Annotated in this window: 78 protein-coding genes, 1 tRNA gene and 23 pseudogenes (2 of these 102 cut by a window edge); 52 read left to right on the top strand and 50 right to left on the bottom strand. The window is 58.3% G+C overall.

The annotated features are described in order from the left end of the window. Window positions 1–1343 (bottom strand): annotated as a pseudogene (locus tag RHM58_RS25885) (carbohydrate porin) (it extends 222 nt beyond the left edge of the window). A 166-nt stretch (window positions 1344–1509) separates the two neighbouring features. On the opposite strand from RHM58_RS25885, the gene RHM58_RS25890 reads away from it, so the two are divergent. The 6 genes and pseudogenes from RHM58_RS25890 (at window position 1510) to RHM58_RS25915 (ending at window position 8343) form a co-directional block, all read left to right on the top strand. After that, window positions 1510–2784 (top strand): ABC transporter substrate-binding protein, encoded by a 1275-nt coding sequence (locus tag RHM58_RS25890; protein WP_322270904.1) that lies wholly within the window; start codon window positions 1510–1512, stop codon window positions 2782–2784. A gap of 21 nt (window positions 2785–2805) precedes the next feature. Then, window positions 2806–3765, top strand: coding sequence for a carbohydrate ABC transporter permease (locus RHM58_RS25895; RefSeq protein WP_322268599.1), 960 nt, complete (start codon window positions 2806–2808; stop codon window positions 3763–3765). Then, window positions 3762–4604, top strand: a complete 843-nt coding sequence (locus tag RHM58_RS25900; RefSeq protein WP_322268600.1) for a carbohydrate ABC transporter permease — start codon at window positions 3762–3764, stop codon at window positions 4602–4604. Before RHM58_RS25895 ends, RHM58_RS25900 begins: the two co-directional genes overlap by 4 nt. Before the next feature lie 27 nt (window positions 4605–4631). Continuing rightward, a pseudogene (locus tag RHM58_RS25905) lies at window positions 4632–5778 on the top strand (ABC transporter ATP-binding protein). After that, window positions 5775–7276, top strand: a pseudogene (locus RHM58_RS25910) (glycoside hydrolase family 32 protein). Before RHM58_RS25905 ends, RHM58_RS25910 begins: the two co-directional pseudogenes overlap by 4 nt. A 75-nt stretch (window positions 7277–7351) precedes the next feature. Next, window positions 7352–8343 (top strand): annotated as a pseudogene (locus RHM58_RS25915) (LacI family DNA-binding transcriptional regulator). A 225-nt stretch (window positions 8344–8568) separates the two neighbouring features. Here the strand turns inward: RHM58_RS25915 and RHM58_RS25925 are convergent. Next, a pseudogene (locus tag RHM58_RS25925) lies at window positions 8569–8820 on the bottom strand (DNA polymerase V subunit UmuC); the annotation flags it as partial. 167 nt (window positions 8821–8987) lie between these two features. Between RHM58_RS25925 and RHM58_RS25930 the strand changes: the two are divergent. Then, window positions 8988–9173 carry a ribbon-helix-helix protein, CopG family gene (locus tag RHM58_RS25930; RefSeq protein WP_201257468.1) on the top strand — a complete coding sequence of 62 codons (186 nt, stop codon included), beginning with the start codon at window positions 8988–8990 and terminating at the stop codon, window positions 9171–9173. A 68-nt stretch (window positions 9174–9241) separates the two neighbouring features. Here RHM58_RS25930 and RHM58_RS25935 read toward each other — a convergent pair. After that, window positions 9242–10897: pseudogene (locus tag RHM58_RS25935) on the bottom strand (SulP family inorganic anion transporter). Between the two features lie 142 nt (window positions 10898–11039). Between RHM58_RS25935 and RHM58_RS25940 the strand changes: the two are divergent. The 4 genes from RHM58_RS25940 to RHM58_RS25955 all read left to right on the top strand — a co-directional run bounded on the left by RHM58_RS25940 (window position 11040) and on the right by RHM58_RS25955 (window position 15563). Continuing rightward, window positions 11040–11270 (top strand): hypothetical protein, encoded by a 231-nt coding sequence (locus RHM58_RS25940; protein ID WP_140893163.1) that lies wholly within the window; start codon window positions 11040–11042, stop codon window positions 11268–11270. Between the two features lie 625 nt (window positions 11271–11895). Continuing rightward, the gene (locus RHM58_RS25945) at window positions 11896–13140 is read left to right on the top strand and encodes a malic enzyme-like NAD(P)-binding protein (protein WP_201257466.1); all 1245 of its coding nucleotides are present in this window, start codon (window positions 11896–11898) and stop codon (window positions 13138–13140) included. 302 nt (window positions 13141–13442) lie between these two features. Continuing rightward, window positions 13443–14204, top strand: coding sequence for a YoaK family protein (locus RHM58_RS25950; RefSeq protein ID WP_201257465.1), 762 nt, complete (start codon window positions 13443–13445; stop codon window positions 14202–14204). A 345-nt stretch (window positions 14205–14549) separates the two neighbouring features. Further along, entirely contained in the window at window positions 14550–15563 is a 1014-nt protein-coding gene (locus RHM58_RS25955) for an isocitrate dehydrogenase (RefSeq protein WP_201257464.1), read from the top strand. Between the two features lie 190 nt (window positions 15564–15753). Here RHM58_RS25955 and map read toward each other — a convergent pair whose 3' ends face one another. Next, the gene (gene map / locus RHM58_RS25960) at window positions 15754–16545 is read right to left on the bottom strand and encodes a type I methionyl aminopeptidase (RefSeq protein ID WP_201257463.1); all 792 of its coding nucleotides are present in this window, start codon (window positions 16543–16545) and stop codon (window positions 15754–15756) included. 390 nt (window positions 16546–16935) lie between these two features. Beyond that, entirely contained in the window at window positions 16936–17166 is a 231-nt protein-coding gene (locus RHM58_RS25965; RefSeq protein WP_045060682.1) for a hypothetical protein, read from the bottom strand. Window positions 17167–17594: 428 nt separating this feature from the next. Between RHM58_RS25965 and RHM58_RS25970 the strand changes: the two genes are divergently transcribed. Beyond that, entirely contained in the window at window positions 17595–17861 is a 267-nt protein-coding gene (locus RHM58_RS25970) for a hypothetical protein (protein WP_322268603.1), read from the top strand. A 286-nt stretch (window positions 17862–18147) separates the two neighbouring features. Beyond that, window positions 18148–18462 (top strand): annotated as a pseudogene (locus tag RHM58_RS25975) (transposase); the annotation flags it as partial. A gap of 56 nt (window positions 18463–18518) precedes the next feature. Here the strand turns inward: RHM58_RS25975 and RHM58_RS25980 are convergent. Both RHM58_RS25980 and RHM58_RS25985 read right to left on the bottom strand, forming a co-directional pair. Then, window positions 18519–19016 (bottom strand): LysR substrate-binding domain-containing protein, encoded by a 498-nt coding sequence (locus RHM58_RS25980; protein ID WP_322270905.1) that lies wholly within the window; start codon window positions 19014–19016, stop codon window positions 18519–18521. A gap of 284 nt (window positions 19017–19300) precedes the next feature. Next, window positions 19301–19450: pseudogene (locus RHM58_RS25985) on the bottom strand (LysR family transcriptional regulator); the annotation flags it as partial. Between the two features lie 91 nt (window positions 19451–19541). On the opposite strand from RHM58_RS25985, the gene RHM58_RS25990 reads away from it, so the two are divergent. The 3 genes from RHM58_RS25990 (at window position 19542) to RHM58_RS26000 (ending at window position 21281) form a co-directional block, all read left to right on the top strand. Next, entirely contained in the window at window positions 19542–19937 is a 396-nt protein-coding gene (locus tag RHM58_RS25990) for a hypothetical protein (RefSeq protein ID WP_322268604.1), read from the top strand. Beyond that, window positions 19913–20329 carry a 2OG-Fe(II) oxygenase gene (locus tag RHM58_RS25995; protein WP_322268605.1) on the top strand — a complete coding sequence of 139 codons (417 nt, stop codon included), beginning with the start codon at window positions 19913–19915 and terminating at the stop codon, window positions 20327–20329. The genes RHM58_RS25990 and RHM58_RS25995 overlap by 25 nt, the downstream gene beginning before the upstream one ends. A gap of 94 nt (window positions 20330–20423) precedes the next feature. Beyond that, the gene (locus RHM58_RS26000; RefSeq protein WP_201257459.1) at window positions 20424–21281 is read left to right on the top strand and encodes a transporter substrate-binding domain-containing protein; all 858 of its coding nucleotides are present in this window, start codon (window positions 20424–20426) and stop codon (window positions 21279–21281) included. A 120-nt stretch (window positions 21282–21401) separates the two neighbouring features. On the opposite strand, the pseudogene RHM58_RS26005 reads toward RHM58_RS26000, so the two are convergent. Then, window positions 21402–21488: pseudogene (locus RHM58_RS26005) on the bottom strand (histidine kinase); the annotation flags it as partial. A gap of 505 nt (window positions 21489–21993) precedes the next feature. Here RHM58_RS26005 and RHM58_RS26010 point away from each other — a divergent pair. From RHM58_RS26010 to potE, 5 genes and pseudogenes are all read left to right on the top strand, one after another. Further along, entirely contained in the window at window positions 21994–23424 is a 1431-nt protein-coding gene (locus RHM58_RS26010) for a GGDEF domain-containing protein (protein ID WP_201257458.1), read from the top strand. Between the two features lie 218 nt (window positions 23425–23642). Next, a pseudogene (locus RHM58_RS26015) lies at window positions 23643–23893 on the top strand (alpha/beta fold hydrolase); the annotation flags it as partial. Window positions 23894–24128: 235 nt separating this feature from the next. Then, on the top strand, window positions 24129–26444 hold the full coding sequence (locus tag RHM58_RS26020) for an Orn/Lys/Arg decarboxylase N-terminal domain-containing protein (protein ID WP_322268607.1): 2316 nt from the start codon (window positions 24129–24131) through the stop codon (window positions 26442–26444). Between the two features lie 32 nt (window positions 26445–26476). Then, a complete protein-coding gene (gene speF / locus RHM58_RS26025) occupies window positions 26477–28660 on the top strand; it encodes an ornithine decarboxylase SpeF (RefSeq protein WP_322268608.1) in 2184 nt (727 codons plus the stop codon). 90 nt (window positions 28661–28750) lie between these two features. Continuing rightward, a pseudogene (gene potE / locus RHM58_RS26030) lies at window positions 28751–30084 on the top strand (putrescine-ornithine antiporter). 206 nt (window positions 30085–30290) lie between these two features. On the opposite strand, the gene RHM58_RS26035 reads toward potE, so the two are convergent. Continuing rightward, window positions 30291–31226 (bottom strand): helix-turn-helix domain-containing protein, encoded by a 936-nt coding sequence (locus tag RHM58_RS26035; RefSeq protein ID WP_322268609.1) that lies wholly within the window; start codon window positions 31224–31226, stop codon window positions 30291–30293. A 383-nt stretch (window positions 31227–31609) separates the two neighbouring features. On the opposite strand from RHM58_RS26035, the gene RHM58_RS26040 reads away from it, so the two are divergent. The 7 genes and pseudogenes from RHM58_RS26040 to RHM58_RS26070 all read left to right on the top strand — a co-directional run bounded on the left by RHM58_RS26040 (window position 31610) and on the right by RHM58_RS26070 (window position 38213). Beyond that, window positions 31610–31771: a hypothetical protein gene (locus RHM58_RS26040; RefSeq protein ID WP_201255134.1), complete on the top strand. Its 162-nt coding sequence runs from the start codon at window positions 31610–31612 to the stop codon at window positions 31769–31771. Between the two features lie 43 nt (window positions 31772–31814). After that, window positions 31815–32872: pseudogene (locus RHM58_RS26045) on the top strand (phenylacetaldoxime dehydratase family protein). Between the two features lie 88 nt (window positions 32873–32960). Continuing rightward, window positions 32961–33826: pseudogene (locus tag RHM58_RS26050) on the top strand (transporter). Window positions 33827–34084: 258 nt separating this feature from the next. Beyond that, the gene (locus tag RHM58_RS26055) at window positions 34085–35599 is read left to right on the top strand and encodes an amidase (protein WP_322268610.1); all 1515 of its coding nucleotides are present in this window, start codon (window positions 34085–34087) and stop codon (window positions 35597–35599) included. Between the two features lie 93 nt (window positions 35600–35692). Next, window positions 35693–36292: a nitrile hydratase subunit alpha gene (gene nthA, locus RHM58_RS26060; RefSeq protein ID WP_201255138.1), complete on the top strand. Its 600-nt coding sequence runs from the start codon at window positions 35693–35695 to the stop codon at window positions 36290–36292. 41 nt (window positions 36293–36333) lie between these two features. Continuing rightward, entirely contained in the window at window positions 36334–36996 is a 663-nt protein-coding gene (gene nthB / locus RHM58_RS26065; RefSeq protein WP_322268611.1) for a nitrile hydratase subunit beta, read from the top strand. Continuing rightward, the gene (locus tag RHM58_RS26070) at window positions 36993–38213 is read left to right on the top strand and encodes a GTP-binding protein (protein ID WP_201255140.1); all 1221 of its coding nucleotides are present in this window, start codon (window positions 36993–36995) and stop codon (window positions 38211–38213) included. The genes nthB and RHM58_RS26070 overlap by 4 nt, the downstream gene beginning before the upstream one ends. A 96-nt stretch (window positions 38214–38309) precedes the next feature. Here RHM58_RS26070 and RHM58_RS26075 read toward each other — a convergent pair whose 3' ends face one another. From RHM58_RS26075 to RHM58_RS26125, 12 genes and pseudogenes are all read right to left on the bottom strand, one after another. Continuing rightward, complete coding sequence (locus RHM58_RS26075) at window positions 38310–38570, bottom strand: serine hydrolase (RefSeq protein WP_277952853.1); 261 nt, start codon at window positions 38568–38570, stop codon at window positions 38310–38312. A gap of 543 nt (window positions 38571–39113) precedes the next feature. Next, window positions 39114–39765: pseudogene (locus tag RHM58_RS26080) on the bottom strand (dTMP kinase). 243 nt (window positions 39766–40008) lie between these two features. Further along, window positions 40009–41142: an alpha/beta hydrolase family protein gene (locus RHM58_RS26085; protein ID WP_322268612.1), complete on the bottom strand. Its 1134-nt coding sequence runs from the start codon at window positions 41140–41142 to the stop codon at window positions 40009–40011. A gap of 218 nt (window positions 41143–41360) precedes the next feature. After that, window positions 41361–41540 carry a hypothetical protein gene (locus tag RHM58_RS34145; protein WP_369125113.1) on the bottom strand — a complete coding sequence of 60 codons (180 nt, stop codon included), beginning with the start codon at window positions 41538–41540 and terminating at the stop codon, window positions 41361–41363. A gap of 3 nt (window positions 41541–41543) precedes the next feature. Continuing rightward, window positions 41544–42293 carry a proteasome-type protease gene (locus RHM58_RS26090; protein ID WP_322268613.1) on the bottom strand — a complete coding sequence of 250 codons (750 nt, stop codon included), beginning with the start codon at window positions 42291–42293 and terminating at the stop codon, window positions 41544–41546. Between the two features lie 84 nt (window positions 42294–42377). Then, window positions 42378–43175 carry a transglutaminase family protein gene (locus RHM58_RS26095; protein WP_201255144.1) on the bottom strand — a complete coding sequence of 266 codons (798 nt, stop codon included), beginning with the start codon at window positions 43173–43175 and terminating at the stop codon, window positions 42378–42380. Beyond that, the gene (locus RHM58_RS26100; RefSeq protein ID WP_322268615.1) at window positions 43172–44122 is read right to left on the bottom strand and encodes an alpha-E domain-containing protein; all 951 of its coding nucleotides are present in this window, start codon (window positions 44120–44122) and stop codon (window positions 43172–43174) included. Before RHM58_RS26100 ends, RHM58_RS26095 begins: the two co-directional genes overlap by 4 nt. Window positions 44123–44125: 3 nt before the next feature. Next, window positions 44126–45565, bottom strand: coding sequence for a circularly permuted type 2 ATP-grasp protein (locus RHM58_RS26105; RefSeq protein WP_322268616.1), 1440 nt, complete (start codon window positions 45563–45565; stop codon window positions 44126–44128). 88 nt (window positions 45566–45653) lie between these two features. Continuing rightward, complete coding sequence (locus tag RHM58_RS26110; RefSeq protein ID WP_322268617.1) at window positions 45654–45878, bottom strand: hypothetical protein; 225 nt, start codon at window positions 45876–45878, stop codon at window positions 45654–45656. Window positions 45879–46244: 366 nt separating this feature from the next. Then, window positions 46245–47732, bottom strand: a complete 1488-nt coding sequence (gene ansP, locus RHM58_RS26115; protein ID WP_322268618.1) for an L-asparagine permease — start codon at window positions 47730–47732, stop codon at window positions 46245–46247. Between the two features lie 593 nt (window positions 47733–48325). Further along, window positions 48326–49627 carry an MFS transporter gene (locus RHM58_RS26120; RefSeq protein ID WP_322268619.1) on the bottom strand — a complete coding sequence of 434 codons (1302 nt, stop codon included), beginning with the start codon at window positions 49625–49627 and terminating at the stop codon, window positions 48326–48328. Between the two features lie 54 nt (window positions 49628–49681). Further along, window positions 49682–49963, bottom strand: coding sequence for an ectoine synthase (locus RHM58_RS26125; protein ID WP_322268620.1), 282 nt, complete (start codon window positions 49961–49963; stop codon window positions 49682–49684). Window positions 49964–50265: 302 nt separating this feature from the next. Here RHM58_RS26125 and RHM58_RS26130 point away from each other — a divergent pair, with 302 nt between their 5' ends. Continuing rightward, window positions 50266–50925 (top strand): MliC family protein, encoded by a 660-nt coding sequence (locus RHM58_RS26130; RefSeq protein WP_322268621.1) that lies wholly within the window; start codon window positions 50266–50268, stop codon window positions 50923–50925. Window positions 50926–50966: 41 nt separating this feature from the next. Here the strand turns inward: RHM58_RS26130 and RHM58_RS26135 are convergent, their stop codons facing one another. Together RHM58_RS26135 and RHM58_RS26140 are read right to left on the bottom strand one after the other, a co-directional pair. Further along, on the bottom strand, window positions 50967–51620 hold the full coding sequence (locus RHM58_RS26135) for a peroxiredoxin (RefSeq protein WP_201255151.1): 654 nt from the start codon (window positions 51618–51620) through the stop codon (window positions 50967–50969). 94 nt (window positions 51621–51714) lie between these two features. Next, window positions 51715–52230, bottom strand: a pseudogene (locus RHM58_RS26140) (response regulator transcription factor); the annotation flags it as partial. A gap of 182 nt (window positions 52231–52412) precedes the next feature. On the opposite strand from RHM58_RS26140, the pseudogene phaR reads away from it, so the two are divergent. After that, window positions 52413–52933: pseudogene (gene phaR, locus RHM58_RS26145) on the top strand (polyhydroxyalkanoate synthesis repressor PhaR). A gap of 35 nt (window positions 52934–52968) precedes the next feature. Here the strand turns inward: phaR and phaP are convergent. Continuing rightward, window positions 52969–53538: a TIGR01841 family phasin gene (gene phaP, locus RHM58_RS26150; RefSeq protein ID WP_322268623.1), complete on the bottom strand. Its 570-nt coding sequence runs from the start codon at window positions 53536–53538 to the stop codon at window positions 52969–52971. A gap of 242 nt (window positions 53539–53780) precedes the next feature. On the opposite strand from phaP, the gene RHM58_RS26155 reads away from it, so the two are divergent. Further along, window positions 53781–56162 (top strand): DUF3141 domain-containing protein, encoded by a 2382-nt coding sequence (locus tag RHM58_RS26155; protein WP_322268624.1) that lies wholly within the window; start codon window positions 53781–53783, stop codon window positions 56160–56162. A gap of 100 nt (window positions 56163–56262) precedes the next feature. Here the strand turns inward: RHM58_RS26155 and RHM58_RS26160 are convergent, their stop codons facing one another. Further along, window positions 56263–57300, bottom strand: coding sequence for an AraC family transcriptional regulator (locus RHM58_RS26160; RefSeq protein WP_322268625.1), 1038 nt, complete (start codon window positions 57298–57300; stop codon window positions 56263–56265). Between the two features lie 241 nt (window positions 57301–57541). Here RHM58_RS26160 and phbB point away from each other — a divergent pair, with 241 nt between their 5' ends. The 5 genes and pseudogenes from phbB (at window position 57542) to RHM58_RS26185 (ending at window position 63497) form a co-directional block, all read left to right on the top strand. Next, the gene (gene phbB / locus RHM58_RS26165) at window positions 57542–58288 is read left to right on the top strand and encodes an acetoacetyl-CoA reductase (RefSeq protein ID WP_201255156.1); all 747 of its coding nucleotides are present in this window, start codon (window positions 57542–57544) and stop codon (window positions 58286–58288) included. Window positions 58289–58345: 57 nt separating this feature from the next. Next, on the top strand, window positions 58346–59524 hold the full coding sequence (locus tag RHM58_RS26170; RefSeq protein WP_322268627.1) for an acetyl-CoA C-acetyltransferase: 1179 nt from the start codon (window positions 58346–58348) through the stop codon (window positions 59522–59524). A 94-nt stretch (window positions 59525–59618) separates the two neighbouring features. Then, a pseudogene (gene phaC / locus RHM58_RS26175) lies at window positions 59619–61321 on the top strand (class I poly(R)-hydroxyalkanoic acid synthase). Window positions 61322–61464: 143 nt separating this feature from the next. Next, window positions 61465–62118 carry a hydrolase gene (locus tag RHM58_RS26180; protein WP_201255159.1) on the top strand — a complete coding sequence of 218 codons (654 nt, stop codon included), beginning with the start codon at window positions 61465–61467 and terminating at the stop codon, window positions 62116–62118. Window positions 62119–62171: 53 nt separating this feature from the next. Next, window positions 62172–63497: an OprD family porin gene (locus RHM58_RS26185; protein ID WP_322268628.1), complete on the top strand. Its 1326-nt coding sequence runs from the start codon at window positions 62172–62174 to the stop codon at window positions 63495–63497. Window positions 63498–63651: 154 nt separating this feature from the next. Here RHM58_RS26185 and RHM58_RS26190 read toward each other — a convergent pair whose 3' ends face one another. Beyond that, a complete protein-coding gene (locus tag RHM58_RS26190) occupies window positions 63652–64617 on the bottom strand; it encodes an isopenicillin N synthase family dioxygenase (protein WP_201255161.1) in 966 nt (321 codons plus the stop codon). Window positions 64618–65027: 410 nt separating this feature from the next. Here RHM58_RS26190 and hutH point away from each other — a divergent pair, with 410 nt between their 5' ends. The 9 genes and pseudogenes from hutH to hutC all read left to right on the top strand — a co-directional run bounded on the left by hutH (window position 65028) and on the right by hutC (window position 74295). Next, entirely contained in the window at window positions 65028–66557 is a 1530-nt protein-coding gene (gene hutH, locus RHM58_RS26195; RefSeq protein WP_201255162.1) for a histidine ammonia-lyase, read from the top strand. Between the two features lie 121 nt (window positions 66558–66678). After that, window positions 66679–67817, top strand: a pseudogene (locus tag RHM58_RS26200) (alpha-hydroxy acid oxidase). Continuing rightward, window positions 67817–69193 (top strand): FAD-binding oxidoreductase, encoded by a 1377-nt coding sequence (locus tag RHM58_RS26205; protein ID WP_201255164.1) that lies wholly within the window; start codon window positions 67817–67819, stop codon window positions 69191–69193. Before RHM58_RS26200 ends, RHM58_RS26205 begins: the two are co-directional and overlap by 1 nt. 101 nt (window positions 69194–69294) lie before the next feature. Beyond that, on the top strand, window positions 69295–70131 hold the full coding sequence (locus tag RHM58_RS26210) for a transporter substrate-binding domain-containing protein (RefSeq protein ID WP_322268630.1): 837 nt from the start codon (window positions 69295–69297) through the stop codon (window positions 70129–70131). A gap of 73 nt (window positions 70132–70204) precedes the next feature. After that, entirely contained in the window at window positions 70205–70864 is a 660-nt protein-coding gene (locus RHM58_RS26215) for an amino acid ABC transporter permease (protein WP_201197642.1), read from the top strand. Further along, entirely contained in the window at window positions 70861–71532 is a 672-nt protein-coding gene (locus tag RHM58_RS26220) for an amino acid ABC transporter permease (protein ID WP_201197641.1), read from the top strand. The genes RHM58_RS26215 and RHM58_RS26220 overlap by 4 nt, the downstream gene beginning before the upstream one ends. A gap of 89 nt (window positions 71533–71621) precedes the next feature. Continuing rightward, window positions 71622–72424, top strand: a pseudogene (locus RHM58_RS26225) (amino acid ABC transporter ATP-binding protein). Beyond that, the gene (hisC, locus tag RHM58_RS26230) at window positions 72421–73554 is read left to right on the top strand and encodes a histidinol-phosphate transaminase (protein WP_201255166.1); all 1134 of its coding nucleotides are present in this window, start codon (window positions 72421–72423) and stop codon (window positions 73552–73554) included. Before RHM58_RS26225 ends, hisC begins: the two are co-directional and overlap by 4 nt. 3 nt (window positions 73555–73557) lie before the next feature. Continuing rightward, a complete protein-coding gene (gene hutC / locus RHM58_RS26235; RefSeq protein WP_322268631.1) occupies window positions 73558–74295 on the top strand; it encodes a histidine utilization repressor in 738 nt (245 codons plus the stop codon). Here hutC and RHM58_RS26240 read toward each other — a convergent pair. The 5 genes from RHM58_RS26240 to RHM58_RS26260 form a co-directional block, all read right to left on the bottom strand. After that, entirely contained in the window at window positions 74280–75494 is a 1215-nt protein-coding gene (locus RHM58_RS26240; RefSeq protein WP_322268632.1) for an MFS transporter, read from the bottom strand. The two genes, hutC and RHM58_RS26240, sit on opposite strands and share 16 nt — an antisense overlap. Before the next feature lie 425 nt (window positions 75495–75919). Continuing rightward, the gene (locus RHM58_RS26245) at window positions 75920–77059 is read right to left on the bottom strand and encodes an FAD binding domain-containing protein (RefSeq protein WP_322268633.1); all 1140 of its coding nucleotides are present in this window, start codon (window positions 77057–77059) and stop codon (window positions 75920–75922) included. Continuing rightward, entirely contained in the window at window positions 77056–77706 is a 651-nt protein-coding gene (locus RHM58_RS26250; RefSeq protein ID WP_322268634.1) for a DsbA family oxidoreductase, read from the bottom strand. The genes RHM58_RS26245 and RHM58_RS26250 overlap by 4 nt, the downstream gene beginning before the upstream one ends. 101 nt (window positions 77707–77807) lie before the next feature. Continuing rightward, window positions 77808–78713: a LysR family transcriptional regulator gene (locus RHM58_RS26255; protein ID WP_201255171.1), complete on the bottom strand. Its 906-nt coding sequence runs from the start codon at window positions 78711–78713 to the stop codon at window positions 77808–77810. A 103-nt stretch (window positions 78714–78816) separates the two neighbouring features. Continuing rightward, a complete protein-coding gene (locus RHM58_RS26260; RefSeq protein WP_201255172.1) occupies window positions 78817–79461 on the bottom strand; it encodes a hydrolase in 645 nt (214 codons plus the stop codon). A gap of 163 nt (window positions 79462–79624) precedes the next feature. On the opposite strand from RHM58_RS26260, the gene RHM58_RS26265 reads away from it, so the two are divergent. Then, window positions 79625–80512 carry a LysR family transcriptional regulator gene (locus RHM58_RS26265; protein ID WP_201255173.1) on the top strand — a complete coding sequence of 296 codons (888 nt, stop codon included), beginning with the start codon at window positions 79625–79627 and terminating at the stop codon, window positions 80510–80512. A 3-nt stretch (window positions 80513–80515) separates the two neighbouring features. Here RHM58_RS26265 and RHM58_RS26270 read toward each other — a convergent pair. The 7 genes and pseudogenes from RHM58_RS26270 to fdnG form a co-directional block, all read right to left on the bottom strand. Further along, a tRNA-Sec gene (locus RHM58_RS26270) sits at window positions 80516–80611 on the bottom strand. A gap of 10 nt (window positions 80612–80621) precedes the next feature. Beyond that, window positions 80622–82528, bottom strand: a pseudogene (gene selB, locus RHM58_RS26275) (selenocysteine-specific translation elongation factor). After that, a complete protein-coding gene (gene selA / locus RHM58_RS26280) occupies window positions 82525–83931 on the bottom strand; it encodes an L-seryl-tRNA(Sec) selenium transferase (protein ID WP_201255175.1) in 1407 nt (468 codons plus the stop codon). Before selA ends, selB begins: the two are co-directional and overlap by 4 nt. Window positions 83932–83981: 50 nt before the next feature. Next, on the bottom strand, window positions 83982–84908 hold the full coding sequence (gene fdhE / locus RHM58_RS26285) for a formate dehydrogenase accessory protein FdhE (RefSeq protein ID WP_201255176.1): 927 nt from the start codon (window positions 84906–84908) through the stop codon (window positions 83982–83984). A gap of 4 nt (window positions 84909–84912) precedes the next feature. Next, window positions 84913–85566 carry a formate dehydrogenase subunit gamma gene (locus RHM58_RS26290; RefSeq protein ID WP_201203571.1) on the bottom strand — a complete coding sequence of 218 codons (654 nt, stop codon included), beginning with the start codon at window positions 85564–85566 and terminating at the stop codon, window positions 84913–84915. Beyond that, window positions 85563–86498, bottom strand: a complete 936-nt coding sequence (gene fdxH / locus RHM58_RS26295; RefSeq protein WP_201203570.1) for a formate dehydrogenase subunit beta — start codon at window positions 86496–86498, stop codon at window positions 85563–85565. Before fdxH ends, RHM58_RS26290 begins: the two co-directional genes overlap by 4 nt. Further along, window positions 86499–89563, bottom strand: a pseudogene (gene fdnG / locus RHM58_RS26300) (formate dehydrogenase-N subunit alpha). Between the two features lie 355 nt (window positions 89564–89918). Between fdnG and RHM58_RS26305 the strand changes: the two are divergent. The 4 genes from RHM58_RS26305 (at window position 89919) to RHM58_RS26320 (ending at window position 93790) form a co-directional block, all read left to right on the top strand. Then, window positions 89919–91067, top strand: a complete 1149-nt coding sequence (locus RHM58_RS26305; protein ID WP_322268636.1) for a MalY/PatB family protein — start codon at window positions 89919–89921, stop codon at window positions 91065–91067. A 310-nt stretch (window positions 91068–91377) separates the two neighbouring features. Then, window positions 91378–91989 (top strand): Yip1 family protein, encoded by a 612-nt coding sequence (locus tag RHM58_RS26310; protein ID WP_322268638.1) that lies wholly within the window; start codon window positions 91378–91380, stop codon window positions 91987–91989. Between the two features lie 34 nt (window positions 91990–92023). Then, the gene (locus RHM58_RS26315; protein WP_201255180.1) at window positions 92024–93370 is read left to right on the top strand and encodes a cation:proton antiporter; all 1347 of its coding nucleotides are present in this window, start codon (window positions 92024–92026) and stop codon (window positions 93368–93370) included. Between the two features lie 129 nt (window positions 93371–93499). Beyond that, window positions 93500–93790 (top strand): hypothetical protein, encoded by a 291-nt coding sequence (locus tag RHM58_RS26320; protein WP_322268639.1) that lies wholly within the window; start codon window positions 93500–93502, stop codon window positions 93788–93790. Window positions 93791–93889: 99 nt separating this feature from the next. Here the strand turns inward: RHM58_RS26320 and RHM58_RS26325 are convergent, their stop codons facing one another. Together RHM58_RS26325 and RHM58_RS26330 are read right to left on the bottom strand one after the other, a co-directional pair. Next, entirely contained in the window at window positions 93890–94426 is a 537-nt protein-coding gene (locus tag RHM58_RS26325) for a hypothetical protein (protein ID WP_201255182.1), read from the bottom strand. An 83-nt stretch (window positions 94427–94509) separates the two neighbouring features. Continuing rightward, window positions 94510–96432 carry a hybrid sensor histidine kinase/response regulator gene (locus RHM58_RS26330; protein ID WP_201255183.1) on the bottom strand — a complete coding sequence of 641 codons (1923 nt, stop codon included), beginning with the start codon at window positions 96430–96432 and terminating at the stop codon, window positions 94510–94512. A gap of 156 nt (window positions 96433–96588) precedes the next feature. Between RHM58_RS26330 and RHM58_RS26335 the strand changes: the two genes are divergently transcribed. After that, complete coding sequence (locus RHM58_RS26335; RefSeq protein WP_322268641.1) at window positions 96589–97341, top strand: type 1 glutamine amidotransferase domain-containing protein; 753 nt, start codon at window positions 96589–96591, stop codon at window positions 97339–97341. On the opposite strand, the pseudogene RHM58_RS26340 reads toward RHM58_RS26335, so the two are convergent. The 3 genes and pseudogenes from RHM58_RS26340 to RHM58_RS26350 all read right to left on the bottom strand — a co-directional run bounded on the left by RHM58_RS26340 (window position 97322) and on the right by RHM58_RS26350 (window position 102282). Further along, window positions 97322–98231: pseudogene (locus RHM58_RS26340) on the bottom strand (zeta toxin family protein). The gene RHM58_RS26335 and the pseudogene RHM58_RS26340 sit on opposite strands and share 20 nt — an antisense overlap. A 174-nt stretch (window positions 98232–98405) precedes the next feature. After that, complete coding sequence (locus RHM58_RS26345; protein WP_322268643.1) at window positions 98406–100682, bottom strand: ATP-dependent DNA helicase; 2277 nt, start codon at window positions 100680–100682, stop codon at window positions 98406–98408. Then, window positions 100679–102282 (bottom strand): annotated as a pseudogene (locus RHM58_RS26350) (VRR-NUC domain-containing protein). The gene RHM58_RS26345 and the pseudogene RHM58_RS26350 overlap by 4 nt, the downstream one beginning before the upstream one ends. 263 nt (window positions 102283–102545) lie before the next feature. Between RHM58_RS26350 and RHM58_RS26355 the strand changes: the two are divergent. Continuing rightward, entirely contained in the window at window positions 102546–102770 is a 225-nt protein-coding gene (locus tag RHM58_RS26355) for a YgdI/YgdR family lipoprotein (protein ID WP_201255186.1), read from the top strand. 108 nt (window positions 102771–102878) lie between these two features. On the opposite strand, the gene RHM58_RS26360 is transcribed toward RHM58_RS26355, so the two are convergent. The 7 genes from RHM58_RS26360 to RHM58_RS26390 all read right to left on the bottom strand — a co-directional run. Beyond that, window positions 102879–103244 (bottom strand): hypothetical protein, encoded by a 366-nt coding sequence (locus tag RHM58_RS26360; RefSeq protein ID WP_322268645.1) that lies wholly within the window; start codon window positions 103242–103244, stop codon window positions 102879–102881. Window positions 103245–103508: 264 nt separating this feature from the next. Next, window positions 103509–105362, bottom strand: a complete 1854-nt coding sequence (locus RHM58_RS26365) for a polyurethanase (protein WP_322268647.1) — start codon at window positions 105360–105362, stop codon at window positions 103509–103511. Between the two features lie 100 nt (window positions 105363–105462). Beyond that, window positions 105463–107166: a polyurethanase gene (locus RHM58_RS26370; protein ID WP_201203539.1), complete on the bottom strand. Its 1704-nt coding sequence runs from the start codon at window positions 107164–107166 to the stop codon at window positions 105463–105465. Between the two features lie 23 nt (window positions 107167–107189). Beyond that, window positions 107190–110261 (bottom strand): autotransporter domain-containing protein, encoded by a 3072-nt coding sequence (locus tag RHM58_RS26375; RefSeq protein ID WP_201255189.1) that lies wholly within the window; start codon window positions 110259–110261, stop codon window positions 107190–107192. Window positions 110262–110470: 209 nt separating this feature from the next. Further along, complete coding sequence (locus RHM58_RS26380; RefSeq protein ID WP_322268649.1) at window positions 110471–113431, bottom strand: autotransporter domain-containing protein; 2961 nt, start codon at window positions 113429–113431, stop codon at window positions 110471–110473. A gap of 233 nt (window positions 113432–113664) precedes the next feature. Beyond that, window positions 113665–115029, bottom strand: coding sequence for a TolC family outer membrane protein (locus RHM58_RS26385; protein ID WP_201255191.1), 1365 nt, complete (start codon window positions 115027–115029; stop codon window positions 113665–113667). A 2-nt stretch (window positions 115030–115031) separates the two neighbouring features. Further along, a protein-coding gene (locus tag RHM58_RS26390) for an HlyD family type I secretion periplasmic adaptor subunit (RefSeq protein WP_322268652.1) crosses the window boundary here: on the bottom strand, window positions 115032–115343 show its 3' end. It continues 1038 nt past the right edge of the window; 312 of the gene's 1350 nt are visible here — the last part of the coding sequence; its start codon lies off the right edge, out of view — the gene reads right to left on this strand; the stop codon is at window positions 115032–115034.

Consider the following 115343-nt stretch of genomic DNA (forward strand, 5'->3'; position numbering starts at 1 on the left):
TTGTAGATAGCCCTTGGGGTCGAGGTTCATGGTTTGCCAGCTCATTTCGTAGGCCATCTCGAAGTTGCTGTTGATTGTGTTAGCCAATCGCACGTTCAGGGTCAGCCAGCGGTAGTCGTCACCCTTGACGTATCTATTCTTGCTATGTTCGGCCAGCAAGCTGGGCCCGATACGCCAGTCAGGCGCAAGGGGTGTCTCGCCGTAAAGTGCCAGACGCAGAGCGCGGGCATCGTCAATCAGTTCACCATCCGAGCCGACGTTCTTGACCTCTGCTCCCAGACCTTGCCCATAGAGCAGCGCCGTTTTGAAGAAGCCTTCTCTGCCGAAAAAGTTTTTCTGGTGATTGGCCAGCATGCTGTGCAAGCCGGATTCCGCAGGCGTCAGACCTGCTTCATTGGTGCGGGTACCGAAATCGTTTTTCTTTGCGCCGATGCCATTGAACATCCACTGCCACTGACCATCCTCGAAGAACTGGTTGGAGGTCAGGATGTAGCTCGCCACATCGGCATTAACACCCCCTTGACTGAAATCCCCGTAGCTACGCCCAATCAAGGAGTAATTCGAGCGCCAATTTTTGTTCATCTGCACATCGTAGATTCCCCGCCGGTGCCGGCCAGAAAGATGACGTCCGAGTCCAGCCAGTGGATATCGAAGTTATCCCGATCAAATCGCTTACCCGCCCACAGGGTAGAGTTCTCGAACACTGAATTGCCCTTGAACGCAGCGACATGGTCGAGCGCTGTGAATACCTGGCGCACGTTCAGTTTGCTTTCATCGGCCGTCCAGTCATTGGAGCTTTCCACACCGTCGGCGATGGAGACCGTGAATTTGGAACGGGTGCCATTCTGCGCATAGATTTCTTTCGACAGGTCTATACGCATGTAGGTGTCGTCTTCGTTACCGAGTCGCCCGACGGCACCACCAACCGAGCCGGCCGGAGTTGTATAAGGGCCGCCACGGCCACCACCAAGCCCCTCGTCGATCAGCAATCCAGAGCGGGCATAGCCGTTGAAGCTGAACCCATCAGCGAGGTTTGAAGTGCTGGCCTGTTTTTCCATGCTTTCCTGGCGGGCTTCGAGTTTTGCCAGTCGGGTGTCCAGTACGGGATTCGTTGCCTGGGATACAGTGGATGCAGCGGGCTGCAAAGCGGGAGTGGCGAGTTTGATCTGCTGCAATTCCCTCGCAAGTGCCTGGGTTTGCTGCTCGGCTGCGGCCGCACGCTTTTCCGCTGCGCTGGCACGGGCTTCAAACGCGCTCATGCGTTCCTCCAGAGTGTCAGCCTGAGAGGTTGCCGCCGAGGTGCTGAGCACGCCTGCGAGTAGCCATCTTGATGCTTTCTGCATATGGATTTCCCTGTTTTGTTTTTATTGTTTTGTTCCAGCGACAGACCGTTTTTTCGTGAGTTGTGAATTGTCCAAATCGACAAAAAAAGCTGCCTCATCGCAAATACGCTGCTACATTGAGCGTGTTAACGTTAACTTTTCTAAAAACAAAAATAAAGAGGGCTTTATGAAACGGCTAAAAACTCTCCTTCCAGCAGCGCTACTCACCCTCTGTGCCGGACTTCCATCCGTCTCGAGCGCAGCCGATTTGACGATCTCATGCGGTGCGGTGGGTGCAGAGTTACAACTCTGCAAGGAGGCTGTCGAGGCGTGGTCAAAACAGACCGGCAACAATGTCGAGGTGGTTTCCACGCCTAACTCGGCGACCGAGAGGCTGTCGTTCTACCAACAGATCCTCAGTGCGCAGTCCACCGACATCGACATCATTCAAATCGATATGGTGTGGCCGGGGATGCTGGCCAAACATCTGATGGATCTGCGAGAGGTGCTTCCAGCCAACGCTACCCAAGGCTACTTCCAGTCACAGGTCGATAACGCCACGGTAAACGGACGGCTGGTGACGATGCCGTGGTTCACCGACTCGGGTCTGCTGTATTACCGCAAGGACTTGCTCGAGAAGTACAACAAGCAGGTTCCCCAGACGTGGGAGGAAATGACCGCTACCGCCAGGGATGTTCAACAGGCCGAACGCAACGCCGGTAACCCCAATGTGTGGGGTTACATATTTCAGGGACGCGCCTACGAGGGCCTGACCTGTAATGCGCTGGAGTGGATCAGCAGCCAACCGGAAGGCGGACTGGTCAATCCACGAGGAGACATCGTGGTCAACAGTCAGGCCTCAAGAGCTGCTTTGACCCTGGCGAAAAGCTGGGTGGGAGACATATCCCCGCGTGGCGTGCTCAATTACACCGAGGAAGAAGGACGTGGCGTATTCCAGTCGGGAAATGCGCTGTTCATGCGTAACTGGCCTTATGTCTGGGCCCTGGTGCAAAGCCAGGACAGCGTCGTAAAAGACAAGGTGGGGGTCGCTCCCCTACCCCGAGGCGGCATGACCGGCACCCATGCATCCACCCTCGGTGGATGGGGTCTGGCGGTTTCGCGCTACAGCGCCCATCCAAAACTTGCCGCAGAGCTCGTGAGCTACCTGACCAGTGCCCAACAGCAAAAACATCGTGCTCTGGCAGGCGCCTATAACCCGGTTATCGAGTCGCTGTATCAAGATCCCGAACTGCTTGCGGCTATGCCTTATTACAGTCAGCTCCACAGCATTCTCAACGACGGGGTTATGCGCCCCGCCTCGATAACCGCCGATCGCTATCCACGGGTCTCCAATGCGTTCTTCGATCGAGTGCATGGCGTGCTGGCGGGTGAGTTGCCTGTCGATCAGGCGCTGGCCGAACTGGAAAGTGAACTCACCCGCATCAAACGCCGGAACTGGTAAGCCACAAGGAAGGAAATCACCATGTCTGTCTCTACTACTGCCCCCTGTGACGAGCACCTGCTCACCAGGGAAACGCCCGTACAGCGTCGCCGAGTTCACGCCGCCTGGCTGTTTCTGACACCGATGTTGCTGTGTCTGGCCCTGGTGGCGGCCTGGCCGCTACTGCGCACATTCTGGTTCAGCCTGACCGACGCCAGTCTGGCGGACACGAGTGGCGGCTCCTTCGTAGGCTTGAGCAATTATTTGTTCCACGACGGTTCCAACTGGTCGGGCATTCTGGTCGATCCACAATGGTGGAACGCTGTGCGCAACACGTTGCATTTCACCGTGGTGTCGGTGGGACTGGAAGTCGTGCTAGGGCTGCTGGTGGCGTTGCTGCTGAACATCAAGTTCACCGGCCGTTCCCTGGTGCGTGCGTTGATTCTAATTCCCTGGGCGATTCCTACCATTGTCTCGGCGAAGATCTGGTCATGGATGCTTAACGACCAGTTCGGCATCATCAATCATCTGATGCTGAGCCTCGGCCTGATTGACGCTCCTCTGGCCTGGACGGCAGATGCGGATCTGTCGATGTGGGCGGTCATCATCGTCGACGTCTGGAAGACCGTACCTTTTGTCACGCTGCTGGTGCTGGCGGCCTTGCAGATGTTGCCGAGCGATTGCTACGAAGCCGCCAGGGTCGATGGCATTCATCCGCTGCAAGTGTTCTGGCGTGTCACGCTTCCACTGTTGATGCCTGCATTGCTGGTCGCGGCGATCTTCCGCATCCTCGACTCCCTGCGGGTATTCGACGTTATCTATGTGCTGACCTCGAACTCTTCGAGCACCATGAGTATGTCGGTCTATGCCCGCCAGCACCTGGTGGAGTTCCAGGACGTTGGCTATGGCAGCGCGGCCTCAACTCTGCTGTTTCTGATCGTTGCGGTGATCGCCATGCTTTATCTCTACCTCGGACGCCGTCAACTGGAGGTTCGCTCATGAGCCAGCGTCTACTCAAAAAAGCGCTGTTGCGCCTCGGGTTCTGGTGCCTGATCGGGATTTTGCTGCTGTATGCGGTCTTCCCTTTCTACTACGCCATCGTGACTTCGCTGAAGCCATCCAGCGCTTTGTTCGAGGTGAGCTATTGGATCGATAGTCCCGACTTCTCCAATTACGCGGCGGTACTCCACCAATCCTCATTCCTGAGAGCTATCGGTAACTCGTTGGTGGTTGCGCTTTGCGTGGTGACGCTGGCGCTGTTCCTCAGCCTGACCGCCGCCTATGCCTTGGGCAGGGTGAAGTTCCGTGGGCGTGGCACGGTATTGATGATGGTTCTTGGCGTCTCGATGTTTCCCCAGGTCGCTGTACTGTCGGGGCTGTTCGAAGTGATCCGCGCCTTGGGTCTGTACAACACGTCTTGGGCGTTGATCCTGAGCTACACGATTTTCACCCTGCCCTTCACCGTCTGGGTGCTGACCACGTTCATGGGGCAACTGCCCCATGAACTGGAAGAAGCGGCAATCATGGATGGCGCGTCCCCATGGGTCACGCTTACCCGTGTGCTGTTGCCGCTGCTCTGGCCCGCACTGGTCACCACTGGCTTATTGGCCTTTATCGCAGCGTGGAACGAGTTCCTGTTTGCCCTGACCTTCACCCTCACAGATACGCAACGCACGGTGCCGGTCGCCATCGCCTTGATTTCCGGCGGGAGTCCCCATGAGCTGCCTTGGGGGCCGTTGATGGCCGCTTCGGTGCTGGTCACCGTCCCACTGGTGATTCTGGTGCTGATCTTCCAGCGCCGAATCGTTTCCGGTCTCACTGCCGGCGCGTTAAAGGGTTGATGCCCAACAAATACAAGGAACAGCATCGTGATTAAATTGAAGCTAGGCAATGTGAACAAACAATTGGGCGGCGTGCGGATTCTTCGCGACGTCAGCCTGGAGATCGCTGCGGGTGAATTCGTGGTGTTCGTTGGCCCTTCGGGCTGCGGAAAGTCGACCCTGCTGCGACTGATCGCCGGACTGGATTCGATCTGCGGCGGCGACCTGCTGATTGATGGGCGAAGGGTCAACGACCTGGAACCGCGCGAGCGTGGCGTCGGCATGGTGTTTCAGTCTTATGCGCTGTACCCGCACATGAGCGGTCTACGACAACATCAGCTTTGGCCTCAAACTGGCCAAGACTGAAAAAAGCAGCCTGCGCGAGCGGGTGCTGAAAACTGCACAAATCCTGCAATTGGACAAACTGCTGCAACGCAAGCCAAAAGAACTGTCTGGAGGGCAGCGTCAGCGTGTCGCCATGGGCAGAGCCATGGCGCGGGAGCAGGACATTTTGTTGTTCGATGAGCCGCTCTCCAACCTGGATGCATCCTTGCGGGTGCAGATGCGCAACGAAATCGCCCGGCTGCATGCCAGACTGGGCTCAACCATGATCTACGTTACTCACGATCAGGTGGAAGCGATGACCCTGGCCGACAAAATTGTCGTGCTCAATGGCGGTCGCATAGAGCAGGTTGGCTCGCCGCGCGAACTCTATGAACGCCCCGCCAGCCGGTTTGTCGCCGGTTTTCTGGGCTCGCCCAGAATGAACTTTCTGGCGGCGCGCCTGCATGCCCCAGGCGAAACCAGCCTGGTTGATACCCCGGTTTTGGGTATGACCTCCCTGCCCTTCGACAGCTCAAACCTGGCGGCGGACACTCCGCTGAGCCTCGGGGTTCGCCCGGAGCATGTATCGGTCAAAGCGGCGGATGGAACCGTCGGCGTCATCGTGACCGGGGTCGAATACCTGGGCAGCGAAACCTATGTGCACCTCGATACCGGGCAGGACGATCCACTGATCTGTCGTTGTGAGGTCAACGCCGGATGGCAGGTCGGCGATCGGGTCGAGCTGCAGCTGGACATCGGTAATCTGCACCTGTTCGACGCCGACGGCTCGGCCTTGAGGCGCCCCCCACAAGCCATTGAAACCCGGCCAGATGGAGTCTCTCTGCGCTCGGTACGAGCAGGCGCCCTATGACCTTGTCCTTGAATTCCATGAGTGATCCAATGTCTTCTTCCCTTGACCTTGCGCAGCGTGCACTGAGTGACGGCCTGTCTCGCGTCATCCACGATTATCGACCCGGTTATCATATTGCTCCCCCGGCAGGCTGGATGAACGACCCTAACGGGGTGGTGTACTTTCGTGGCGAATATCACGTTTTCTATCAACATTACCCCTTCGAGGCGAAATGGGGGCCGATGTATTGGGGGCATGCCAAGAGTGCCGATCTGGTTCATTGGCAGCATCTGCCCATTGCGCTGGCACCCGGCGATGACTTCGACCGTGACGGTTGTTTTTCCGGTAGCGCGGTGGTGTGTGGAGATACCCTGGCACTGATCTACACCGGGCACACCTGGCTGGGGGACGCGGGTGACGAACGCTCGATCCGTCAAGTCCAGTGCCTGGCCACCAGTATCGATGGTATCCGCTTCGTCAAGCATGGCGCAGTCATCGAGACCGCGCCGCAAGACACGATCATGCACTTTCGTGACCCCAAGGTATGGAAGGAGGATGACTGTTGGTACCTGATTGCCGGCGCACGTCTGGGCGATATACCGCTGCTCCCGTTGTACCGTTCCACGGATCTGCACGCCTGGGAGTTCCTTGACTATGTGTCCGGCGGCAGCGAGGGCGATGGCTATATGTGGGAATGCCCGGATCTGTTTCGACTGAACGGACGCGATGTACTGCTGTACTCCCCCAAGGCATGCAACCCCAAGGTTACGAACGGCTCAACAAGTACCAGACTGGTTATCGAGTGGGCCGACTCGATAGCGAATGGCACTTCACTGGCGGGCCTTTTATCGAGCTGGATAACGGCCACGATTTCTATGCAGCGCAAACGCTACTGGCCGCCGATGGTCGGCGACTTTTATGGGCGTGGCTCGACATGTGGGAAAGCCCGATGCCGAGCAAGGCCCATCACTGGTGCGGCATGCTCGGTTTACCGCGCGAACTTGAACTGCGCACAGATCGCCTTTGTGTGTATCCGGCACGGGAGCTCACCGCTTTACGCAAGGCGCCATTGCCGGACACGCCCTGGTGGGATGAGTCGGGAACCCGGTGGGTACCGGAAGTGAAAGGCGATATGCTCGAAATCCATGTGCATCTGGATTTGCTCGGCTGCACCGACGGCCACCTGGGAATCGCCTTGCGCTGCAGCGACGATGGCCACGAAGAAACCTTGCTCTACTACGACGCGTCGCTACAGCGTCTGGTGCTTGACCGTAACCGCTCGGGTGCGCAAGCCACAGGTCAGCGCAGCGTGTCGATAGACCCAACACAAGGGCGACTCGAACTGCGCGTGTTCCTCGATCGCTCGTCCATCGAGGTGTTCGACGAAAACGGGCGCTTCAGCCTCAGCAGTCGCCTCTATCCGCAGCCCGGCAGTCTGGGCGTGAAGCTCCTTGCAAGCGGGAGTGGCGGGCGTGTCTCCATTCCAAGGGCGTGGCCACTCGCCTCGGGATGGCTATGAGCAGCGTCATTCGAATCGCGAGAAGCGCAGGCCATGTGTCATGATTCTGCCTCAAGCTGACCGGTTTCGCCTCGTATGACTTCAGTGAAAGACGTTGCACAGCTAGCCGGCGTGTCCCTGATGACGGTTTCTCGAGCGCTCAACAATCCGGAAAAATTGAGCCCCGAAACCTATCAGCGGGTGCGTCGCGCCATTGACGAATTGCAATTCGTGCCGAGCCTATCGGCGCGAAGGATTCGCGGCGACAACCTCCAGACTCGAACCATCGGTGTGTTCGCGTTGGACACCGCAACAACACCGTTCGCCGTCGAGCTGCTGCTGTCCATCGAACAGACCGCGCAGCAAGCAGGCTGGAATGTATTTATCCTCAACCTGTTAAGCAACCCGCCCACCGACCAGAACATCGACCTGATGTTATCGCACCGTCCCGACGGGTTGATCTTCAGCGCCATGGGGCTGCGCCAGGTGTGCATTCCCGAGCGATTGAAGAGCACCCCCTAGTACTCGCCAATTGCCTGGCGGATGACAGTCGCCTGGTCAGTTATGTGCCCGACGACGAAATGGGGCAGTATCGAGCCGTACATCACGCACTGAGTCAAGGCTATCGGCGCCCTCTGTTTATCAATCTTCCAAAACAGAGCCTGGCCTGGGGGCTGCGACAAAGAGGCATACAGCGTGCCTGTCAGGCATTCGGGCTGTTACCTGGCGCACTCCTGCAATATGATCTTTCCGATCATGACGCCTATGGTGAAACCGCAGCCATCCTCGAACGGCACATCATTGATAGTCGTCCCCAATTCGATATTCTGATCTGTGGCAACGACCGTATTGCTTTTTGTGCCTATCAGGTGTTGTTGGGCCGCGGGCTGAAAATCCCCAATGATGTCGCCGTGCTCGGCTATGACAACATGATCGGTATCGCTGAACTGTTCATCCCACCGCTGACAACGGTACAACTGCCGTACTACGAGATCGGTCGCAAGGCTGCCCGGCACCTGATCGAAGCCCTCGACGTATCAGGAGCCCAGCCAGTTGGTTGTCCATTGGTTGCCAGGGCATCGCTATAAAGGATTAGTTAATTCGGGGAAATCCGCGATCAATTATCCAGCCACCGGTAGCACTACAGGGGGCTAGCATTTTCTGTTGTATTTTGATCAAGAATCAGGCTTGGCCAAGGTATCGTTAGCCGATGCACATTACCCGGACACCACAGGATTTTTCGGTGACGTGGGAATCTTCGATGTCACTGAACAACTCACTCGGCGCGGATGGCCTGTAGAGGAGCGGCCTCTAACCAGGAGCACCTCGGCTTTGCTGTATTTGAAGCCTGGTCGGAAGACCCTATCCACCGCGTCCACCGCAGCTTTTGTCATCAACCGAACGTCGTCCGTTGAATAGGGCAACTCCACCAGAACGCCATTGGCGTACTTCGCTTCCTCGGGATTGAACATCCCGGTTCGAATGCTCACCCGAATTTTCTTACACAACGACTGCTAGGCCCGAAGCTTCTCTGTGGCGTGGATCATGTACGTGGCGATTGAATCGCCCCGGGTTTCGTAGACACCTCTTTGCCCGTTTCTGGTAGACCTATCGTCGCCACTTTCTGGTCACGGTCAATCCAGTTAACTGTAACGAACCTAACCGGTGACAAATAAATCTTCGACCATTATAATTTGATTAACATTGATCGTTTTAGGGTACAGACAATTCCATGGAAAATAAGACTGCACGATTAACTGTGCTCATTGATCCCGTCAAGAAAAAGGCCCTTGAGGAGCTCTGCGCGTCTCAGGATCTGACGCCCTCTCAGGTCGTTCGTCAGCTTATTCGGGACTATCTGGAGACGCACGGCGTGTCCTACGCCACCAAAAGCAGAACTGCGTCCAATGGTAAGTGATTCATCTGCGCATGAGCGGGTACGACGAATGCCTGCTCATCGCTCCTTCTACTCTCTGCACCTCATCTCTAGCCCTGGGGCTTGTCGACCTCAGCGTAGCTGCCCAGTGCACCACTGAAGTCAGCATGATAATGCTGTGAGCCGAGTGCCTGAAGTACCCCTGCCTTGTCGAGCTTGCCAAGGACTTTTTCGTTGGCTTCACACAACTTCACGACGATGCTGCGTTTGCGCAACTGCTCAATAACTTCGAGCAGCGTTTGTAAGCCCGTGATATCCATGAACGGCACCCGTTTCAGGCGAATAATCAACGTCCCAGGATCGGTGTGCGTCTGAGCCAAAACGCGCTCAAAGGTTTCTGCTGCGCCAAAGAACAGAGGCCCCTCAATGGTGTAAACCAAAACACCAGGTGGAAGATGTACATGCCCATTTATGCGCAACTCCGCCTCCAGCTCTTTTTCGACCATTAACTGCACCTCTACAGATGAAGCCATCCGACGCATAAACTGCAGCATGGCGAGGATGACCCCGATATTCACTGCAATCGCCAGATCGCTGAAAACGGTCAGGCTGAAGGTGATTAAAAGGATCGCAACGTCCGCTTTTGGGGCTCGTTTGACCATGCGTTTGAAGTGCTTCAGTTCGCTCATGTTGTAAGCGACCACAAATAAGATCGCGGCCAACGCGCACAGCGGGATATCCGAAGCCAGAGGTGCCAGGAAGAGGATCAATAAAATCAACGTGACGGCGTGCGCAAAACCCGCAATGGGGCTATTGCCACCATTTCGGATGTTGGTCGCTGTTCGAGCGATCGCGCCTGTCGCAGCAAAGCCACCAAACAGAGGAGTGACCAGGTTGGCAATGCCTTGTCCGATTAACTCCTGATTGGAGTCATGTTTGGTGCCGGCCATCCCGTCGGCGACAACAGCAGACAACAGCGACTCGATCGCCCCCAGCATCGCAATCGCGAACGCAGGACCAATCAATTCAATGATCTGCGGCAGCGTTATTTCAGGAAGGCCCATTTTTGGCAGTCCTTGAGGAATCCCTCCGAATGCACTCCCGATCGTTGCCACGCCATCGAATTGAAAACAGGAATTCAACGCCGTCACAACGGCCATGGCAATCAGAGGACCAGGAACACGCCTTACGCCTGGTACTTTAGGCGCGAGTATCACCAACAGCAGGCTCTAGAGGGCTAACAGGGTCGTGGGTACATGGAGGCCGGGCAGCGCCTGGATGAGGTGCCAAAGCCGCTCATGAAAATGGTCGCCACTAATTTTCGGCAACCCCAAAAAGTCTTTCCACTGCCCGACCCAAATGATCACACCGATGCCGGCGGTGAACCCAACGATCACGGGATCAGGAATGAACTTGATAAGTGCACCAAGCTTGGTGATGCCGAGCAGTAACAATATTGCGCCCGCCATCATTGTCGCGATCTGCAAGCCATCAACGCCGTACTTGGCCGTTACGCTGGCCAGAATGACGATGAACGCCCCGGTAGGGCCGGCGATCTGTAGTCGACTCCCGCCGAACAGCGAAACCAATAGACCACCCACAATCGCCGTGTAGATCCCCTGCTCCGGCTTGACGCCCGATGCGATGGCAAATGCCATGGCCAAGGGTAGCGCCACAACGCCGACGATGACCCCTGAGACGATATTTCGAAGCCAATGCTTGGGCCCTAACAAGCCTGCTTTCCAAGCTTCCCGTATCGCAATCATGACTAGCCTCGCTTTGGTAGCATGTGCATACTATTCACACGTAGTGATAATAGCAAAGCAATTGGCCTAGCCTCTTACGACACCAGCGACACTGTAGATACGGTGTCGAGAGCGCATAAACATATGCCCGGAGCCCCCCGACATGAAACGCGAAGACGTCAAAACCAAACACGGTGAAGGCATGCACTTCGACACGCATGTGATAGCCAACCCGGCCAACACACACGAATGGATCATTCTTTTCAAAAAGGAAGCAGGAAGAAGCTATTTTCTGGTCAATGACAACGAGGAAATTGAGTCATTTGGACGCCTCGATGAACTGATCCATGAGCTTCGAGAGCTGGGTATCAAGTCCGCCGAAGTTCATTTCTGATGGTTCCACTCAGGGCGTTTGATCATGTCAATAAAGGTTGCGTAGTTGTCCGGCCAGAGCGAAGCGCTTTGGTCTGTTTGTTTCGGCAGCCGCAACATCCAATTTCGTACTGAGCAGGGGGCAAAGGCCCATGCCGCCACTTTGAAAGAAAGAATCGACACGCTCCATCCCTTCCCGCGAACTCACCACGCCTCTCACAGCCAGGACCGCTGACCAATGCTGATCCGGGGCATTTCCCTCCATTGGACAGTCTAGACGTTTGGCTAACAGGAACAGAACACCAAGCCTGCTCCCCTTTCGCTCCCTGCTATTTTGATTACCGCGATCACTTGAGCCACGCCCATAACTTCAGCATCTTGACGCTGGGGACATTCGAGCGCGCAAAAAAATGGCCACACGAGGTGGCCTAAGACGGGTTCAAGCATAGGAGGATCTCTATTGACCACCAGATACAGGCCCGCCCTGAAGTCTTAGGGTCAATAGAGTGGGTCCGCTGGCTGACAAACCCCTTCATCAGCAGCGTTCAGCCGGCAATTTGTGCCTGGTCTCGGGGGCAGGACTTCGTTGCCTTGCATTATAATAATGTTAACATGCAGTTGTAATCAACGTCTAATTATGGGCTCGCATGACTACCGACTTCAAGAAGGCTGCACTGGATTACCACGAATTCCCGACTCCTGGGAAAATCAGCATCGCGCTGACCAAGCCTGCCGACACAGCCGCCCAACTCGCGCTGGCCTACAGCCCGGGCGTAGCGGAGCCCGTACGCGAAATTGCGAAGAATCCAGAGAATGCCTACCGCTTCACCGGTAAAGGAAATCTGGTGGCCGTAATCACCAACGGCACGGCCATTCTGGGCCTCGGCAATCTAGGCCCCTTAGCCAGCAAGCCGGTCATGGAAGGCAAAGCATTGCTGTTCAAGCGTTTTGCCGGAATCGATTCGATCGATATCGAAGTCAATGCCGAGAGCTCCCAAGCCTTTATCGATACAGTCGTGCGCATTGCCGACACCTTTGGCGGCATCAACCTGGAAGACATCAAAGCGCCTGAGTGCTTTGAAATCGAAGAAGCACTGATCGAACAGTGCAGCATCCCAGTCTTCCATGACGACCAACACGGTACTGCCATCGTCACTGCCGCCGGCATGCTCAATGCACTGGAGATTCAGGGCAAAACCCTGGGGAATGCGAGAATTGTTTGCCTCGGCGCCGGTGCAGCCGCCACTGCCTGCATGCGCCTGCTGCTTAGTCTTGGCGCTCAAAAAAGCAACCTATACATGGTCGATCGTGTCGGTGTTATCCACTCCGCTCGGGAAGGCCTCAATCAATACAAGGCACAGTTCGTTAACGACGGTGGCCCTCGTACGCTGATGGAAGCCATGACCGGTGCTGACGTGTTTGTCGGCCTGTCTGGAGCCAATCTCCTCCCGGCAGAAGCACTGGCAGCGATGGCACCTAACCCGATCGTGTTTGCCTGCTCGAACCCGGACCCTGAAATCAGTTACGAGCTGGCCATGGCCACACGTGATGACCTGATCATGGCAACCGGTCGCTCTGATTACCCGAACCAGGTCAATAACGTGCTGGGCTTTCCGTTCATTTTCCGCGGGACGCTGGATGTTCGCGCAACCCGGATCAACGAAGCGATGAAAATTGCTGCGGTGGAGGCTCTGCGCCAATTGGCCAAAGAGCCGACACCGGTGCAAGTGCTGCAAGCGTTCAACGTCGATAAGCTTGAGTTTGGCCGCGATTACATTCTCCCCAAAGCGCTCGATGCTCGCCTGCTCGGAGCAATAGCCGGTGCAGTGGCCAAGGCCGCTATCGACACCGGCGTTGCGAAGCTGCATTACCCGGCGCACTACCCGCTTTAAGCAGACGTCAATCATGCAGATGTGCCGCAGTTGCAGGACCTGTTTCACGGTTGGCAGCTGTCGCACCTGGGGTTGTCCAGCCGCTGCACCTCCTGAATATCGACAGTCCGCCTTTTTGCAAAATTACCCGCTTTTGGCCGATCGCCAAGTGAAGCTTTCGCGATCCCCGTCTACTTCCCCGGCAGGTAATCAGCACTCAACTCAACGAGCTGACCCGTCTAAATCGCGAGAACCTGGTGATATCAGATATGCATAATCGGTTGGCTTTTTGCCCCTCCTTCCCTTGGAACAGGGGCGAATAAATGCCGATCAAATATGTCAGGAGCCTCACCGGGCGAAGGCGTACCACAGCCGCAAACCGACATCTTGGGTTTGCCTTGGCCTTCGTCGCGGGAGCAATCAACGCTGGCGGTTTCCTGGCGGTGCATCAGTACACCTCACATATGACAGGCATCGTCTCTTCGATGGCAGACAACAGTGTACTGGGAGCCTACGATCTGGTGCTTGGTGGCGCCGGCGCATTGTTGTCCTTTCTGGTTGGGGCCGCGTGCTCTGCGGTCATGGTCAATTACTCCCGACGCAGACGGTTGCACAGTGAGTTTGCAGTGCCCCTCCTGTTCGAAGCCTTTCTGCTTATCTGCTTTGGCTTTCTGGGTGCTCAACTATCCACAGTGGATGGTTTGTTCGTGTCCGTCACCGTGATGCTGCTGTGTTTCATCATGGGACTACAAAACGCGGTGATCACCAAAATTTCCAAAGCCGAAATCCGAACGACTCACATCACCGGCATCATCACGGATATCGGTATCGAGTTTGGAAAACTGTTTTATTGGAATGCCGTCAGCACATCGACCCATCCAAAAGTTCTCGCCAATCGGACCCGGCTCAAAATACTGATACTGCTGGCGCTGAATTTCTTCTTCGGCGGCGTGATGGGGGCATTTGGGTTCAAGCACATTGGTTACATCTCAACGGTACCGCTCGCGATGGTGCTGGTGACGCTGGCAATTGTGCCTGCCTTTGACGACGTCAGGCTTTTTGTCCGCCGCGTCATGCGAAAGTGAGCCAATGACTTTTGCTGAGCGCGTCTGCCGCATAACAATTAACATTGTATGTTAATGTTATGCGCATACTCGGTGGAGCAGTGACAGCACGCTTGATCCGGTAGCTCGCCCCGTAACAGCAGCATCCTTGAGTAGTTCTGTGCGGCGCGAGACCTGACACCCGTCTCAGGACGCCCGTCATTTGATCCGCGATGACCTGCGCAGTCACGGCGCGGAGGATGAAACACAGCACACTGGCGCGGTGAAAGCCGTCAGACAGTCAATGCCTATCAGCAGACTCGTGACACCAGTCTCAATGACCCAATCAATACAGCAGGCTGACAAAGCTCTGTTAAGGAAGAGACCATGAGCAGAACAATCGCAATCATCAAGGGCGACGGCATCGGCCCCGAGATCATGCAAGCGACGCTACGCGTACTCGACGCCCTTGACTGCAATCTTCGCTACGACTTCGTTGAGGCCGGCCTGGAGGCGTTGCAGCAACATGGACAGCTGATGCCACCCGCCTCTATCGATACGATCGCCAAACATGGCATCGCACTTAAAGGCCCTCTGACGACACCGATCGGCCGTGGGTTTTCATCGATCAACGTTCACCTTCGCCGCCATTTCGATCTCTACGCCAATGTCCGACCGGCGATCAGTTTCCCAGGGACCCGTTCGCGCTTCGAAGATATCGACATCATCACGGTGCGCGAAAATACCGAGGGCGCTTACTTACCCGAAGGACAAAGTATTTCAGAGGACGGCGAAGTCGCTTTGGCGAGCATTCGTGTAACACGCACAGCCTCCGAACGCATCGTGCGATACGCGTTCGAGCTGGCTCGTAGCAAAGGCCGCAAGAAAGTTACCGCGGTGCACAAGGCCAATATCATCAAGTCTTGCTCCGGTTTGTTTCTTGAGGTTGCGCGTGAGGTCGCTGCGGACTATCCGGAAATCGAATTCCACGAAATGATCGTCGATAATGCCTGTATGCAGTTGGTAATGAATCCCCATCAATTCGATGTCATTGTCACCACCAACCTGTTTGGTGACATCCTTTCAGACTTGTGCGCAGGCCTGGTGGGTGGATTGGGCTTGGCGCCCGGGTCTAACATCGGAGCCGATGCGGCGATCTTCGAAGCGGTCCACGGTTCGGCACCGGACATCGCAGGCAAGAACATTGCGAACCCTTGTGCATTGTTGTTGGCTGCCGCGGACATGCTTGATTATCTGGGCATGGTGGACAAGGGGACACGCATTCGTACCGCTATCCGCGTTGTTCTGAAAACCTCCTGCGATCAGGTAACACCGGATATGGGGGGAACCGGAACGACCGAGTCCTTCGCTGACGCCTTGGTGGCCTACTTGCGTGACTAGATAGACGTAATCGCCAGCTCAGTCAGAGCTGGCGTTTTATATCCTGAGGCCCCGCCTACCGACCTTCTTTGATTGAAGAGAAATCAAAATGCCCAAGAGCGGGAGATCTTTACCCATCAGCACCGACTCCAGGCAAAAACGCACAGGAATCACTGGCGCCCGCTGCGCAAAAGGAAGACTGGCCACGCGATTAAAAAATCTCCTGGTACTCTTCTGATTGATCTGGCCAGGGAGTCAAAACCTCGAAACCATCATTAGTGACCAGGACCATATGCTCCCACTGGGCCGAGAGCGAAAGGTCCTTGGTGATCACCGTCCAGCCATCACCAAGCGTTCTTACATCGTGTTTTCCAGCATTGAGTATTGGCTCAATGGTGAAAATCATGCCCGGTTTCAGATTCAGACCTTCACCAGGGTTCCCATAATGAAGGACCTGCGGCTCATCGTGGTAAACCTTGCCGATGCCATGTCCGCAGTATTCGCGCACAACGCTGTAGCCCTCACGGTGCGCCACAGTTTGAATGGCATGCCCGACATCACCGAGCGTGGCACCAGGACCTACTGCATAAATGCCGGCACACATTGCCTCATAGGTGGTGTCCACTATCCGGCGAGCCTCAGCGCTTGGCTCACCCACAAAGTACATGCGACTTGTGTCACCGAACCAACCATCCTTGAGAACTGCGATGTCGATATTGATGATATCGCCATCCCGAAGCTTTTTATCCGATGGAATTCCGTGGCACACCACATGATTGACAGAGGTGTACAAGGTTTTAGGGAAACCGTGATATCCGACATTGGCTGGAATGGCCTTCTGCACGTTGACTATGTAGTCATGGCACAGCCTATCAAGCTCATCGGTAGAAACACCTGGCTTGACATGCGGCGCGATCATGCTCAAAACCTCCGCAGCCAGTTTGCCAGCAGCCCGTGACAGGGCAATTTCCGCTGGCTTTTTAGCGGGCACTTTCACCCTCATTATGCGACTCCAGATACTGAATGAACGGGCATTCACTTGTCGAATAGATTCGACATAAGTTCAAAGATATTTACTTATAGCTCGCCGACTCATGCATCGCCCGCAAGCAGGGTATTTTGTTATTTTTGTTATGTTTCAATCTTTATAATAAAACAAGGGCAACACATTTAATTACTTGCGGCAATTTCTGTCACCGGTTGCCGGCACTGCATACGGGTATATATGCGGAGCTTCTATACGCTCTTTCAGCTTTGCTGCGTAGTCCTTTGCACCCTGCTCATTGCGGAACTGAATTCGCCGGGCACCTACACACACGGACCATAGATCTTCACTCTGACTAGACAGATGTTCGACCCTGACAGACATGACGACACTCCAAGGGAAAAGAATTCAAAAATGAATTTCAGCCACCTTGATGCCGATTTCACGCAGTTCATGAATCAAATCATCAAGGTGTCGGAAGGGTTCAATCTCTTCGTTGTCATTGACCAGGAAAAAGCTTCGTCCTGCTTCCTTTTTAAAGAAGGCAATCCACTCCTGGGTGTTGGCCGGATTGGCAATTAAATGGGTGTCAAACTGAATGCCTTCAGCGTGTTTGATTTTTACGTCCTCACGTTTCATGCAGCTCTCCAAGCGCTCACGTATTTCCGTTCTCATGCGTGATTTTGCCTCCCGGCAATTGAGCAAAAAACTTCGCCCCTGCCTGAGGCAAGGGCGAGCAGACTGCCTTTTTATTATCACTGCATGATAATATTATGCACATATGAACCCTCCGAGGCTAGTCATGAGCATAACCACCGAACCCCATGAGGTACGCAGGCCCGAGCGCCCCCGCCCACTGCTTTGTCTTTGAAAGCACACAACCTTGCGGGTGAGCGTCAGTGATAAAAGGCTCTGACGGCCAGATCGAGAACAAAACCGAACCCAAAAAGCTCTCGTGATCAGCAATGAGCTATCAGCTCCACGCCGATGAGTCCCTCGCCGCAACGGATCGCCTTTGCTTTTGATTTGACGCGTACGGTTTCTGAATTTTAAGGACGAAAGTCATCATGCGAAAAACAGAAATTAAGATGTGTGTCCCGCTCAATGCGCCAACACTGGAGCCCGGGCAGCGATTGTTGGTTTGCCTTGAGCAATGCGTCGTCGTCCAGCAGCGAGAAACAAAAATCTATCAGGTTGTTTTTGACTGCAAAGCACCTAAAACAACACGAATTCTTTGGACAGAGGACGAGTGGATTTTCATCGGCAGGCACAAACAAAATGCTGAAAAAGATCCGTCGCTGGCAGCATTTGTATTCACACTAAAAACTGAATAGAGGGTTTCGTACATAGTTAAAAATTACTTTCGGCGCAGAGTATTAACTGCTTCAAGCTGCTCAGCGCCGAGTACTTACATGGGGTCCTCCTTTAAATATCCCTCTCTAACGTGTTTTCGCCCATCAACACTCGATCACTTTGGGGGAAATAACTATTTTCAAAAGAATCGGTCGATTGCCGCCCATCGCTCGGCAGCTCTCGGCACACTTACTCCAATAAGGGGAACTCTGAAGAAGACTTCCAGATTTTGGCAAAATACCCAGATTCCACCCGACGAGTTTTCCGATAAAGCAGATGACCTTCGCCGATGCCGAGTACGCCGGCAAGCGTAAGCAGACCCGCAAAGAGTTGTTCCTGATCGAGATGGATCGGGTGGTGCCCTGGAAGGGACTGATTACTCTGATCGAGCCGTACTACCCGAAGGGTGATGGCGGTCGTCCGGCCTATCCGCTGATGGCGATGCTACGTGTTCATCTGATGCAAAACTGATTCGGTTACAGCGATCCAGCGATGGAAGAGGCACTGTACGATACGACTATTCTGCGCCAGTTTGCGGGGCTGAGTCTGGAGCGCATTCCCGACGAAACCACCATCCTCAACGAACCTAGCGCGATGTTTCAGATACACCGCGTTGGATTTCGCTGATACATCCGCTCCTACAGGCCCGCCTCAACTTTTGAAAGCTGCAACAACCCAATCAGCCTCTGCACATCCACCCGCCCCCGCTTGGCCGCAGGCACAAACGCACAATAAGCATGCCCCAGCTTCAACGACGCAGTAGAAAGCGCAATCAAACGGCCCGCCTCCAAATCCCGCTTCGCAATCACCTTCTGCCCCAAAGCAATCCCCATCCCCAGCTTGGCAAGGGTCACCGATAGGCTCGACAACCCCGAGCGACGGCCATGTGCGGGGTCCGGTGAATAGTCCCCGACTTCGCTGGTGAACCAATCACTCCACGTAGGATGCGACGCATAGTTGGGGCCCCATTGAGTATGGATAAACAAACTTTCGTGAATCTGTGTGAGATCGAAGTCCTTGTTGCCGTGCCGATACCAAATTTCCGGCGCACAAACCGGCAGCACTTCGTCATGGAACAAGGGAATGGCCTCAAACGAGGGGTAGTGATAACTCCCATAGCTGACCCGAAGATCCACGTCATGCCGGTGGCGAGGTCGACCGGGTCATCTTCCACACGAACATCCACCGACAGTTGTGGGTAGATCTCCAGCAGCTCTGAGAGCTTTGGGGCTAGCCAGCATTCGGCCAGGGAAAACGGAACGCTGACAATAAGCCGTGTGCGCATTTCACCTTCGAGTATGCGCACGGTCATCGCGGCGATGTCACCCAGCGCCCGAGAGGTTTGTGGATAGACCGCCAGGCCGGCGTCGGTGAGGGCCAAACGGTTGCCGTTGCGTACGAAGAGTTTCTTGCCGAAGTAGTCTTCCAAATGGCGAATCTGCTGGCTGACGGCCGCCGATGACACGCCCAGTTCTACACCCGCCAGCACAAAGCTGCCCAGCCGTGCGGCGACTTCGAAGGTCCGAACGGCATTGAGGGGCGGCAACCGTTGCATGAGCGCGTCTCCCATAAGTTTTACTAGGGGGATCCTAACAATTTATGCCGTTGTTGCGAAGATTTTCATGGGATACGTTGGAGCCATCTACAACGAGAGGGTCATCATGAACAACGTCATTGATCTTGAGCGCTATCCACTCGACCGTGAAGGCAGCGATGAATGGAACCGCCTGGTTGAGAAGTCCCGCAACGAGCTGAACCTGAACGGCATGTTCAATCTGGAAGGCTTTATCGCAGCGGACAAAGTACGCCTGGCGGCCAAGCAAATTCAGCCGACCATGAACAGCGAATCCCATACCCACAGCCGCACGCACAATATCTACTTCAAACCGCAGATCGAGGGCTTGGCGGCGGATCATCCGGCATTACGCAACGTCGAGACGGTCAGTCATACCCTGTGCGCAGACCAACTCAAGGGCAGCCTAGTCAGTGACATCTACGAGTACCCTCCCTGGCGGCCTTTCTGGCTTCCGTCATGGAGAAGCCAAACTTGCACGTGATGGCTGACCCCTTAGCCCGCGTCAATGTGATGAGTTACCGCCAGGGCGAGACCTTGAATTGGCACTTCGATCGGTCCGAATTCACCACCACGCTTATGCTGCAGGCCCCCGAAGAAGGTGGCGAATTCCAGTACCGCAGCGACTTGCGAACTAGTGATGATCCCAACTACGCCGGTGTGGCCGAACTGCTTGAGGGGCGTGATCCCCAGGTGCAGACTCTGAAGTTACGCGCCGGCACGCTCAATGTGTTTCGCGGTAAAAACACGGCGCACCGCGTCACCCCAGTCAAGGGTAGCCGCGAACGGATGGTGGCTGTTTTCTCGTACTACGAAAAACCCGGCGTGCTGTTCAGCGCTGAGGAACAACTGGGCTTTTACGGCCGAACGGCCTGACTCGTACGCAACACTCTAATAAAAAGGCCCTCGACTCGCCTTGGCTGTCATTGCTTGCCCCTGCCGATCCTTTTCGAACTCTTTGGGGAAACACATGCATTCCATCACTCGCTTTACCCGAAACCTGCTCGCCTGTACCGCCTTAGGCGGCAGTCTGTTGTTTACTGGCATGGCCGCTGCGAAGGACTGGACAACGGTTCGTGTGGCCACCGAAGGGGCTTACGAACCCTGGAATACCACACTACCCAACGGCGAGATTTCCGGTTTCGAACCTGAACTGCTGAAGGACCTGTGCTCGAGGATCCAGCTTGAGTGCAAGCTTCAAGCTCAGGACTGGGATGGGATGATCGCGGGGCTTAATGCCAACAAATTCGACATGCTGATGGATGCCATCGTGATTACCCCGGAGCGTGAGGCCATCGTCGCTTTCTCAACGCCGTATGCGGCCACGCAGGGTGTGTTTGTCAGCTCAACGCCAGCGGTGATTTCAAGCACCCCGAGCGATGAAGTGATCAAGCTCAGCGGTGATCAGAACAACGACCAAACCACCATCGATCAGCTGCGCTCGCTGGTCAAAGATAAGGTCATTGGTATTCAGTCCGGCACTGCTTACACAGACTTTGTGGAGAAAAACTTTAAAAATGTCGCAACCATCCGGACCTATAAAAAGTCCGGTGAGCACATGATGGACCTGAACGCAGGCCGCATTGATTTTGCTTTCGATGACGTGACGTTTTTCTCCTCCGCGCTGCAAAACCCGGAAAACCAGACGGTGCACATGGTCGGCCCCAAGATAGGTGGGCCCATCTGGGGCCCGGGCGAGGCCCTGGCGTTCAGGAAGGGGGATACTGACTTAAAGGAAAAATTCAACCATGCCCTGAGCGCAGCCCTGATGGATGGGACGGTCAAACGGCTTTCGGAGAAGTGGTTTAAGGCTGACATAGCACCTTAAGGAAGGCCGTTCGCCACGGAGTGACGATCCGTGGCGCACTAATGGTCACCGCGAGCTCCGCTTCCTTGGGCCAACGTTTCAGCGCATTTGCTTTCAGGATTTAGTCTCCGCGAATACCTATATCACTGGCGAACTCATAATCTCCCTAACGGGCGTACCTGCTGAGGAGCGCCCCTGTAGCACCATCTTCCGCGCGTAGTCTCGCTCACCCTACATGTACATAAACACGCGGACGCAGGGTGATATATGCAGACTGCCCGCCATTTTTTGGCGAGCATCAAAGTACCTCAGGCATTACTGCATGGAGGTTGCCTTGAGCGATTAGCTTCGTTTCGAGGGCCAACGGAGCATCGGAAAGCTACTCATATTCGCCGATCCTACGAGCGCGGAATATTGATCTCCGTGTTCGAAATAATAGAGCTTAGTGTGGTGCCCCCCGTGCGTAAGCGTCTGACCGATACCGGCTGACGACGAACGGCACTGAAATGATTTGGGCCATCTGCCGGTCGTATCGACTTCACATGATTTTATAACCTCGGCAGCACAGCAATTGCTCGACTAGGCTATAAATTTCCAAGGAGCCAAAGCCGATGGAAGACCAGAATCCGGCTTATTTCGCACCCTATAATCCAAATCTAACGCAGCGTGTATGCGGTTCCGGAGCCAATACCGGTCCGATTTTGACAAAATAGATTCAAAATTGGAGGGAGCCATGAGCAATATCATCGCCACCGGCGAGCCACCTGAAGCAGTCCGTCTCATCATCAAGGTTTATGCCAGCTTGCTGCTCGCAGGATTTGCGTTTATTCCGGCCTATCTGATTGGCTACTTATTCTTCTTTCAAGACCCCACTCTTTTATTCGAGAACCACGCGTTCCATATAATTGCGATCACGGCAGCCACCTTGGAAGGCTTGTTTGTTACTTACGTAACGTGGCGCTGCTACCAGTCATCGGGAGAACCACTGCTGCGATGGATGACGCTTGGCTTTCTCGGTTTTGTACTGATTTACGCGCTGCATGGTGCGTTCACTGGGCTCGCACACCACAATATCTGGCTCTTTCTCCTGTATGGACCGGCCTCTCGACTGGTCATGGCGATTCTGCTGTTAGTCGGAATACTGTCGTACCACCGCCCACCTGATGCCGCGGACCAACGAACGAATCCCCGCCCGTGGCTGATCTGGATAGGACTGTTTCTGCTGGTTGACCTGGCAGTGGCATACATCGCCAACTCGTCAATCGCCAGCAATCTCGCGGTGCGCCTCTCGCTGGAAGGTGGCGCCCTTGTTTTTTCCACATTGAACGTTGCAATACTCCTGCTGCGCCGTATCCGTTCGCAATTGATGGTGATCTTTGTCATATCGGTCACGGCGTTCGCGTTGTCATCCCTTGCTTTCATCCTTGCACGTCCTTGGAACCACATGTGGTGGCTCGCTCATGCGATCTTCGCCGCTGGATTCTTCTTGTTGAGCTATGGGGTAGTGCAAGCGTTCCTCACCACACGTTCTTTCTCGACAATTTACAGCCAAGAGGAGCTGATGGTGCGTCTTGCCGAGGCAATGGAGTACACAGAGAACGCCCTGCTGGAGCTTCAGCGCACCAATCAAGAACTCGGACACCTTGCAGCGACCGATCCACTGACAGGAGCTGATAATCGGCGTCGGTTCATGGAGCGGGTCGAAGATGAAATTGGCCGAACCAAACGCGGTGGTCCACCGTTCTCGGTGTTGGCACTTGATCTGGACAATTTCAAATCCATCAATGATCGCTTCGGGCATCAGGTGGGCGATGACATCCTGAAGGAGTTTGTGCAGAAATGCCTCGACTCGATCCGGCCCTATGACGGCGTAGCCCGAGTGGGCGGGGAGGAATTCATGATACTGCTACCTCAGACTTCACTCGAAGGCGCGCATGTAATCGCTGAGCGCCTGCGGACCAACGTTGCAAATACCGCTTTTAATAGCGGCTTTCAGCGGCTAACCGTGGTCACAGTGAGCATCGGTATATCGCAATCTGGCCGAGACGGCGACACCATCGAGGCAATCCTGCATATAGCCGATCAACGCTTGTATCACGCTAAACACCAAGGCCGTAATCGTGTGGTCACTACCATCAAAACCAGCCTTCAACCTCTGCTCTGACCATCATTTCGAAGTCGCTGAAAACGTTGGAACTGAGCCGGTTGTGTTGTCGCAGGCCTTGGAGGGACATCGGCTAACTGACGCCACGAAACTGCTCGGCCTGGGCGACAAAGTCCACCGAAAACGAATTAACCACCCTACCCTACTCGACCCGCATTTTTGCGCCATGACCGTCAAATGGTCGAATCGAGTCCTCCACAGAGCAGTGTACAGAGCTGATGTCATTCAACGCGGCTCATGCCACAGAGCGTTGGGAAACACTGCCCCCGCTCCGGTAACCAGTGCAAAAGCTGGCTATGCCGACGTCAACGGTATCAAACTTTACTACTCAATCACCGGACATGGATCGCCTGTCATATTGCTTCATGGCGGTCTGGCCAACTCCGATTACTGGGGCAATCAGGTCAAGGCCCTCTCGACGAAGCACACTGTCATCACCTTCGACAGTTGTGGGTATGGTCGCAGCTCAGTTGGTCATCGCTGGTTTCTTTGAAGAAGCTTATTTCGTAGGCAGGACGCTAGATAACCGAACTTTTTCAGATGTCTGGTGCCGCACACTCATTAACCTATGGAATTGCAACGGCTAGTTCTCATCCGCTCTCAACCAGCTCCCTCTCAACATTTACCGGTGCATCCGCGGCGTTGACCACGGGTTTCGAATTTCAGGTCAATCCGATCCTCATCTATTGAATATGGACGTTACGATGACCTATAAGCAGCAACGACGTCTCGGCATGAAAGCCCTGCTGATCCATGAAGAACTGTCGGCCAAAACCGCCGCGGGCCGCGCGGTGAGAGAATTGGCTGAGGTATTGGAAGGGCGTCAGGTGGAAGTCATATTGGCGCAATCGGCACTGGATGCGATTGCCTTCATCCACTCCGACCCGATGGTGCAATGTGTGCTGCTCGATTGGGACCTGGACCTGGACGACAGCCACGAGATAGCAATGAGCGTTCTCGATGCAGTGCGCGAACGCAGTGAAGCGGTGCCGATTTTTCTCCTGGCCGACCGCAGCAGTGCAGCCACCATTGCACTGGACGCCATGCAGAAATCGGATGACTTCATCTGGCTGCTGGAAGACACCAGTGTCTTTATCGGTGGGCGCATCATCGCTGCCATCCAGCGCTATCGAGACGCGGCATTGCCGCCGATGTTCGGCGCGCTGGTACGTTTTTCGCAAGTCTATGAATACTCCTGGCACACCCCGGGGCACACCGGTGGCACGGCCTTTCTGAAGTCGACGGCGGGTCGCGCCTTCTTCGATTTTTTCGGCGAAAACCTGTTCCGTTCCGACCTGTCGATTTCCGTCGGTGAATTGGGCTCGCTGCTCGACCATTCCGGGCCCATCGGCGCCAGTGAAGTGTATGCGGCCAGGGTCTTCGGCGCCCATCGCACCTACCATGTCACCAACGGCTCTTCGACCTCCAATCGGGTGATCCTGATGGCCAGCGTGACCCGCGGCCAGGTCACTCTGTGTGACCGCAACTGCCATAAGTCGGTAGAGCACGCCATGACCATGTCCGGCGCAGTCCCGACGTATCTGGTGCCGTTGCGTAACCATTACGGCCTGATCGGGCCGATACCGCCGCAGCACCTGACCGTCGAGGCGATCCGCGAGAGTATCGCCAACAACCCGCTGGTCAGTGAAGGGATCGACCCGACACCGATGCACGCGATCATCACCAACTCTACTTATGATGGCCTCTGCTACAACGTGTCGCGAGTCGAGGAACTGCTGGGCGCCAGCGTCGACCGGCTGCATTTCGACGAAGCCTGGTTCGGCTATGCACGCTTCAACCCGATTTATCGCGAACGTTTTGCCATGCATGGCGAGCCGGCCGATCACGGCCCGGATCGGCCGACGGTGTTCGCCACCCAGTCCACTCATAAATTGCTGGCGGCGCTGTCCCAGGCCTCGATGATCCATATCCGCGACGGCCGGCGTCCTATCGATCATGCGCGGTTCAATGAGTCGTTCATGATGCATGCCTCGACTTCGCCGAATTACGCGATCATCGCCTCCAACGATGTCAGCGCCGCGATGATGGACGGCCCGGGCGGCAAGGCCCTGACCGGCGATGCGATTCGCGAGGCGATTGCCTTTCGGCGCATGCTCGCGCGGCTCAATGGCGAGTTTTTAGGGCGCGGAGAGTGGTTTTTCAATGTCTGGCAACCAGACACCGTGACCCTTCCCGATACCGGCCAGGCGATACCCTTTTATGCCGCCGTCGAGGAATTGCTGGCGAGCGACCCGGCCTGCTGGATCCTCAAGCCCAACGCGGCCTGGCACGGCTTTGGCGACATCGAGGATGGCTACTGCTTGCTCGACCCGATCAAGGTTTCGATCACCACGCCGGGCATTCTGTCTGGCGGCGGCATGAGCGAGTTGGGTATACCTGCCCAAGTGGTCACGGCCTACCTGGACCGCCAGGGCATCGTGGTCGAGAAAACCACCGATTTCACCATTCTGGTGCTGTTCTCCATCGGCGTGACCAAGGGCAAGTGGGGCACGTTAGTTAATACCCTGCTCGATTTCAAACGCGATTACGACGTCAACGCGCCTTTGGCTCAAGTGCTGCCCGGGCTTTTGGCCGCTCATGCGCAACGTTATAGGGGCATGGGGTTGCGCGATCTCTGTGAAACCATGTTTGCCGCGATGGCCGAGTTGCGTACTACCGAAACCATGTCTCGGGCCTTTTCGACCTTGCCGGTCCCTGATCTGAGCCCGGTCATGGCCTATGAGCAACTGGTGCGAGGCAATGTCGAGATCGTGCCCCTGGAACAGTTGGCCGGGCGTACCGTGGCCACTGGCGTCGTCCCTTATCCACCGGGTATTCCGTTGTTGATGCCGGGCGAGAATGTCGGCGCAGCCGATGGTCCGTTACTCGGTTACCTCAAGGCGCTGGAAGATTTTGACCGACGCTTCTCAGGTTTCACCCATGACACCCATGGCGTCGAAGTGGATGAGGGGCGTTATCTGGTCCGCTGCATTACATCCGATACACAGACAGCGTCATAAGGCGCTCAGGCCTTTCAATGGAGGGAAGATCGGTGAATAAACTGAAAGTGGCTGCAAGCGCGGCTTCACGCAGTAGCTTTTTGACTTCGCGCGAAGTAGTGGAATTTTCCCAAACCGATTTGACGGATGTTGCCGCCGCGGTGATTACCGGAGCGGATGTTCAAAACGGTTTGCTCGATGTCATCAGTCGATCAGGATTCGATATCCCGATCTTCTTTGCCGTTAGCGCCAAGGACGAACTGTCTCGGGAAAACCTGCCAAGCATTGAACATGTTCTGCTGCAAATCAGCGGAGTGTTCGACTTGGGCACCGATAAGGCCGAGTACTACGGCGACAAACTGGAAACGGCGGCCAGTCAATACGAGGAAGCATTGCTGCCGCCCTTCTTCGGTGCGCTCAAACACTATGTCGAGCGCGGCAACTCGACGTTTGCCTGCCCGGGGCATCAGGGCGGACAGTTCTTTCGCAAGCATCCGGCGGGTCGACAATTCTTCGACTTCTTTGGCGAGACGCTGTTTCGTGCCGACCGCTGTAACGCCGACGTGGAAATGGGCGATCTGTTGATCCACGAAGGGGCGCCGCTGGAAGCGCAAAAGCGCGCCGCGAAAGTCTACAACGCGGACAAGACCTATTTCGTCCTCAATGGCACCTCGGCGTCGAACAAGGTCGTGACCAACGCTTTGCTGACTCCGGGCGATGTCGTGCTGTTCGATCGCAACAATCACAAATCAATCCATCAGGGCGCGTTGTTCCAGGCCGGCGCTACACCGCTGTACCTGGAAACGGCGCGCAATCCCTACGGCTTCATCGGTGGTATCGATGCGCACTGTTTTGACGAAACCTATCTGCGCGACGAGTTGCGCCGGGTTGCGCCAGACAAGGCCGATCTACCCCGGCCGTTCCGGTTGGCGGTGATCCAGTTGGGCACCTACGACGGCACCATCTACAACGCCCGGCAGGTGGTCGATAGCATCGGCCATCTGTGTGACTACATCCTCTTCGATTCGGCGTGGGTCGGCTATGAGCAGTTCATTCCGATGATGAAAGACTGCTCGCCGATGTTGCTCGAGCTGGGGCCGGACGATCCCGGAATCTTCGTCACGCAGTCGATTCACAAGCAGCAGGCGGGCTTCTCCCAGGCGTCGCAGATCCACAAAAAGGATCGTCACATCAAAGGCCAGGAGCGCTACTGCAATCATCATCGGCTGAACAACGCGTTCATGGCCCAGGCCTCCACCAGCCCGTTTTACCCGCTGTTTGCCTCACTCGATGTCAATGCGCGGATGCACAGCGGTCGCAGTGGTCACCGACTGTGGGACGAATGCGTTCGCGCCGGCATTGAAGCCCGAAAATTAGTAATGGATCACTGCACCTTGATCCGGCCATTCGTGCCGCCGACCATTGATGGCCGTTACTGGCAGGATTATCCAACCGATGAAATCGCCACTAACCGGCGGTTTTTCATGTTCCATCCCGAGGAGCGCTGGCACGCCTTCGAGGGCTATACCGAGAATCAATACTTCATCGATCCATGCAAATTGCTGTTCACCACCCCGGGCATTGATGCGACGACGGGCGAATACACGGAGTTCGGCATCCATGCCGGGGTCCTCGCCACGTTCCTGCGCCAGTACGGCATGGTCCCGGAAAAAAGCGACCTGAACTCCATTCTATTCTTGCTCACGCCAGCCGAAAGCCAGGCCAAGATGCAGCACCTGGTCGCGCAGATCGCGCGCTTCGAGCGTTTTATCCACGACGACGCGCCACTGGCCGAGGTATTGCCCGGTGTCTATCGCGACCACGAAGCCCGTTACAAGGACTACAGCATCCGCCAACTGTGCCTGGAAATGCACGAGCTCTACGCCCGACATAACGTCAAACAGCTGCAAAAGGACATGTTCCGCAAGGCGCATATGCCCGCGGTAGTGATGGACCCCCGTGAGGCGAATCTCGAGTTCGTGCGCGGCAAAGTGGAACTGATCGCCCTCGAGGATGCTCAGGGGCGGATCGCCGCCGAGGGTGCCCTGCCTTATCCGCCGGGGGTGCTGTGTGTGGTCCCCGGTGAAGTGTGGTCGGGTGCGGTGCTGAGCTATTTCCTGGCTCTACAGGATGCAATCAATCGCTTGCCTGGATTCAATCCCGAATTGCAGGGTGTCTACCTCAAGACCGAAGAGGACGGTCGCATTCGAGCTTATGGATACGTCATCAAGCAGTAAAACGTTCCTGAAAGGACACTGGAAAATCATCCCGGTATTCGTCTTTCCGCAATGCAGCGCCCCGCGAAGGGGCGTTTTTGGAGTGCAAATATGGGAACTACTGTGAAGAAGATGAGCGTGGTGCAACTCACCGTGCTGACGGCCATCAACATGCTGGGGTCGGGCATCGTCCTGCTGCCGTCGAAGCTGGCGCAAGTGGGCACGATATCGATTTTCTCGTGGATCGTGACGGCACTCGGTTCGCTGGCCTTGGCCTATGCCTTCGCCAAATGCGGGCGTTTCAGCCGTAAGCCTGGCGGCATGGGGGGTACGCCGAATACGCCTTTGGTCGCTCCGGCAACTTCATGTCCAACTACACCTATGGCGTGTCGCTGCTGATCGCCAACGTGGCCATCGCGATTACCGCCGTAGGGTATTCGACGGAGTTGTTCCATGTGACGTTGACGCCCATCGGCGTCGCGGGGGCGACCGTGGTGCTGCTGTGGTTGACCACCATCGCCAACTTCGGCGGCCCGCAGATTACCGGTCAGATCGGCAATGTCACCATCATGGGTGTCATCATTCCGGTGCTGGGGGTTTCGGTACTGGGCTGGTTCTGGTTCGACTCATCGCTGTACGTCGCCGCCTGGAATCCACACGACATGCCGATTTTCCAGGCGGTTGGCGCATCGATCTCGATAACCCTGTGGGCCTTTCTCGGCCTCGAATCGGCGTGTGCGAACACTGACGCCGTGGAAAACCCCGAGCGTAACGTGCCGATCGCCGTATTGGGCGGGACCATCGGTGCGGCGGTCATTTATATTGCGTCGACTAACGTGATCGCCGGGATTGTGCCGAACATGGACCTTGCGGCCTCCACCGCACCGTTCGGGCTGGCGTTCGCCACCATGTTCACGCCGCTGGTAGGCAACATTGTCATGGGCCTGATGATCATGGCCTGTATCGGTTCGCTGCTCGGCTGGCAGTTCACCATTGCCCAGGTGTTCAAAAGCTCAGCCGATGTCGGCTATTTCCTGAAGATCTTCGCCAAGACGACCAAGTCCGGCACACCCATCGCCGGCATGCTGGTGCTGGTGGTCTGCCAGACCGCGTTGACGCTGATGACCATCAGCCCGGACCTGAGCAAACAGTTCGACATGATCGTCAACCTGGCAGTAGTGACCAACCTGGTTCCCTACTTGATGTCGATGGCAGCGCTGATGACGATTCAGAAGGCCGCCGGGATCACGCCGCGCAAAGCCCTGTTTGCCAATGGCATCGCCTACATCGCAGCGGCTTACAGCTACTACGCTCTGTATAGCTCCGGTGCCGACGCCATGATGTTGGGCGGCATTGTCACCATGCTCGGATGGACTTTGTACGGGACCGTCAGCCGTCGATTCATGACAGCAGATACCCCAGTCGAGGATGTCGCCAAAGCCTAAAGCTTTGCCGCGTCTCATCGTGCACTTGATTGGCTATTCATACATTCGCAAAGTGCAGTTCATCATCAATGTTCAACAGCGGGACAATGAGTCAGGAATGAAGCAATGGGCGCGCTGCGGTCCGGTAGGACGGTAGCGAGTTCGTTGGTTTATTCGCCCTCAACCCCACAAGCCCTAGCGCTGCATCCATTTGAGGCCAGACGTTCTCAATTGCGATGCAGGAGAGTATGAGGAGCAACACCAAAGGCCTTGCGAAAGGCATGGCTGAAATGGGAAAAGTCGGAGAACCCGAAATCCAGTGCTGCTTGAGAAACGCTGCGTACCTGGCCGCGCTCGATGGCTTCGCGGCTGGCATTCAGGCGCTCTTTCCAGATCTCCGAAACTGGGGTTTTCTGGTAGCGGGCGAAAGCACGCGTGACGGTTCGGGTGGACACATGGTGCGCTTGAGCGATGAGTTCGATCGACAGGTTCGGGTCGGTCAAATTCCGGCGGATGTAATTCATGATCCGTCCATAAAGATCCAACTCTTCATGGGTTGTCTTCAAGTCCTGAAGTTCCAGGCTGATGACCAGAAGGTCGAGCAACGCACTGGAATACCGACTAGAGACTCCCCCATCCTGCAAGATTGACGGTGCGCTCGCCGCCTGGCGCAACATCTCGCGTAACGGGATCACGCCTGGACGACGATCGTCCAGAACCATCGCCGTGTAATCCGCTACGCCGGGCAACCGCTCGCTGAGCAACTGTCGTGGAATTCGGATCAAGTGATTTTCGGTACCACCCAGACTGAATCGAAACGTCTGGGATGCATCATAAAGAAACAGATTGCCTGCTGCCAAGGTTGCCTTGCGCCCTCCCTGCTCCAGTTCACCACGACCAATTCGGGTGAAACCCAACCACAAATCTTCGGCGGGACCGCTGCGCAGATGCTGGGCGGAACGCTCCCAATGGTGCAGAGGCGAGGACAAGGTGCAGATATCCAGCGCCCCCATGTCGTGGACCTTTAGCGCCCCCTCGAAATTGCTCTGCGACAAGGTTTTGCTGTCAGCCGCCAGGCAATGACGACACACCACTTCTTTCCAGTAATCAAAGCGACGTGGCTCCGAAACTGCGAAGGTTGAATACTGACTGCTTTGGCTCATGGCATTCACCTCGGTGCGGCGACGTAAAGAAAGCGGGGAGCGCTAACGCAAGCTCATCACTTAGCAATTAATAGGCCATTCGCTCTTTCTGGCGCCGGCCTAATATGGCTCTGAGGAGAGGCGCCTACCAGAAACCTCGTCAGCAAACCCCGCCAGCGTTAAACGTCTGCTGCCATCGCTGATGAGCGTGTTATGCCCATTTTCAAGGCGCGAGCCCTTGCCTTTGGGGCTCAGCGCACCAGTACGGCTCAAGCGCGTACCGGTTTTGTTGGGTCTGTCCTTTCCAACCAAACGGTTGTCTTTGCGAACAAAGCGCACTGACTCGATCCTACATAACTTCTACCTCACAGCATTCCCTGCAACCACGGCTGATGAGGCATCCCATGCATCTTCAAAAACAGAAACGATTGTCCGACTCATCCTGGTTATTGCAAATGCGCGACCTGGCACCCGAGGAGTTCGTTTGCTGGCTGATCGAGTGGGGAGTTCTGGCGCTGCTCCGACGACAGGAAGGTGCCAACCGCAATCCGTCACCGGGACATTGAACCCAAACCTTACGCCTGAACCAAAAATAAAAAGGAGCCTTTCATGGAATCCGCGATCGACAAACACCTCACATGTCCTCGGACGCTTTCTCGTCGAGTTCCCGAAAATTACCAACCGCCCTTCCCCATGTGGGTCGGACGCGCCGACGAACAATTGAAACAGGTGGTGATGGGCTACTTGGGTGTGCAGTTTCGCGGTGAAGCACAGCGCGAGGCGGCGCTGCAGGCCATGCGGCACATCGTGAGCAGCTTCAGCCTGCCCGATGGTCCGCTAACCCATGACTTGACGCATCACACTGACAACAGCGGCTATGACAACCTGATGATCGTCGGTTACTGGAAAGATCCAGTGGCCCATTGCCGCTGGTTGCGATCACCAGAAGTGAACGACTGGTGGGAGTCGCAGGATCGCCTCAGTGACGGCCTCGGGTATTTTCGGGAGATCATCGCTCCGCGTGCCGAGCAGTTCGAAACTTTATACGGCTTCCAGGACAAGCCGCCCGGCATCGGCGCGATCATGGACAACACCAGCGGCGAAATCGAAGAGCACGGCTACTGGGGCTCGATGCGCGACCGCTTCCCGGTTTCCCAGACCGACTGGATGAACCCTTCGGGCGAACTGCAAGTGGTCGCTGGAGACCCGGCTAAAGGTGGGCGCGTCGTAGTGCTGGGTCACGACAACGTAGCGCTGATCCGCTCCGGCCAGGATTGGGCCGACGCCGAGGCAGAGGAACGCTCACTGTATCTTGACGAAATCCTGCCGACGCTGCAGAACGGCATGGATTTTTGCGTGACAACGGCCAACCCCTGGGCTGCTACAGCAACAGATTCGTGCGCAACATCGACATGGACGGCAACTTCCTCGACCTGAGCTACAACATTGGTCACTGGCGCTCGGTCGAGAAGCTGGAACGCTGGGCAGAATCCCATCCCACCCATCTGCGCATTTTCGTCACGTTCTTCCGCGTGGCTGCCGGGCTGGTGAAGCTGCGGCTTTACCACGAAGTGTCGGTGTCGGATGCCAAAAATCAGGTGTTCGAATACATCAACTGCCATCCGCAAACGGGAATGCTTCGCGACGCATTACCGGCACAAAGCTGAGCGCACCTGCGCTTACACCCAACCAGTGAATAGCCACAGCCTGCCGCCTTGAAAGGCGGTACGGCCTCCTTGTGCCAGGAAATCCATCATGAACAAAATCCGTCTGCTGACGCTCCCTGCTCTGCTGCCCGCATTTCATGCGCAAGCCGTCGAAGTGGCCCCCGGTGATTATGAGCAATATCCGGCGGACGCAACCATCGGCGTCATCTACTACCAGCACGCCACCACCGACTCGGCCTATGCCAAGGGTCACAAGGTCAGTTCTGATTTCAACTTGAGCTCCGACGTTGGCATCTTGCGTCTGCTGCACGTCTACGCGCTGAGTGACACCGTCACCATTGACCCACAATTCCTTTTGCCATTCGGGCACGTCTCCAGCGGCGGCGATGCCTCGACGCTAGGTAGTACGAGCGGCATTGGCGACCTGATCCTGACGGCTCCGGTCAAGTTGCGACTCAACGACGCCCGCGACACCCTCAGCCTCGCGCCCTACCTTTTCGTGCCCACCGGCAGCTACGACAAGGACGCCCCCTGAATATTGGCGAGAACCGCTGGAAGTTCGAGCTTCAGGGCGCCTACGTCAAACACTTCACGGAAAAATGGGCCATGGACCTGGTCGGCGGCGCCACGTGGTATGGCGACAACGATGACTACAGTGCAAACGCCAACCGGCTTGAGCAGGACGTCTCCTACGCCGCGCAGGTTATGGGCCGCTACATGCCGGATGCCACTACGGCCTTCGGCATAGGTTTCGGACATACCTGGGGCGGAGAAACCAACATCGAACATGTCAATCAGGACAACGAAGCAGACACCACCAACTTCCGTTTGACCGCCACCAAGTTTTTCACCGCTCAAGACCAGATCCAGCTGCAGCTGGGCAAGGATCTCTCGGTAGATAACGGGCCCAAAGAGGACTTCCGGATGAACCTGCGTTACGCACGAGTGTTTTAAGCCCAACAGACCTCGGGACAACGACCGAGCCGAGGCCAGGAAGATAAAAAAAGCGTGTCCGGCTCAACCAAGTGGCTGTCCGGCTCAACCAAGCGACAGCACGGGGACCCGGCTTATCTTAATCCCAGGTCAACTGACACCCAATGAGAGTGTTGCTTTCGCGGAACCAAGAGCACGCACAGCAACCAGCAAAATATTTGTACAACTCATTTACGAAGCGCTCGGTCTCGCCGGGCTTCCAGAAAAAAGGATCCCACCATGGCAATCGTTCGCCCCACCCTCGACCAATTACTGGACATCGCGAGCAATCTGCACATGCAGTTGCCCCCTGAGCAGGCCAGTGAATATCTGGCGCTCATGCAGTCGAGTTTCGACGCATACGATCTCATCGACGAGTTACCCGACTTTACTCCGCCAGTGCGGTACGACCGCAGTTCGGGCTATCGCCCATCGAATAAGGAAAACCCGCTCAACGCCTGGTACTACAGGGCCGAAGTGAACGGCGCTCGCAAGGGGAAACTGGCGGGCAAGACCGTAGCGCTCAAGGACAACATTTCGCTGGCCGGCGTCCCGATGATGAACGGTGCTGCGCCGCTGGAAGGCTTCGTGCCCTCATTCGATGCCACCGTAGTGACTCGATTGCTGGACGCTGGGGCCACTATCCTCGGCAAGGCAACCTGCGAACACTACTGCCTCTCTGGTGGCAGTCACACCTCTGACCCGGCGCCGGTACACAACCCACACCGCCACGGTTTTTCCTCCGGTGGCTCCTCCTCCGGCAGCGCGGCGCTGGTGGCCGCAGGCGAGGTGGACATGGCGGTCGGCGGCGACCAGGGCGGCTCTATCCGTATCCCTTCAGCATTCTGCGGCACCTACGGGATGAAGCCGACCCACGGCCTGGTGCCCTACACCGGGATCATGGCGATTGAGGCAACTATCGACCATGCGGGGCCTATCACCGGCAATGTGCGTGATAACGCATTGATGCTGGAAGTCATGGCCGGTGCGGACGGGCTCGACCCACGCCAGGCTTCGCCGCAGGTCGACACCTACAGCGACTACCTGGAGCGCGGTGTCAGCGGGCTCAGGATCGGCATCCTCCAGGAAGGCTTCCAACTGGCCAATCAGGACCCGCGTGTCACCGCCAAGGTACGCAGCGCCATCGCCCGACTTGAGGCGTTAGGCGCTCGTGTTGAAGAAGTATCCATTCCCGAGCACAACCTTGCGGCTTCGCTGTGGCACCCCATTGGCTGCGAAGGTCTGACCATGCAGATGATGCACGGTAATGGTTCGGGCTTTAACTGGAAGGGCCTTTACGACGTCGCGCTGCTGGATAAACAGGCCGGCTGGCGCGAACAGGCGGACGCATTGTCCGCATCGCTCAAGCTGTGCATGTTCGTCGGCCAGTACGGCCTGGAGCGCTACAACGGCCGTTTCTACGCCAAGGCACAGAACCTCGCACGTTACGCACGCGCCGGCTACGACAAGGCACTGGACAGCTATGACCTGCTGGTGATGCCGACGGTACCCATCATTGCCCAGCCACACCCGGAACCCGGTTGCTCAATTACCGAATACGTGGCCCGGGCACTGGAAATGATCGGCAATGCCTCATCCCAGGACATCACCGGCCATCCGGCCATGTCGATCCCTTGCGGCCTGGTAGACGGTCTGCCCGTCGGGCTGATGCTGGTTGGCAAGCACTATGCAGAAGGCACGATCTACCAGGCTGCTGCAGCGTTCGAGGCCGCTGTCGACTGGAAATCCCTTTAAGCCTGTTTGTGCCACTGCAGTCCGAAAAAATAAAAAAGAAGCTCAGCCTTGCTATGAAGTTCCAGACCGATTCGAACGATGAGGAGTTACCCAATGAACACACCAACACCCCAACAATCTACTTCGACGCCGGGCGAGAGGGCGCGGGCGCTGTTTCAGGTTCTCAAGAGCAAGGACCTGATCCCCGACGGCTATATCGAGGCAATAACCCAATTGATGGAGCACGAATGGAGCCCAGAAAATGGCGCTCGCGTGGTTGCCAAGGCTTGGGTAGATCCGCAATTTCGCGAATTGTTGCTCAAGGACGGCACCGCGGCATGTGCTCAATTTGGTTACACCGGCCCGCAGGGGGAATACATCGTGGCCCTGGAAGATACGCCCACGTTGAAGAACGTCATTGTTTGCAGTCTGTGTTCTTGCACCAACTGGCCGGTCCTGGGCTTGCCGCCCGAGTGGTACAAGGGCTTCGAGTTCCGCGCACGCCTGGTCCGAGAAGGGCGCACCGTACTGCGTGAATTGGGCACGCCATTGCCTAGTGAGGTAACCGTCAAGGTTTGGGATACCAGCGCTGAAAGCCGATACCTGGTGCTGCCCGTAAGACCCGAAGGCAGCGAGCACATGAATGAAGAAGAGCTTCAGAAACTGATCACCAAGGATGTTCTGATTGGTGTTGCCCTGCCCTGCGTGCCCTAACCAAGACGCTCCATTTTTTTCAATTTAAAGAGGTGTTCAATATGGATGGCTTTCATGATCTTGGTGGCTTTCAGGGGTTTGGCAAGATACCCCACACCATCAACAGCCTGAGCTATAAGACCGTGTTTAAAGAAGATTGGGAGCATCTGGCTTACAGCCTGATGTTCGTCGCGGCAGACCACTTGAAACAGTTCAGCATCGATGAGGCGCGCCATGCCGTCGAGCGCCTTGATGTGCGCCAACACGTTGGCACGACGTATTACGAACGCTACGTCATCGCCACCGCGACGCTGTTGGTCGAAGCTGGAGTTATTACCCAGGACGAACTCGATCAGGCGCTGGGTTCACCATTCAAATTGGCCAACCCGCCCCACTCCCAGGGTCGTCCTGCCATCACCGGTCGGTCGCCATTCGAAGTCGGCGACCGGGTGGTAGTGCGCGACGAGTACGTGGCGGGGCATGTCCGCATGCCGGGCTATGTCCGCGGGAAGGAAGGCGTGATCCGTCATCGCACCACCGAACAATGGCCTTTCCCGGACACCATTGGCCATGGCGACAAGCGTGCAATACATCAACCGAGCTATCACGTCGAATTCCGGGTCAAGGATCTTTGGGGCGATGCCAACGATAATGGCCTGGTGGTCGTAGACCTGTTCGAAAGCTATCTGGACAAAGTTGTAGCCGAGCAAACGGTGACCGCATGATTGATACCGAGTTGAACCGGCTGCCGGTGACGGTCCTTTCGGGCTTCCTCGGTGCTGGCAAGACAACCCTGCTCAACCACATTCTGCGCAATCGCGCCGGCATGAGAGTGGCAGTCATCGTCAATGATATGAGCGAAGTCAACATCGACGCCGAGGAGGTGCAACACAGCATGTCGTTGCACCGCGGCAGCGATGAATTGATTGAGATGAGCAACGGCTGCATCTGCTGCACGCTGCGTGCTGACTTACTCGAGCAAATCAGCCTATTGGCACGTCAGCAGCGTTTTGATTACCTGCTTATCGAGTCCACGGGTATTTCCGAACCCATGCCCGTCGCCGAGACGTTCGCCTTCCTTGACCCCGAAGGTTTCAGCCTCAGCGAACTGGCACAGCTCGATACCTTGGTGACGGTGGTAGATGGCAGCAACTTCCAGGCACTGCTCTCCTCGACAGACACCTTGGCCAGCGAAGACGGAACAGACAAGCCACTGCGCCACTTGGCTGACCTGCTGATCGAACAGGTGGAGTACGCCAACGTCATCCTCGTCAACAAACTGGACCTTATGGGTGAAAGTGACTACTTGGCGTTGCGCGCACTCCTTGCAGAGCTAAATCCGGCAGCGCAAATCCTGCCCATGACCCACGGCGCCATAGACCTGTCGAAGATTCTCGGTACCCGTCTATTCGACTTACCCAGCCTGGCACAGTCGCCCGGCTGGATGAAGAAGATGGAAGATATCGATGAACCACCTTCTGAGTCGGACACCTATGACATGACGTCCTGGGTATACCGCGAACGCGCACCGTTTCACCCACAGCGACTGCTCGATTTTCTCACCAAGCCGTGGCACAACGGCCGACTGCTGCGCAGCAAAGGTTACTTCTGGGTAGCCAGCCGGCATTTGGAAATCGGCATGCTGGCGCAAAGCGGCAGGCAGTTCCGTTGGGACTATGTCGGACGCTGGTGGACCTTCATCGAGCAATCGCAATGGCCCCGTGATGAGTACCGGCGGCAGCGGATCCTGGCCAAATGGGACGACATTGTCGGCGATTGTCGACAGGAACTGGTTTTCATAGGCCAGGGGCTCGACCTGGACGCTTTGAAGGAAGAACTCGACGCCTGCCTGCTGAGTGCCCAAGAGATAATGGCCGGCCCAGAGACGTGGCCGGCCATGCAAGGTGCAACATCCTTCGATAACCACGCATTGTCACCATGACTGCGCGACAACCCGAGATGCGCAGCATGCTCGGCGCGCCGTCACTCACCTGTCGCACAGCCCGAAAGGTGCTCGTGCAAGGTCAGTCATGACCGACTACTTCAGTTCTCCGATCATCGGCACATAGTCCCTGGCAGGCGCATCGAGATCCAGTCGGCCTTCCTCGACCAACTGAAGCACCGCTGTACCGGTTATTGCTTTACTCGCGGAAAATAGGGCGAAAACACTGTCGTCCGCTCGGTTAGAGCTTATGGCGGGGTGTGCAGTGGTAGGACTGATTGCCCGACGTGAAGCAATGAACGTCGGGCCAGATGAGAGTAAGAAAATAAGATGAAAGCGTCTGTCGGCTGCCGGCAGAGGGTGTCGGAATCAGGCACTTATTTAAATATCGCGGAGGTGGACGATGTTTAGTTGTACCGGAAGTGCCATTCAAAAAACCATCTCGGGACCGCAGACCAAATGGCTAAACCGCTTCCAGCGCAAAGCGCTCCTGCTCGGCCTTGAGCCTCAGCGCCTGCATCTCCTTTTGTAACTACATGATCATACCCACCCTACTTTTACATACTGTAGCTGGCGATATAACCAGCCTCGATAGCATTCCTTTATATAAATTTTGGCGGGCATTCAAGTTTGGACTAGCGCAGTCAACACGTGCATGGGCATATTGATTCGCAACAATATTTAATCCATTGAAAATATATTGCTATATAAATATGTATGTGCCACTCAGCAATAAATGTACATTCCCCACTCAATCAAACTTTCCAAGCTTTAGTTCCGGCTGTCCCAGAGAATATTAATTTCGAGTCAAAAGCCTAAACTAAACCACCAAGGCCGCTCACGAACGCCTTCGTAACTGTTTGATTTTTAATATCTATTTCCGTGAGGGAATTCTGCTTTTTAGTTCAGAGCAAGACCGGCGCAGTGAACTTCGCCTACGGGGCATCGAAGAACTCTATAGATCTCAGAAACCACCTGCATCGTTGCTTCTTCGATCGTTCCTTCATTACGGCATAAAACCCAGCCGTGATCTGCAATCGCTCGCTCGAACGCCTTGGTACAAGCGATATGTTCTTCCAGCTTATGGATCACAGTACTGCTCAGCCCACGCCGTCGTGCCGCTGCCCTCGCCCATGAAATCTCAGGGGCGGTGACAACCCCGACATGCAGGTCTGGCACTCGCACGTTTCGATCAATGTTTAACTGTAGAATCTCTGCAAACGGGATTATCCGGCGAAACGCGGCATCAGACGGGTACCAGCGATCGATCAAGATGATGCTGCCTGGTGGCTGTTTAGCCACCACGTGCTGGGAAATCCAGGTACGGCTATCAGCAAAGCGCTCACAAACCCCCAGCTCCAAATCCCGGGTGGGATTCCTGACGAGCTTGTTAACGAGGGCCATTGTTTCCCCCTATAGGGATCGCTTTTTTCTCGCAAAGTCGGATCACCTTTTTGTTGTCTGCCCTCAGTACTTTCGTAATGGCCTCCAGCAGTGTGGTTTTGCCGGTTCCTTTGGGCCCATCTAGAGAAACAAACAGCGGACGATTCATTCTTCACATAACGATTGATATACGGTTTTTTTGCCCGGTTCGTTCGCTGGAACCGCTTGGCGCGACTACGCGAATCGAGTGGAGGGCCCTTATGAACAGGCATTGATGAACACTCTAACTTAGTTTCTGGCTAACGGGTCTCAAAATCCATGGATGGTTTTGTGGGGCAGGTGCACGACTTCCCAGCAGCGATAACCAAGGCCGCCAACTGCTGCCGGCAACAGCAGTTGGCCCCACACAAAACTACTTCAACCGCCCCGCTCCATCCAGCCAACCTGGCGCGCCTTTCTGCAACCATTCAGTGGCCGCGGGATTGTGTTTGATGCGGCTATCCAGAAACGCCACACCAATTGCCTGAATCGCAGCAACTTGCTTGGGATCCGGGGCCGGCTCGCCCACCACCGGGCTATGGAAACCGCCGCCGGATTTGGCGCCGCGCTTGTGCCTTTTACCTTTGGGAGCATCGCCGGATGGATTGCTACCCTTATCGGCCTTTTTCACCGGCCGGTTGAACAACTCGGTACCCGACAAGGTCTTGTGCGTAGCGTTGTTCAACTCCAACTGAACGCTTCCCGCCGCCGTCACCGACTCGCCCAACACTTGTCGCTGGCGATAAGAACTGACCCAGTTGAACGGATCTTCATCCTCCTGACCGGTCATCGACAGCACGGGCGCCGATATCTGGGCGAAGACTTCTCGCCGGGCACCGGCTTCCACATAAGGGCTGAGCAGCAACACCGCTTTGGGCTGAATCGCGACGCCCGACGTAGCGCCAGGTTCCAGCGCCCCGGCCAGTGCCTCTGCGGTCTGCGCCCCAAAATCAAAGCCGGCCACCACAACTTGATTCCAGTCGATGGCAGCCAGTTGCGCGTCTCCTTTCGCGGCTCGCGCCCGAACCTCGGTCAGGACTTTCTGCAGTGTGGACAGCCTGTCGCGTAAGGCGGCGGCGGTGTAATGACTGCTCGCCATCCCACGGAAGTCTCCATACAACGCCTGCTGCGACGCAAAAATCGACTGATCATAGGCGTGCCCCTGAACAGACAGCACCGCATAACCGGCCTGCGCCCAAGCCTTGCGCCACTCCACTCCGCCCGAGGCCGGCTCACCCAATCCCGGCAAGTAAATAATCAGCGGCAAACGCTCATGGATAACCGGCGCCAACCACGCAACATCCACCGATTGCTGATCGAGTTGCCAGATTGCGCCCCAGCCGACCGTTTCGTTGTGGGACGGTTGATAGGCGGTAGTCAGCTCTTTATTGACCCGCTCGGTGAATGCGATGCGCGGGTCTGGCGGATCGCCCGCACAACCCGAGATCAATCCCAGGCTGCCCACTAAGGCGCCCACCGCTAGCCAGTACCGAGGTTGAAGGTTCATTCGATTCACAAAGTCGTCCAGATCAAGATGGCTAGCAGCCTAACCGACCCGCAGGCGAACGAGGCGCAAGGCCAGGTAAAGAATGGGTAAAGGGTGATGAAGGCGCCCTCGATCAGACCATGCGTTTCGTGCGCAAGGCAGCCAACGTCTTGGGTGTCCGTAGCTTTCTTTCACCGAACAGCAAGCCGCCCCGGTATAGGGTCAGATCTTGTAGCCGTTCAAATTTCACCGGGTGCTGGCGTTTGTGGGCTGCATCGTTGCCATTCAAGTCGAAGGACGTGATCAGCCTCAGCGTCCCCCTGGTGCTGGGCCTCTGCCAAGGCTGCCGCATAGGTTTTACCGTGCCCGGATATCTGGGTCAGAATGAAATTCGAAGTGCCATTGACGATGCCTGAAATAAGCTAGTTTTTGTTGGCGGCCGCCGTCATGTAAGCGTCTGGCGGCTCCGGCAGTGCCGCGAGCATGTCGTGCAGTCCGGCAGCCCACTGCATTCGGATACGCATGAAGTACGGGTCGTCGGCCGTGATGCGATAACTTTTCGCACCGGTAAAACTGTCTTTCCTGTACACCAACAGATCCAGCGGCATGCCCACCGACAAGTTGCTGCGCATGGTCGAGTCGAACGAGATCAGCCCACAGCGCAGGCCCTCTTCGAGTGATGTGCGATACGTCAGATTGCGATCGAGTATCGGCCGGCCGTACTTGCTTTCACCCAATTGCAGGAAAGGCGTGTCCTCTGTCGCCTGAATGAAGTTGCCTTGCGGATAAATGCTGTACACATCCATGGGCCCGTCCGCGATCTGCCCACCGACCAGAAAAGAGCAACTCAAGTCGGTCTTGCCGGCCAGCTTCGTACGATCCCGGGCGACGACTTCGCGAACGGTTTCGGCCACCAGCACGGTGGCGTCATAGAGCGTGCGGACACTCAACAAGTGTGGTCCCTGCCCCGTGGAACGCTGCTTGAGCAGGTTGACCACCGATTGCGAGGTGGCCAGGTTGCCCGCCGTTTGCAACACAATCAGTCGCTCGCCCGGCGTGCTGAAAATAAACAACTTACGGAACGTTGATATCTGATCAATGCCCGCATTGGTTCGTGAGTCGGAGATGAACACCAGCCCGTCGGCCAGGTGCATAGCGACGCAATAAGTCATTCGTGTTAACTCGTGAATTTGGGATGAACGACCGTACCGTTTCATAACGGTACGGCCGGTAACGGTTGCAGTTGTGAACCGGGGCTACTGGTGCTGGACCTGGAACATCGAGTTGACCTGAACCCGCGCCAGCATCGACTCGGCCCCGCCACCACGCCGCATGCCGCGTACAGGGCAGGCGTCGAGATAGTCCAGGCCAACCGCCAGTTTCAGATGACGCTCTGGACGGGCCAAGCGGTTGGTCACATCGAAGCTGTACCAACCGTCGTCGAGCCAAGCTTCGGCCCAGGCGTGACTGGCGAGGTGGTTTTCATCTTCGGTGCACAGGTAACCGGAGACGTAACGTGCGGGAATTCCCAGGCTGCGGGCGCAGGCCAGGAAGGCGTGGGTGTGGTCCTGACAGACCCCGGCTCCCCCCGCAAAAGCCTCGGCTGCTGTGGTGTCCACGGTGGTCGCACCCGGGTTGTAGACCATGTGGTCGGCCAGGCCATTCATCAGGTCAATCAGCGCCGTCCGATCCCGTCGCATACCGCAGTGCTGCACGGCGAAGGCATTCAAGGCGTCGTCCGTTTTTGTCAGATGACTGGTGCGCAAAAACGGAAAAGGAGATTGGCTGTCGCGCTCCTGCTCACGGTCCGGGTCGATTTCCACCTGACCATAAGCCGTCAGCACCAGAGCACCGTGGGGCTCGTCCATCGTCAATACATGCAGGATGTTGCCGTAAGGGTCGAACTGGCTACGGACTATGCGCGGCAATTCCAGGTGCCATTCCAGGATGTGCTGGCGTTCGCTGTTCTGCGGCGTCAGGCGCAGGAACTGGATGCTGGTGCAGACTTCATCGGCATAGCTGTAGGTGGTGTCGTGGCGTATGGACAGTTTCATACGACCTCCAGATAGGATTCGTGGACGGTCTGACCGAGATGGCGAACCTGGGAGATGAAATCGGTCAGCCACAGGTGCAGACCGAAGCCGAGAATCTCGTCGATACCGGTGTAGCGCAGCCGAGCATTCAATTCGGCAGCCAAGCGCTGAGCCGCTCGCCCATTACTACCCGGCAGGCTGGCGAGGATATGGTCCAGTTCCTCGATGCAGGCGTGCAATGAGCGCGGCACATCGCCGCGCAACAGCAACATCTCGGACACCTGCTCGGCGCCCGGTGCGTTGCGGTAGATCTCGTTGAATGCCTCAAAGGACGACAAGGCCCGCAACAACGCGCTCCACTGGTAGTAGCCGCGCGCGGAGTTGTCACTGACCTCCTCCGACTCTTCGCCGAACATTTCGTAGCGTGCATCCAGCAGGCGCAGGGTGTTATCGGCGCGCTCAAGGAACGTCCCCAAGCGAATGAAGCAGTAGGCATCATTGCGCATGATCGTGCCCGACGTCGCGCCGCGGAACAGGTGCGAACGCTCCTTGACCCACTCGCAGAAATGGCTGATGCCATAACGCGCCAGGCCGTTGCTGGCGATGTTGCGCATCTCCAGCCACGTGGCGTTGATGTTCTCCCACATGTCGGCGGTGATACGCCCGCGTACGGCGTGAGCATTGGCCCGAGCGGCCTGCAAACAGCAATAGATGCTCCCGGGGTTGGTTTCGTCCAGCGCAAAGAAGTGCAGCATGCGCTCGGTGTTGAGCTCGCCAAAACGTTCGTTGTAATCATCCAGCGTGCCAGCGGCCAGCAGCGACATCGCCAGCTCGGCGCGGCCATCGGTGCGCCCGGCCTGGGGCATCAGCGACAGCGAGTAACTGACTTCGAGCATGCGCGCCAGGTTTTCGGCGCGCTCCAGGTAACGGGACATCCAGTAGAGGTCCGAAGCGGTTCTTGAAAGCATGTCTTAGTCCTCCACTACCCAAGTGTCTTTGGTGCCACCGCCCTGGGACGAGTTCACCACCAGCGAGCCTTCGCGCAATGCCACGCGGGTCAGGCCGCCGGGCACCAGACGGGTTTCGCTGCCCGACAATACAAACGGGCGCAGATCAATGTGGCGTGGGGCGATGCCGTTTTCGACAAAGGTCGGGCACGTAGATAGGCATAGCGTCGGCTGGGCGATATAGGCTTCGGGGCGTGCCTTGAGCCGCGCGCGGAAGTCCTCGATTTCCGCCGCCGTGGCTGCCGGGCCGACCAGCATGCCGTAGCCACCGGAGCCCTGGGTTTCCTTGACCACCAGCTCGGGAAGATGGGCCAGCACATGGGACAGCTCTTCCGGTTTGCGACATTGCCAGGTCGGCACGTTCTTGAGGATCGGTTCTTCGTCGAGGTAGAAGCGGATCATGTCAGTGACGTACGGGTAAATCGACTTGTCGTCCGCGACCCCGGTGCCCACGGCGTTCGCCAGGACCACATTGCCCGAGCGGTACGCCGCCACCAGCCCGGGCACCCCGAGCATGGAGTCCGGATTGAAGGACAACGGATCGAGGAACGCATCGTCGAGACGGCGATAGATCACATCTACCTGTTTCGGGCCGGAGGTGGTGCGCATATAGACATGATCGTCACGGACAAACAGATCGGCGCCTTCGACCAATTCCACACCCATTTCACGGGCCAGGAATGCATGTTCAAAGTAAGCACTGTTGAAGCGCCCGGGGGTCAGCACCACGGCCGTGGGGTTGTCCAGCGGGCTGGAACTCTTGAGGGTGTCCAGCAGCAGGTTCGGGTAATGATCGATGGGCGCCACGCGCTGGGCGGCGAAGAGTTCAGGGAACAGACGCATCATCATCTTGCGGTCTTCGAGCATGTAGCTGACGCCGCTGGGGGTACGCAGATTGTCTTCCAGTACGTAGTAACTGCCATCGCCGTCTCGGACCAGATCGACCCCGGCGATATGGGCATAGATGCCGCGGTGCAGATTCAGGCCCTGCATGGCGACCTGATAACCCTCGTTCGCCAGGACCTGTTCGGCCGGGATGATGCCTTCCTTGAGAATGCGTTGGCCGTGGTAGATGTCGGCCAGGAACATGTTCAAGGCCTGGACCCGCTGAATGCAGCCACGCTCGACCATTTGCCATTCGCTGGCCTTGATACTGCGCGGAATGATGTCGAACGGAATCAACCGTTCGGTGCCCTGCTCGTCCCCGTATAAAGTGAAGGTGATGCCGGCTCGGTGGAACAACAGGTCGGCTTCGCGACGACGTTGATCCAGCAACTCCAGAGGCGTGTCCGCCAACCAACGCGCGAACTCCTGGTAATGTGGGCGGCAGCCACCACTCGCATCATACATTTCGTTAAAAAAGCTCGGGACATACCCTACTCCTTGCCGCGATACATACGGCATTTTCTTATAACTTCGCTATTTCAAATAAGATGAGGCCTTACGTTATTTTAGTGAGTACTGTTTCTGTTAAGCACCTCAGTGTGCGTCGTTAACTTCCTGTTTCATGCGGAAATACATTCCTCATGATTCCGGCAACCTCTTGACGCATTCCCACGCCAGATAATTGGCTATTTTGTTTGATTTCTGACGCCCAATTTATAACGATCTCCATTATTTTTTTCGTTGAAACCGCACTTCCGGTGGTTTGAATGTACTTTTGCAAGGGCTGTGCCCAAGTACCGTAAGGAATGATAAAAAGCGGAAAATCCCCCACAAAAGATACTCGCGCGACGTTTTATTTCATTATTGAGACAAAAGTAGGCCAAGCCACTGAAACGATTCTTCCTCTTTTAACTTGCACAACTCTGGAGCGAGCGAAAATGGTGCAATTGGCAACTCCAGTCAGTTTTATGCCCTCTAAACGTGAAAAATTTACTCACCGTTTTTATTGCCCTTGTAATACAACGCGTTCAGCGCGGCATGCCGATTAATATCGACGCACTATTAATGTTCGTAAAAATGCACCACGAACCGGCGGCCGGAACGAAAATGCCAAGTAGTGATGCAAAGAGAATGCGAAGAAAGGACGGCTTGGGTTCTGAGGTCTTGCCGTCCGTGTAACGGAATGACTAACTACGGTTTACTCGAGGAATTTCCGGGTCAGGGTCACCGACGGCATCGTCGGGGTCATCATTACAGCCTTGGGACGACGCAACAGGAGCCAGCCGGCCACCAACAAGAGCGCTACAACGGGTAACGCAGCCACAGTCATTGTTCCGTTTGGATAATCAAAGGCCATCATCCCCAGCACGCCCGCCAAGAACAGCAAAGTCAACCACGAAGTGACCGGAGCTCCCGGCATCCTGTACGACACCGCCTGCGCCTCTCCACGTGCTACGGCATGACGGAACTTCATCTGACAGACAACAATGAATCCCCAAGTACTGATCACACCCAGCGAGGAGATGTTCAGCACAATTTCGAACACCCGAGACGGCACCAGGTAGTTCAGTACAACCCCGACTATGTAAATGGCAACAGTCACCAGAATCCCCGCGTAAGGCACCGATTGCGCACTCATGCGCGACATGAAGGTTGGCGCCGAACCACCCATTGCCAATGCCCGCAGCACGCGTCCAGTCGAGTACAGCCCCGAATTGAGGCTGGACAGGGCTGCGGTCAATACAACCACGTTCATCACCGAACCGATCCATGGGATACCGAGGGCCGCAAAGAAGGTAACGAACGGACTTTCACCTGCTTTATAGGCAGTCCAAGGCAACAGGCACACCAGCAAAATCACTGCGCCCACATAGAAAATTGCAATCCGCCAGATAACGCTGTTGATGGCTTTGGGCAGTACAGCTTTGGCGTCCTGACATTCTCCCGCGGCAACGCCGATCAATTCGATACCGGCGTACGCGAATACCACGCCTTGCACCAACACCAGGGCCGCCAGCATTCCATGGGGAAAGAAGCCCCCGTTTTCGGTAATCAGATGCAGCCCCGTAGGATGACCGCCCACAGCAATTCCGCCACCTAGAATGATCGAACCGACCACCAGGAACAGCGTCAGAGCGGCGACCTTGATCAAGGCAAACCAAAACTCCATTTCACCGAACCACTTAACGCCAATCAGGTTCATCACGGTGACGATAGCCAGCGCCACCAGGGCTGAGACCCATTGCGGTACAGAAGCGAACGCATCCCAATATTGCATGTAGAGCGCCACAGCGGTGATATCAACAATCCCGGCCATGGCCCAATTCAGGAAGTACATCCAGCCAGCGACGTAGGAAGCCTTTTCTCCCATGAACTCTCGTGAATAGGACACGAAGCTGCCGCTGGTAGGCCGATGCATCACCAACTCCCCCAGCGCGCGCAAAATGAGAAACGCAAATAAACCGCACACCAGATAAACGATGGCCAACGAAGGCCCGGCTATTTGTAATCGCGCACCAGCCCCGAGGAAAAGCCCCGTACCTATCGCGCCTCCTAACGCAATCATTTGTACATGGCGCTTGCTTAAATTCTGGTGATACCCCGCCTCATGTGAGGCTAACCATGCATTCTTATCACCCTGTTGTGAGTGTTCAACCGACAGCCGTCCTTCTGCTTTCATCGACATGGATGGATCTCCATAACTTCTAAATTTATTACGGTGCGTTTCAGGGATGCCCGACTCAGCGTCGAAGCGCTTGAACAAGGCTTTGGATTGGCCTGCTTTCTCTTTACTGATGACAGTGAAGAAACTGCCAGAAGGGGCGTTGCAATGGAGGTGCCGGGAACACGGAGGACCGGCAGAAATAACGTCATTTATATAAAAGCAATCACCCTTGGGTGGTTTTCTTTATTAATGGCGACATAAATACTCAAAAATAAGATGAATCGTTTCATCAGCAAGATGCAACTGCATTCGCTGCACAACACTGGAGCGATTCAAAAAAGTGCATAGATTGATTTTTTGATGTTCATCGAACCAATACAGGGATATTTAAAGGAACGATATTTCGGACATGCCAGTTTGCAAGGGCGGAGAACCGAAATCGAAACGCACCGAATAAGAGCCAGTAACCGCACCCATTCAGCGCCGGCTGCACCCGTTTGAGACCTATTCATATTCGTCCAACGCTCTGTAAGTGATCTCTCGACCACTGATGGTCAGTGCCATGTTGTCCGGCGTTCGCTCGGCGTGGTCTTTTACATAGTCATGAAACTCTTTCATCTGGCCACCTCGCTACCATCCGCCAAGGATGACGACGACACACTGCCTTCTTCCTTGTTCGCCTGTACGGCTTCGTCATCCGCGGGGACGAACAGCACAATTGCCCCGACGATCACTTCAAAAACCCCGGCGCCGACAATAACCAGGCCGGTTTCAAAGTGGGCATACAGCGCAGCACCGCAGGCACCGGCTATCAGAATCGACGCACCCAACGCCGCAAAGCGCAGCCTGGCCAACCCGGCGATCTCGCTTTGCTTGAACTTGGTTTGAATGAGCAGAATGAATGAGATATCGATCAGCGGCCCACCGAGTGCAGCAAGACCTGCGCCGATCATCATCCCCGCCAGAACATGCTCTGGAGGCAGATACATTACGGCGGCACCGATGGTCGCGATACCCAGGCCGTTGACCACGGAACCAAAGGTAAACCCGTGATACAAACTGCGGATTTGTAGATTGCCCACGACAAAAATGGAGATCAGGTTTCCTGCTCCATAGGCGCCCATGATCAAGCCGTAGGCAGCAAAATCCTGGACACCAAAACCCTGGATGTCGTATTTGACGACAGCCAGCGCCATGCCGATCGAAATCCCGACGCTCCAGGCAACATTGCCCAGTCCCGCACACACATACACCGCCTGCATTTGCCTGCGCCTCACAAGGCTTCGCCAACCGGCAGTAAAGCCGGCACGTCGACTTGTCGCCTTGACAGGTTGTCGCGGCAACGCTTTACCCAGCTTCATGACTGCCCACGCGGAGATCAGAAACGTGACGCTGTTGAGGGTAAAAAGATGTTCGATCGGAATCAGCAACGTAATAGCCGCAGCCAGCATCGGTCCAATCACTCGGGCAACCCGGATGATGGCATCGAACAGCGCGTTGACCGATTGCAACTGGTCCGGCGTCGCGACAATGCGCGGCAGACTGGCACGCAGCGCCGGCTCGAAGAGCGAGTTGACGATCATCATAAGCATGAGCGGCACCGCCAGCATCCACAGACTCATGATGCCAAGCCCCCAAGCGATCACCGGAATCAAGGCAAGACCGGCCCGCACCAAATCGGCACCGATCATCGTGCGACGATGATCCCACCGCTCCGCCCATATTCCACCCAGCAACGCGCCTGCCAACGCGGCAGCACCGCGTAAAGCACTGAGCCAGCTCGCATCGGTGCCAGCGATTTGCACCGCCATCCAGGCGATGGCAATCGCAAAGAGCTCGTCACCAATTGAGGACAGCGCCAATCCTCCCCACAGCAAGGCTACGGGCCGCTGCAGTAGCAGCCGGAACAATTTCATATCTCAACTCCACACAATCACTCGACAGAGTCTGATAGAAGCCCTGTCGTCTCGTTACTCGTAGATTAGAAACGACTGGCCCCGTCGAAGAGGAGGATTGAAAACGCTGACCAGGATCAGATCCGTGAACTTGCCGCCGTGCAGATAGTGACGATCATGTTTGTCCAGTACATACATATCTCCCGGACGAATTGCAGGGATGGTGCCGTCCATGTCTTCGATTTTGCCCTCACCGCCAATGCAATAGCAGGCCTCGAGATGATTGCGATAATGAAGTAGCGCTCGCCGAGATCGCTCTGTCTTTGCCGCAAAAAACAAGACAAATACTTCAGGCATACCATACCCGTCATAGGGCAAACGTCAGTGCTGCGGCGGCAATCGGCATAGACACATTAGTCACACTGTGACGTCAGGATATGCCAGTTTCGGAACGTCACCGCTAATGCATTGCACTGACGTCGGCTGGCGGCGTCGGATGCATCGGCTTTGCGTCCTTCACAGTACAGAAGCTCTCCCAAGGTGCCGCCAGGCGTTTATGAGCATCTGACGTCGCCCGGTAGTTAAATCATATGTCTGGGTGGAACTTCTCTCGCTTGAGGATATAGTCCCACTCAGTAAATGATCTGGGTGAAGCCAATATGAAAACGGTCACGGCCCTTTTCACCGGTCTACTCGCTACCAGCCTGTGCACGGCGATAAGCCTCTGTGCAAATGCTGCGTCGCCTCCGCCACCCATCAAGACCAGTTTCGACTGTGCCAGCGCACGTGCATCCATCGAAAAGCTGATCTGTCGCGATCCGCAACTGACGCAAATGGATATCGAGCTGACGCGTCTTTATCACCTGGCGCTCACGGATGAACGCTCAGTACCGCCTCCAGACAAAGTCACGATCGACCAGCAGTTCTGGATCGAATCCCGCAATCAGTGTGGCTCCGGGCCTGAGCCCAAAGCGTGCGCGATCCGAAGTTATGCCGAGCGCGCCCACCAGCTACGCCAAGGCTCGGCCATTGTCAGGACCAAGGACCCAGACAGACTCACCGAAGGCCCCCTGGCTTTTCGTTGTACTGGGTTTAACCCGCTGATTGCCGCCACCTTCTTCAACACGCAGCCAGGTGTCGTGTACCTGAAATGGGCGAACACTTCGATCACCCTGAGCCAGGTGCCGAGCGATTCGGGAGCCCGTTACACCGGCAAAGATAACCAGGGTAACTACAGCTTCTGGCAGAACGGCAACGAGGTCCTTTTCCAGAAACCAGGCTCAGGGGCAATGAGTTGTACAGCCGAGCCGGTCGGCTGACTGCTCTTTAGCATTGGGCTGGTCACCCAGCCCAGTCGTCTCTACTTCGGCTGCGCCACCGTGCGCAAATAAGGCTTAACCGTCCTGAAGCCATCCGGATATTTTTTCCGGGCGTCTTCATCAGAAACTGAAGTCGGAATGATCACATCCTCTCCCGGGCGCCAGTTCACTGGCGTGGCAACAGTGTGCTTGGCGTTCAATTGCAGCGCATCCAGCAGACGCAGCACTTCATCGAAATTGCGACCGGCGCTCATGGGGTAGATCAGCATCGCCTTGACCTTTTTGTCCGGCCCGATGATGAACACGGAGCGCACCGTGGCGTTGTCTACAGCAGTCCGGGCACCGCCGCTGGCGTTCGGATGAATCATGTCGTAGAGCTTGGCCACCACCAGGTTTTCGTCGCCTATCATCGGATAGTTGACCGCATGCCCCTGGGTTTCTTCGATGTCTTTGGCCCAGGTTTGGTGGTTGCTGACGGGGTCGACGCTGAGCCCGACGACCTTGGTGTTGCGTTTATCGAACTCTGGCTTGAGCTTTGCCATGTAGCCGAGTTCAGTGGTGCACACCGGGGTGAAGTCCTTGGGATGCGAGAACAGAATCGCCCACTTGTCGCCGATCCACTCGTGGAAATGCAGCGTGCCCTCGGTGCTTTCGACGGTAAAGTCCGGCGCTTCGTCGCCAATGCGGATTGTCATGTTCGTTCTCCTTACTGTGAGTTCGTAGGGGAAACTCTCTGCGTTGAACGGGTCAACGCGGATCAAGTATAGGAGACGCTTCAAGACATCGCGGTTACCGCAGCCTCAACGGATCAACCAACCCCGCCGCAATCGCCATGCCCACCAGATCCGGCAAGGTATTGGCCTGCATGCGTTTCATCACCCGCGATCGATACAGGTCGACGGTTTTTGCACTGACGCCCAGTTGCTCGGCGATTTCGCGGGTGGTGTAACCCTGCACCAACGGCAGCAATACATCGCGCTCGCGTGGGGTCAGCGTCAGCATGCGTTCCTGCAATTGTTCGTGACCCAGATTGCCTGAGCGATTGGCCGCGCAGTTACTCAGCGCCTGTTGCACGCTGTCGAGCAGCAACTGTTCGTTGTAGGGTTTTTCGATGAAGTCATGGGCGCCGGCCTTGAATGCGCGGACCACGATTGGCACATCGGCGTGGCCGCTGACGAAGATGATCGGCAAGTCGAGTTCGCGTTCACGCATGGCTTCCTGAACGTTCAAACCGCCCATGCCAGGCATGCGCACGTCCAGCAACACGCAGGCATTGAGCCGTGCATCGCAGGCTTCGAGAAACTCGGAGTGGCCCGCTAAATAACGTCGGCACATTCAACATTGATATTGACCGGCACAATCTCTTCGCGGGCAAGCCTCGCGCCTACAGGGACTCGGATAGTCAGACCTCCTCCGACACCAACCCGCGACACTGGCGATAGTAGGTTAAGATGCCTTTAAATCAGGCTCGCCACGAGACGCCCCGCATGACAGATAACAGTCGGAACACTCCCCGCCTGATCAAGAAATACCCCAATCGCCGCCTGTACGACACCCACACCAGCAGCCACTTGACCCTGGCCGATATTCGTCAATTGGTGGTCGATAAAGTCCCGTTTCAGGTGGTCGATGCTAAAAGTGGCGAGGACCTGACCCGCAGTATTCTGCTGCAGGTGATTCTCGAAGCCGAAAGCGGTGGTGAGCCGATCTTCAGCAGCGAAATGCTGATGGGCATCATCCAGTTCTACGGCCCGTATCAAGGCGTGCTCGGCAGCTACCTGGATAAAAGCATCCAGACCGTCATCGACATCCAGTCCCAGACTGGCGCCCAGTCGACCGAGGCCTGGAGCACCTTCATGCACCAGCAGGCGCCGGTGATGCAGGACTTGATGCGCCAGTATGTCGACCAGTCCAAGGCGTTGTACCTCAATACCCAGAACATGTTCGGCATGTTCGGCGCCAAACCTGCCCCCGATAGCGACCCGAAAAAAATGGCGATGGGGAATAATCCCATCGCCATCGGTGCCGCCAGCCTGATTTGACTTACTTGTTACCGCTGGTGGCCTTAGCGCCCGCTTCTGGAGCGGCTTTGCCGGCGGCAGCAGTCGCTGCGTCGAAACCGCTCTGAGCCACATCAGACGCCTGTTTTACGGCTTTCTGTGCGCTCTCAAACACAGTGCTGGCATTCGCCAGACCCGACTTGAACGCTGCGACCACTGGCTCGGAGCCAGCCGGGGCATTCTTGCTGATCGACTCAATAAACTCATTCACCTGCTGAGTGCCGGCCTCGACCTGACGTTCGGTCAGTTTGGCGATGTCCGACTGGGTGCCGACGATCAGTGCTTGTACCTGGCGATTGAATTCGGCCAGACGCTCAGTTTGCGCACTCGGTTGAGTGAACGATGCCTGCAAATCAGCGAAGCCCTGTGGATCACGTACCGCCAGCAGCTTGCGCACACCTTCGAAGTGTTCTTCGGTGGAGTCGCGCAGTGCTTTGAACTGCAACTGGCTCAGTTGCTCAACGCTGGCGAAGACTTTGCCGCTGATTTGCTGCAACAGGTCGAGGTTGGCTTTCTGAGTGGCTTGCAGTTTTTCCGAGTTGAAAAAAGACATGCTGAAATCTCCTGGTACTGGAAGGCCCATTCAGGCCTGAGGACGCGACAGCAATCCGGGCAGTCATCGCGATAGCCTTGATATTGCAGTGCACAAAACCGTTTGGCAACGGATATTTTGTGCACTGCAAAATAAACGGTGTTCCCTGCGCGGTGATTCGCTATAGACTCGTGAAATCCGATGATCGGCCTAGCCATTGCTAGTCTGGCTGACGACTCCCCGCACAGTCTCAGGAGATCACCATGGGCCAGGAAGAAATTATTGCATCGCAAGAAGAAGCACTTCCCACGGCAGACGGGTTGTTCGAGCACCTGAATCACCTGCAACGGCTCAACACTCGCAACGTGCTCGACGCCGTGCACCAGCGCCAGGCAAAAACCTTCGCGCCGCTAAGTCAGGGTCAGCTCAAACAACCCACTGCAGCGCACTGGCAGGAATACTTCACTGACCTGAGCCAACGCAGCCTGTTGTTCTGGGACACCTTGCGCCAGCGCGGCGACAACACCCTGGCCCATGAACGCGCAGGCTTTCCGCTGTTGCTCAAGTTCGACCATGAAACCCTGCTCAACGGCGCGAACCTGGCGCGCCCGGTCAACTATTCGCTATTACGCATCCTCAGCAGCCCCGAGCAATCGGTCGACAACCAGCAACCGGTGATCATCATTGACCCGCGCGGCGGCCATGGCTCTGGGATCGGCGGCTTCAAACAGGATTCGGTCATCGGCGAAAGCCTGCGCGCCGGTCATCCCACCTACTTCATAAGCTTCAGTCACTCGCCAAGCCCCGGGCAAACCCTGGCGGATATCGTCGAGGCACAGGCGCAGTTCATCGAAGTGGTCAGCGCCCGGCATCCCGCCAGTGCCAAACCGGTGGTGATCGGCAACTGCCAGGCTGGCTGGGCGTTGATGGGGTTGGCGGCAACCCGGCCAGAGCTGCCGGGGCTGATCATTGTCAACGGCGCGCCGTTGTCGTACTGGGCCGGGGTCAACGGGCGCAATCCGATGCGCTACACCGGCGGTTTGCTGGGCGGTGGCTGGATGGCGCGTCTGGGCAGTGACTTGGGCAACGATCGGTTCGACGGCGCCTGGCTGGTCAGTAATTTCGAAACCCTCGACCCGGCCAACACCTACTGGGGCAAGTATTACCACCTGTTCAGCGAAGTCGACACGGAAGCGGCACGGTTTCTCGATTTCGAACGTTGGTGGGGTAGCCCGACGCTGCTCAACAGCGAAGAAATCGAGATGATTGTCGACGATCTGTTCATCGGTAATCAGCTGTCCGGCGGCTTGGGCCGCAAGAGCAGCGGGCTCGACCTCAAGCGCATCGAAGTGCCGGTGGTGGTGTTTTGTTCCTTTGGCGACAACATCACCTCGCCGCAACAGGCGCTGGACTGGATCGCCGATGTGTACCCCAGCGACCTCGCCCTGCAAAACGCCGGGCGCACCATCGTCTACCTGCGTCACGCCAGCATCGGCCATCTCGGCATCTTCGTCTCCGGCGAAGTCGCCCGACGTGAGCACCGTGAGTTGCTGGGCGCAGTCGAAACCATCAACGCCCTGCCCGCCGGGCTCTATGAAATGCTGATCGAGGATCTGCCTGACACGCAATACACCGTGCGTTTCGAGCCCCGGCACATTGCCGACATCCATGGCGATGTGCCGCCGCCCCGCGATGATGATCGCGAATTCGCCTTGGTCGAGCGTGCCTCAAGCATCAACAACAGCCTCTACGACGGTTTTGTTCGTCCGTGGTTGCGCCCGTTGATCAACGAGCCAAGCGCCGAGCTGATGCGCAAAACCCATCCCTTCCATCAGCAGCAGGTGCTCTGGAGCAGTTTGAACCCGGCGCTGTGGTGGCTGGCCGGCAGCGCCGCGCAAGTTCGCAAGGATCGTCGCCCCGCTGCCACGGACAATCCGTTGCTGGCCTGGCAGGCATTGTTCGCCAACCAGATTCAGGACGCGCTGAACGGCTACCGCGATCTGCGCGATGCGACTCAGGAACTGTGTTTCTACGGCGTGTATGGCGCACTCAATAGCCTTGGTGGCAACACACCGACGCGCGATCTTCAGGCCCACGCCGAGCAGCACGACAAACAGCTGCTCGCACACCTTAAAACCGCCCTGCCCCTTGGCGGGCTGATGGAAGCGTTGATCCGCATCCTGTTCCTGCTGGAGCGCGACAACGACGTGCCGGGCAAGGCCAACATCGAGAAACTGCTTGAGCAATTTCAGGTGTTGCTGCAAGACCACAGTGCCGAACCGCTGGACCTTCGCGAAACCCTGCAAACCCAGAAAATGCTGGTACTGACTCACCCGCAAGAAGCACTGCACAGCTTGCCGCTGTTACTGCCCGAAACGGAGGAACGTCAGCAGGTATTGGCCGCCGTCGCCAACCTGTTGCCAGCGTTGCTGAGCGATACCGCGACCGGGCACGCTTTCTGGTGCGAACTCCATACCCTGCTTGAAGTGCCCCTGCCCGGTTTCAACCTGACCCAACCGCCGGGCGAAGCGGATGTCCCTGTGGAAGCAGCGCCTCCAGTGCCTGCGCCCGTCGCCAAGGTCGAAGTCCCAACGCACCAACCCGCCAAGCTCCGAAAAAAGGCCAAAAAACCAACCACCAAATAAACCCCGCCACGGCGCTTCTACAGACAGAAACCATCCTCTGTACGAGCTGCCGAAGGCTCGGGCCGCGTTCGGACGATCTTTTGATCTTAAAAAGCCAAACTCAAACCGGCGCGGCTACTTCGACCTCGAAGGATTCATCCGCCCGATACTGCCCCGGCGTCATCCCAAACCAGCGGCTGCAAGCCTTGTTAAAACTGCTGTGGTCATGAAAACCAAGGAGATACGCCACATGCTTCATGTTGAAATGAGAATGGCGCAGATAGAAGTCGGCCAATTGCCGGCGCACCGCGTTCTGCACGTCCTTGAATTGCGTCCCGTCCTTTTCCAGCGCTCGTTGCAAGGTGCGCTTGCTGATATTCAACTCCCCAGCGATCGACTCCATATCCCATTGCCCTTGGCCCTGGCTCAACCGCTCGGTAATCAACGCCCGAATCCTGCCGACAATCGAGAAACCAAACAGCAGGTCCAGTTGCGCTTCGGCAAAATTCTCGTGCAGCACCGCCAGTGCCTCGTTGGCCATGCTCAACGGACGCAACACCTCCTGGCCGTCGAATAGAATGCTGTCGTAGGCCGCGTCAAACTGCAGGTTGCAGCCAAACAAACGCCGATGTTCGGAGGTGTTTTCCGGTTCGGGATAGCTGAACTCCACATTCAGCGGTTGCGGCGATTTACCGCCCGCCAGCCAACGGCAAAAACCCATCAAAGACGCCAGGCCAGCGTCGACATATTGCCGGGGCTTGACCGAGCCGGCCTGCTGATGATCAAGCGCGGCCAATCGGTAGTTCTGCTGCTCGGCCATGAAGAACAGGCTGAATCCGGTGCCGATCAACGGGCTGAAACGCACCAACCGTTCAAGGGCTTTTTTCAGGTTCAGACTGGACATCATGGTGTAGCCGACAATCTGAAAACTGCCGGGATGGAAGTTGCCATAGGCCTTCAAGCCGATGTCGGGATCACCGCTGGCCTGTGCGGCCAGCTCCCACAATTGATAGATCGCACGTCGCTCACAAAACGCTCCGGGTTGGTTGGCGAGATTAATATCCAGTCCAGCCTCAAGGCACAGACTGGCGACATCAAGCCCTTGAGCCGAGAGCGTATTGACCAGCACGCTGGCATAGCCTGAACTCATTCTATACATGGCGTCCTCAATGACCTGTGGAACCGAACATCCTGTCCGGAGCCATAACCGATCTGCACTGAATCAAATAATAACGGGGCGCTCGGTTGTGAGTGTTGATCCCAGTATAGGTACTCCTCGTTTTTAGCCAGCCGTGGCGCCGTTGGACACCAGACAGTCACCTCACAACACTTCCGCAGCCCCCGCCAATACCGAACAATCCTCCTATCTTGCAACGCAAAAGAAAAAAGGAAAGGAGTCTATGAAGTCGCTTGGTCGTATTGCATTGGTAACCGGTGGTATGGGTGGGATTGGTACGGCGATCAGCCAGCGTCTTTACAAGGAGGGTTTCAAGGTTGTGGTGGGTTGCAGCGCCAACTCCAGCCGCAAGAACGAGTGGGCCGCGAGCCAGTTGGCGGCGGGCTATGAATTCGAGTTTGTGTACGGCGACATCACCGACTGGGAGTCGACCCGCAAGGCTTTCGAGCTGGTCAGGGAGACGTTCGGCCCGGTCGACGTGCTGGTCAACAACGCCGGCATTACCCGGGACGCCTCGTTTCGCAAACTCACCCCCGAAGACTGGAACGCCGTGATCGGCACCAACCTCAGCGGCTTGTTCAACACCACCAAACAGGTGATTGAAGGCATGTTGAGCAAGGGCTGGGGACGAGTGATCAACATCTCTTCCATCAACGGTCAGCGCGGCCAGTTCGGCCAAACCAACTACAGCGCGGCCAAGGCCGGCATCCACGGTTTCACCATGGCCCTGGCGCGGGAAGTGTCGGGCAAGGGCGTGACCGTCAATACGGTTTCGCCGGGCTACATCCAGACCAGCATGACCGCGGCCATTCGCCCGGACATCCTCGACAGCATGATCGCCGCCACCCCGGTCGGGCGCCTGGGCCAACCGGAAGAAATCGCCTCCATCGTCGCCTGGCTGGCGTCTGATGAATCGGCCTACAGCACCGGTGCCGACTTCTCGGTCAACGGCGGCATGAACATGCAGTAGGCCTGTCAGGGCATGGATGCCCTGCTCCCGCTCGACAAAATTCTAATGAGGTCACGCATGAACGAAGTCGTAATCGTTGCCGCCACTCGTACCGCCATCGGCAGCTTCCAGGGTGCCTTGTCCGCGATACCGGCCACTGAGCTGGGCGCGGCGCTGATTCGCCGCGTGCTGGAACAGACGGGCATCAGCGGTGAACAAATCGATGAAGTGATCCTCGGCCAGGTGCTCAGCGCCGGTTCAGGGCAAAACCCGGCACGCCAGACCGCGATCAAGGCCGGCCTGCCCTTCACCACCCCCGCGATGACCCTGAACAAAGTCTGCGGCTCGGGCCTCAAGGCTGTGCAACTGGCGGTCCAGGCGATCCGCTGTGGTGACGCCGAACTGGTGATTGCCGGCGGTCAGGAAAACATGAGCCTGGCGCCCTACGTATTGCCCAAGGCCCGAACCGGTTTGCGCCTGGGCCATGCGCAACTGCAAGACAGCGTGATCCAGGACGGTTTGTGGGATGCGTTCAACGACTACCACATGGGCATTACTGCGGAGAATCTGGCGCAGAAGTACAGCCTGACTCGCGAGCAACAAGATAACTTCGCCGCCGCCTCGCAACAGAAAGCCGCTGCGGCCATCGAGGCCGGTTACTTCAAGCGTGAAATCACCCCGATCCTGATTCCCCAGCGCAAGGGTGAGCCGCTGGCCTTCGACACCGATGAACAGCCACGACTGGACAGCAGCCTCCAGTCCCTGGGCAAACTCAAACCGGCGTTCCAGAAAGACGGCAGCGTCACCGCCGGCAATTCGTCGACCCTCAACGATGGCGCCGCGGTGCTGTTGCTGGCCAGTGCCGCCAAGGCTCAGGCGTTGGGGTTACCGATTCTGGCGCGGATCAAGGCTTACGCCAGCGCCGGCGTGGACCCATCGATCATGGGCATCGGCCCGGTCCCGGCGACCCGCCTGGTACTGGAGAAGGCCGGTTGGAATCTCACGGACCTGGACCTGATCGAAGCCAACGAAGCCTTCGCCGCCCAGTCACTGGCGGTCGGTAAGGAACTGGGCTGGGACACCAGCAAGGTCAACGTCAATGGCGGTGCAATTGCCCTCGGTCATCCGATTGGCGCATCGGGTGCGCGGATTCTGGTCTCGCTGTTGTTTGAGCTGATCCGTCGCGATGGCCACAAAGGCCTGGCCACGTTGTGCATCGGCGGCGGGCAAGGCGTCAGCCTGGTCATCGAGCGCTAGTCACACCGAACTGCTTGCCTTAGCTACTGACGCGGCACCGTCGTGCGGTGCCGCGCTTTTTCTGCCCGGTTTATCTTTGTGGGCAAGGAGCTCCATGGATAACAACGCGCACACCTTCAACACCTACTGGTCTGGCCAGGTTCCGTTCATTGCGTCCTTTGCAGTGCAACAATTACGCCTGTGGGTCAGCACCAATCCATGGTTTACAGGGCATGAATACAACGACTGGTTCGACCTGCCTCACAGCACCCTCGACAGCCTGCAATCGGACTACCAGCTGCAATGGGGCGACCTCGGCCAACGCCTGATGACCGGCCAGCCGTTTACCTTCGAGGACCGACGATTTGCCAGCGGCAACTGGAGTCAACCGTTGTTCGGTTCCCTCGCCGCGTTTTACCTGCTCAACGCCGGGTTCCTGTTGAAGCTGCTGGACAAGCTGCCGATCAAGGAAAAAAACCGCGCCAGCGCCTGCTGTATCTGGTGGAGCAAGCCATCGCCGCCGGTGCCCCGAGCAACTTCCTGGCGAGTAACCCGGATGCCTTGCAACGGGTAGTCGAGACCCAGGGCGCCAGCCTGCTCACAGGGTTGCTGCACCTGGCCAGCGACCTGAAAGAAGGCAAGATGCGTCAGTGCGACAGCAACGCCTTCAAGGTCGGGGACGACCTGGCCACCACGCCCGGCGAAGTGGTGTTCGAGAACGAACTGTTCCAGCTGATTCAGTACTACCCGCAAACCGAAACCCAGTACCGGCGCCCAGTGTTCGTCGTGCCGCCGTCGATCAACAAGTACTACATCCTCGACCTGCGCCCCGACAACTCGATGATCCGCCACCTCTTGCAGCAAGGGCACCCGGTGTTTCTGATGTCCTGGCGCAACTTCGACCAGGCGCACGCCAACACCACCTGGGATGACTTGATCGAAACCGGCATCATCAAGGGCCTGCAAGTGACCCGCGAAATCAGCGGCGAACAACGCCCCAACTGCGTCGGTTTCTGTATCGGCGGCACGTTATTAAGCACGGCGCTGGCGGTCCTGGCCGCGCGCGGTGATAAAGAAATCGCCAGCGTCAGCCTGCTGACCACTTTCCTCGATTACCTCGACACCGGCCCCATCGACATCTTCGTCGACGAACAACTGGTGGCTTACCGCGAGCGCACCATTGGCGGAAAGGACGGCCCCATCGGCCTGTTCAAGGGCGAGGACATGGGCAACACCTTCTCGCTGCTGCGCCCCAATGACCTGTGGTGGAACTACAACGTCGACAAGTACCTCAAGGGCCTGAAGCCAATCGCGTTGGACCTGTTGTTCTGGAACAACGACAGCACCAACCTGCCCGGCCCGATGTATTGCTGGTACTTGCGCCACACCTACCTGCAAAACGACCTGAAATCCGGCGAACTGAATTGCTGCGGGGTCAAACTCGACCTGCGAGCCATCGAGGCGCCGGCGTACATCCTCGCCACCCATGACGACCACATCGTGCCGTGGCGCAGCGCCTACGCCAGCACCAACCTGCTGGGCGGGACCAAGCGCTTTGTGCTCGGAGCCTCGGGGCATATCGCCGGGGTGATCAACCCGCCGGCCAACCACAAGCGTCATTACTGGACCAACAATCGCGTCAGCAAAAACCCGGACACCTGGTTCAAAAATGCAGATCAGCACCCGGGGAGCTGGTGGAATGACTGGTGCGTCTGGCTGGCCAGTCACGCCGGGGAGCGCCAACCTTCGGTGCTGCATACCGGCAATACCCGTTACCCGGCAATCGAATCGGCGCCGGGGCGCTATGTGAAGCAATGATGTGAAGCCCGGCGCGATGAATGAGCATCGCGCAGGGCTGACTGCCTTATCCCGCAAAAAACCAAACACAGCACACCGACTCAATATCCCCGCCCAAATCTGCGCAACCATGGCCCTTCACTCACCCCCGTAAGGACCTCGTGATGGCCATTGCAAAAGCAGCGCCCGGTAAAACCCTGCTGACCCCAACCGACCACACCCTGATCATGATCGACCACCAGTCGCAGATGTCCTTTGCGACCAAGTCCATCGATGCCGTGACCCTGCGCAACAACGCCGCACTGGTGGCCAAGGCTGCTCGTGGTTTCAAGGTCTCGACCATCCTCACCACCGTCGCCGAGAAGAGTTTTTCCGGGCCGATTTTCGACGAAATCAAGTCGGTGTTTCCGGAACACCACGTGATCGACCGCACCAGCATGAACACCTGGGAAGACGAGCGCATCGCCGTTGAAGTCAACAAGTTCGGCAAGCAGAAAATCGTCCTGGCCGGCCTGTGGACTTCGGTGTGCATCGTCGGCCCGGCCCTGTCGGCCATCGACCAGGGTTTCGAGGTGTATTTCATCGCCGATGCTTGCGGCGATGTTTCCATCGAAGCCCATGAAATGGCCATACAGCGCATGGTCCAGCTCGGCGCCCGCCCAATGACGTCGCTGCAATACCTGCTGGAACTGCAACGTGACTGGGCGCGTACCGAGACTTACGAAGAAACCGTGAAAACCTCGATCGCCAATGGTGGTTCTTATGGCTTGGGCTTGATCTACGCCAAGACCATGTTCGGCGCCTCCGAAGGCCATTAAGCAACAACAGCGACTGCGCGTCCTGCGCAGTCGCTGCCTCGTGGTGATCGCCCATGACCTTTTCTGCACAAAACTGTAAATTCCTCGCCGCCATGACGATTCTGTTCGCCGGCACCGTCCTGGCCGATGAACCGGCACCCACCGCGCAAGGTTTCCTGGAGGGCGCGACGCTGGGTGTATTGAGTCGAAACTTCTACCTCAACAGCGACTACCGCTCACCCTCGCCCTCCGGAAAAAGCTACAAACAGGAGTGGGCTCAAGGGTTTATCAGCTCTTTTGAATCCGGTTTCACCGACGGCACGATTGGCTTTGGCCTCGACGCCCACGCGTTTCTCGGGCTCAAGCTCGACGGCGGCAAAGGACATTCAGGCACCGGATTACTGCCGGTTGATGATGATGGCCGCAGCGAAAGCAACTACTCCAGTGGCGGCGGCGCGATCAAGCTCAAGGCGTCCCGCACCACCCTGGCCTTCGGTGAAATGACCGTGGAAACCCCGGTGTTCGACACCTCGGACAAACGCCTGCAACCGGAGTACGCCACGGGTTTTCTGATGAACAGCCGGGAAATCGACGGAATGAACCTGGTGGCCGGGCACTTCACGGCGTTCAAGAACCAGGACAGTTCATCGAGCAAGGGCGACTTTTACGGTTACGGTGCCAACACTGAGGCGGGCGGCATTAGCTTTCTCGGCGCCGACCTGTTCACCAACAGCCCGCTGGGCGGCGCGTTGTACGCCTCCGAACTGAGCGACACCTGGCACCAGTACTACGGCAATCTGCACCTGAAGCAATCGGATGTTTTCCTCGACGCCAATCTCTATCACACGCAAGACACCGGCCGGGCACTGGCGGGAGCAATCGAAAACACGGCCTACAGCCTGTCGGGCAAGTACACCCTTGGCGCGCATGGATTCACCCTGGCCTATCAGCAAATCAATGGCGACACCCCGTTCGATTTCGTCGGCGGCGACTCCATTTACCTCGCGAACTCGATCAAGTACGCCGACTTCAACGGCGCCCACGAGCGCTCCTGGCAAGCTCGCTACGACCTCGATTTGGGAGCATTCGGCATTCCCGGGCTGAAGTTCATGACCCGTTACGTGACCGGCCGCGACATCGACGGCACCCATGCGCCCAAGGGCGGTGCCTACAACCCGTTCGACGCAGCGACCGGCGAGTACGACCCCCAGCAAGGCGATGGCGGACGACACTGGGAGCGCGACATCGATTTGCGCTACGTCGTGCAATCCGGCCCGGCTAAGGACTTATCTCTGCAACTGTCCCATGTGTCGCATCGGGCCAACACCGCCCAGGCGGGCGATGACATCGACAGGGTTTATGTCGTGGTTCAGTACCCGCTGAACTTCGGTCACCTTTGATTGGCGCTATGCCAAACGTCAGTCAGTTAAGGCGCACAACCTGTGGGAGCGGGCTTGCTCGCGAAAGCGGTGGTTCAGTGAGCATTGATGTCGACTGACACGCCCTCTTCGCGAGCAAGCCCGCTCCCATAGGAGTGCATTTCAATCCTCAGGCTTATGCCTGCTTTTTGCGATACGCCATCGAGTCATCGATCCGCTTGAGGATGTAATCCCCCGCCGCCACCGGTGGATACAGGCTCTGCGCCGGGTCGATGCCCAAGTCGCAAGGATCGACGTTGGCGCCATAGGTCGGGTCGTAGAACGTGGCGATGGAGTAGCGCTCGTGGCCCGAGGTGTTGATTACCCGATGCAGCGTTGAGCGAAAACGATCGTTGGACCAGTGCGCCAACAGGTCACCGACGTTCACCACCAGGCTGCCGGGGATCGGCGTGGCATCGATCCAGCGGTTGGAGCCCAGTTCACGGACCTGCAAACCACCACTGTTGTCCTGATACAGCAACGTGATGCAACCGTAGTCAGTGTGCGGCGCTACCCCGAACTGATCCGCTTCAGCCTGGGGCGGTTGCGGTGGGTAATAGACCATCTGGGTGCGCTGCAAGGGTTTGGTGTATTTGTCGGTGAAAAAATCTTCGTCAATGCCCAGCCCCACTGCCACCACCCTCAACAGATCGGCTCCGGCCATGGCGACTTCCCGGTAATAATCGGCCAAAGCCTCACGCAGCGATGGCATGAACTCCGGCCACTGGTTCGGCCCACGCAGCGCCTCACCGGCGAGCACGCTGGGATCATCCTCGTCCAGTTCGAGCCCGATACTGAAAAATTCCTTGTGATCGGGTTTGGTGGCTTCGTACATGGTCGCCCCGCCCAACGCGTGCCAGCCACGATGCCGTTTGTTGACCGCTACCTGGCGCTTGACCTCGGCCGGGTAGGCAAAGAATTCTCCGGCGGCCGACATTGCCCGGTCGATCACCGGCTGCGGTACCCCGTGATTGATGATGTAGAAGAAGCCGATGTCGCAGCAGGCGGTTCGAATGGCGTCGGCGGCTCGACGAATACTCGCCTTGTCACCTTCGCGGACACCGGACATATCGATCAGAGGCAGATGAATAGTAGAAGACATGCTCACTCCTGGGGTCATGGTGCTGGGTGGTTGATCAGGTATCTGACTCAACAGCGAGCTACCTGTATATACAGCTAAAAGCATTTACTGTGCCGTTCCCCGATTCCGTTTCACCAATCCCCATACGCCAAGGCCCGCGTTGGTTGTTCAATAATCCAGACTCGATCTAATCTCCAGTGTTCATTGGTTTCCATACGCCCCAACAGTGTGCGCCGAGCGCGCATTTGGTGCAGCTTTCGGTTACACATTCAAAGGCTGGCAAGCCGACGGGCTTTTTAAAACCTGCACAGCGCGTGTCTGAAACGCGCATCTCTGACGGTAACGGTAATTTTGGCCCGCATATTGCTCTACCTGTATATACAGGATGATATAGCTGCCTATTCCACCCACCACTGCCCCAGGACATTGCAATGCACACACCTCTGCTGCTCAAACCCGGTCAACTCACCCTCGATCAATTGCGCGTCATCTATCAGAAGCAATGCGCCATTGAACTGGACCCGCAGGCCCGCGAAACCGTGGAGGCCAGCACCCGCACCGTGAACCAGATCATTGCCAACGAACGCACGGTGTACGGCATCAATACTGGTTTTGGCCTGCTGGCCAGAACGAAGATCCCGACCGAGTCGCTGACCAAGTTGCAGCGCAATCTGTTGCTCTCGCACTGCACCGGCACCGGTCCGCTGCTCGATGACGCCAGTGTCGGCCTGATCATGGCGTTGAAGGTTGGGTCCCTGGCCCGGGGTTTTTCCGGCATCCGTTGGGAAGTGATTCAAGCACTGGTTCAGCTGTATGTCGCCAAGGTCTATCCGTGCATTCCGTCTCAGGGTTCGGTCGGCGCCTCGGGTGACCTCGCGCCGTTGGCGCATATGTCGGCGGTGCTGATTGGTGTCGGCCGCGTCCGTCATAACGGGCGTGAGATGGACGCCATCGAAGGCCTAGCGATTGCCGGTCTGGAACCACTGGTGCTGGGGCCGAAGGAAGGTCTGGCGCTGATCAATGGCACCCAGGTGTCCACGGCTCTGGCGCTGCGCGGGTTGTTTGCCGCCGAGAAACTGTTCACCGCGGCCGTAGTGGCCGGCAGTCTGAGCGTGGAAGCCTTGAAAGGCTCCGATGTGCCGTTCGACCCTCGCATCCAGGCCGTGCGCGGTCAGCCGGGGCAAATCGATGTGGCGCTGTACTACCGCGAACTGCTGGCGAACAGTGAAATTCGTCAATCGCATATCGATTGCACGCGGGTTCAAGACCCGTATTCGCTGCGCTGCCAGCCACAAGTCATGGGCGCCTGCCTGGACCATTTGCGCTTTGCTGCCGGTGTGTTCTTGCGTGAATCCAACGCAGTTTCGGATAACCCGCTGGTGTTCAGCGCTGACGGCGACGTGCTGTCGGGTGGCAACTTTCACGCCGAACCGGTGGCGATGGCCGCCGATGTACTGGCCTTGGCGATTTCCGAAATCGGTGCGCTCTCGGAACGCCGGATTGCCCAACTGGTTGACCCGGCGCTCTCCGGCCTACCGGCCTTTCTGGTGCGCGAAGGTGGCCTGAACTCGGGTTTCATGATCGCTCAAGTGACCGCTGCCGCGCTGGCGTCGGAAAACAAAACCCTGGCGCACCCGGCGTCGGTCGACAGTCTGCCGACCTCGGCCAACCAGGAAGACCACGTGTCGATGGCAACCTTCGCGGCCCGTCGCCTACTGGATATGGCCGGTAACAGCAGCGCCGTGGTGGCGATCGAACTGCTCGGTGCAGCTCAGGGCGTGGATTTGCATGCCCCGCTCAAGACCTCGGAAAAACTTGGTGAAGTCCTGGCGATGATCCGCAGCGAAGTCGCGCACTACGACGAAGACCGTTACTTCGCCCCGGACATCGTGGCCGCTCGCGCCTGGGTGGAAGGTGCCGGGTTCGAGCGTTGGTTGCCTGCCGAACGCCTGTACGCCTGATCGCAAACTCGTCGGCGCAGCCTGTCTGCGCCGCTTTCATCACGCCAAAGGGATCGCCATGCGTCGCTACTATTCAGGGTCGGATATTCATCGGGCACAGAGCATTGCCGAACTGGCTGCAATGGCACGGCGACGCTTGCCGCATTTCGCCTGGGAATACCTGGAAGGCGGCGCCGAGGAAGAACTGACGTTGCGGCGAAACCGCCAGGTCTTCGCCGACATCGCTTTGCTGCCCCGCACCTTGATGCCTTGCGCGACCACGCAAACCCGGTGTTCGCTGTTCGGGCGAGACCTGCCGCTGCCAATGGCCATCGGGCCGACTGGCTACAACGCCATGCTCTATCGCGACGCCGATATTCACTTGGCCCGGGCCGCAACGGAGCGTGGCCTGCCCTTCACCCTCAGCACCGTCTCCACCAGTTCCCTCGAGGATGTGGTAGCGGCAGTGCCCGAGGTAAATCTCTGGTTTCAACTGTATTGCCTGCGCGACCCCGCCGTGCGTGAAGACCTGTTGCAACGTGCCGATGCGGTCGGTTGCAAAACCCTGCTGCTGACCAGCGACGCGGTGTTGCTGGGCAATCGGGAATGGGATCGACGCAATTTCGTCCGCCCCCGGCAACTGAGCCTGCGCAACAAGCTGACGTGCTCTGTCATCCACGCTGGATGGCCCAGGCGTTGTGGCCGCACGGTCTGCCGACTCTCGGCAACATCGAACGTTATCTACCACCCGGACAACGCACCATCGAAGGCGCCGCACAGTTCATCGGTAGCCAGATGGACACCGGGCTCGACTGGGACGCCCTCGCCCGATTGCGCGAACGCTGGCCGCACAAGCTGTTACTCAAAGGCGTGCTGCACCCGGCAGATGCCGAGAAAGCCGTGGCCCTGGGGCTCGACGGATTAGTGGTGAGTAACCATGGCGGCCGGCAACTGGACGGTGTTCCCGCCAGCCTCGACTGCCTGCCAGCGATTGCCGCCGTGGCCAAAGGCAAACTCGCTTTGCTGCTCGACAGCGGTATACGTCGCGGCACCGACATTCTGAAAGCCTGTGCACTCGGCGCCGATGCGGTGTTGCTGGGGCGATCTACGCTTTATGGAGTCGCCGTCGGCGGACAGGCAGGTGCAGGTCATGCCCTCGATCTGCTGGCGCAAGAGCTGCGCCTGGCCTTGTCTTTGCTGGGCACTCCGGACCTTAAGCAACTTGATCGTCGTGCACTGATCACGACAACCGCCACTTCCCCTGACCGTGAGTTGAACTGATGACCGATCTACAACACACCCTCGAACAATTGCGTCAGGCACTGGGTGACGACGCGGTAATCACTGGCGCCGATATCAGTCAACGCCACTACAGCGACTGGACCGGCCACGCCCCGGCCTGCCCCGCTGCGCTGTTGTTACCCCGGACCACCGCGCACGTCGCCAGCGCCCTGCGAATTTGCAACGCGGCCAAACAAGCGGTGGTTCCCCAGGGCGGCATGACCGGGCTGGCTGGCGGCGCGGTGCCTCGGGCCAGCGACATCGCCTTGTCCCTGGAACGCCTGCGCGGCATTGAAGAGATTGACCCGGCGGCGGCCACCATCAGCGTGTGGGCCGGCACCACGCTGGAGGAGATCCAGCAAGCTGCGCTCAACGCAGGGTTTGTCTTTCCGCTGGATCTGGGTGCCCGAGGCTCGTGCCAGATCGGCGGCAACATCGCCACCAATGCCGGTGGCAACGCGGTGATTCGCTACGGCATGACCCGCGATCTGGTGCTCGGGCTGGAGGTGGTTCTGGCCGATGGCCGGGTACTCGATTTGCGCAACAAAATGATCAAGAACAACTGCGGTTATGACCTGAAACAGTGCTTCATCGGCAGTGAAGGCACCTTGGGCGTGATTACCCGCGCGGTGTTGAAGCTGGCGCCGCAACCGGGCCAGACCAGCACTTTGCTCTGCGCCCTACCCGACTACGCCAGTGCCGTCAGCCTGTTGCGGCGGATTCAGCGCAGCGTCGGCACGCCGCAAGCCTATGAACTGATGTGGCAAGACTTCTTCCGTCTCGGAGTGAGTTGGCTGGAAAACGCAACCGCCCCGATGTCGCTGGACCATCCGCTGTACGTGCTGCTCGAATCGGCCGGCCCGCAGGATCAACTCGAAGCGTCGCTGGAAGAAGCGTTCGGCGCCGGTGAGGTGCTCGATGCGGTGCTCGCCAGCTCCCAGACCCAAGCCCGTGGGCTTTGGAAAATCCGTGAAGCCACCGGTGAATTCCCGACCCGCATGACCCCGCTGAACTTCGACGTCAGCCTGCCCATCGGCCTTATCGGCGACTTTGTCGAGCGTTGCCGCGCACGTCTGGAAGAACGCTGGCCGGGCAACCGCAGCGTGTATTTCGGACACATCGGTGACAGCAACCTGCACCTGACCGTGGACTGCCAGTCTTTGCCGCAGCCGGCGCCGATTCTGGAAATAGAAGAGCTGGTTTACAGCGCCGTCGGCGAGCTGGGTGGTTCGGTCTCGGCCGAGCATGGCATCGGCCTGCTCAAGCGCGAGTTTCTTCATCACTCGGTCGGCCCCGAAGCCCTCGCGGTGATGCGCCAACTCAAGGACTGCTTTGACCCCAACGGCATTCTCAACCCGGGAAAAATCCTCGGCTGAGAGCCTGTATATACCGGAGTGGCACGTTAACTGCTGTTGCCCTCCTGAATCACCGCAGGACTTACACCCAACCTCGCTGTATCCCCTGAAGGAGTGACACCATGCAACTCGATTCTCTATTCAGTAAACGATTCAACGGCCTGTGCCTCGCTCTGACCCTGACTGTCGCGTCCCTGGCTGCACACGCTGATCAACTGGCGGATGTAAAAAAAGCCGGTGAACTGGTGGTGGGTACCGAGCTGCAATTTGCGCCTTTCGATTTCACTGATAACGGCAAGCAGAAAGGCCTCAACTCAGAGTTGTTCGATCAGTTGGGCAAGGAGTTGGGGGTCAAGGTGAAGTTCATCGACCTGCCATGGCCCAGCGTATTGCCAGGGCTTGAAGCGAAGAAATTCGACATGGTCGCAGGCCCGATCATCGTGACCCAGGCCCGTAAAGAGCGTTATCACTTCATGCTGCCGATCGCTGAAGCCACCGTTGCACTGATGGTCGGCGCCAGCGACACCACCATCACCAAACCGCAAGACATCGCCGGCAAGGCCGTGGGTGCGGGCAAAGGTTCGGCGCAACTCGAAGAGCTCAAGACCTTCGCTGCCACGCTGCCAGAGAAAGTCACGATCCGCGAATACGTCGACAACAACCAGGCCTACGCCGACTTGGCGGCCAAGCGCATCGTTGCGGTTGCCAACTCGCTGCCGAACATCTCCTACGTTGCCGCCGAGCGTAGCAAGGCGTTCAAAGTGATCCTTCCGCCATTCGGCAAAAAATCCTACTTCGCCTTCCTGGGCCGCAAGGATGACGACGCCAACAGCCTGATCGCCGCCCTCGATGCCGCGCCGCTGAAAATGCACGACGACGGTCGCCTCGCTGCGTTGCAGAAAAAATGGCTGGGTGCCGAGATGGACGTGCCAAAAGCCGACTTCACCCCAACCTGGTAAACCCGCCTGTTCATTGGAGCTCCTGATCGCCGGCCAGTCCTGGCCGGCGATCAACTGAGTTGGAGTCGCCGCGATGTTCGATTGGCCTTTGTTTTTGCAGAACCTGCCGTTGCTGCTGACCAGCCTGCTGGTGACCCTTGAAGTCTCCACCGCCGCCCTGGTGATCGGTTTTTTCATCGGCATTCTGGTCGCCAGCCTGCGCCTGTCGCCGGTGCCGTTGTTCCGACGTTTGGGTGGCGGCTACATTTTCGTGTTCCGGGGCATTCCGCTGCTGGTGCAATTGCTGTTCGTTTATTACTTCCTGCCACGGGTCGGCCTGCCGAACGTGTCGCCGCTGACGGCCGCAATCATCAGCCTGTCGTTGTGCGCCGGGGCCTACATCGCCGAGATCCTGCGCGGTGGTTTCCTCGCCATTCCCGGTGGTCAGTTAGAGGCTGCGGGACTGCTCGGCATGAGTACCGGGCAAATGCTGATCCGCATCCGCGTGCCGCAAGCCGTGCGCCTGACCCTGCCAGCGCTGGTCAACGAAATGATCTTGCTGATCAAGGCGTCTTCGCTGGTGTCGGTGGTCGGCCTCGCTGACCTGACCCGCACCGCGCAGAACCTGGCGGCCAGCGATTACCTGTTCGTTCAGGACTACCTGATGCTGGCCGGCTTCTATTGCCTGATCAACATTCCACTGGCGTTCTGCGGCGGTCTGCTGGAGCGACGCATGAAGGAGCAACGCTCATGATCTTCGATTACCGGATCATCACCGAGCACCTCGATGACATCGCCCAAGGCTTCGCGGTCACCCTCGGCACCTGGTCCGCCGGCGTCGTGCTCGGGTTGTTCCTCGGCTTGTTGATTGCCGTGGCGCAACTGTTTGGCAACAACCTGATTCGGGCGCCGTTACGAGCGTTCATTGAAGTGATCCGCAGCACGCCGTTTCTGGTCCAGCTGTTCCTGGTGTACTACGGCGGGCCGTCGTTCGGCCTCAGCCTGGAGCCGATTCCGGCCGGTGTCCTCGGACTGGGCATCTATGGCAGCGTCTATTTCGCGGAGATCTTCCGCACCGGTTTCGAGTCGGTAGCCCGCGGTCAACTGGAAGCGGCCGACTGCCTGGGCATCACCCGCTGGCAATGCATCCTGCGTATCCAGGTGCCGCAGATGCTGGTGATGATCCTGCCGGCGCTGGTCAACCTGGTGACCATTTTGTGCAAGGAAACCGCCGTCTTGTCGATCATCACCATCCCGGAACTGACCATGGTCATGACCGGCATCGGCTCGCAAACCTTCGCCTTCGTCGAAACCCTGTTGGTGCTCTGTATCGGCTACCTGCTGCTGGTCGAGTTCTGTTCGCGCCTGGGGATGTACCTGGAAACGCGAGTCGGACGCTTCATGAGCAGGCAGGCGCAATGAACGATCTACAACGTCATTTGAAACCCATCGTCCCGAAACAAGGTGACCCCATGAAGACTCCCGAACAACTCCCCGGCGACTCGCAACCCATGTTGCGCCTGCACAATGTCGGCAAGAGCTTCGGCACCCTGCGTGTGCTCAAAGGTATCGACCTGCAGGTCCGGCATTCCGAAGTGGTGTGCCTGATCGGCCCGTCAGGCTCGGGCAAAAGCACCTTGCTGCGCAGCATGGCGTTCCTCGAAGAATATGACGAAGGCGAAATCCATATCGAAGGCCAGTTGCTCGGCTTCATGCCGGATAACGGCAAGGGTCGTAAACGCGCCGCGCAATCCCAGATCAATCAGGTTCGGGCAGACGTCGGCATGGTCTTCCAGGCGATTCAACCTGTGGCGCGCACATGACTGCGTTGGGCAATGTCAGCGAAGCCTTGCTGCGAGTACGCAAGCTGTCTTCTACCGAAGCGCGCAAGCGTGCGTTGGCGATGCTCGACAAAGTCGGCCTGGCGCACAAGGCCGATGTCTATCCGATCCAGCTTTCGGGCGGTCAGCAACAGCGCGTGGCGATTGCCCGGGCGCTGGCGATGGAGCCACACATCATGTTGTTCGATGAGCCGACCTCGGCGCTCGACCCGGAACTGGTGGGGGAAGTCCTGCAAGTGATGAAGACCCTGGCCAAAGAAGGCATGACCATGGTGGTGGTCACCCATGAAATGGGCTTTGCGGCGCAGGTCGCCGACTCGGTGGTGTTCCTCGATCAGGGACAAGTGGTGGCCCAAGGCACGCCGCAGCAAATCTTCCACAACAGCGAACACCCGCGCCTGCAGCAGTTTCTGCAGAACTATCTGGATCGCAATGCCTTCTGGCAGGACAACAAAGAGGCCTCACTGGTATGAACGCTGCTGAACTGCAACTCCTCGCTCGCCCACAAGTGCGCGACCTCGCCAGCTACAACGCCGGCCTCAGCAGCGAAGCCGTGCGCCAGCGCTTCGGCCTGACCCGTGTGGCCAAGCTGGGTAGTAATGAAAACCCTTTGGGGCCGGCGCCCGCTGTGGCCGCCGCCATGGCCAAAGCCTGCTCAAGCATCGCCCTTTACCCGGATGCCAGTTGCCTGGAATTGCGCGCGGCGCTGTCAGCGAAACTCGGCGTGCCGGGCAATCAGCTGGTGTTCGGCAACGGTTCTGAAGATTTGCTGAGCATCATCAGCCGGGTGTTTCTGGACCATGGCGATGAAGTGGTCACGGTGGTGCCGTCGTTCGGCCTGCACTTCATCTACCCCATCGCTGCCGGTGCCCGGGTGTCGGGGGTGCCGATGACGGCTGAAGGTCGCTTCGACGTGCCGGCGATGATTGCGGCGCTGACGCCGAAAACCCGCCTGTTGATGTTTTCCTGCCCGTCCAACCCGGTCGGCTGCACTCTGGACGCCGATGAGTTGCAACAGCTGTTGGCGGCACTGCCTGCGCAGTGTTTGCTGGTGTTCGACGAGGCCTATTACGAGTACGCCGATTTCGAGGCGGACTACCCCGATTGCCTTGGGTTGATCCAGGCCAGCGGCAAGCCGTTCATCCTGCTGCGCACCTTCTCCAAGGCTTACTCCCTGGCCGGGTTGCGCATCGGCTACGGCATCGTCAGCGATCCGCTGCTGGCCGACCTGATCGACCGCCTGCGCACCCCGTTCAACATCAATCGCGTAGCCCAGGCTGCGGCCATTGCTGCGCTGGCAGACGAAGAGCATTTGCAGGCCACCCTCGCCCATGTCGCCCACGAGCGGCGGCATATGGTGGTCGCCCTGCAAAACATGGGATTGAGTCCGGCCCCGTCGATGGCCAACTTCCTGTACTTCAGCACGCCGTATCCGGCTGAAACCATCAATCAAGCCTTGCTGCGCAAGGGCGTGATCCTCAAACCCTGGCGTGAAGACGGCTACACACAGTACTTGCGTGTGTCCATCGGTAGCTGTGAGGATAACGACCTTTTTCTCAAAGCCCTGGCAAGTGTTCTTGCCGCTCAAAAAGACGCGGACTGACCCATGATCAAAAATGCACCGCAAGCCCTCTATCGGCGCGCGAAGGACTTTGTGCAAGACAAGCTGCGCAGTGGCGAATGGAAGCCCGGGGACCTGATCCCGTCGGAAAATCGCCTGGTGCAAGAGCTGGGCATTTCACGCATGACCGTCAACCGCGCCTTGCGCGAGCTGACGGAAGAAGGCCATCTGGTAAGGGTCTCCGGCGTCGGGACGTTTGTGGCCGAAAGCAAGCCGCAATCGAACCTGCTGCGCATCACCAATATCGCCGACGAAATCATCGCGCGGGGGCACAGTTATTCCTGCAGCGTGCTGCACCTGGGCCGTGAAGCGGCGTCGATGCCGGTGGCTGCCGCCCTGGCGCTGCCCACCGGTTCGTCGGTGTTTCATTTGATCTGCGTGCACAGCGAAGAAGGCGTGCCGGTGCAGTTCGAGGATCGCTACGTCAATCCCGAGCTGGTGCCGGACTTCCTGCTGCAAGAATTTGGTGAACAACTGCAACCGGCGCGTTATCTGTTGCAGGTCATCCGCCCCGACGAGATGGAACATATCGTCGAGGCTGGGCACCCGAGCAGCGACGAGAGCAAGCACATGCAAATCGACGCCAATGAACCTTGCCTGATCCTGGTGCGTCGTACCTGGAGCCAAAGCAAAATCGTCACTTATGTGCGCCTGACCCATCCGTCCTCGCGCTATCGGCTGGGCAGTCGCCTGCCGGTGAACGGCGCTCACCGCGACAGTTGAGTCTGAGCCAGTGACTGATGCGGCTGACGACCGGCAATCAGGATGAACCCCACGGACAGCAGCGCACACAACGCACCGAGCAGGATTGACGCGGTGTAATTCTGGTAAAGGTCAAACAGCAGCCCTGCAACACTCCCGCCGATCAGCGCCGCGATCCCGACCGAAATGTACAGCGCGCCGAGGATCGCCCCCAGGTTCGCCGTGCCAAACCAACTGGCTGTCACCGACGGATACAGGGAAATGCAGCCGCCGTTGGCCACACCGAAACACAGGGCAAACAACGCCAGCGCGGCGAAGGTATGAGCGCCCAGCCACAGCAGATTGAGCAGCATCAGCGCGAAGGTCAGGACGATCAGTAGACGCCGAGCGCCGATCCGGTCACCGATGCTGCCCAGGAACAGCCGGCCGCCGACGTTGCCCACACCGATCAGTCCGATCAACAGGTTGGCCTGGGTGGCGGACATTCCAAACTGGCGAGCGTAGGGATTGATGTGCACCAGCGCCAGAAACAGCCCGACCGAGCCAAAGAAAATCGCCCCGAAGTACCACCAGAATCGCCCTGTGGCGGCCGCTTCGGCCAAGCGCATGCCACCAGGTTTCGCCTGCTGCCCGGCGCACGCCGAAGTGGCGTCGAGGCCATCCGGTAAAAGGCCCAGCGACTGCGGATTACCCCTGACCAGAACCGCCACGAGCAATCCCGCGACCAGAATGGTCGCGGCGAAAATCTGCATCGTCGTTTCCCAGGAAAAATGCTGCATCAACAGCCCGGCGGCAGTCGGTCCGACAAACGTCCCGACCCCGGTGCCTGCCAGCGCAATTCCCGACGCCTTGCTGCGGTGCTTGATGAACCAGCGCTGCACCGCAGCCACCGTCGGCACATACACCAGCCCGACGCCCAATCCGACCAAGGAGCAGAACCACAGCAGAAACCATTGCAACGAACCCGAGGCCAGGCTGGCGAGGAAGAAGCCCAGTGCCAGCGAAATAATCCCGGAGCAGACCACCCAGCGGGTAGAAATGCGATCCGCCAGAGAACCGGAGAACACTCCGACCACGTAGTAAATAAAGGCTGTCAGTGAAAACACCGACGCAACCGAGAAGCTCCCGACAGCGAAGTTGGATTGAATCTGCGAGAAAAACGCGCCGAAGGAGTAAGCACCGCCAAAAATCAGCGCGAGCAGCAGATGCGCTGCGAACACGACATACCATCCTGGAAAAATGTTGGTTTTCATAACCGTCTGCTCTCGGGATTCAGGGAGGCTCGCACAAAATAAACTGTGGGAGCGGGCTTGCTCGCGAAGAGGCCAGCACATCCAACATCAACGTTGACTGTCAGTGCGCTTTCGCGAGCAAGCCCGCTCCCACATTGGTTCTGTGTCGAACCACGGATTTGTGAACAATGCATTAGGTTGTATGTACATGCCTATGCAATCTTATGGCCATCTTCATAAAGCCATGCCCCGAACGGTCTGAACACCGCGAAAACACTGGATCTCCTTAAAAATCGGCAAAAAAAGCTCATCCATTCTGAGAATTGATGAGTTTTTCCGCACCACTGCGTGAGAATTGGTAACAACGTGCCGGGAATGAGTGTCTGGCGAGAGCCCTAGCGCCTCAAAAAAGACTATCGGCCAATACCCATAATCTCGTTCCCCATCCGTACGCCCCACTCGCCCATACGCCGGCCTTCAACGAGTTGCTGGCGCTGCCAAACTTGCAACGCTGCATCCAGATCAGTTTTGCCGGCGAGTGCCCCGGCCAGCGCCAACGCATTCGCCGCGGCTTTTGCGGTGCTGCCCGCAGTGTGCGGACGCGGTACAAACGCGGCATCACCGGTTAGCAGGACGCGATCAAAAACCATGCGCGGCACGCTGAAATCGATGATTGCCTGGACGAAAATATCCTCAGTCTGACGAATCAGCTCACGAAAGGCCGGGTTGGCCAATGCCTCGCCCTGGGCGCGAATCCACGCCTCCTGTTCTGTCGCCAGTGCACCGGGTGGAATGGAGTAACGACGGCGCTGACCGTCGCGGTCTGTCAGTACCTTATCCAGCGGCGCACCTGCTTCTGCTTTCAGATACCAGAGCCAGTTGAAGCGACGTTCACCGGGCGCTGTCGATCCATCGATGCCCGGCACCATGTATTCCAGCATCATCGACTCGGGATCATGCTGGAACACGAAGTCCTCATAGATCTGCGCCGTGGCGAACTCGGGCAGGCGCGACTCATCGATCAGACCGCGCCACACCACATAACCCGAATACGAGGGCTCCATGCCCGGTAACAACAAACCACGGACGGTCGAACCGGCGCCGTCGGCGCCCACCAGCAAGTCGCCTTCGGCGCTGCTGCCATCCTCAAACCGTGCCGTGACCCGTTTGTCGTGCTGGGTGAAGTCGAGCAGTTTCATCCCTTGGTGATAATGCTCGGCCGGTAACCCGGCGAGCAATGTGTTGTAGAGCGTGTTCCAGGAAGTCTGGGTCTGCGGCATCGGTTGTTGATGGAGCACCGCGCCAAGACGATCGAGATAGAGCCGGTCGTGGGAGCGCACGCCCAAGGCCTTGGCCGGATTGATCCCGGCAAAACGCAGGTGCTGGAGCACATCCGATTGCAGCACGATCCCGCCACCGCGACTGTCCATCGCCTTGGGTGAGCGCTCATAGACCTCGACTTGCCAACCGATCGCCCGCAGCGCCGTGGCCGCGAACAAACCGCCGAGGGAGCCGCCGATCACCAGCGCCTTCCGGGCATTGGCAGGGCTCATGAGCGTTCTCCCGCGAGCAGACTGTGGCTGATAATGGCCGCCGGCTGTGCGCCGGTGATGCTCTCTGTGCCGATCTGAAAATGCGGGACGGAACGCACCTCACCGGTTTTCGCCGAAGCGTCCAGCGCCAGTACTTGCGCGCGACCTTCATCGGACTTCAGGAAGCTCAGGATCAGCGCCGGATCGAGGCCATTTTCACCGGCAATGTCGGCCAGTACTTGCAGATCCCCAATGTCACGCCCTTGCCCGAAATAGGCCTTGAAAATCGCCCGGACCAAACCAGAGGCCGCCAGACCCGACTGCTGCTGACGCCAGATCAGCCGGTGTGCTGCGAGGGTGTTGGGGGTTCTCTCGGCACGCTCATAGTCAAAGACCAGGCCCACTGCGCGGCCTGCCTGAGTGACCTGAGCATCCATGGCCTGACTGCGCGCCCAACTGCCGAACTTGCCCGAGCGATAGACTTTGCGGTCCATCCCTTGTGCCGGCATGTCCGGGTTCAGTTGATAAGGCATGTAAGTGATGTGGCGCGAGGCCGACTGGTCGGTCGCCGCCAGGGCGCGATCCAGGTGCTCACCGCCAATCCAGCACCAGGGGCAGATGAAGTCATAAGTCACTTGGATGTCAGCAAGGGGCGCTTGAGGTTTCATGAGGCTCTCCGTTGAATGTGTCCAGGCCTTCACGTTAGGCCTGTGCACTCACTCAGAGAATCCGCCGGCGACGCAACGTTGCATTGCGCCGCCGGCAACGCTCAGGGGCTGGGTACCAAGATCTCGCCCAGGAATTCGATGAAGGCATTGACTCGCTTCGAGCCACGATGGTTGGGCAGGTACAACGCAGAAATCGCCGAACTGGCGTCATTCGGGTTGACCACCCACGGTTCGAACAAAGCGGTCAATCGACCGCTGCTGACGTCCTCGTTGACCAGCCAGTCGGGTAACAGCGCCACCCCTCCCGCCGCCAGCGCGACTTCGCGCAAGACCTCGGCATTGTTGCTCTTGAAGCGGCCATCGATTGGCACCTTCTGTTCCTCTTTGCTCCTGACAAAAGTCCAGAACTGCTGCTGCGGGCCATAACTGAAGCGCAGGCATTCATGCTGCAAAAGATCGATCGGTTGCTCGGGCAAGCCTCGTTCTGCCAGATAAGACGGACTGGCGACCACGCGGCGACGAAACTCGCCGACCGGACGGCTGACGACACCATCCATGGCCGCCGCCGAACCCAATCGAATCGACAAGTCGATGCGCTCACCCAACAGGTCGACGATCTCGTCGGTCAGGGTCATGTCCAGTGCCAGCTTCGGATAGCGTTCGAGTAACACGCCAATGTGCGGCGCAATCAGTCGACGGCCGAACGCCACCGGCACCGATATGCGCAATTGTCCGGCCGGCGCTTCTCCACGGTCGGTCACTGAGGCATCGGCGTCGGCCATCGCCTCGATAATGTCCCGGGCTTTGAGGTAATAGGCCGCGCCGGCATCAGTCACCGTCACCTGCCGGGTGGAGCGATTGAGCAGCACCGCCCCCAGTTCGGCCTCCAGCCCATCGAGCATTCGGGTTACCGAGGAGGTCGCAAGCCCAAGCCGCCGGGCGGCCGCGGAGAAACCTTTGGCATCCACTGTCTGGACGAACATCTGCAAGGCGAGCAACTTGTCCAATTGAGCATCCTTGAAATTGACTGGCTTAAGTACTTTGCCAGCTTGAAACGGCACGGGTACACAACGTTTAAAAAAGGTCGCCCCTGAGGGCGACCGATTCGGCTTACTTGATCTTACGTTGCGGTGCCTTGTGCACCATGGTGTAAGCGTAATCCACGCCCATGCCGTAGGCGCCGCTGTGTTCGCGCACCAGTTCCATCACCGCGTCGTAGGTTTCCTTGTGGGCCCAGTCACGTTGGTATTCGAGCAACACTTGTTGCCAGGTCACCGGCACCGCACCGGCCTGAATCATTCGTTGTACCGACATGTCGTGGGCTTCTTTGGTCGTGCCGCCGGAAGCGTCAGTCACGATGTACACCTCATAACCTTCGGCCAGGGCTTCGAGTGCCGGGAAGTTCAGGCAGACCTCCGTCCAGAGCGCAGCCATGATCAGCTTTTTGCGCCCGGTGGCTTTCACCGCCGCGACCAGTGCCTTGTCTTCCCAGGAGTTCATCGAGGTGCGCTCGATGGGTTGATGATCCGGGAACACGGCGAGCAACTCCGGCCAGATGTAGCCGCTGAAGCTTTCGGTTTCTACCGAGGTCAGGATGGTCGGCACGTTGAAGATTTTCGCCGCCTTGGCCAGGCCGACGGTGTTGTTCTTCAGGGTCTGGCGATCGATCGATTGCACGCCGAAGGACATTTGCGGCTGGTGGTCGATCAGGATCAGGGCGGAGTTGGTTGGGTTGAGCAATTCACGGATGGACATGGCGAGTTCCTTTTGATGTCGATGAGTTCTGTTCAATGGGTTAGCCGCTGCGTGCTTCGTTGGAAGGCTGTTTGCTGGCGGCTTGGTAGCTAATTTAGGCCCTAGCCACAAAAGGAACAATTCCCTAAAATCGGGAATCATTGATTCCAATTTAGGGACAGTCATGGATCGTATTGAATGCATGCGCGCCTTCATCACCACTGTCGGTGAGAACGGCTTCGCCGCCGCAGCCCGGGCAATGGATGTGCCACGCTCAAAAGTCAGCAAACAGATTCAGGCACTGGAAGAGGCCATCGGCGTGCAGTTGCTGCAACGCACCACGCGCAGCCTTCACCTGACCGAAGCAGGCGCCGAGTATTACGACGCGGCCCGGGAATTGATCGCCTCGCTGGACGAAGCCGAGCAACGGGCGCGGGACGGCGTGGGTGAGTTACGCGGCGTATTGCGGATCAACGCACCAATGTCGTTCGGACTGCGACGGTTGGGGCCGCTGATCCCGGTGTTCCACGAACTGCACCCGAACATCGAGCTGCAGCTTGTGCTGAGTGATCAGCAAGTCGACCCGGTGCGCGGCGGTTTTGATGTGACGCTGCGGATTGCGAGCATGCCGGATTCGTCCATGATCGCCCGACTGCTGGCCCCGGCACCGCGGATCATGGTCGCCTCGCCGGCCTATCTGAAACGTGCCGGCACGCCAAAGATGCCCAAGGACCTGACCGCCCACCAGTGCTTGAACTACGGCTATTTGCAAAGCGGTGTCAGCCTGCAACTGAGCAACGGCAGGGAGACACAACGGGTCAACGTCACCGGGCCGTTGCACGCCAATAATGGTGACCTGCTCGCCCAAGCAGCCGAAGCCGGGATGGGCATCGCCCTGCTCCCGGATTTCATTGTCGAAGAGGCATTGGCGTCGGGTCGGCTGGTGTCGGTGCTATGCGAATGGCAGGCGCCGCCGATCAGCATCAACGCGGTTTATCCATCGGCGCGGCGGGTGCCGCAGAAGACTCGCACGTTCATTGATTTTCTGATCAAGGAACTGGCGCCACTCTGAAATTGGCGGAAGGCAGCCGGAGTCGAACCTGCCCGGGAACGGATGCCGTCCCCAACCGGGTTTGAAGCCCGGCCGCGCCACCGGGCGCGATTGCCTTCCATGAAAAAAGTCAGGGCTCGGAGGGCTGAGCCAGTGCACTGCCTGGGCGGATCTGGCGCCGATCGCCAAGGCGTCGGGTCAGGCCGATGCGGTCGAAGTATTCGAGAATCTGCACGCTGCGCTTGCGACCCAGCCCCACCGCATCACGAAACGCCGCCACCTCAATCACCGGGTTTTCACCCGCCAGTTGCAACAGCATAGCCGCCAATCGGCGCAGCACCGTGTCGGTGTAAAACAGGTCGCGCACCACTTGGTGCAGCAGCCCCAGTCGTGCCATTTTGCGCAGCAGCAGGCGCACCGCGACTTCGTCATGTCCAAGGTCACGCACCCACGGTGGATTGAAACCGGCCGCTTCGAACGTTGGCTGCAATTGTTGCCACAAGGCTTCGTCGTCTTCACTCAGGCGCACTTGATGATCGGGCAGATGCAACCACGGCCCGCTGGTGACGATAGCGCCACAGGCAAGCAATTCGTCGAGCAGGCTGATGAACGTCGGCCGGTCCAGCGCAGTGCCGGTGAACCGGCGCAGGCGATCACGGTCCGGGCCCATTTGATCCGGTTCCAGTTGATGGAAGCGTGCGAGGTGTTCCAGCAGCGGCGCTTTTTGGGCTTCCCATCGTGCAGTGCTAAACAACAGCGGACCTTGGCGGGTGTTGATCAGGCGCACGTCATCGGGCAAAACCCAGCTGTCACGAAGACGGTTGAATTGACGTTCGAGGCGTTGCGGGTCAAGCCCCGTTTCGCTGTTGGCCAGCAGCGCGGGCATGACTTCTTCAAGACTGTGGGTGCTCGCGAGGGCTTGTAACTGCGCCAGTCGCTCGGGGCTGCGACGCTGTCGGCTCGGCGCGAACGGGTCGAGCACTCGCCCGCCACCGAGGGTGCGTTGGGCGCTCTGGTCGCGCAGGATCAACGGATCGCCCTTCACTGTCTGCACCGGCGCATTCAGCAGAATTTGCGCAAACATCCGCTCGCCGGGGGTCAGACTTGGGCCTTGCAGCAATGCAACCCGTCCGGTCACGTCCTGAGTGCCGAGATGGACGTGCACCGGGTGAAAGTGGACGAACACATGGGATTCGCTGGGCAACAGTTGCATCTCGATGTCCAGCCGCTGGGTCGGCGCGTGCAGCCACTCGGCCAGCAGCCATTGGCCGCGGTGAAGTTGTTCCAGGTTCAGGCGTTCGGCGCTCAGGTTCAGCGCCACGCGTTGTCCTGCGGTTGCAACCTCGGCCGGCTGATTCTGCGCATGCAAGCCACGCACTCGCACCGGCTTGCCTTGGGGGCCGAGCAGCAACGTATCACCCACGGCGACCTGGCCCGACAACGCAGTGCCGGTCACCACGATACCAGCGCCAGCGACGCTGAAAGCACGGTCAATCGCCAGGCGAAAACCACCGCTGGCACTACGTTGAAGAACGCTTTTTGCGCATCGAGCAACGCTTCACGCAAGGTTTCCAAGCCCTCGCCCGTGACACTCGACAGCGCAATCAACGGCGCGCCGGCATATGGTCCAGACGCGAGCAACGTTTCAACCTGCGCCCGGACTTCTGCAACTCGTGCAGGCTCGACCCGGTCGCACTTGGTGATCGCCACCAGCGCCCGAGGGATGCCCAGCAACTCGACAATCGTCAGATGCTCGCGGGTCTGGGGCATCACGCCGTCGTCTGCCGCGACCACCAACAGCACCAGGTCAATGCCCTGTGCGCCAGCGAGCATGTTGTGGGTGAATCGCTCATGACCGGGCACGTCGATAAACCCCGTCAGTTCGGCGCCGGGTTCCAGCGCCGCGTAGAGGTAGCCGAGGTCGATGGTCATGCCGCGCTCGCGTTCCTCACGGCGACGGTCCCCGGCCTGGCCGGTCAGGGCCTGAAGCAACGACGTCTTGCCGTGGTCGATGTGCCCTGCGGTGCCGACGATCACCCTTCCCCTCCCGGTAACTGATCGAGTTGCGCCAGCCACGCCGCTTCGTCGTCCAGTTGCCGCAGGTCCAGCCACAAGGCATCGTCATCAAGACGGCCGAGCACGGGAATCGGCAAGGTGCGAAACGCCGCTTCCAGATTCAATAATTGCCGACCGCGAAGACGCTTCGACACCAGCGGCCGCAGGCACAACGCAGCACTTGGCAAGCGCGCCACCGGTTGGCTGCCACTGCCGATCATGCCCAGCGCAGGCACCGCGCTTACGTTCCAGCCATTACCCAAACGCTGGGCCAATGCCGGTTGCAGGCGTTCGGCTTGCGCGAGGATGTCAGCCTGCGGCCGGGTCAAAAGGCGCAGACTCGGCAAACGTTCGGCCAATCGATCAGGATCGCGGTACAACCCCAACACTGCTTCAAGCGCCGCCAAGGTCAGCTTGTCGACCCGCAACGCACGCTTGAGCGGGTTCTTCTTGATCTTCGCAATCAGCTCCTTGCGCCCGACAATCAGCCCGGCCTGCGGACCGCCGAGCAACTTGTCGCCGCTGAAAGTGACGATGTCCGCACCATCGAGCAGCGCCTGACGCACCGTCGGTTCGGCAGGTAACCCCCAGCGAGTCAGGTCCAGCAGACTGCCGCTGCCCAGATCTTCCAGCAACGGCAAACCGTGCTTGTGCGCCAACGCTGCCAGCTCAGCGGTCGGCACACTCGTGGTGAACCCGGAAATAGCGTAGTTGCTCGCATGCACGCGCATCACCAAACCGCTGCGCGGGCCGATGGCGGCTTCATAGTCTTTGGCGTGGGTGCGATTGGTTGTGCCGACCTCGTGAAGCTTCACGCCGGCACGGGCCATGATGTCGGGGATGCGAAACGCGCCGCCGATTTCGATCAGCTCGCCTCGGGAAATGATGCCTTCCTTACGCGCGCCCAGGCTGTTGAGGGTCAGCAGCACGGCAGCGGCGTTGTTGTTGACCACGGTGACGGCCTCGGCGCCGGTCAACTCGCGGATCAGGCCTTCGATCAGGTCGTCGCGGTCGCCACGCTTGCCGCTGTGCAGATCGAATTCAAGATTGATCGGATAACGCGCCGCCATCTGCACCGCTTCAATGGCTTCTTCCGGCAACAGCGCCCGCCCCAGATTGGTGTGCAGCACGGTGCCGGTGAGATTGAACACCCGGCGCACATGACTGCGATGCTGGGAAATGAGACGTTCACCCGCCCTGCCCGCCAGCACCTCGGGCGCGATTTCAACCGCAGTCAGTTGCCCCGAAAGCACCGGTTCGCGCAGGTCATCGAGCAACTGTCGAAGGCTGGTCAGCAGCGCATCTCGCCCATAACGCTCGGCCAACGGCTGGCACGCAGGATGGCGCAGCAAACTGTCGATGGATGGCAGACGCAGGTTGGACATCGGCAACTCCGAAAGCGATGGACCGTCGCGCCTCAGTGTAGACGCTGGACTTAATCGCTTCCGGGGGCCAACAACAGATTCGGTGCTACACGCAGATAACCTTCCTGCTCCAGCCGCATGTCCAGCATCAGGCTGGTCAGGTCGGTCGAGAGCGCTTCGGCCTCGGCATCGTTTTCCAGATACAGCAGTTTCAGGTAGCTGTTGCAGCCGGGACAGACTTCCGCCCGCAGCGGCGCCTGATTCGCCGCGTATCGATCGTCATCGAGGCTGACGTACTCAAGGCCTTTGCTCTGCTCGCAATACACGCATTTGACCCGCACCACATGCCATTCACAGGCACACAGCGAGCAGACCAGATAGCGTAAACCGTTGTATTTGCCGCGATGGCGAATCACCCCGGCCATGGCCGGCGAACCACAGGCCGGACATTGGCTGAGGCTGTCACCGGGCTTGAGTTCCAGGTTCGGCGTGTCCAGCAACCAATGGCTCCAGGTCACTTGCAACGCCGCGCCGAGAAACGGCACCACTTCGGCGGGCAACAACGAGTATTGGCCGCTGACCAAAGCAACGCCCCAAGCCTTGAGTTGTCCGGGGTTGGCAGCCAGCAGCGTGTTGATCGCGCTTTTGACCGCCGCGTGTGGCGGTGGCTTATAGCGCAGCAACACGGCGTACAGAAACGGCAGCCATTCGCCCTCGCGCACCAGGCTGTCAACGGCGAACGGCGGCAACCCATGTTGCTGGCAGACTTTCAGGCGTTCGGGATCGGGCATCTCATCAACCGGCAGATCATCCAGCATTTCCTGCTGGAGATGACACAACCCGGCCACCAGCCGCAGGTAATCCGCCATCGGATGCCCTTCAGCCAAACGCTCAAGCCCCAACGCTCGCAAGGTGAACAGATTACGCGGTGGCAAGTACAGAAACGGTGGTGAACTCGCCGCTGCTTCGATCTCGCCAGGCTCAAGAATCGTTGCCAAGTGCTTATCCTTTTTTGCTGATCGGCTGCTCGGGGTTTTCGTCGCGGGTCACTTCGCGGTACCAGAGTTCATGGTGTTTCCGGGCCCACGCGCGGCTGACCCAGCCGTGCAACATGGCGCTGATCGAGCCCTTGATCCAGATGCCGGCGTAGATGTGAATGATGATGCTCAACACCAGCACAAAACCCGCCAGCGCATGCAGCAGCATGGCCCAACGAATGAGGGTGATGCCGAAATACACACTGAAATACGCGCGCCAGATCACCAACCCCGTGAACAACAACCCTAACATGCACAACAACAACGTCCAGAACAGCAGCTTCTGCCCAGGGTTGTACTTGCCAATCGGCGGCACGCCCTCTTCCTCGTTTTTGATCACCCGCCCTATCCGCTTGAGCCACAGCCCATCGTTGCGAATAAAGAAGTTGGCCCGCCAGAAACGGATCACCAACCCGAGGAACAGCACAAACATCAGCACGCCCATGAACGGATGCAAAATCCGCGTCCACGGTCCGCCGCCGAACAGGTTGCTGAGCCAGAACAGCGCCGGGTGAAACAGTGCCATCCCCGACAGCGCGGCCATGAAAAACAGGATCACCACCAGCCAGTGATTGGTCCGCTGGTTGGCGGTATAGCGCAGGATCTGCTTGCGGATCATGGTCTGTTCTCCCCGCGCGGATCAAAGGTGTGCACCGACGGATCGACTTCGTGCACTGCCGGATCGTTAACCGGTGGCAATTCGTCCTCTTCCACCACTTGCGGGCCGATGCGCACGTAGTGGAAGAACCCGGCCAGCACCGCCAGGCCCATGGCCAACAAGCCCAAGGGTTTGCTCACGCCTTTCCACAAACCCACCAGCGGACTGATCGCCGGATCCTTCGCCAGCCCGGCGTATATCTGTGGCGTGTCGGCATGGTGCAGCACGTACATCACGTGGGTGCCGCCGACCCCGGCCGGGTCGTACAGACCGGCGTTTTCAAAGCCGCGACTCTTGAGATCGACGATCCGTTCGGCGGCGTGTTCCTTCATGTCTTCCTTGGTACCGAAGACGATGGCGCCGGTCGGGCAGGTTTTCACACAGGCCGGTTCCAGGCCCACCGCGACCCGGTCCGAGCACAGCGTGCACTTGTAGGCCTTGTGATCTTTTTGCGAGATCCGCGGGATGTTGAACGGGCAACCGGTGATGCAATAACCGCAACCGATGCAATGATCCTGATCGAAATCGACGATGCCATTCGCATGCTTGATGATTGCGCCAGGACTTGGGCACGCCGCCAGGCAACCGGGTTCGGCGCAGTGCATGCAGCCGTCCTTGCGGATCAGCCATTCCAGATTACCGGCGTCGGTTTCATGCTCGGTGAAGCGCATCAACGTCCAGGTTTCGGCACTCAGGTCTTGCGGGTTGTCGTAGGTGCCGAGGTTGTGGCCGACGTCGTCGCGCAGCTCGTTCCATTCCGAGCAGGCGACCTGGCAAGCCTTGCAACCGATGCATTTGGTGGTGTCGATCAGCTTGGCCACTTCCTCCTGATTGCGCACCGACGGCGGGACGGTGGTGGTGGCCGAGCGGGCGATGATGTCTTGGCTGGCCATTTAGACTTTCTCCACGTTGACCAGGAATGACTTGGATTCCGGGGTCTGGGAATTACCATCGCCGAGGAACGGCACGAGGGTGTTGGTGAGATAGCCGTGACGCGTCAGCCCGGTAAAGCCCCAGTGCAGCGGGATACCGATGTGGTGCACAACCTGGCCGTTGACCTGTAACGGACGAATCCGCTTGGTCACCACCGCCACCGCTTCGATAAAGCCGCGCTTGCTGCTGACCCGGACCTTGTCGCCGGCAACGATGCCTTTCTCCTTGGCCAGCACCTCGCCAATCTCAACAAATTGCTCCGGCTGGGCAATCGCGTTGAGCTTGCAGTGCTTGCTCCAGAAGTGGAAATGCTCGGTCAGCCGGTAACTCGTCGCGGCGTATGGATAATCCTTGGCCACGCCGAGGGTTTCCCACACCGAATCGAAGATCCGCGCCGCCGGGTTGCTGGTGGCGTTCTTGTTGTTCGGGTGCAACGGGTTGATGCCGATCGGGGTTTCGAACGGTTCGTAGTGCTCGGGGAATGGGCCTTCGTTCATCTTGTCGACGGCGAAGAACCGCGCCACGCCTTCGGGGTTCATGATGAACGGGTTCATCCCGGCTTCCGGTGGCGAGTCGACCTTGAAGTCCGGCACATCGGTGCCGCCCCAGGCCTTGCCGTTCCACCACACCAGGCGTTTTTTCTCGTCCCACGGCTTGCCTTGCGGGTCGGCCGAGGCGCGGTTGTAGAGAATCCGTCGGTTCATCGGCCAGGCCCAGGCCCAGCCCAAATGTTGCTTCATGCCGTACGGATCGCTGTTGTCGCGCCGGGCCATCTGGTTGCCCATTTCGGTCCAGCTGCCGCAGAAGATCCAGCAACCGGACGCGGTGCTGCCGTCGTCCTTGAGCTGGGCGAAACCGGTCAGTTGCGCGTTGCCCTTGATCGCCCCCCCGTGACATCGGTGAAGTCCGTGGTGGCGGCGCCGTTGATTTCCTTGGCCAGTTCTTCCGGCGACGGTTCGTCGGTGATTTTGTAAGGCCACGACAGTTTAAGGATCGGGTCGGGGAACGCGCCGCCATTCGCCTGATAACGCTTGCGCAGGCGCAGGAACAACTCGCTCATGATCTTCACGTCGGTCTGCGCTTCGCCCGGCCCGTCGGCGCCTTTCCAGTGCCATTGCAGCCAGCGGCTGCTGTTGACCAGCGAGCCGTCCTCTTCGGCAAAACAGGTCGTCGGCAGGCGAATGACTTCAGTGTGAATGTCAGCGCTGGTCACGTCGTTGTACGGCCCGACGTTTTTCCAGAACTCCGAGGTCTCGGTGGACAGCGGGTCCATCACCACCAACCATTTGAGCTTGGCCAGCGCCGCCATTACGCGGTTTTTGTCCGGCAACGCGGCGATCGGATTGAAGCCTTGGCACATGTAACCGTTGACCTTGCCCTGCCCCATCAGGTCGAACATTTTCAGGATGTCGTAGTTGGGGATGTCGAGTTTCGGCAGGTAATCGTAGGCCCAATGGTTCTCGGCGGTGGCGTTGTTGCCGTACCAGGATTTCATCAGGCTGACGTGGAACTTGCTGTAGTTCTGCCAATACGACAGTTGTCCCGGGCGCAACGGTTTTTGCGTCCGTTTGGTGATGTAGCCGTCGTAATCCTGCTCGCCGTCGCTGGCCAGGGTCAGGTAACCCGGCAGCGAGTTGGAGAGCAAGCCAAGGTCGGTCAGGCCCTGAATATTCGAGTGCCCGCGCAGGGCATTGACGCCGCCGCCCGGCATGCCGACGTTGCCCAGCAGCAGTTGGACCATCGCCGCGCTGCGGATGATTTGCGAACCAATCGAGTGTTGCGTCCAGCCCAGGGCGTAGAGAATCGTCATGGTCTTGCCCGGTGTCGAGCAGGTGGCGATTTCTTCCCAGATTTTCTTGATGGCGTCCACCGGCATGCCGCAGATCTGGCTGGCCAGGTCGATGTTGTAGCGGCTGTAATGGACTTTCATCAGTTGATAGACGCAGCGTGGGTCCTGCAACGTCGGGTCGACTTTGGCGAAACCGTCCTCACCAATTTCATAGCCCCAGCCAGACTTGTCGGTGTACAGACGCTTGGCGGCGTCGTAGCCGCTGAAGATCCCGTCTTCGAAGCTGAATCCGGCTTTGACGATAAACGACACGTCCGTATAGGCGTTGACGTACTCGTGCTGGATCTTGTCTTCGGTCAGCAGGTAATTGATCAACCCGCCCATAAAGGCGATGTCGGTCCCGGTGCGGATTGGCGCGTAATAGTCGGCCACGGAGGCGGTCCGGGTGAATCGCGGATCGACCACGATCAGTCGTGCCTTGTTGTGCGCCTTGGCTTCGGTCACCCATTTAAAGCCGCAAGGGTGCGCTTCTGCTGCGTTGCCGCCCATCACCAGGATCAGGTTCGCGTTGGCGATATCGGTCCAGGTATTGGTCATGGCACCACGGCCGTACGTCGGGGCAAGACTTGCCACCGTCGGACCGTGTCAGACACGCGCCTGGTTATCGAACCCCAGCATGCCGAGACTGCGAATGACCTTGTGGGTCAGGTAGCCCGCTTCATTGGACGCCGCTGACGCTGCGAGAAATCCGGTGGTCAGCCAGCGGTTCACCGTTTGGCCCTGGGCGTTCTTCTCGATAAAGTTGGAGTCGCGGTCGGCCTTCATCAGGTCGGCCACGCGGTCCAGCGCTTCATCCCAGGAGATGCGCGTCCATTCGGTGCTGCCGGGCTTGCGCACCTGTGGGTACAGCAAGCGGCTGGGGCTGTGAATGAAGTCCAGCAGGCCCGCGCCTTTGGGGCACAAGGTGCCGCGGTTGACCGGGTGGTCGGCGTCGCCTTCGATGTGGATGATGCTTTGGGCGACGTTCTTGGCCTGGTCGCCCTGGCTGTACATGATCAAGCCGCAACCCACCGAGCAGTACGGGCAGGTGTTGCGGGTTTCATGGGTGTGGGCGAGTTTGAAATGACGCACTTGCTCGGCAAAGGCAGTCGCGGGGAGCATACCCAGCGCGCCGAGACTTGAGCCCGCAAGGCCGATACCGGCGACCTTGAAGAACTGACGACGGTTGAGGTCCATCGTGCACTCCTGATCAGATGAAGACCCGGTGCTTTGCCGGGTTTTTCTGGACAAACACGGTCGCGGCAGCTTGGCTGCCGGTACTCCAAACTCTAGTCAATGTGACAGCCTTTGGCATGAAACCCGACCGTCGGGCAACACGAAGATCAAATGTGGGAGCGGGCTTGCTCGCGAAAGCGGTGGGTCAGTCAGTGTTGATGTTGAATGTAAGACCGCTTTCGCGAGCAAGCCCGCTCCCACAGGGGGATTCGTGTACTCATTGAGTTCTGATTTTTTCTGCTGGGTGTCACCTCAGGTGAACGTTGGGGGCTTATCATGGCCGCCGTGATTAACGCTGCCTTCTATGAGACTGAGCATGACCTTCGACTTTGACCAGGTGTTCGACCGCCACGCGACCGGCAGTACCAAATGGAGCCGTTACCCGGCCGACGTGTTGCCAATGTGGGTGGCCGACATGGATTTTGCGGCGCCGCCGGTGATTATCCAGGCCCTGCAAAAACGCCTGGAACACCCGTTGCTTGGCTACAGCGTGCCTCAGGACAACCTGCGTGACGCCATCGTCGCCGACCTCTGGAACAAATTCGCCTGGCGGGTAAAGCCTTCGGAACTGGTGTTTCTGCCGGGTGTGGAGTCCGGCTTCAACATGGCGCTGAAAGCGCTGGTCCAGCCGCAACAGAACGTTGTAGTACAAACGCCGAACTACCCGCCGCTGCGTCATGCGCCGGGCAATTGGGGGCTGAACAAGGTTGAACTTGAGTTCGTCGCCCAGGCGGATGGTTCCTACGCCACACCGCTCGATGCGTTGCGCGAATCCCTGAACGGCGGCGGCGCGCTGCTGCTGAGCAACCCGCACAACCCGCTGGGCAAGGTCTTCCCTCGGGAAGAACTGCAAGCGGTGGCCGACATCTGCCTGGCGCAGGACGCCTGGATCATCTCCGACGAGATTCACGCCGAGTTGTGCTTTGACGGGCGTGTACATATTCCGACCGCATCGCTGAGCCCGGAGATCGCCAAGCGCACCATCACCCTGATGTCGGCGAGCAAGGCGTACAACATCGCCGGTCTGAAGACCTCGTTCATGATCATCCAGGATCCGGCGCTGCTGGCTCGGGTCAACCACGCGCGTTGCGGCATGGTCGACAGCGTCAACCCGCTGGGCCTGGAAGCCACCCGCGTGGCCTACAGCGAAGCCGGCCCGTGGCTGACCGAGATGCTGGCTTATGTGCAAGGCAACCGTGATTATCTGGTGGATGCCGTTCGCACGCGATTGCCAGGCGTGAGCATCAACGTGCCACAAGGCACTTACCTGGCATGGCTCGATTGCTCGGCGTTGGGGCTGGCCGATCCGCAGCAGTTCTTCCTTGAACAAGCCAAGGTCGGCTTGAGTGCTGGTCTGGATTTTGGTGATCAGAGCAAACAGTTCGTGCGCCTGAACTTCGGCTGCCCGCGGGCGTTACTCGAGGAAGGCATCCAGCGGATCGAAAACAGCCTGACATCCCTGTAGGAGCGGCTTTTGTGGTGAGGGGGCTTGCACCCGTTCGGCAGCAGAGCCGCCGTAAATCGATTGAAAGCGGTTTGCCTGCCAGACCGCAGGCTCAGAATTTGGGGCCGCTTCGCAGCCCAACGGGGGCAAGCCCCCTCGCCACAGTTTTTGTGTACAACCGCAACATCGAGACCCGTATCCGGACTGCGGCGAGCGGAGCTACCTGGGCTCGGGCGGCGAGCCGTTTCTATAAATTGAACCTGCTACCAACTCCAGAACTCAACTCTTTATAGGCGTGCCATTGGTGTGCCTTAGATATCTGGAGGTCGTCATGTCCGCACCTATTATCAAGCTGTTTACCCAACCCAACTTCGCCTGGACGGATATTCGTCACGAGGAGGAAGAGCATCCACGCCACTACCTCGCACATTTGGTGCTGCTCGCACTGATCCCTGCTGTGTGCCTGTTTATCGGGACCACCTATGTCGGCTGGAGCCTGGCCCAGCACGAAACAGTGAAACTCAGCCCTGCCAGCGCGCTGCAACTCTGCGGGTTGTTGTACCTGACCATCCTGGCCGGCGTGGCGCTGATGGGATTGTTTATCCGCTGGATGTCACGCACCTTCGACGCCCGGCCCACGGTCAATCAATGCATAGGCTTTGTTGCCTACACCGCGACGCCGTTTTTTATCGCGGGTTTCGCCGGGCTGTACCCCAGCCTTTGGTTGGGGGTCATAGTGCTGGCGGCCGCTTGCGCCTACGCGACGTTCCTGTTGTTCGTTGGCCTGCCGACCTTTATGCACGAGCGCAAGGAACAGGGCCTGTTGTACGCAGCCAGTGTCTGGGGCGTCGGCCTGCTGGTATTAGTGACCATTCTGGTCGAGATGGTATTGCTGTGGTCGGTCGTGTTAGCGCCTGAATACCTGCGCGCGACCGTCGGTTGAGCCGACGAATGCAGCCACCCAGCGAGAGTCCGGCATGAGTTTCATTGTGTGGTTGGCAGTGTTGGGCGCGGTGCTGCTGACGCTGGCGCTGACCTCGTCGTACCTGCGCTGGATGCCGGTGACCACCTCGGCAGTGTGCCTGGTGCTGGGGATCGCCATCGGCCCGGCGGGCCTGGATTTGCTCAAGCTCGACATCAAGGACGCCGCAAACTGGATGGAGCACCTGACGGAAGTCGCGGTGCTCTTTTCGCTGTTTGTCTGCGGACTCAAGTTGCGTCTGCCGCTCAGGGATCGCAAATGGCGCGTCGCATTCGGGCTGGCGGGGCCGGTGATGGTGCTGACCATCGCCGGTGTTTGCCTGTTGCTGCATTACGGCTTGGGCCTGGCGTGGGGCCCGTCGATGCTGATCGGCGCGATTCTGGCACCGACCGACCCGGTATTGGCGTCGCTGGTGCAGGTTAACGATGCCAAGGATTACGACTCGGTGCGTTTCGGGCTTTCGGGTGAGGCCGGCCTGAACGACGGCGTCGCGTTTCCTTTCGTCATCCTCGGCTTGTTAGTGTTGCAACAGTCCGGTGACTCCAACACCTGGCTCACTGACTGGGCCCTGAAAAGCCTGTTGTGGGCGGTGCCTGCCGGGTTGCTGATCGGTTACTGGATGGGCCACGGCATCGGTCGGGCGACCTTGTCGATGCGCATCCGCAATGCCGACAGCACCTTTTCCCCCAATGATTACTTGACCCTGGCGCTGATCGCGCTGGCCTATGTGGCGGCCGAGTCGATTCACGGCTACGGTTTTCTATCCGTGTTCGCCGCAGGTTTGGGATTGCGCCAGGCCGAGGTCAAGTCTACCGGCGACACCCAGACCCCGGCCGAGCAACTGGTGCAACCGGTGGTCGGTCATCAGAACGTCGAGCCCGAGGCCGCCGTGCATGGCGATCTAGAAAACCTGGAAGACTCTCAGGTCGCGGCCGGCATCATGATGGGCGACATGCTGGCCTTTGGCAGTCTGGTGGAACGGGCCATGGAAGTGTTTCTGGTGACCTTGCTCGGGGTGGTACTCGTGCCGCACTGGGACTGGCGTGCCCTGGTGATTGCGGCGGTCCTGTTTTGCGTGATTCGCCCACTGAGTGTGTGGCTGATGCCCTGGGGGCGATTGCTCGACGGGCGGCAACGCTCATTGATCGGCTGGTTCGGGATTCGCGGCATTGGCAGTTTTTATTACCTGTTCTATGCCTTGAACCACGACCTGACCCCATCGGTGGCAACCCTGTGCACCGACCTGACGCTGTCAGTGGTGGCGTTGAGCATTTTGATTCACGGTATCAGTACTCAGCCGATGCTGGCCCGCTATGAACAGAGAAACCATCAGGATTCCTGATTTCTTTTTACGATAGCTCCCTAAGTATCTATCCATTTTCCAACTTCAAAAGAATGAAATTCCTTTAGGCGTAAGCAGTCACAACCTTATCCAGCCCCACGTGGCTCCCCCGAACGGAAGGTGAACGCAATGAAGTACTACTCGGCTCCGGTACACACCCAGGCTTGCCGCGATTTCGCGCTCGAATGTAATCGTCAATTGTTCGAAGAAGCGCAACTGCTTAACCAAGCGGCTTTTGAACTGCTGGATAAGGCCGAGTTGGATGCCGAGGTGTTTGCCCATTATCAGGCTCTGCGCTGCAAGGCTGATCTGAAGTTTGAGGAAGCCATCGACCACCTGCGGCTGATTGAGGAAGAGTTTTCAACGGCGTCTGTGCTGCATTCGAAATCAGTGGATGGCGGTTTCGATTCATGGGTTTGAACCGCTGAAAAGATCGCAGCCTTCGGCAGCTCCTACATGGGAATGCGTACACCATGCCGGAGCTGCCGAAGGCTGCGATCTTTTGATCTTCTTGAAAGGTCAGGCCCCGGGATTGGTGACCTGAATGTAAAACGCATAGCTGCCCAACAAAACCCAGAACGTCGCAAAAATCCACGGCGTGCGCACCGAAAACAATAGCGACTTGCGATAGCCCTTGTGACTGGATTCCGTTTCACAGAACAGCGGCGATTCATCGTAGGCCAAGCCAATCAGCGGTTCGCTGCGCAGCAATTGGCTTTGCTTGAAGTGCCAGTGATCGATGATGTCGTACGCCGCACGAATGCCCGGCCAGGCATTGAGTGAGCTGAGCAACCCCAACAGCGCCAGAAACGGCGGCACCACCAGGGTGAACAGCTTGCCCCACTCGGGGTTGAGATTGGACATGCTCGATGCGAAGGCAATCACCAGGAACGATTGCGCGGCCAGATACGCATCGGTGCGGTTGGCCACGATGCTGGTTTCGTACTGGATTTCCCGGCGATAGAAATCCAGGCGTTCCTTGGGCGAACCGAACATCTTGGCGTTGTGTTCGGTCAGGGCCTCTTCGGCCACGGCTTCAGTCAGTATTCTCGGCACGACGTTCTCACACAGCGGAAAACGTTTAGAAGAGACCTTAGTTGGCAAAGTTCAGACCGATTGCCCGAGCGTTAGCCCCTCCGTTATTTCATCGCCTGGCTGATGATTTCCACCAGATTGAGTTGGGTAAACGGCTTGGAAAGACGCGGAAGTTCCAGCAAAAAGCCTTCCAGGCGCTCGGCATAACCGGTGGCGAGGATGATCGGCAAGTCTGGCTTGAGCAGACGAATTGCGTGCGCCAGTTGCGCACCGTTCATTCGCGGCATGGCCATGTCGGTGATGACCAGATCAATCGCTTGACCGCTGTCGAATGCTTCCAGCGCCTGAGCGCCGGATGCCGCGCTGATCACCCGGTGGCCCAGGTCTTCAAGCAGCAGGCTGGTGCTGGTCAGCACCAGGCTATCGTCATCCACCACTAGCACGCTCAGTCCGGGCACCGGAAGCATGGCTTGCACTACAGGCGTCAACCTGGGCACCGCGCCGGCCGTGGCGACAGGTAACCAGAGTTCAGCGCAGGTGCCCTGGTCCTTCTGGCTCTTGAGGATGAATCGCCCACCCAATTGCTCAATAAAGCCGTGAACCATCGACAACCCCAGGCCTGTACCCTTGCCGACACCTTTTGTGGTGAAAAACGGATCGGCGGCTGATGCCAGCGTGTCCGGGTCCATGCCCTCCCCCGTGTCGGTAACGCTCAGGCAAACATATCGGCCAACCGGTAAAGAGGAACGGGCAGGATCGCTGACCTCCTCAATCCTGGCGCTGATGACAATCTTCCCGCCATTGGGCATGGCGTCACGGGCATTGGTCGCCAGGTTCAACACTGCCAACTCAAGTTGATTCACGTCGGCCTCGGCGGGTTCGAGGTCTGGCGCAAAGTTGGTTTCGATTTTCACCGAGGGCCCCAGGGAGCTGCGCAACAGCCCGGTGATCCCTTGCACCAGGGCAGGGATCTCGACGGATTCGGTCTTGAGTTCCTGACGCCGGGCAAAGGCCAGCATGCGCTGGGTCAGGGAAACGCCGCGCATGGCGCCTTGGGTGGCGTTGTCCAGCAAACGAACGATTTTCGGATCGTCCCCCATACGTTTACGGACGATTTCCAGGTTTCCGAGAATCACCGTCAACAGGTTATTGAAGTCGTGGGCAATCCCGCCGCTGAGTTGGCCGATGGCCTGCATCTTCTGCGCCTGGAACAACGCTTCACGGGTTTGCTCAAGGGCCTGTTGGGCCTTCGTCACTTCGGTGATATCACGAGTGATCTTGGCGAAACCGAGCAACGTGCCCGTCTCACCCCAGATCGGATCAACTACGACGTGAGCCAGGAACTGCGTACCGTCCTTACGCACACGCCAGGCCTTGTTTTCGAATTTTCCTTCACGCTGCGCAGTTTCCAGTGCCCGTTGCGGCTCACCGGCTTCACGGTCCTCAGGGGTGTAGAACATCGAAAAATGCTGGCCAATGACTTCTTCGGGCCGGTAACCCTTGATGCGCTGGGCACCGAGGTTCCAGTTGGTCAAGCGCCCGTGCGGGTCGAGCATATAGATGGCGTAGTCGGTGACGCTTTGGACCAGCAAGCGAAATTGCTGCTCGCTTTGCTTGAGGGTTTCTTCGGCCATTTTGCGGTCGGTCAGGTCCCGGGTGATCTTGGCAAAACCCAGCAACGTGCCTGACGGGTCGAGAATCGGGTCAATCACCACGTGGGACCAGAAGCGCGTGCCATCCTTGCGAACCCGCCAGCCTTCACCCTCGAAACGACCTTCGGCAATGGCCGTATCCAGCGCTCGCTGGGGCTTGCCGGCAAGACGATCCTCTTCGGTATAGAAACGCGAGAAATGCTGGCCAAGTATTTCTGCTTCCTCATACCCTTTGAAACGTCGGGCGCCGGAATTCCAACTGGTGATAATGCCATCGGGGTCGATCATGTAGATCGCATAGTCCACCACCGCATCGATCAGCATCCGCAATCGGCTGTCCTCGATAGCATTTGCTTTGGTTCGATCATCACTCATTGATCTCTCCGGCATTATTATTTTATGGAGTATGCGACAAACCACAGGATAGGACAGCCGCAATAACCAGGCTTTGGAAAGTCGCAGTGGAGTGATGGCCACAGACCACCTATTCTCGATGCCAACCGCCGCGCCAGGCCAAGGAAGAAGCTCTCGATGATTCTGATTCTGTTGCCCAATTGCGATTACGATCCGACTGAAAGCAGTGTGCCCTGGGAGGCCATGCGCCAGGCGGGCGTCGAAGTGCGTTTTGCAACGCCCGAGGGGTTGCCTGCTTACGCCGACTCGCGTTTGGTGGACATCGGATTCGGCCTGTTGAACCCGTTCCTGATGACGCGCAAACCCGACCTTGCCAGCTACGCCCGAATGATTGAGGACGAGGCCTTCAATCAGCCATTGGCCTACGCCGATGTCGACCCGAGCCAGTTTGCAGGGCTGTTGATTCCCGGCGGTCATGCCCAAGGCATGCGCAGCCTGCTGGAGTCCGGGCAGGCCCGGCGTATTGCCCTGCACTTTTTCAAGACCGCGAAACCGGTGGCCGCTGTGTGTCATGGTGTGCTGTTGCTGGCCCGCACGCTTGATCCTGCTACCGGCCGCCCGGTGCTGGATGGGCACAAAGTCACGGCGCTGGTGGCCGGCACCATGGAGCTGCCGGCCTGGCTGATGACCGCACTGTGGCTGGGACGTTATTACCGGACTTACCGGCAGACCGTCGAAGCCGAGGTGTCGGCGGCCCTGAATAAACCCAAGGATTTCCTGCGAGGGCCACTGCTGGCCAAACGTGATTCGGCGGACAAGCCACAACACGGCTTTGTGGTCCGCGACGGTCAGTTGCTCACCGCTCGCTGGCCGGGGGACTGTCATCGCTTTGCCGCCGAATGGCTGCAGCTTATCGGTACACGTACTTGACGATGTAGGCGTACAGGTTCGTTGTAGACGAAGTCCGGGACTTGCTCGGCATAGGTTTGGGTCCTGGACAGTGCCAGGTGGCACTCCTTGACCATCTCGTCGCGCTCGCTCACCGAGAAGATGTGGTTGTTGATGATCGTGCCATACACACTGTCAGCGTAATGCGCGGTCACCGACGTCGTGGTCAGCGTTCCATCGGCGGCTTTGGTGTAGGTGTTATGCGCACGCAGGGTCCGCTCTTTCAAAGCGCCAAATCCACGCTCGTACAGAATGATTTGTGAACCACTGACGGCCTTCGCGGCCGTGTCGAAGGCCAGGATGATCGCCTGGGCATTGCTCATGCTGGTTTGCAGGGCTTGCAGATTGACGAACCTTTCCAGCTCCTGCTTTTCCAGGCTCCTGAGCGCTCTCTTGATGCTCGACAGGTGCGCGAATTCTTGATTGCAGCCGACGATGTGGGTTTCGAACTGATAGCCGGCGGCGGTCGCCGAAGGCGGGAAAGCTGCGAAGTCGATACTGTCGAACGCGCACTCCATGATGATGTTGTATTGGCTGGTGAACGCCTCGGTAAAGATCTTCGTGCCGAGCTCCCGGACGAAGGTTTCCGTATGTTCATACGCGTGCAGGACGCCGAGCGCGATCATGTCCGCGTACTGCGGGTGTTTTTCCCGGTATTCAGGCAAGTACAGCCGTACATAGTTGGTGTAGCGATTAGACGCCAGCAGGTTTTTTTCCAATAGCCAGGTTTTACCCGAGCCCTGCAGCCCTGCGACCACCAGCATCTTGGGAACAGGATCGGCTGTGATGTCTTTGAACAATGCAGTTTTGATTTCGGTGAACGCGGCAGTGATCTGCTCGGCGGTGTAGGTGTAGTTCGGTGCTTCTGACATACCTTGATTTCCTTATCAAAGAATCGGGTGAAAGTGATTGCCTGCCCTTTGAATAAAGTCTGCTTTCACCGATTGATCAAAAAGTGCTTTTTATCAAGATATGTCTATGTTTTTTAAAGAAAATATTCCTACGCAAAAGTCCGAAAAAACCGCCTTCCCGGCGATCTTTATTCCCTACCCCGCTACGCCTTGGCCGACGCCGACCGACCACCAACGCGGCAGCAATTGCTTGACCTTGCTGTCGCCAAACCGATCATCGATCAGCATCACCACGCCCTGATCCTGCTGGGTGCGGATCACCCGCCCGGCGGCCTGCACGACTTTCTGCACACCCGGATACAGATAGGTGTAGTCGTAGCCAGCACCAAAAATCGCTGCCATTCGGTGCTTCATCTGCTCATTGACCGGGTTCAGTTGCGCCAACCCTAACGTGGCGATGAAAGCGCCGATCAACCGGGCGCCGGGCAAGTCGATGCCTTCACCGAACGCCCCGCCCAGCACCGCAAAACCGACACCCTGGCTGTGCGTGGTGAATTGGTCGAGGAAGTCCTGGCGCTGACTTTCCGCCATGCCCCGGGACTGCGACCACAAGGTGATGTGCGGATGCCGCTCGGCCAACAACTGCGCCACTTGCTGCAAGTAATCGAAACTGCTGAAAAACGCCAGGTAGTTGCCGGGACGCTGGGTGAACTGCCGGGCGATCAGCTCGACAATCGGCCCGAGCGACGCCTGACGGTGGACGAAACGGGTCGAGATCTGGCTGACGATGCTGACCTGCAACTGGTCCGCGTGAAACGGCGACTCAACGTCGATCCAGACAGTGTTCGGCGGTGTTCCCAGCAGGTCAGCGTAATAATGCCGAGGGCTGAGGGTCGCGGAAAACAGCACGGTACTGCGCGCCGCCGTCAGGCGCGGGCGAATGAACCCTGCGGGCACCACGTTGCGCAGGCACAGCTGCGACAGATTGCGTTTGCGTTCAAGGTCACGCTTGCTGATGTCGAACAGGAACTGCTCATCGAACAGCTCCGCCACCCGGCCAAACTGCAGCATGTCGAAGTAGAAATTCTGTAACGCGCTGTCGAGCCCTTGAGGGTGATCGTTCAGGTAGTCGCCGATGCTCGCGCTGCACGAAGACAAGGCCTGGAGCAGTTTTTCCGGCGCCTTGTCGTAGGCCTGATAAGCGCCGAGTTTCAGGTCATGCAGGGCGTTCCATTCGCGATTGACCCGTTGCAGGGATTTCTTCAGCGCTTCAGGGGCGGTTTTGCGCACCGCGTTCAGGGTCGACTGATCGAGGCTGGCGCTGTACATCTGCCGGCCACGCTCCACCAGGTTGTGGGCCTCGTCCACCAGCACCGCGACCCGCCAGTTGTTGGCCTGGGACAAGCCAAACAACAAGGCGCTGAAGTCGAAGTAGTAGTTGTAGTCGGCGACCACCACGTCCGCCCAGCGGGCCATTTCCTGACTGAGGTAATAAGGACAAACATTGTGTTCCAGTGCGACTTCACGCAAGGCGCTCTGGTTCAACAGGCTCAACTGACTGGCGGCCTGACGCGCGGCGGGCAATCGGTCGTAGAAGCCCTGGGCCAACGGACAGGATTCGCCGTGGCAGGCCTTGTCCGGGTGTTCGCAAGCCTTGTCCCGGGCGATCATCTCCAGAATGCGCAATGGTGGCGCGTCGGCGCTGTCGAGGATCACCTGTGCCGCGTCCAGCGCCAGTTTGCGCCCCGGGGTTTTCGCCGTGAGGAAGAACACCTTGTCCAGTTGCTGCGGCGCCAGAGCCTTGAGCATCGGGAACAATGTGCCGACGGTCTTGCCGATTCCGGTAGGTGCCTGTGCCATCAGGCAACGGCCGGTGCTGACGGCTTTGAACACCGACTCGGCCAGATGCCGTTGCCCCGGACGAAACCCGGCATGGGGAAAAGCCAAACCCTGCGCCGCTAGATTACGGGCTTCGCGATGGGCCATTTCCTGCTCGGCCCAGTACAGGAACAACCGACAATGATGCTCAAAGAACGCCTCCAGTCCGGCAGCACTGAAGGCCTCGACCAGACAGGTTTCCTTTTCGCTGACGATGTCGAAGTACACCAGCGCCAGGTTGATCTGCGCCAGTTGCAGCTTCTGGCACATCAGCCAGCCGTAGATCTTGGCCTGAGCCCAATGCAACTGCCGATGATTGGCCGGTTGCTTGCTCAGGTCGCCGCGATAGGTTTTGACTTCTTCCAGGCAGTTTTGCCCCAGGTCGTAGCCGTCCGCCCTGCCCTTTACCTTCAACGTTTGATACGAACCTTCCAGCGCCACTTCGCTCTGGTAAGCGTCGTTGCGCCGGGACGCGACCGTGCGATGGCCGACGATGCCTTCCAGCGCGGTCGGTGACGGCGTGAAACGCAAGTCGAGATCACCGACCTTGGCGGTGAACTCACACAGCGCCCGCACCGCGATGCTGTAGCTCAAGCGCTCTGCTCCGCCCATTGCACGTAGCAGACGGCAATCGGCATCTGGTGTTCGTGGCAGAACTCGATCCAGCGCAGTTGATTGTCTTGCAGGCGATCGCCGGGGCCTTTGACTTCGATCATGCGGTAGGTCTTGTCCTGCGGCCAGAACTGGATCAGGTCCGGCATGCCGGCGCGGTTGGCCTTGATGTCCAGTAGCAAGCGGTCGAACCAGTGCTTGAGGTGTTCGGCCGGCAGGCAGTCCAGCGCCTGATCGAGTAACTCCTCGGTCAGCGCGCCCCAGAACACGAACGGCGACTGCACGCCCCACTTGGCCACGTAACGCTCGCGAATCGTCTGACGGTAACGCCCGTCGTCCAGTTCGGCGAGGCAGGCCTGGAACAGTTCGGCCCGGCGACCGTGAAAGTCTTCATTGAGCAAATCCACCGGCCCGCGCTGGAACGGGTGGAAAAACGCCCCCGGCAACGGCGCGAAAATCGCCGGCCAGCACAGCAAGCCGAACAACGAATTGATCAGGCTGTTCTCGACGTAATGCACCGGCGCTGATTCTTCGGCCAAGTGCGCCTGCACGTAGTACTCCACCGACAACGCCAGATCAGTTCGCAGCAGTTGCAGATCCAGGCGCTGCATGGCCCGAGGGGCTGCGCGTTTCATCGGCGGCCCGCCCAGTTTGCGCCGCAGCCTTGGCAACACCCGCAGCAATTGCTGCTGTTCGGCGGCGCTTTCCGGTGCTTGCTCTGCTAAGGCTGCCAGGTCCAGGGCCAACGAATACTCACCGCAACGCTCCAGCACCCGAATCAGCCGAAGGCGCGAGCCGGGATAAGCGCATTCACGGTAGATGGTCAGGGCATTGGCGAAATCGGCCACGCGTTCGCAATGCTGGCCAATCTGGAACAACAACTTGCCCCGGCGACGTTGCAACCAGGGATTACTCAGTGCCAAGGCGTTGATCTGCCGACGACGACGGCGACGTCTTCACCGACCTCGAACCGAAGCTGACAGTCGTGCAGGAACACGCAGGCGTCCACGTCTTCCCGGCAACGCAAGCCGCGGGATTCGGCGCAAAACTCGACTTTTTCATAGGTAAAGATACCGAGGTCCGCCAACACGAACTCCGACCAATCCTGGTAAAGATTGCCGAAGAACATCAAACGCAACCGATCACACAGCCCCATGATGGTCAGGCTGAACAGCCGATCATCCAGCATCGGACACCAGTCCTGGAAACTTCGGGATTCAGGAAATTGCTCGCTCAGCAGCGGCAGCCAATCGGTCTTCTTGCCTTTGGGCTGGTCGATGGCATGGCCCAGGCACTGGAGGATTTCCGCCTTGAGCAGCACATCAAACACGTCCTCTATGAACAATGGCGATTGCTCATCAATCCAGCCCAGTTCCAGCAACGGACCGGCAGCGCTGGCGATGTCACCGATCTCGACGTAATGCAGCTTACCGGCCCGGAAATGCAGGCCCTTGCGCATTACCATCCGCACCAGCAATGCCCGAGACTCACGGGGCAAGCGGTTAAATTCACGAATGAAGCGTTGTTCCTCGACACTCAATACATCGGCATAGCGATGTTCAAGCCAATCAAGCACTTGCATGAAGTTGTTCAAGTAATAGAACGGATCGTCGAGCGGGTTTGCAATCACAGGAAATAAGGGCCATGGCAAGCGAATACTGGTTATGCGTACAGATACCAGCTACGCCCTGTCCGGGCAAACGGAAAAGGATGGGCGGCGAAGCTAATCGATCATTTTTCGGGTAGGCATCGAACTTTCTACCGATCCATGGCACCAAACGCCATAGAGCAACAGTGATGACTGAAGCGGTCACACTGATTTTTTGAGCATCGTGAGAGGTATGTATGAACATCAAGACCCTGGGCCTGCCCCTGGCAGTCGCTGCTTTCCTGGCCCTGGCCGGTTGCGCGACGCCAACAGTGGTGACCCTGCAGAACGGCACCCAGTATTTGACCAAGGACATGCCGAAAACCAAGACCAAGGACGGCTTCTATGAATTCGAAGATATTTCCGGGGCGAAAGTGAAGGTCAATGCCAATGATGTAGCGACGGTTCGTAAACCAGACTGAGACTGTGTCATCGTTCTTCGCGGGCAAGCCTCGCTCCCACAGGGGACGTGTTTCAATCTGTAGGAGCGAGGCTTGCCCGCGAAGAGGCCTTTAAGAACGCCGCAAAACTTAGGGCATTCCCGGAATGCTGGTATCACAAACGATGTAGCGCTCACCGCGCTTGATCATCTGGTCACGCAGCTTCTGGCAACGGTCATATTCCTGCTGCACCGAATTGTCGATGCTGATGTTGCCGGTCACTTCAGGTTTTTTCCCGTCACCAAAACGGACAGTGGCCCAGGGCTGCTCCGGCTGGACATGAAAGAGGGTTTTCTCTTCGACGGGTGCTTTGGTTTCGATCACTGCCGGTTTCGGCAATTCATCTGGCGTCATGCCATAACGGCTCAAAATCGAGCTATGAGGCAGTTCTGCAGCGGCGTTTGCCGATAACACGGCCAAAGCCAACCCCAAGACATACCTCTTGCTGTTACTCACTTTCCTGAATCTCCTGTTTTCGATGGCGACATGCCGCTATTGCGTTATAGGGATAACGCACAATTGCGCGGATGCTTTAGTGCCGGTTCCTGTTGGTGCAGGTATTGGAGTCCAGTTTTGACCTTTGGGTCACGGTGACAGGCAGGTTTACCGTGTCATCGTTCTTCGCGAGCAAGCCCGCTCCCACAGTGGATCTGTGTCGTGCACAAAATCTGCTGCACACTCGATCCATTGTGGGAGCGGGCTTGCTCGCGAAGGGCCCTATCAGGCGATCACAATCCCGGAGCCAGACAAACTCTCCAGCCCAACCCCCACCAACGTCACCGAATCACCACCAAACGTCAGCACCGTGTCATGCCCGACCGCCGTGGCATGCGCCCGGAAGTCATCGTTCGGCGCCACTCCCGCAACACCCATGAACACCAGTTTGTCGCTGGCCTGATAACCAACCACCTTGTCCTGGCCAAACGCACCACTGAACAGGAAGGTATTGATCCCGCCGCCCGACTCCATCAGGTCATTGCCCGCGCCGCCGACAAACACGTCGTTGCCCTTGCCACCGATCAAATGGTCGTTGCCGTCCAGGCCAAACAACCAGTCACCGCCGGCGTGTGCGGTCAGCGTATCGGCACCCGCCCCACCCTTCACCGTCGAGGCGTACTGAGTCAGGTTGTTGCCGACCTTCAGGCCATCTGCCGTGACGCTGTGGGTCACGTCATCTTTGAACACGCCCCACAGGAATCCCGGTTCCTTGGTGATGATGCTGCCGATGTCGCGGGTGATGCTGATGCCGCCATTGGCATCACGCACGTAGAGGTTGCCGGCGCCATCGTTGGCGAAATCGAAGCTCTTCACCGACTGCTGCAAGTCCAGCACGTTATTGCCCTTGCCGCCGAGCAGGATGTTGTAGCCGCCACCATCGCGGAAGGTGTCGTTGCCATCCCGGCCTTCAAGGTAGTCGTTACCCTTGCCACCCTGGATCAGGTCGTCGCCGTCACTGCCGATGATGAAGGTGCTGCCCTTGTGGGTTTCAGCGTTGCGGTTCAGATCCTGGACCCAAGTGTTAGCCCGCGCCGGGTCCGACAGGTTGGCGACGATGATGGTCGAGTCTTTGCTGGTCAGGTCGTAGAACTTCGACTCGATCACCCGGTTCATGCCATCGCCATAAGCGGTCGGCAAGTGCGAAATCCAGGTCGGGACGTTGAGGATGGAAAACGGCAGCACGTTCCACGCCGTCGAGGCGTAGTGATCGTTGAAGCTGACGATGTTGTCCGTCGCCGAATCCTTGGGAGCATCGTGCACGCCGACAGACGCCAGGTTGAACGTCGAGCCGTCGAGCGCGCGGAACACCGGGTCGTTTTCGTAGCCAACGTTAAGCACTTTATCGGTGCTGCTTTGGGTCGGCGAAGCGTAGGCGATGTAGTTCGAGTCCTTGAAGAAACCGCCCCACTTGTCAGTGCTCAGGTCCGCCGCGCTGTTGACCGCCAACCCGCCCAGGCTGTGGCCGCTGAACAGCACGTCCTTGCCCGACAGCCCATTGGCACTGGCAAACGCGGCAACGTTGCCGAGCAGTTTGCCAAAGGCTTCACCGACGTAATTCTTCGCGTAATCCTTGGGACCCAGCGCGGCCAGCAGGTCGTTGATGATGTCGCCAATGGAGTCGCTGATCTGGATTTCCCGCGGGCCGCTGGTGCCGCGAAAGGCAATGCCCATTTCGGTGAGATGACCCTGGGCGTCGTACTTGCCGAGGATCTCGACCTGAGCGCTGGTGAACCCGGCCTTCTCGCCATAGAAGGTTCCCCGTGCATCGGTCTTGCCGTCATAGCCCAATTGCGAGGCGGTGATCGGCGTCCAACCGGCCTTTTGCACGGCAGCCAGAGCGAGTTTTTCCGAATCGGGGTTCCATGGAACGCCCGGGATGACGCCCTGGGAGTCAGTGCCACCGATCAGCGCGGTGACCAGCGTCGCCGGCAAACCGAGGCCGAAGCCGTTGTGCTGATAACCGGCGGCAAAGCCGTTATCGAGGTTGTGATAGGAATACAGCGTGATGGCCATGGCGTCGCTGAACAACACCTTGGAATCGGCTGTGCCGAAGTTCTTGTAGTCATACACACCCATAGATATTGCCTCTCTCTTTGCTGGAATCGTCAGAGATAGCTCACAACCAGGACGCCTCACTGACGAGGCGCCCCGGAGCATTTAGTGCATGCAGCTTTTCTTACGCGAAGGTGATGCCTGAAGCCGACAGGTTATCCAGCCCGACCCCGACAAGGGTCACGGCAAAATCGCCAACCTTGAGCACCGTGTCATGGCCGGACTGGGTTGCATGTTGCTTGTAGTCGTAGCCCTGCCCTGCGCCCTGGACGCCCATGAACACCAGTTTGTCGCTGCCCTGGTAGCCATTGATCGCGTCAAAACCGAAGGCGCCGCTGAACAGGAACGTGTTGTTGCCGCCCGCGGCATGCATCACGTCATTGCCCGTGCCACCGACGAAGGTGACGTGACTCTTGTCGCTGCGCAGCAGGTCGTCGCCGGCGTTACCGAACAACCAGTCGCCGTCGACAGTGGCGGCCAGCGTATTGCCGTAGGCATCGCCATTGAGCGAGTGGTTGTAGTGGGTCAGTTCGCTGCCGTTGAGCAAGCCGTTGGCGCTGACGGTGTAGGTGATCTCCTTGCTGGTCATGCCCCACCAGCCACTCGACTCCTTGCTCACCAGCGCCCCGATGTCGCGGGTCAGGCTAATGCCGCCGTAGGCATCGCGCACGTACAACGTGCCGTCACCATCGTTGGCAAAGCTGAAGTTCTGCAGCGGCTTTTGCAGCTCGAAGGTGTTGCTGCCCTTGCCGCCCAGCAGGATGTTATAGCCACCGTCATCGCGGAATCGGTCGTTACCGTCCCGGCCCTCGATGAAGTCATTGCCGGCGCCGCCCTTGAGCAAGTCATTGCTGTCGGTGCCGATGATGAACGTGCTACCGGTGTGTGGCTCGCCGCTGCGGCCCAGGTCCTCGACCCAGGTGCTGCTGCGGGACGACTCCGTCAGGTTGGACACGATCAGCGTCGAATCCTTGGTCGTGAGGTCGTAGAAGCGCGAGTCGATCACCCGGTTCAAGCCGTCGGCATACCCCAACGAGCCATGGGCCGACCAGTTCAGCGGATTGATGATGCTGAACGGCACCAGGTTCTGTGAGGTCGACGCGTAGTTATCGTTGAAGTTGACGATGTTGTTGGTCGCTGACTCCTGATGGCCGTCGTGCTTGCCCATTGAGCCGCTGCTGAACGTGGTGCCGTCCAGCGCGCGAAACACCGGATCATTCTCGTAGCCGATGTTCAGCACGTTGTTGCCGGTGGCGCTTTGGGTCGGCGAGGCGAAGGCCACGTAGTTGGCGTCCTTGAAGAAACCACCCCAATTGCTGCCACTCAGTTCCGCGACGCTGTTGACGCCCAGACCGCCGAGGCTGTGGCCGCTGAACAGCACGTCCTTGGCGCTCAGGCCGTGGGCAATGGCGAACGCGGCGACGTCCTTGAGCAAGGTATCGAAGGCGCTTTTGGCGTAGTTCTTCGCATAATCCACCGGTCCGACAGCCGCCAGCAGATTGTTTTTCATGTCGCCAAAGGTGTCGCTGTAGCCCAGGCCACCGGTGCCGCGAAAGGCCACACCGAGGCCGATCAGCTTGCCGGCGGCGTCGTACTTGCCGAGCACTTCAGATTCGGCGCTGGTGAAACCCTCTTTCTCGCCATAGAAGGTGCCTTGAGCACTGGCCTTGCCTTTGTATCCCAGTGCCGTCGCGCCAATCGGCGCCCAACCGGTGGCCGGCAACGGCTGGCCGGTTGGCGTGTAGGCATACAGCGTCAATGCGATGGCATCGCTGTACAACTCTTTGCCGGCCGCACTGCCGGCATTTTTGTAATCAAACAGTCCCATTCTTTTGCTTCCTTAGCGTCAAATCAGAACTGCCAGTCCAGGGTCAGGCCCACGCCGTGGTCCTTCTCGTTGGAACCGATCAGTCCGTTGTAATCCAGGTTCACGCGGGTTGCCTGGTTCAAGGCCAACCCGGCGCGCAGCCCGACGACCGCGGCGTCGCGGTCCAGGGATACGCTCTGCACGCTGAATGCGGTGTTGCCGTTGGCGAAGGCCAAGTGGTCTTCGGAACGGGTGCTGCTCAGGTTGTGCTGCCAGCCGAGGCTGCCAGACAGTTCCAGTTTTTTCTGGTCAGACAGCGCAATCGATTTGCCGGCCCGCAGACCGAGGGTCGACAGCACCGCGTCGCGGTTGTCTTCACCGCCCTTGAGCGCCGCGGCATCACCGTTCTCGGTGAAGCCGTCGCTGTTCAAGTGCACGTAGGCCAGGTTGGCGAACGGTTCCAGTGCCAGCGGTTGCAGGTCCAGTTTGTAAGCAGCCTCGGCGAACAGTTGAGCCGTGGTCGCATCGCGTTTGGTTTTCTGCTTGCCGCTGACGTCGCCCAATTGCAGTTCACGTTTCACATCAATCCGATGCCAGCTGTAAGCACCACCGACGCTCAAGCGCAGGGCATCGATTTCATGCCCCAGGTACGCACCCAAGTGGTAGCTGTCGACCGATGCCGACGAATGCGTGCCATCGCCCATGCTCAACGAGCTGTCGCTATAACCAGTAACGAAACCGAGGCGGGTTTCTTCAGCAATCAAGCCATCACCACCGACCAGCAAGCCGCCGATGGAGCTGTTGGAGCTGGCGTTGTCATTGCCGCCATCGCTCTTGCCCCAGGCGCCAAGGGCCTTGACCCAGAGGTTGCTTTTGTCATCGGTCGGCGCGCCGGCGTTGAACAGATCCCGTTCACGCAGACGCTCGCTGACGGCATCACGCAGGTAGCGGCTGTCGTTGATCAGCATCGTGCCGATGGCCGGATGAATCTCGCCGGACAGTTGCTGGAACGCTTGCTGGGCCACCGCTGCAGTCGGCGACAACAGCAGGGTTTCGTACAGCGCATTGCCCGCGCCCAATTGCTCGGCGGCAGCGCCTACAGCGCGTTGGTTTGGAGTCAGGCCAACGTTGCTGAAGGACGTCGCGTTACGCACCACCGCCAACTGAATGCCGTTGGCCGAATAGTCGAGGGCACCGCCGATAAACAGGTAGTTCGGCAATACCGCACCGAATTGCCCTTGTATGCCGCCGGCCGCTTGCAGGATGTTGTACTGATGGCCGAGCAAGCTTTGGGTCTGGGCGGTGGTCAGTAATGTCGGACTGTTTTCCAGGGACAGGCTGACCGTAGCGCCATCGATCACTGCTTTGCCGCTTGCGACGATCTGGTCGCTGCTGGTCGGTGACAGTTCCACGGCGTAGGTCGAGCCTGGTTCGAAGACGACGTCGCCCGTCACGTGCAAGGTGCCGATGGAGTTGCCCGGCGCCACGGTGCCGCCGCTTTTCGCGGTCAATGCACCGATGCTGCCGTTGCCGCCGAGGATGCCGCTGTCATTGACGGTGACCGCGGACATCAGTGAACCATTGATCGCCAAGCGGCCCTGGTTGACCAGCGTCGGACCGGCGTAGGTGTTGGCGCCGGTCATCACCAGGGTGCCGATGCCCTGTTTGGTCAGGCCGCCATGGCCGGAAATGTCGTTGCTCCAGGTGTCGAGCCCGCAGTGCACGTCGTTACAGACACGCTCGGTGGGTTTGCCGGCGTCGACGATCGCGCCGATGCCTGGCAGGTCCGCGACAAACTGGCTGGAGCCGTAGGCACCTGCGATGCGGAACTCTTCGGGAATGTCCTTCTCGGTGACGAACATCGCCGGGCCATTGACGCCCTTGCTCAGGTTGATCATGCCCCAGCCGTACAACGCGTCGATGCCTGGGGCGCCGAGGTCGGTGGCGGTGGTGCGCAACACGCTGGCGACCTGCGCGCCGGTCATGTAGGGGAAGCGTTCCATCAACACCGCCATGGAACCGGCCACGTGCGGCGCGGCCATCGAGGTGCCGTTGTAGTTGGCGTAGCCGGTGGTCAGGTTCTCGGCGTTGGTGCCGCTGATGATCGAGCTGTAGATCTTGGTGCCCGGTGCCGATACGCAAAAACTGGCGGTGTAGCCGCAGCGCGACGAGAACGTGCTGATGTTATAGGGGTTGGCGCTGGTCAGGTCCGGGTTCTGTTGCAGCGCGGCGACGGTGACCCAGTTCGGCGCGATGTCCGGCACAAAGTAACCCAGGCCGGCAATGGCATCGGGGTTGTTGAGGTTGTGGTCGTTGCCAGCGGCGAAGATCGTCACGATGCCGCTGCGGGCTGCGGCAATCGCGCCGTCATAGGCACCACCCGGTTTGGTCCCGAGCAACGGCCGGATCTCGTTGAACTGCAACTGGGCGTCTTGCACGGTGAAGTGCGGATGCGCCGGGTCGCTCCCGCCGAGGTCGAAGCGATCGGTGATGCCGATGCCCCAGCTATTGTTGATGACGCGTGCGCCACTGGCGATCAGGGCATCCCAACCGGCCTTGTAAACCGCGCCGTCGTTGCCGCGAATGATCCCGTCCTCCGGGCCTGGGTCACCGTTGTCGGCGCTGATGATTTGCGCACCGAAGGCGACGCCGTGCATCGGGCCGCCGTCGCGGCTACCGGCAGCGATCCCGCCAACGTGGGTGCCGTGAGCGCCGAGCTTGCCGTTGGAACCAACCGAAGGCGTGCCGTCATAACGGAACGCATCCCCGGCTTTGACCGGAATGTACGGGTCGGTGTATTCGCGAATGCCGCTGGTGACCAGGTTGATTACTTTGTTGGCCCCGGAAAACTCCGGGTGCGCGGCGTAGACCGGCTGGTCGAAGATCCCCAGTTTCACGCCTTTGCCGGTGTAGCCGGCGGCGTAGGCGTCCTGGGCGTTGATCGCGCCCACGCCCCAATCGGCCTTGAACTCGGCGCTGCGCCAACTGTTCGGGTCACCGAGTTTGCCGTTTTCCACGTAAGGCGCGGCATGGGCGGTACCCAGCGTGGCCAGTGCGCAGAGCACCGCGTAGTTGAGGGTTTTCAGGGCAAATTTGTTGTTGTTTTCAAGCTTCATCCAACGACCATCCTTAGTTGTGTTGCCAAAAATCCTTGTGGCAATGAGGCGTTACCTGTGGGAGCGGGCTTGCTCGCGAAGGCGTCCTGTCAGTCACGATTAATGTTGGCTGACAGTCCGCTTTCGCGAGCAAGCCCGCTCCCACAGGGGTTCATCGTTTCAATCCTTAAACCGGGCGATCCTCATTGCCGCATTCGTCGTTTACCGCGTTAAAACTGCCAATTGAGGCTAAGCCCCACGCCATGGCTCTTCTCGCGGCTGGCCAGTTGGCCGGTGTAATCGAGGTTCAAGCGAATGTCGCGACTCAGGGCCAAGCCGGCATGGGCGCCGACCAACGCGGCGTCGCGCACCAGCGGCGAGCTTTCCACCGAGAACGGCGTGCTGGCGCTGGCAAACGCCAGGTGTTGCTCCGAATCGGTACTGCTCAGGTTGTGCTGCCAGCCGAGGCTGCCGCTCAGTTCCAGTTGTTGCTGGCCGGACAGGTTCACGGTTTTCAGCGCCCGCAGGCCCAGGGTGCTGAGCACTGCATCGCGGGTGTCGCCGTGGCTTTTCAGCGCGGCGGCATCGCCTTTTTCGGTGAAACCATCGGTGTCGAGGTGCACGTAGGCCAGGTTGGCGAACGGCTCCAGCGCCACGGGTTGCAGGTTCAGGCGATACGCCGCTTCACCAAAGACCTGAGTGGTGGCCGCATCGACTTTGGCTTTCTGCTTGGCACTGACATCGCCGTATTGCAGATCACGTTTAACGTCAGCCCGATGCCAGCTGTAGGCACCGCCCGCGCTCAGGCGCCAGGCGCCCAGTTCGTGGCCGGCATAAGCGCCCAGGTGATAGCTGTCGACTTGCGCCGAGGAATGCGTGCCGGCCCCCATGTTCACCGAACTGTCGCTGTAACCGGTGACCAGGCCGATTCGGGTCTGCTCATCCAGCGCACCATCAACACCAGCCAACAGACCGCCAATCGAAGTGGTGTAGCCGGCCGTGTCGTTTCGGTCATCGGTCTTGCCCCAGGCGCCAAGGGCCTTGATCCAGCCGTTGCTTTGGGTGCCTTTCGCGTCGTTGAGGCGCTCACCGATTGCATCGCGCAGATAACGGCTGTCGTTGATCAGCACAGAGCCCAGCGCCGGGTAGATTTCCCCCGACAGTTGCTGGAACGCCTGTTGCGCGGAACTTGCAGTCGGCGACAGCAGCAGGCTTTCGTAGACTGGATGACTCGCCCCCAGCCCTTCCACTGCACTGGCCACGGCACGCTGGTTCGGGGTTTGCCCGACACTGGCGAAACTCGTGGCGTTGCGCTCAACGCTCAGGACAACCCCGGTGGCGGAGTAATCAAGGCTGCCGCCGATGAACAGGTAGTTGGGCAACACGGCGCCGAACTGACCCTGAATGCCGCCGGCTGCTTGCAGAATGTCGTACTGATGACCGAGCAGGCTTTGCACTTGCCGGGCGCTGAGCAAGGTCGGGCTGTTTTCCAGCGACAGACTCACCGTGGCACCGCTGACGGTGGCCATGCCACCGGCGACAATCCGGTCGCTGCTGGTCGGCGACAGTTCCACGGCGTAGGTCGAGCCCGGCGCGAAGGTCACGTTGCCACTGACCTGCAAAGTCCCGATGGAATTGCCCGGGGCGACCGTGCCGCCGGCATTCGCCGTCAGTGCGCCGATGCGTCCGGAGCCGCCCAGGGTGCCGCTGTCATTCACGGTCACTGTTGAGGCAAGTGAACCGTTCACCGCCAGCAAACCGCCGTTGACCGTGGTCGGGCCGCGATAGGTGCTGTCGCCGGTCAGCATCAACCGCCCGACGCCGGACTTGATCAGGCTGCCTTCATAGACCCGACTGGCCGCCGCGGCATCCCGCGCCATGCCCACTGCATAGTCAGTTTGATCCTGTTGACTGGCGCCGGCCGCCACACCGTTTTGCCAGCCTCTGTTCTTCAGGGTTTGTTGCCAGGCGCTGTGCTCGACGGCATCTTCAGCCTGACGCTGGATCAACGCCTTATCGCTGATACCGTTGCTCCAGACATCGCTCTGCCCTGCCCCCAGATTGGCGTCAAAAGAACCGAGCAATTGCCCCGGCCCGCGCATCGCCCGATCAAGGTTGGCCACGCCCCAGCCGACTGTCGTGTTCGGCGCATTGGTGATTGAACCGTCGAGTTGGGTCGCGGTGGTCAGCAGCACTTGCAGCGCTTGCTGGTTGTTCATGTATGGATAGCGCTCCATCACCAGCGCCAGGGCGCCCGTGGCGTGAGGCGCGGACATGGACGTGCCGGACTTGATCGCGTAGCCGCCACCGGGAATGGTGCTGTCGATCTTCGCGCCGGGGGTGGTGATGCACCAGTACTTGGCGATCCCGCACTGGTTGTACTTTTGCTGATTGCCTTGATCCAGCCCCGAGACGGCAAGCCAGTGGCCTTCCAGATCCGGCTGGAAGTACGGCAGCGCCGAACGCACGCTGGCGTTGGGATAACCGCTGTTGCCGGCGCTGAACACATTGATCACACCGCGACGAAGGGACACGTCGGCGGCGGCATCGAGCCAGGTGCCTTTGTTGAAGTGTTGGGCGTAGGCCGCGTGCAGATCGTCGAGGGTTCGATAGCTGACATCCGGCGGCTGACTGCCCCAACTGTTGTTGATCGCCCGAACGCCGGCATCTACCAGGGCGTTGTAAGCCGCTTTGAAATACTGCGGATCGGGGGTGGGGCCGAACAGGAAGCTGTCGTTCTTGTTGGTATTGGCCACGTAGATTTGTGCGTTGTACGCCACGCCGTGCATGCCGCTACCATCGCGGGAAGCGCCCATGATGCCGGTGACGTGGGTGCCGTGGGAGTCGTTGTTGGAGTTGAGCGTGCCGACGACATTGAACGGTGAGCCGTCGACGTAGCTGCCGCTGGTCATGACCGCGTGGTAACGGTCGGTGGCGAATTCGGGATGAGTGGAATCGAAGCCGGAATCCAGTTCACCGATTTTCACGCCTTTGCCGGTGATGCCGGCAGCATAGGCTTGATCGGCTTGCATGCGCGCAAGCCCCCAATCGCGCTGGAACTCGGCCGAGCGCCAACTGGCGGCGTCACCGGGTTTGCCGGTTTCAAGGTATTGGGCCTGGGCTGCGGCGGGCATTATGCAAACCGCGAGCAATAGCGTGCCGACCGAAACCGGCTTGATCTGTACGTCCATGTCTTCTCGCTTTTTTGGCGTTATTAGAGTTTTAGTCCCCCTGTCCGAGGGGGTGGTGTTGCCGTATTACTGCATCGCACTTCTTTCAGGTTGAAGGTGACTCTGTGGCAAGGGGGCTTGCTGTGGCGAGGGGGCTAGCCCCCGTTGGGCTGCGAAGCGACCCCAGATGGCGGCTGCTACGCAACCGAACGGGGGCAAGCCCCCTCGCCACAGGTTTGTATACCTTCAGAAAATCACTGGGTTCTCGGGCCCTGGCCAAACGCCTCGTCAACCCTGGCCAAATCCTGCTCGTTCAAGGTCCCGGCGTAGTAATGCAACTTGGTCCACGCCATCAGGTAGTCGTAACGCGTCTGGGCCAGGTCGCGGCGGGTGGTGTAGAGCTGTTGTTCAGCGTTCAACGCATCAAGATTGACGCGCTCGCCACCCAGAATGCTTTGCTTGGTCGAGACCACCAACGCTTCCGCAGAGGTCAGGGCTTTTTGATAGGCCCGCAGTTTGTTCACCCCGGACAGGCAGGCACTGAACTGGCGACGCAATTCGATCAAGGTTTCCCGGGTCTTGCCATCCAGCTCGTACTCGGCCTGTTCCATGTTACTGCTGGCCTGGCGGGTCATCGCCGAGACCCCGCCGCCGGCATACAGCGGCACGTTGACTTCGAAGCCAATGGTGTTGGTGTCGTAGCGCTGGTTATAGGTATTGCCGCTTTCCGACTCGTTCTGGCGCACCGTGGCATAGGCGCTAAGTTTCGGCATGTGCCCGGCACGATTGCGCTCAACCTCGTAGCGCGCCACTTCCACGGCCTGGCGTTGGGAAGCCAGGTTCGGGTTGTTGGCCACGGCCATCTCGTGCCAGGTGTCGTAATTGGCCGGTTGCAAGGTGAACGTCTGGAAGTTCTGGTCCAGCGGCGCCAGGTCGCCGATATTGATCGTCGGCACGCCAATCAGCGCCCCGAGTTCACGCAACGACGCGTCCTGCTCATCGCGGGCCTCGATTTCCTCGGCCGTGGCCAGTTCATAACGGGACTCGGCTTCCAGAATATCGGTACGCGTGCCCTCGCCCTGGCGGAACATCTGCTCGTTTTGCTGGAACTGCTGTTCGAAGGCTTTCTTCTTCGCTTGCGCGATGTCGATCTGATCCTGCGCGAACAATGCCTTGGTGTAGTTCTCCAGCACCCGCACCAGCAATTCCTGACTCTTGCCTCGAAAGGCTTCGTCGGCGAACAACGCTTGCGCCACGCCTTTGCGATACGAGGCGTATGCCTCGTAGTCGAGCAATGGTTGTTGCAGGGTCAGGGTCGAGCCGTAACTGCTGTAGTTACGGTCATCGGTCCGGTTCTGCCCGTGCTCATCCAGCGCGGTGGCCTTGGAGGAGTTACGTCCCTTGTTGTAGTTGTAACCGATCTTGGGCAACAGCCCGGCGCGGCCGATGATGCGGTTTTCAAGGCCGGCATCCCGCTCCTTGATCGCACCAAGGAACACCGGGTCATTGCGCAACGCTTGTTCGTAGATTTCAAACGGCCCCAGGGCCATCGCACTGTTGCAAGTCAGCAACGCCAGGGCCGCTCCGAGCATGGAAAGCTTATTCATACAACCGAACATCCTTATTCCTCGGTCAACGCGGAGCCTGCCCGGTCGAGCAGCGGTTTGAACAGATAGTTGAGGAGTGAACGCTCACCCGTACGCACGAACATTTCGGCGGGCATGCCAGGCTTGATCACCAGACCGTGGAGCTTTTCCATCGCCTGGTCACTGACGCTGCTGCGCAGCACGTAATACGGTGCACCGGTTTTTTCGTCGAGCATCTGGTCGGCGGAAATCAGGCTGACTTCGCCTGGCACTCGCGGCGTGCGGCTCTGGTTGAACGCGGTGAACAGAATGTCCACCGGCAGGTGCGTACCGACCTTGTCGATCAG

Origin of the sequence: Pseudomonas sp. 10S4, assembly GCF_034344865.1 — a bacterium.
Taxonomy (GTDB): Bacteria; Pseudomonadota; Gammaproteobacteria; order Pseudomonadales; family Pseudomonadaceae; genus Aquipseudomonas.

What these genes read in the sequence shown, in the direction of transcription:
- phaP (WP_322268623.1), bottom strand. Translation starts at nt 53,538, where the DNA reads ATGTCTTTTTTCAACTCGGAAAAACTGCAAGCCACTCAGAAAGCCAAC.
- RHM58_RS25970 (WP_322268603.1), top strand. Translation starts at nt 17,595, where the DNA reads ATGCGAAAAACAGAAATTAAGATGTGTGTCCCGCTCAATGCGCCAACA.
- RHM58_RS26315 (WP_201255180.1), top strand. Translation starts at nt 92,024, where the DNA reads ATGAGTTTCATTGTGTGGTTGGCAGTGTTGGGCGCGGTGCTGCTGACG.
- RHM58_RS26010 (WP_201257458.1), top strand. Translation starts at nt 21,994, where the DNA reads ATGAGCAATATCATCGCCACCGGCGAGCCACCTGAAGCAGTCCGTCTC.
- RHM58_RS25940 (WP_140893163.1), top strand. Translation starts at nt 11,040, where the DNA reads ATGAAACGCGAAGACGTCAAAACCAAACACGGTGAAGGCATGCACTTC.
- RHM58_RS26335 (WP_322268641.1), top strand. Translation starts at nt 96,589, where the DNA reads ATGATTCTGATTCTGTTGCCCAATTGCGATTACGATCCGACTGAAAGC.
- RHM58_RS26305 (WP_322268636.1), top strand. Translation starts at nt 89,919, where the DNA reads ATGACCTTCGACTTTGACCAGGTGTTCGACCGCCACGCGACCGGCAGT.
- RHM58_RS26355 (WP_201255186.1), top strand. Translation starts at nt 102,546, where the DNA reads ATGAACATCAAGACCCTGGGCCTGCCCCTGGCAGTCGCTGCTTTCCTG.
- RHM58_RS25895 (WP_322268599.1), top strand. Translation starts at nt 2,806, where the DNA reads ATGTCTGTCTCTACTACTGCCCCCTGTGACGAGCACCTGCTCACCAGG.
- fdxH (WP_201203570.1), bottom strand. Translation starts at nt 86,498, where the DNA reads ATGGCCAGCCAAGACATCATCGCCCGCTCGGCCACCACCACCGTCCCG.
- RHM58_RS26120 (WP_322268619.1), bottom strand. Translation starts at nt 49,627, where the DNA reads ATGAAATTGTTCCGGCTGCTACTGCAGCGGCCCGTAGCCTTGCTGTGG.
- RHM58_RS26090 (WP_322268613.1), bottom strand. Translation starts at nt 42,293, where the DNA reads ATGACTTATTGCGTCGCTATGCACCTGGCCGACGGGCTGGTGTTCATC.
- RHM58_RS26370 (WP_201203539.1), bottom strand. Translation starts at nt 107,166, where the DNA reads ATGGGACTGTTTGATTACAAAAATGCCGGCAGTGCGGCCGGCAAAGAG.
- hutC (WP_322268631.1), top strand. Translation starts at nt 73,558, where the DNA reads ATGATCAAAAATGCACCGCAAGCCCTCTATCGGCGCGCGAAGGACTTT.
- RHM58_RS26135 (WP_201255151.1), bottom strand. Translation starts at nt 51,620, where the DNA reads ATGACAATCCGCATTGGCGACGAAGCGCCGGACTTTACCGTCGAAAGC.
- RHM58_RS26365 (WP_322268647.1), bottom strand. Translation starts at nt 105,362, where the DNA reads ATGGGTGTGTATGACTACAAGAACTTCGGCACAGCCGATTCCAAGGTG.
- RHM58_RS26020 (WP_322268607.1), top strand. Translation starts at nt 24,129, where the DNA reads ATGACCTATAAGCAGCAACGACGTCTCGGCATGAAAGCCCTGCTGATC.
- RHM58_RS26070 (WP_201255140.1), top strand. Translation starts at nt 36,993, where the DNA reads ATGATTGATACCGAGTTGAACCGGCTGCCGGTGACGGTCCTTTCGGGC.
- RHM58_RS26190 (WP_201255161.1), bottom strand. Translation starts at nt 64,617, where the DNA reads ATGTCTTCTACTATTCATCTGCCTCTGATCGATATGTCCGGTGTCCGC.
- RHM58_RS26040 (WP_201255134.1), top strand. Translation starts at nt 31,610, where the DNA reads ATGCATCTTCAAAAACAGAAACGATTGTCCGACTCATCCTGGTTATTG.
- RHM58_RS25900 (WP_322268600.1), top strand. Translation starts at nt 3,762, where the DNA reads ATGAGCCAGCGTCTACTCAAAAAAGCGCTGTTGCGCCTCGGGTTCTGG.
- RHM58_RS26250 (WP_322268634.1), bottom strand. Translation starts at nt 77,706, where the DNA reads ATGAAACCTCAAGCGCCCCTTGCTGACATCCAAGTGACTTATGACTTC.
- RHM58_RS26170 (WP_322268627.1), top strand. Translation starts at nt 58,346, where the DNA reads ATGAACGAAGTCGTAATCGTTGCCGCCACTCGTACCGCCATCGGCAGC.
- RHM58_RS26210 (WP_322268630.1), top strand. Translation starts at nt 69,295, where the DNA reads ATGCAACTCGATTCTCTATTCAGTAAACGATTCAACGGCCTGTGCCTC.
- RHM58_RS26320 (WP_322268639.1), top strand. Translation starts at nt 93,500, where the DNA reads ATGAAGTACTACTCGGCTCCGGTACACACCCAGGCTTGCCGCGATTTC.
- RHM58_RS26380 (WP_322268649.1), bottom strand. Translation starts at nt 113,431, where the DNA reads ATGGACGTACAGATCAAGCCGGTTTCGGTCGGCACGCTATTGCTCGCG.
- RHM58_RS25950 (WP_201257465.1), top strand. Translation starts at nt 13,443, where the DNA reads ATGCCGATCAAATATGTCAGGAGCCTCACCGGGCGAAGGCGTACCACA.
- RHM58_RS25990 (WP_322268604.1), top strand. Translation starts at nt 19,542, where the DNA reads ATGAACAACGTCATTGATCTTGAGCGCTATCCACTCGACCGTGAAGGC.
- nthB (WP_322268611.1), top strand. Translation starts at nt 36,334, where the DNA reads ATGGATGGCTTTCATGATCTTGGTGGCTTTCAGGGGTTTGGCAAGATA.
- RHM58_RS25945 (WP_201257466.1), top strand. Translation starts at nt 11,896, where the DNA reads ATGACTACCGACTTCAAGAAGGCTGCACTGGATTACCACGAATTCCCG.
- RHM58_RS26180 (WP_201255159.1), top strand. Translation starts at nt 61,465, where the DNA reads ATGGCCATTGCAAAAGCAGCGCCCGGTAAAACCCTGCTGACCCCAACC.
- ansP (WP_322268618.1), bottom strand. Translation starts at nt 47,732, where the DNA reads ATGTCGATGAAAGCAGAAGGACGGCTGTCGGTTGAACACTCACAACAG.
- RHM58_RS26330 (WP_201255183.1), bottom strand. Translation starts at nt 96,432, where the DNA reads ATGAGTGATGATCGAACCAAAGCAAATGCTATCGAGGACAGCCGATTG.
- RHM58_RS26265 (WP_201255173.1), top strand. Translation starts at nt 79,625, where the DNA reads ATGGATCGTATTGAATGCATGCGCGCCTTCATCACCACTGTCGGTGAG.
- RHM58_RS26220 (WP_201197641.1), top strand. Translation starts at nt 70,861, where the DNA reads ATGATCTTCGATTACCGGATCATCACCGAGCACCTCGATGACATCGCC.
- RHM58_RS26385 (WP_201255191.1), bottom strand. Translation starts at nt 115,029, where the DNA reads ATGTTCGGTTGTATGAATAAGCTTTCCATGCTCGGAGCGGCCCTGGCG.
- hutH (WP_201255162.1), top strand. Translation starts at nt 65,028, where the DNA reads ATGCACACACCTCTGCTGCTCAAACCCGGTCAACTCACCCTCGATCAA.
- RHM58_RS26290 (WP_201203571.1), bottom strand. Translation starts at nt 85,566, where the DNA reads ATGATCCGCAAGCAGATCCTGCGCTATACCGCCAACCAGCGGACCAAT.
- nthA (WP_201255138.1), top strand. Translation starts at nt 35,693, where the DNA reads ATGAACACACCAACACCCCAACAATCTACTTCGACGCCGGGCGAGAGG.
- RHM58_RS26105 (WP_322268616.1), bottom strand. Translation starts at nt 45,565, where the DNA reads ATGCCGTATGTATCGCGGCAAGGAGTAGGGTATGTCCCGAGCTTTTTT.
- RHM58_RS26185 (WP_322268628.1), top strand. Translation starts at nt 62,172, where the DNA reads ATGACCTTTTCTGCACAAAACTGTAAATTCCTCGCCGCCATGACGATT.
- RHM58_RS26055 (WP_322268610.1), top strand. Translation starts at nt 34,085, where the DNA reads ATGGCAATCGTTCGCCCCACCCTCGACCAATTACTGGACATCGCGAGC.
- RHM58_RS26160 (WP_322268625.1), bottom strand. Translation starts at nt 57,300, where the DNA reads ATGTATAGAATGAGTTCAGGCTATGCCAGCGTGCTGGTCAATACGCTC.
- RHM58_RS26100 (WP_322268615.1), bottom strand. Translation starts at nt 44,122, where the DNA reads ATGCTTTCAAGAACCGCTTCGGACCTCTACTGGATGTCCCGTTACCTG.
- RHM58_RS25930 (WP_201257468.1), top strand. Translation starts at nt 8,988, where the DNA reads ATGGAAAATAAGACTGCACGATTAACTGTGCTCATTGATCCCGTCAAG.
- RHM58_RS26035 (WP_322268609.1), bottom strand. Translation starts at nt 31,226, where the DNA reads ATGAGCCAAAGCAGTCAGTATTCAACCTTCGCAGTTTCGGAGCCACGT.
- RHM58_RS26310 (WP_322268638.1), top strand. Translation starts at nt 91,378, where the DNA reads ATGTCCGCACCTATTATCAAGCTGTTTACCCAACCCAACTTCGCCTGG.
- hisC (WP_201255166.1), top strand. Translation starts at nt 72,421, where the DNA reads ATGAACGCTGCTGAACTGCAACTCCTCGCTCGCCCACAAGTGCGCGAC.
- phbB (WP_201255156.1), top strand. Translation starts at nt 57,542, where the DNA reads ATGAAGTCGCTTGGTCGTATTGCATTGGTAACCGGTGGTATGGGTGGG.
- map (WP_201257463.1), bottom strand. Translation starts at nt 16,545, where the DNA reads ATGAGGGTGAAAGTGCCCGCTAAAAAGCCAGCGGAAATTGCCCTGTCA.
- RHM58_RS26375 (WP_201255189.1), bottom strand. Translation starts at nt 110,261, where the DNA reads ATGAAGCTTGAAAACAACAACAAATTTGCCCTGAAAACCCTCAACTAC.
- RHM58_RS26125 (WP_322268620.1), bottom strand. Translation starts at nt 49,963, where the DNA reads ATGCCTGAAGTATTTGTCTTGTTTTTTGCGGCAAAGACAGAGCGATCT.
- RHM58_RS26130 (WP_322268621.1), top strand. Translation starts at nt 50,266, where the DNA reads ATGAAAACGGTCACGGCCCTTTTCACCGGTCTACTCGCTACCAGCCTG.
- RHM58_RS26215 (WP_201197642.1), top strand. Translation starts at nt 70,205, where the DNA reads ATGTTCGATTGGCCTTTGTTTTTGCAGAACCTGCCGTTGCTGCTGACC.
- RHM58_RS26085 (WP_322268612.1), bottom strand. Translation starts at nt 41,142, where the DNA reads ATGAACCTTCAACCTCGGTACTGGCTAGCGGTGGGCGCCTTAGTGGGC.
- RHM58_RS26260 (WP_201255172.1), bottom strand. Translation starts at nt 79,461, where the DNA reads ATGTCCATCCGTGAATTGCTCAACCCAACCAACTCCGCCCTGATCCTG.
- RHM58_RS26155 (WP_322268624.1), top strand. Translation starts at nt 53,781, where the DNA reads ATGGGCCAGGAAGAAATTATTGCATCGCAAGAAGAAGCACTTCCCACG.
- RHM58_RS25965 (WP_045060682.1), bottom strand. Translation starts at nt 17,166, where the DNA reads ATGAAACGTGAGGACGTAAAAATCAAACACGCTGAAGGCATTCAGTTT.
- RHM58_RS25890 (WP_322270904.1), top strand. Translation starts at nt 1,510, where the DNA reads ATGAAACGGCTAAAAACTCTCCTTCCAGCAGCGCTACTCACCCTCTGT.
- RHM58_RS25955 (WP_201257464.1), top strand. Translation starts at nt 14,550, where the DNA reads ATGAGCAGAACAATCGCAATCATCAAGGGCGACGGCATCGGCCCCGAG.
- RHM58_RS26205 (WP_201255164.1), top strand. Translation starts at nt 67,817, where the DNA reads ATGACCGATCTACAACACACCCTCGAACAATTGCGTCAGGCACTGGGT.
- selA (WP_201255175.1), bottom strand. Translation starts at nt 83,931, where the DNA reads ATGTCCAACCTGCGTCTGCCATCCATCGACAGTTTGCTGCGCCATCCT.
- RHM58_RS26000 (WP_201257459.1), top strand. Translation starts at nt 20,424, where the DNA reads ATGCATTCCATCACTCGCTTTACCCGAAACCTGCTCGCCTGTACCGCC.
- RHM58_RS25995 (WP_322268605.1), top strand. Translation starts at nt 19,913, where the DNA reads ATGGAGAAGCCAAACTTGCACGTGATGGCTGACCCCTTAGCCCGCGTC.
- RHM58_RS26095 (WP_201255144.1), bottom strand. Translation starts at nt 43,175, where the DNA reads ATGAAACTGTCCATACGCCACGACACCACCTACAGCTATGCCGATGAA.
- RHM58_RS26245 (WP_322268633.1), bottom strand. Translation starts at nt 77,059, where the DNA reads ATGAGCCCTGCCAATGCCCGGAAGGCGCTGGTGATCGGCGGCTCCCTC.